Source organism: Arthrobacter sp. TMP15 (assembly GCF_039529835.1).
GTDB lineage: Bacteria > Actinomycetota > Actinomycetes > Actinomycetales > Micrococcaceae > Specibacter.
The window spans coordinates 919,230-1,034,572 of record NZ_CP154262.1 but is presented as its reverse complement, the minus strand read 5'-3'; the positions used below and the strand labels follow the sequence as shown (position 1 = coordinate 1,034,572).

The following is a 115,343-nucleotide window of genomic DNA, read 5'->3' as shown; positions in this document are numbered from 1 at the left end:
CTTCAGAGGTGGTCCTGTATGAGAAGGAGGCTGAACTGGCTGCCCATCAAACCGGGCACAACAGCGGAGTGGTCCATGCTGGGCTGTACTACGAACCCGGGAGTCTCAAAGCACGCCTATGCCGCCGTGGCGGGGAGCTACTGCGTGAACTCGCAGCACGCCGGGCCGTGCCCTTTGATGAATGCGGGAAAGTGGTGGTAGCCCGCGACGAAAAAGAACGGGCCCGCCTGAACTCGATTTTTGAACGTTCCGTGGCCAATGGCGTACCCGGAGTGAGATTGATCAGCCACACTGAACTGGCCATCATTGAACCCCACTCACGCGGAGTGGCCGCGTTGCACTCCCCCAACACCGCCATCACCGACTATAAGGCGGTAACAGTGGCCCTTGCTGCGGATTTCACCGATGCCGGTGGCACTGTGCGGCTTTCACATAAAGTTACAGAAGTGCAGGACGGCGGAGCTCAATCGAGCGTAACCGCCAACGGCGCCACCGAGTCATTTGACCTGGTGATCAACTGTGCAGGCCTGCAGTCCGACCGCTTGGCTGTGACCTCAGGCGATGAGAAGAATCCGCGAATTGTGCCGTTCTTTGGTGAGTACTTTCTGCTCCGTCCGGCCAAACGGGCCCTGGTAAACGGGCTGATATACCCGGTCCCGGACCCTAAATATCCCTTCCTAGGTGTGCACCTAACCAAGCGGATCGACGGGGAAATTATGGTGGGCCCGAACGCGTTTCTGGCCGGAGGACGTGAGGCCTACCGGGGCCATCAAGTATCCCCCTCTGACCTGGCCGATGTGCTTTTATTCAGCGGATTCTGGCGTTTTGCGGCCGGAAACCTCCCCGCTGCCTTCCGTGAAGCTCGGACAGTGGTGAGCACGCGTGCGTTTGTTGACGCTGCGCGCGCCTATGTTCCCGAACTTGCCGTGGCCGATGTGGTGCGGGATCGCAGAGGCATCCGCGCCCAAGCGATGAACTTTGACGGATCGCTGGTTGATGACTTTGTCATTACAGGCAGCAGCCGCGTGATGCACGTACGCAATGCACCCTCCCCCGGAGCAACCTCCTCCATGGCCATTGCCGAACATATTGTGGCCCTGGCTGGCAGCCAGCTCAATCCCTAGGACCACCACTTGCTTTGGTGTCCGCAGACATGCAGGCCACCCTCTCCAAAGTGAGTACCGCTACGTGCCTAATGTAGGTAGATCTACCCACCAGGGGCGAGTATCGCGCCCAAAATTCGGGTAAGACCTCACTCTATCCGCGCCATTTTTCCCTCCCTAAAGTCCCCAGTAGAGCAGTAACTCCGCAGGCTATCCACGCCTGGGGACACTGCTCTTTCTAAGGGCCGAACACTCGGCCCGCAGTGGACCAAATGGGGGTCGGAATGTTTGGCATCAACCTTGTACAGAACCCGGGCGCAGTCCGGACAAAAGGCCGGCTAAGCGGTCCCCGCACACTGGCCCAGGCACCACAGCAACATGACGGGCGTACTGGCAGCAACGGGCGCATTCGCAGCACTCCAACCGTTGTCCGCGCTGACGCTACGCTTGCCAGCAGCGCTGTCATTGGCGGAGCAACAGTGGATCTACGCACCTTCGATGACGCCGTTGCACAGATCATCGCTGCCGCAGCTGGGCCCCAGGATAAGCCGCTGGGTGTTGCCTCGGCCAACCTTGATCACATCCTGCACTTTGGTGCCGGGGGCCGCTGGGAGGGCAGCCTGGACCCGGCTGGTACCGTCGGCTGGCTAACACTGCTGGATGGTGCCCCCCTGAGAACAAAAGCAGCGCAGCTCACGGGACATGAATGGCCCAGACTGGCTGGAAGTGACCTGATTGATCCCTTGCTGGATAAGGCCGAGCTGGAAGGGCTACGTGTTGGCTTCCTTGGCGGCAGCGAACACACGCAGGAGCTCCTCAAGCTCAAGTTGGCCGAACGCAGACCCACACTGGAAGTTTCCGGCTGGTGGACTCCTGAGCGTGCCGAGCTGGCCTCCCCCGCTCTCTCCACCAAACTCGCCAAAGAGATAGCTCTGACATCCACCGACATTTTAGTGGTTGGTTTGGGAAAGCCCCGTCAGGAACTATGGATTAGCCAGTACGGCGCACTGACAGGCGCACCAGTTCTGCTGGCGTTTGGTGCTGTTGTGGATTTTTTGGCCGGCCGAATCAAGCGAGCTCCGGAAGCCGTTTCCGCGGCAGGGATGGAATGGGCCTGGCGTTTGGCCATGGAACCGCGCCGCCTGGCCAACCGGTACTTGGTGCAGGGCCCGCAGGCTTATTTGCGTATGAAGCGGGACAGTACCGTGGGGCTCTCCCCCGCAATTCCACCACTCGCGGGGTGGTCAGCTGCCACCTCCAAGCTGACACAGGCTGTGTCCACAAACGGGCTCCCGCCCCAAGCAACCCAAGCAACCCAAGCACCACAGGCCGGTTGTTTTGTGGCCAAAGAGAACTTAGCTGATGTCAGTGTTGTTGTGGTTACCTACAACAACGCCGAAGATATCTCTCCCCTGCTGGAGTGCCTGCGGGCCGAGACCAAGGGACAGTCTCTCAAAGTAGTTGTTGCGGACAATGGCTCCACCGACGGGACGATCGGGCTGGTAGCCGATCATTTTGACGTGGTGCTTGTCAAAACTGGCGGGAATCTAGGTTACGCCGGCGGCATCAATGCAGCACTTCGTGAAGCCGGACCATACGCGGATGTGCTGGTCCTCAACCCCGATCTAAGGGTCCTGCCGGGCGCTATTGAAACCCTCAGGGGCAGGATGCGCCAAAGCGGCGCCGGTATTGTGGTTCCCAAACTCTTGGACGATGACGGCACCACGTACACGTCGCTGCGCCGTGAGCCCAGCTCGCTCAGAGCCGTCGGTGATGCAGTTCTGGGCAGCAGGGCAACAGGGCGCCCGGACTGGTTATCCGAAATTGATTACTGCGCGGAAAGCTACCACTACCCACACGCCATTGAATGGGCCACCGGGGCGGCACTCCTCATTTCCGGCACAGCCGCGGCCCAAGTGGGTGACTGGGATGAACGCTACTTCCTTTACTCCGAGGAAACTGACTACTTCCGCCGAATGAGGGAAAGCGGTCGCAGCGTTTGGTTTGAACCCGGGGCAACAATGGTCCACAGCAGGGGTGGTTCCGGTGCCTCCGCAGCGCTGGTGGCCCTCATGGCGGTAAACCGTGTCCGTTATGCCAGTGCACACCATTCCGCCGCCTACAGCGCAGGTATCCGTACCATCACCGCCGCTGGAGCTTTGGCACGCAGCTACAAAGCAGGCGAGCGCAAGGCATGTTTGGCCCTCGCCGGGCTGACGCGCTGGGATAAACTTCCCCAGGCCGTGGTTGCTTCCTCGGCAGTGACGGCTGGAACATCTGCGCCGGCTCCCTTTCCCGACGGGGCAGTCATCATTCCCGCCCACAATGAAGCCGCTGTCATTGCCAGAACACTGCAGCCGTTAGCTGCGCTGGCAGAGTCCGGTGCCATCGAAGTAATTGTGGCGTGCAATGGCTGCACTGATGCAACAGCAGCCATTGCCCGATCGTTCCCTGGCGTGAAAGTCCTGGAGCTGGCGGAACCCTCAAAAACCGCCTCGCTCAATGCGGCCGACGCTCTGTGCACTCGCTGGCCCAGGCTGTACCTGGACGCTGACATTGAAGCCACCACCGAAGCCTTGGCCGCAGTGTTTGAGCACCTACAGAATCCCAATACGTTTTCGGCCCGGCCGGCGTTTTCATATGACACCACCGGCTGCAGCTTCTTTGTCAGGGCGTACTACCGTGCCCGGGCACGCATACCCGCCCTGCAGGAACATCTGTGGGGCGCCGGCGCTTACGCCGTGAATGCTGCAGGACATCAACGCTTCTCGATGTTTCCTTCGGCAACCGCGGATGACCTGTACGTGGATTCGCTCTTCACCGGGCTGGAGAAAGCAATTTTGGCAACAGTGCCCGTAGTGGTGCGCACCCCCACATCGTCAAAGGAACTGATCAAGACTCTGCGGCGCATTTATCGGGGCAAGGACGAACTGAAAGCCGGGTCAAGTCAGAGCAGCGGGCTTGGCAATCTATTGCGCTCCGTGAACGGTTTTCAGCCCGCCCTGGACGCGGGCGTGTATGGTTCCTTGGCTGTTATGGGCAAGCTTCAAAAGAGTAAATCTCTGACGACGAGCGGGGGCTGGGACCGTGATGAAAGCAGCCGGGGAAGCCACTGACAGGCCAACCGAATTGGACCTACAGTTGTTTTTCCCATTGACTTACATGTTACGATTTGGTTACGGGGGAGAACGTCTTGGTCTGAAACGACAACCCTTCAGGACTATCCCATAATGCAAAAGAAGATAGCGCTCGCGCGCCTGGATTTGCCTGCCAAAGGCAAGTTCTTCCGCGGCAAGCGTCCACAAATCACCCTCGCTTCAGTAGCTGCATTGGCGTTGCTGATGCCCATGCTGCTAGCCCCTCCCACAACAGCTTCTACCGAACTAGTTTCCGAAGTTTCTGCTCTGGATAACCGGGTACCACAGACCCTGGTTGACCCTGATACGAGGTCAGTTGAGCTTGGCTCAACATTCTCCAGCAGCCAAGCCGGAGTAGTCTCAGCAATTCGGTTCTATTGGACCCCAGTCAACGAGGGGCCTCATGTAGTCAACTTATGGTCAACAACCGGTGAGAATCTTGCCACCGCAACACTGCCAGCATCACAGGGAACCACTGCCGGCTGGCAAACTGTAAAGTTCACGACCCCGGTGGCAATCTCGAAGAACGAAAAATACGTAGCTTCTTATATGGCGCCCATGGGCCGTTACGCAGTTGAAGAAAACGGCCTGGACCAAAGCCAGACCCGTGGACCATTAACACTGCATGCCAAAGGTGGTGTGTTTGCCTATGGCACTGGCGGAGAGTTGCCCACCTCCACTTACAAAAATAGCAACTACTTTGTTGACGTTGTTTTCACCCCCTCGGCAGGTGAGAACGTGCCGACCACTCCGGCACCCGTTCCAACTACCGCGCCGACTCCTGCACCTCCAACAACTGAGCCAACAAGCAAGCCGGAGCCAACAACTAAACCCGAGCCTGAGCCAACAACACCCGGGACTGTGCCGGCAGCCTTGGACCTCCCCCGTATCCCGTGGGAAGGTGGGGCTAGTTATTGGAAACAGTTCAAGCATGCAAATGATGCCGGTTGGTCTGATCCCTCATTCTTCCCGATTGTTGCTTGGTACAACGGGATAAGCTCCAACGCCGAAGCCCAGTATGACAAAAAAGTGGGTATTAACACCTACATTGGCATGGACTCCAACACTCCGTACAGCTTGTTCAAAGACAATGATCTGTTCTGGATTGGCGGAAAACTGAACAGTACGTTCACCGAAGCCAGCAGTAACTGGGTGGGTAACTTCCTTGACGATGAAGTTGATGGTCGATTCACACCTGAAGAAGGCCGTGCGGTCCTGCAGGATTTGAAGGATAAGAACGCGGGCAATGGACGCTTCAACTACTCCAACTTCACGCAAATGGTTATCAGCAATGATATGGAAGCCTCGGACTCCCAGGCTTTTGTCAATGACTACACTGACGCAGTTTCACTTGACATGTACTGGTACACGATTCCATTCTGCGACTGGTCACCGTTCCGGCAGAACTACATCACCCCTGTCAATCAAGAAAACTGCCGCACGGCATCCAGCTACGGGAAAACCATGGAGTCCCTGCGCAAGCAGGATTCCGCTGATGGGAAGTTACAGGCTCCGTGGCAGTTTATTGAGCTTCTCAATGGTGGGCCCGGGGGCGGCCCCTTCACAGCCAATGTCTCTGCCGGCCAGCTGAAGGGCTCAGTCATGAGCTCAATTATCAACGAGGCACGTGGTTTGGTGTACTTCAACCAGAGCCTCTCCGGGCCCTGCCAAGGTGGCAGCCTGATCCGGCAGTCACAGGTTACCCAGAACTTTTGCGGTCAGGCTCAAGTGGATGCAGCCACCACCGTTAACAACCAGATCAAGCGACTGGCCCCCGTGCTCAATAGTCAGTCCTATGAATACTCCTTTGGTCCTGGTTTGGACACCATGCTCAAGACCTATGACGGATCGGCATACGTATTTGCCATGGTCGATGGCAGTTCATCACCGGGGAACCGGGCGTTCACCCTGCCCAAGGGGCTCAAGGCGAACTCGGTTGAAGTAGTCGATGAGAATCGAAGCATCGCAGTTGGTCCCGATGGAAAATTCTCCGACAATTTTTCCAGCGAGTTTAGTTACCATATTTACAAGATAAAGTAATCCTCTTCACGCACGATTAGGGCCGTTTCCAGCCACCCCGCGGGGTGGCTGGAAACGGCCCTAATCGTGCGTGAACCGAGCTGTTTTTCGTCCGCTTCTCAGCCGGCGAATGTGACGTGCGCCCCTGTCCAGAACTACTGCCGAGGCGATAGAGACGGCTATTGCCAGAAGTCCTATCACTGCGATCGCGTACTTGGCTCGAACGGGAATGTATTGCACACCGATGACGGCAGGCTGCCGTTCGCTGGAAATTCTGGCTTTATCCAAGACACCCATTGTCTCTTGCGGTTCAAGCACCAGTTTTGTGATGGCTGCAGTCACTTCTTCCGCGGTTGCCTCTACGGCTTCGGGAGAGTCCTTGACGATCTCCACAACTATTGTGGGGCTATTAAAGTTCGTCTGCCACTGCCCTCCGGCGCTTGGCAAATATACAGCCACGGCATCCCGCAGACCGGTGCCATAGAGTGGCGCCGTCGTCGGAAGCACTGACGCGTTGGGGTGCCCGGCCTCATAAAGGCGCTGAATGATGGCAGCATAGTTGACGATCGATGAGGCCTCAGTGCGCAATGCGTTGCTTTTGGTGGCTCCGGGTGGCGCCTGGAAGTCGATGTTGAATTTGGCGTAGTAGCTTCCATGAACGTTGTTCACGGAGAAGCCAAGTGGGACAAATAGAAGTAGGACCAGCAACGCAACATACCACCGTCGTTTCAAAGCACCCCCGATGCGTCGAGCACCCGTATTTTCATGGGCATCTGCCCCGTGCTTCAAGGGATCTTCCAACGTGCTTGGGTTAGCTTGGCGAAAATTCCAGTGAGCACCACAGAGGCCCACAATGAGAAAATACATGCCCATAGCTTGTGGAAAGTGGAAGGAATCAAAGAAGGCGCTCAATAATGCACCGGCCATAACGGCCGCGCATAGTGCCGGCCCCAGTGCTCCAATCACCGGGTCAGGCCCGCGCCTGCGCAGAAACGTTGTGATCATGGCAGTCAACGCCATGATCACGAATACGGCAGTTCCAACGATGCCGATCTCGATGAGGAAACCAATGTACTGGTTGTCAAAAATTCTGTACTGGGGTCCCATGGTACCCAGCCCCCTACCAAAGGCAGGCGAAACTCCAACATATCCACCCAACACGGAATAGCTATCCGTTCGGGAATCCACGCTGGGATCATTGCCAGAAAACATGCCAATGATTGTCCCACTCAGTCCCGGAACCACCACGTACAGGACTCCAACACCGGCCAGCCCGGCCCAAAGCGCCATCCTCTTTACGGCGGGTTCCCACGTGGGGATGAGCAGCAGTAGTACGGCGACGATCCCCAAGAGTGCTGACCTTGTCACCGATAGAAATGCCGCCATGAAGATTGCTGCAACGGGAAACCATCTGGGAAACAACTTACGGTGCGATTCTCTAATAGCCATAGTCAGTGCAATGGGCAGAATCATGGATAACACAGCTGCGTATTCGAGGGCATGCCGTGCCGTTGACTCAGGACGGACAAAATCACCGCGGGTGTCAACTCCCCCGGTACCACCCGATGCCAGCCCAGGAATTTGGATGGCATCGACAATGTTGTGGCCGGTGAAGAACTGGGCCAATCCAAGGACAGCGTACAGTCCCCCGGCCAATGACAACCTGCGCAGGAAGACCAAGAAACGCTCGCGGTCATTGATACCGTCATTGGCCACCAGCACAACGCCTGTATATGAGGCAATGTTCAGCAACACCATGTTGGATGAATTTTGGTCTGTGAACGGTAACGACGTCGAAGCGGCCACAACATAGCTGACGAGGACGGCAAGGACAAAACCTAGGAACGTGATCCTTATGGGCTGTAGCCGACGGAACTCATGAGGTCGAATGCGGCGAACATGATGCCAAACCCACCACAGGAGCATGCCGAGACCAAAAATGGTGGAAGGAGATCCAGCCCCTCCAAGTGCACCAATACCGCGGTCAGAAGGAATAGCCAACAATAAAAACAAGTAAATTGTCAGCACTGAGATAGCATCCCAGGGCTGCAATTTATGGGGTTGTGGGAGCTCTTTCAACCAGCTCCTACCCTTGCGAACTTGTGCCGTTTGCAAGCTATGTGCCGACGTCTGCGGACGATTCGACGTCGTCGGAGTCAGCTTCCGGTACGTGTTGTCGCTTACCGCTGCGACGAGTCGCCCGCTCAGCAGCGGGCCTGGTTGGCTGGCCCGTGTCATTCACGGCCAGCGGCTCGCTCTGCGGGGCCTGCCCTGCAACCAACTGCATGGGACCGAAAGGCGTGTCTGCGCTGTTGACGTCTTTCTTGTTCTTTTTTTCTCTACGCCGGGACATGAGCCTGTCAATGAACCCGGTGAGTAGTAGTGTGGCTGCCAATCCGCCAACCGCGGCAATCGCTGTCATTTGGATTTGTTTTTTCGCTACTATTGTTGGTTCTAGGTCAGCTGATAACGTCATGGAAGCGATCACAGATTGGGCTGGTACGTTCAGTTCTTTCTGCAACTGCCCAAGAGTAGTTGGGACCAGCTCCATTGCACCACGCAATAATTCCATCGTCTCACCCGGGCTGTTCGCAGAAACCGCCACACTCATGATAGGCCCTGATGTTGTAGCATCCTTGGCAATTGCTATGTTCGCTCCAGGATACTTATCTGTTAAAGGTCCCGCTATTTCTGGAGAAACAACTTTTACTTGCAAAACACCCAGTGCTTGGTCCAGACCTCCGAGGTACAAGTAGGGGTTGTCGCCTACCGTCACAGCCACAGCTGGGGGAATCAGGACTATGCTACCTTTTGCCTCATAAGTTGGCGAGACGGTGACAAAAGCAAAATAAGTGATAAAACCCGTAATAATTAAACCGATGACGAGAAAGTACCATCTACGTAAACAACTAATAAGCATGTCCCTTACGAACATATAACCGTCCCCCTCGACAGCTCATTATTTCCTGTGACGCCTACTCTATCCCGCATTTATGCCTCTACCACTGTTCGATTGGTCTTCTACACGCTTATTTTTTGCCACAATGACTTTGAGACGTTCCAGCCCACCCTTTCCTCCAAACGCCAGAACCACATTTTTAGCGACTACCCTCAGAGCATCTTTGGTTGCTCGGGCAGGGTTAAGCACTAATCTGTCCATGGCCAGTTCTAGAGACCGGGGCTCTAATGCATCTGCCATACCGACAGCAAAGATGTCCCTGAATAGTCCGGGTCCGACCCGGCGCCCGCGCACACGGTTGCTGACATTACCTGTATGGATGACCTGCAACCAGCCGGGGGTGCCGCCAACTTCTAGCACCTTCATTTTCTCACCGAGCTTAGTGTGCCAGTCTGACCAGCAAGTTACAGGGCTGGTCCAGGATTCACTCACCGAACAAAACGCATTAACCTTGTCCCTGCGCAAATACAGTCGGTTTCCTTGTTGAATGAGTCCATTAACAACGTAAATGGCTGTACGGCTTTGATTCTGTACAGCCTTTTGGAGCCGTTCCACAAAGTCAGATGCGATGCCATCGTCATTATCAAGATTTGTGGTCAGTAGACCCTCTCGGCTGGCACCTGTCACTCTTCGAAGATCCTCAAGTAACGTTGCATGAGGTACTTCATCCCGATAAATGGCGATAAAGTCTCCGTCACGGGCCAGTTCGGCAATACGGAGTTTGAGCCATTTTGGACTTTGCGTGTCAAAATAAATTATCCACTGAAAGTTCTTTATACTTTGACTCCTAACTGCTGGCAGACAATATTTTTCAAATAGTATTTGTCTATCTCTGAGCCAGCCCTCCTGTGCACGCACCAAACTTTCCACGCCAAGTGAGGGGAGATTGAAGCGGGTCAACAGCACATGGTCAATATTCATCGCTGCGTCCTGTTCCGGGCTGGCAAAATGTTCATGGGTGCTGTTGCCTTCTTTATCTACTTCTCGCTGGAAGCTCATGCTGGGGTGCCTCCAATCAAGGACATCATTGCCTTGGCCCTTGCATCCCAGGTATGCATGCCCGCAAAGGCCCGTCGAGAAGCAATGCCGCTTTCAGTAGGCAGTTCATCTAAGGCACAGCGAACCATTTCTACAAATTTCTCTTTAGTTTCAGCCACCTCAATCCATTCACTGTTCAGCCAACGTGTGGCGGGTAAATCGCTGCTGACCACGGGCAGCCCAGCCGCTAAATAATCCAGCGTCTTAATAGGAAAACTCGCCCGGTTGAACTCGTTATTTATATAAGGAGTGATGCCCACAGCCATGTTTTGCATCTTGGCGAACACTTGGTTTTCCGGAATCTCACCAAACCAAGTGACGTTGTTGGCGTTCAAAAAACGATCCAGCCGTTCGGTGGCCGCAGCTTCCCGTTCTCGGCGCGGCCCGATCACTTCAATATCTACACCGCTTTTAACCAGCGCATCAAGCACATCGAAATCCAGCCGTTCGTTAAGTTGGCCCACTAACCCCACGGCGCCACGACGCTCTTCATTGGCTGGCGCCAGTGCCAAGACAGCACAACCATTGGGTAAAACAACGGCACGCCGGCGAGCGGTTCCAACGCTGGCAAGGTCTGCCAAGGCCGGAGATACAACGCAAACAATGTCAGCAGCAGCAATGTTTGTTCGCAAGGTCGATGAAACAGACGCACAGGACAGGCCCATCATGCCAGCACCAGCCACCCAGTCGTCGGTAATATGCAAGATCCTCTTTCCAGAGACGCCTGCAGGAAAAAACTCGCGGGGGGAGAGCAGTATAGTTGCGAACTCATCGAAGGGTAGCTTGGCAAGGGTTTTGCGGATGGCTCGCCCAACAAGACGATTAGCAAAGCTGCGGATCATTGGACGGGTGAAACCAGGTGGAACAGCAACCCGAAGGCGCATCAAACCCGGTTTTAAACCATCTAAGGCGTAGCCAGGATTTAGGGGTGGGCATCCCTTAGATGCCGGACCGGCAACTGGCACGGCCGGATCAACCCATAAAACCGATGTTCGCCTGGACAAGGCTTCAGCCAGCCTATGATCTGTTCCCCTAGTATTTTCCCATCGACTTCCTGGCATCATGACAACGAGTCGTTGCTGATCAGCAGTCATCCTCTAACCACCACCGGTAGCGTGCCGGACTTTAGTACCGGTTGAGCGTTGAAATCGTCGCGTGAATGGTTGCCGAGAAAACGAGCGGTGAGCTGTTGTTGTTTGTACCGGCCAAAACGTGCACTCGAGGCGCCCCAATGCCGGGCTAACGCCAGTACTCCCATAGGTGGTCGGGAACGAGCCTCTTCATAGAATTGCAACTGTCTCAGAGCAGCCTGCTCCAACGAGTAACGTTCGACCACTAATTTTCTAGCGAAACTCCCTAGCTCACTACGTAGGTGCTGATCAGTGAGCAATGGTGTAAGTATCGCGACCAGCCGGGACACTGCATCCTCGGCTCCCGGTCCTGCCCCATACCAGCCCTGCCATAAGAACGTGGGGGCGGACTCCTCTGAGAGCAGACTCCAAAATCCGCTCTCGCCTTGCACCACCAGTGGCAGTCCAAAGGCCATTGCCCGTAGCGCAGAGCCGCCCATACCAATGCTCACATCGGCGCAGTCGTAGGCCGATCTAGGATCTGTCAACTCCCCAACGAGAAAAATCCGCTGCACACCCAGGTTCGAGTTAGCTCGCTGCGCAAAAGTCCGTACATCCTCAAGTGCCGGACCGTCTCCGGCTATGACAAGTTGGAGCGCAGCATCCTTGTTCATCTCCTCAACGGCCGCGATGGCATACAATATCCCTTCCAATTTCATCTCATGCGCCAGACGCGAAACAATCGAGACGGTGAAAACCTCAGGATCAGCCCCTACCTGGGCCAAAAAATTGGACATGTCCAGTTGAGCTTCTGAGCTATTTAGGACTGTGTCAACGGGCGGTTCTAGAAGTCCCATGTGCGCGCGGCCAAATTTGCTTTCGAGATCAGCAATCTGTTTGGTCCCCACGAGCAGCGACAAATGTTTGGGAATGAACGGTGCCACAGACATGGACATGACAGTGGACACGGCAACCGCAGGACTCTTACCCGTGCAGGCCAGTGCTGCCTCCAGTGAGGGTGGCCACTCATATGCGTGGACTACATCGATCCCGTGCTTTTTCACGATCCTGCGCAGGTCTCTGACAATCCCCGGTGTTGGACGCCTGTGGACTGCCGGGGACGGCAGAAATTCAAGCCCCAATTCTTTGACTTTGTCCACCAGGGGCCCATTCTGCCCGTAGACAACCACTTCGTGGCCAAGGCCCTTTACTGCAGCGGCTAGTTCAATGGCGTTGAGCTGGCTGCCGCCAATGGCCATATCGTGAGGGTAGACAAGAATTTTCATAGAGACTCCACTTGTGACTTGCCCCAGCTGCGAATAGCAGCCAGGTCCCGACGTCGAACAAAAATCAAAATAACCATGGCCGCCGTGCCCAAACAAGTGGCAGCAAGTATGCCCAACAGTGCCGAGTCCATGATGTTCGCAGCCAGATAACTGCCGGCTGCAATGGGAATAGCGGCAACCACGGGCAACCAAACCTTGGCCAACAGTTCAATCAAACGGAAGCCCCTGTTGATCAGCATCTTCACGTAGATCGGGAGCACTACAAATGCCGCCACTGCCACCGGAGCGGCTGCCAAGCCGGCGAGCCCACCCCACGTTGCCCCCACCCAGAGCGCTGGTACTAGAAGGACCAACCACACAATTTGTACCTTGAAGATTTTTCCGGAGATTCCCAGCACCACTAGGTAGTCATAGACCAGCTCAAACATGATCCTAAAAGCGGCCAATACAGCTAACCAGCTCAGCGCTGCTGCTGCCGGAGCCCATACCTGGCCATAGACGAAAGTGACCAGCGGAACTGCTGCTCCGGCCATCACAGCAACTACTGGCACCACGGCTGCCGCCACAACCCCCACAAGTGAGAGCATTGCGGCACGCATGGCGGGCGGGTCATGCTGCAGTTTGGCAAAAACTGGTGGAGCCACCCCCCGCAACGGCTGAGAGAAGATACTGGTGGGCCAGCTGGAAAGGTTAAACGCCAACACGTACAGTCCCAGAGCCACCGCCCCTAAAAGTTTCCCGGCGATAATCTGATCCACGTACCCCACAGCAAAAACCAGGATGCTTGAGCCCGCCAAGGGCAGCCCAAAGACCAACAAGGAGTGGATCTTTTCCCTATTCCAGCCAAATCTGACGGGCAGCGGCGAGTATTTGATGAACAAAAACGCCGCCACAAGGCTGGCAATGACCCGCCCAATAGCAAGACTCATGGCACCCATGCCCATAAAGACCAGCGTCACGGATATTATTGCACCCAGCCACACATTGACTTGGTCAATCACCATTCTGCGGCCTTGCAGAAAGTCCCGCTGCATCAATGCCGCAGGTGTGGCCACGGTGCCGTTGATGACAACGCACGTGGCAATAACCCGAACCACGCTTGTGGCGCCCGGATCACCCATTGCTGCCGCAAAATACGGTGCCAGTGCGTAAGCACCAATGAAAATGATGGTACTGCTGAGAACCGAGATGGTGGTGACTGTCCCAGCGATCTCTTTCGGATCGCTGGGCCAGCGAACTATGGCCAGGCTAACGCCCAATTCGTTAAAGCTAAGAATTGCTATCAGCGCCACGAACGCAATCGCATAAGTGCCAAATTGGGCGGGCCCGAGCATACGAGCCAAAACTATCCCAATACCGATGGTGCCAAACCTAGAAATGACCGTGTTGAGCAAGCTCAGTGCTAGCGCCCGGGAAGGCGTGGGTAACACTGACTGTTTGGTCCGGGCAGGAATTGCCATTGCTCTCACCGCATCCGGAGAGTCTCTGCAAGTGACTGCACGACCCGGCGCTGTTGTTCTAGTGTGATGTGCGGGAAAAGCGGCAGGGACAGGATCCGGCCGGCAGCCCTTTCAGCCACTGGGAAGTCACCTTCGCCTTGGCCCAGGTATGAGAAGGCCTTTGTCAGGTGGACCGGCGTGGGGTAGTGAATTCCCGCGCCGATGCCCGCGCTGTGAAGTTCATCCAGCACACGGTCCCTGTCATCTACCCGCACTACATAAAGGTGCCATGCGTCCGTATTGCCCGGTCGGGACTGCGGCACCGTGACTGCCGGCACTTCCGCCAACAACTCACCGTACCTAGCCGCAGCATCCCGGCGCAGCGCATTCCACCGTGCCAGCCGTTTGAGCTTGGCGCTGAGAACCACGGCCTGGATGGTGTCAAGACGTGAGTTCATGCCCACCACGTCGTGGACGTATTTGGCACTGCTACCGTGCCCGCCCAAAAGGCGGATTTGCGCGGCAATATCCGGATCGTTGGTGGTGACAGCTCCCGCGTCTCCAGCCGCACCAAGGTTCTTCCCCGGATAGAAGCTGGTTGCCGCCGCGATCCCAAAGGACCCTGAAACTTTTCCTCCGTAGGAGGCGCCTTGGGACTGGGCCGCATCTTCGATGACGGCAATCTCAAAGGACTGGGCAATAGCCAGAATCTCTTCCATGGGCGCCAGCTGCCCAAACAGGTGCACAGGCAGGATTGCTTGAGTTTTAGTTGTGACTGCCTGGGACACTTTCTTTGGATCAATGAGCAGATACTCCGGGTCCACATCCACAATGACGGGAACGGCACCGATCCGCGCCACGGCCTCGGCCGTGGCTACAAAGGTGTTCGCTGGAATGATGACCTCTCCACCAGCGCGCACGCCTGCTGCCCGCAGTGCCAGTTCCAGCGCATCCGTACCATTGCCAACACCAACGCAATGTGAGGTGCCCGTAAACCGCGCGTATTCGGATTCGAACCTGCCCACGGCAGGGCCACCAATAAAGGCTGCCGAACTCAGAACCTCATCCAGCTCCGGACGGATCTCAGAGAGAATCTCTGCCTGTTGTGCTTGGAGATCAACCAGTGGAATTTGTTCCATGTCAGTGTTTTCCATTCTCAGAATTTTTATCCGTCGGTATTCCTTGGCCATGCAATCGGCGAGCCGGAACGCCAACCCAAGTTTCGTCGTCGGGCATGTCCTGTAAAACCACGGCCCCCATGCCCACGGTGACCCCCGCCCCCAGTACGCAGCCCTCGCGCACGCTTGAGTTCATGCCCAGGTAGGCGCAGCGGCCAATGCTGACATCCCCTCCGAGGCTCACTCCAGCGGTGAGCGTGGCGAAGTCATCCACCTCGTTATCGTGAGTGAAGGTGACGCTGGGCATAACGACTACGTGGCTGCCGAGTCTGACACCGGCCGTCAAAACTACGTTGGCAAGTAAGATGCTGCCAGCGCCAATGACAGAGCCCTCCGAGACGAAAGCAGTCCTATCCACCACGGAGGTATAGCGGACACTGCCAATACCCAAGCCCGCCAATGCGCCCGCAATTTTCTCCCGCGCCGATCCCTTGCCGGCGCACAGGACAAAAGAGGCCGTGGGGAATGCTGTGGCGTCGCTGATCCTGCCCAACACGGGAAGCCCGTCAATGTACTCTCCGGCGAGCTCCGGATCGTCATCAAGGTACCCGACCACGTCAAACAGGCCGGAAGCGCGCGTTGAGGCAAGTACCTCGCGGGCTAGTCCGCTGGCAGCGACCAGGATCAGTTGTGTCATGGCTAGTTCTTTCCCGCCAATTGCATTGCCTCAATGACACGGTCTTGTTCCGCATCGGTGAGCTGGTGATAAATAGGCAGTATCAAAGTGTTTTCGGTGAGCCGCTCCGTCACGGACAGGCTCGCCGTGCCGGTGTCCCTGTCCGCGTAGGCTGGTTCCCGGTGAGATGCCATGATGCCGCGCCGAGCGGATATCCCGGCCTGGGCCAGGACGGCCAGGACGTCTTCACGGGAGCGGCCAAATTCCGGCAGCACCTCCAACCAAAATGATTGGAAGTTACTTGTCCCGTAGGACGGATCCTGTGACAGCCGAATTCCCTGCAAATGCCGAAGTTCCGCCGTGTATTTGGCCGCAATGCTGCGCCGCCGCTCTACCGCCTCGGCAAGCCTGCCCAGTTGCACCAGACCCACAGCCGCCTGCATATCCGTCATGCGAAAGTTGTAACCAATCTCCAAATATTGTTCCTGAGGGGCTAGCAGGGCCGAATGACGGTCCTTGGCCGATGCGCTCATGGCGTGCTCCCGTAGGCGCCCTGCCCGCAGCGCCCACTCTTCCTTGGAGGTGGTGAGCATGCCGCCCTCCCCCGTGGTGAGGATCTTTCGGGGGTGAAAGGACCACGCCGCAATGTGTGCACCGGCCGCTACCGGACGCCCCTTGTACGTTGACCCTGCACCGCATGCTGCATCTTCCACAACCACAATGCCCAGCGGATCACACAACGCCAAGATGGGATCCAAATCAACCGGCATACCGCCTTGGTCCACCACAATGACGGCCTTGGTACGGGCTGTCAGCGCCGCTTCAATGGTTGCAGCGCTAATATTGCCGGTTTCCAGTTCGACGTCGGCAAAAACGGGCCGCGCCCCCACATACGTTGGTGCGTTGGCTGTTGCGATGAAAGAAAATGAAGGCACCACGACGTCGTCCCCCGGCTGAACTCCGGCCACCGCGAGCGCCAGGTGAAGAGCCGTGGTGCAGTTGCTGGTGGCCACCGCATGGTTGGCTTGCTGGTTCCGAGCGAAAGCTTGCTCAAATTCTGCAACTTTGGGTCCCTGCGCCACCCAGCCGGAGGCAATAACCGCGGCAACAGCCTGCGCCTCCTCAACACCAAGCCATGGCTTCATGACGTTGATTCGTGGCAGTGGCTCGGCGGTGGACTCGGTGGTGGGATGCTCAGTGGCAGGTGCGGTATTCATCGAGCGCCACCCTGACCGCTACCCACAAGCCTGCCGGCGGCGATTTCATCACGCAAAGGTGCCCACCATTGGACAAGTTCCTTCAGACCCTGCTGCAGTCCCGTAGTGGCGGAGAAGTCCAGATCGCGCTGAGCTGCCGTTACATCAGCTAAGCGCCGTTCCACACCATTGACTGCGCGTTCGGGCCCGTGTTCCACATCCAGTTCAGAACCCATCGCTTTGAGCAGCTCTTGGGCTAAACCAAGCAGGCTGGTCTCGGTGCCACTAGCCACGTTGTAGGCGCCCTCGGTCACGTTGCTGGCTGCCGCCAAAATGTTGGCCCGGGCAATGTCTTCGGTGTAAACAAAGTCCATAGTCTGCAATCCATCCCCAAAGATCAGGGGTGGACGGCCATCGGCAATGCGTTCCATCCACCGCACCAGCACCTCGGTGTACAAGCCGTGGACATCCATGCGTGGACCGTACACGTTGAAGTAGCGCAACAGCACGTAGTCCAGGCCGCTCATGGCTTTGAAACTGCGTGCCATACCCTCGTTGAAGGACTTGGCCGCACCATAAAAAGTGTCATTATTGTGGTGGTGGTGGCGTTCATTAGTGGGAAATACCTCCGCCATTCCATAAACCGAGGCACTGGAAGCGGCAATGACCTTGTCCACTTTGTGGGCCGCCGCGGCTTCCAGCACGGTGAAAGTACCATCTACCAGTACCTCCAATGCCAACCGCGGCTCCTCAGCACACTGGGTGATACGAATGGCAGCTTCATGGAACACAATGTCTTTACCACGTGTGACATCATTGACCAGATCGCGATTGCGCAGGTCTCCTTCAACCAGGTGGACCTTGCCGCTGGCCATGGCCGTGGCAAGATTTCCCCGCCTTCCCCGCACCAGGTTATCCAGCACATCAATATGGGCCACACCGGCCTCCAACAGCTGGTCAACGATCGCTGACCCAATGGTTCCCGCGCCACCTGTGACCAGAACATTGGCACCTTGTAACTTGCTCATCGCGTTTCCTCCAGTTGAAATTCGTAATTGGCCACGGGGCTCTGTTCGCCGTCCGCTGCCAAACTCTTGCTTGCAGCCTCTAGGACCGAGAGGACGCGAAGCCCTGCCACGCCGCCGGTCCGGGAGGGGCGTCCCTCGTGGATGCTGTCAGCAAATTCAGTCACCATCAGCCCCAACGCTTCCTTTTCCGGCAGGGCCGGGGACCAGGTGTCACCGAGTCTGTAAGAGACTGCCTGTGCCTTGCGCTGGACTTCGCTGGTGGATGCTTTTTCAAAGTTGACACCACGGTCATACACACTGATGCGCTGCTGTGGATTCAGGTCATCCCACACCAGGGTTCGTTTAGAACCACCAATGACCATTTGCCGAATCTTGGTGGGGCTGAGCCAGTTCACATTGATGTGGGCCATGGCATTGTTGGGCAGCGCAAACGTCAGGTGCCCCACACATGCCTTGCCGGTACCCAGCGGATCAGCGCCCTGGGCTGCCACGCTTTCAGGGCGCAAACCACCGGGGAGGATGAAGTCAATAACGGAAAGATCATGCGGTGCCAAGTCCCAGAAAACATCTACGTCCGGTTGGATCAGACCCAAATTGATGCGGACAGAGTCAATAAACAAGATCTCCCCCAGCGCATCCTCAGCAATGAGTTCCCGGATTTTCAGTGCGGCCGGGGTGAAGCAGTAGGTGTGGTCCGCCATCAACGTCAAGGAATTCGTTTCCGCAAATTCAACCATTTCCACGCCCAGGTGCCACTGCGCAGCCAGCGGTTTCTCAACCAGCACATGCTTGCCCGCCCGCATGGCAGCCATGGCCACACCGTGGTGTGTGCGTGCCGGAGTTGCGATGGCCACGGCATCGATTTCCGTTGAAGCTAGGAGTTCATCCAGGGAGGCGAACACTGGCACATCGCCTAAGGGGCGGGCTATCGCTAGCGCCCGCTCTACATCCATGTCCACTATTGCGCTCAGCTCCCAGGCTGGGCTGGCTTTGAAGTTTCGGGCCAGGTTTGGCCCCCAGTACCCGGCGCCGATGACGGCCACCTTGAGTACGGGTTTTTCGGTAAGCAGGTTCAGTTGATCCAATGGATGGGGTATCGAGACCATGACACTAATTCCATTTCCTTTATATTTTTTTCCTGTACCGCACGTTCGTGCGGTGGTTCTGGATGTGGAGCTCTAGTACGCTCCGACGGGCTCTGCAACCGCTTTGAACGTTCGCCACAAGATGACAAAATCTCCTGTGAGCGACCAGTTCTCTACGTAATACAGATCAAGACGAACAGCTTCTTCCCACGCAAGATCTGAGCGCCCACTGACTTGCCACAGTCCCGTGATGCCTGGCTTGATGAGCAAGCGGCGGTGGGCGGGGCGTTCATAGAGAGCAACCTCCGATGCCAAAGGCGGGCGCGGGCCTACCAGGCTCATCTGACCCACAAGTACGTTCCAGAACTGTGGAAGCTCATCCAGGGAGAATTTGCGCATCCAGAGTCCGGAGCGGGTAACGCGTGGATCCTTGGACATTTTGAAAAGCACCCCTGCGCCTTCATCACTGCCCTTCAAGGCCGCCAGCCGGGCTTCGGCGTCAACAACCATGGAACGGAACTTGATCATCTTGAAGGTTTCCCCGTTGCGACCCACACGTTCCTGATGGAACAGTGCCGGACCGGGGCTGCCAAGTCTGACAACAGCCCCAAGGATCACCAGCACCGGCAGCAGTACAAGTAACGCGGTCGCGGACAGGATAACGTCCATTGCCCGTTTGAACGCATGCTTGGCTCCGGAGTATTGAGGCAATTCCACATGCATAAGTGGCAGCCCCTCCATGGGGCGGAAATGCACGCGAGGACCGGCCACGTTGGTCAGACTCGACGCCAGGACCAGCTCCGTGGACATATCTTCCAAGCGCCAACCAAGTTCCTGAATTGCTTTGGGTCCGCCAGGTAATACGCCGGCTACCACAACGGCCTCGGCACCGGTTTTGCGGACAACGTCAGTGATATCAGCCAAGGTGGACAACACGGGAACCCCGTACCATGGCTGCTTTAGTTCAGTGTCTGAAGCCAAGGTGGTCAACGCCACGCCTGCTACGCAGTAACCTGCCGAGAGGTTGCTGCGGAGGTGGCCAATCACGTATTCCACATCCTGCGGGTTACCCAGCACCACCACGTTGGAGAGTGCCTTCCCGGCACTGCGTTGTGCTCCCAACCAGTGGCGCCACAGCCAACGTCCTGTAAGCAGGAGCAGTATGCCCAGTGGAAGGGCAACGGCAAAGAAGCCGCGAGATACATTGAGTTGGAAGACCACCATGATCATTGCCATGAGCCCAAAGGTCCGCAGCGTGGATTGCACTACCCGGCGGTATTCGCTCACACCAATGCCAAAGACGCGCTTTTCCCGGGATCGGCTGTATTCCAGATCAATATTCCACAACAGAACTATGGCCAGGCAAACCCACAAGTATCCGCGTTCGGAGGTGGTTGTGGATCCCACAAGCGGGCTGGGGCCGAAGCGCCACAGATAAGCCACGGCAACCACCACAACGCTGATCAAGGCATCGCTTACCCGTAGGCGGTTTAAGTACGAGGTGCTCCATTTGGCGCTTTCGCTACGAGCCTCCGTGCCAGCACTAGCCGGGAGCGCATCCCAAACGCTGTGCTGCGCGGGGGAGGACTTACCGGTGTCAGAGACTTTCCTCTGGGGGCGAGCCAGCGCTTTGCCCAAGCGAGGATGGAACTTTAGTTCCGTCATTGTCCGCTCCCCGAAGTCAACAGGGGTGCGGTCCTCTTGTAAAAAGAAGGAGCCGACGACGGCTGGGGGAAAGCCTTGGTCTCAGAAGGCTTATCCGCCGCCGGCTCCGCATGTGGAGTCCTACCATGACAGTAGGGCTGGTTAGTTGGTCCATGATTTTGGCGGCTGACTGCACAGAAAGAACGGCTGATCTCCAGCTGGTTGTTTCTTCCTCCAGCATGGAGGTACGCCGTTCTAATTGTGCTGAGCATCATGAGACCTTCTGGTTTGAGACCACCCGAGGTTCTCGGGGTAATTAGAGTCAACGCCAGTTCAAGTCATAGAACACGAGTGATTCCTACTCGACTTTGCACTCACCTGTGTACTCGGTTCCTTACCAAGTACTCGGGTCTGCGCCGTGGGCACTAGGTACCGTCACATTCCGCTGCCAAATTCAACGCTGAATTTGGCGTTAAATGGACGTGTTTATCCGCAGTAGGTACACACCATTTCAGTTGCCGGCCGTGCCGGAGGTTGCCCTTCCAGGCAAAACTATTTTTGAATTTCCAGCACTTCGATCGCCAGCGCGAGTTCTTCACGGGAGGAAACGCCCAACTTTGCGTAGGCCCGGTAAAGGTGACCCTCCACAGTGCGCAGTGAGACGTTAAGCTTTTCAGCAATTTCACGGTCGCTGCAAGCCGCTGCGGCCAAAGTGGTGACTTCACGTTCACGCCGCGTCAGCTGCGCATTCACCGCAAACTTGGCCCGAGCCTCCAACTGCGCAGCGGATGCCGGAGGCGTCTTGGAACGATGTTTGAGGCTTTTCTTAGCCCCAGCAGTTACTAGCGAAATTTTGCTCCGCGCTTGACGTGCAAGCCCAAGTAAGCCAGCGCCAGAAAGTAGACTCTCTGCCTCCACCAACGCCTGGTTCTCACCGGTGAGAAGAGCTTGCGCATAGGCGCCCACGCTGCGAGCCCACGGGCCTTCTACCCCGGCTGCAACAGCTCCAACACGAGCGGCAACGCTGTCATCCCCCAGTTCCAGCGTAAGAACCAACGCGTTTAGTTCTAACATTGAAGAACCATCGGCACCTGCCGCGTTGGCTTGTGCCAGCAACTCGGCTAGTCCGGGTCCCTCTGGTTGCAGCAGATGACGGGCGGCACAAAAGTAGGCACGCTCGTGTGCGAGGACCACAAACATCCCCGTACTCTCCACGTATTCCTCCATGAGTTGCGTTGCCATCCCATGCCGTCCCAAACACGCAGCCGCGTAGGCGGCCATGGCCGTGCAGTAGCCGAGCAATTGTTGCGGGTCACTGGATCTCAGTGCATCGATGCCTGGTAGTAGCGCCTCCAGGGCTTCAGAGTTCAGTCCACACCGCAAAAATGCCATACCCCTGACCACACTTACACCGCCGCCAAATGAGAAAACCACTGGTCCAGCTTCCACAGAAAAATGCTGCAGCACACCCTCCGCAGCCGCCCAGTCACCAGCACACAAAGTGGCCGCAACATGCCTAAGAAGTATGGTTTCCGGCAGAAAGAAAACATCATCCTGCTCAGAATGCTCAATTGCGAACGATTCCTGTGCCCGCACCAAAGCCTGCAATGGATAACCCTGAGCTGTGAGCCGTTCGGCATCCATGGCTAGTGCCACGGCGCGGTACAGCTTCTCTGATGCCGTGCCCAGTTTGTTGGCCCGGGCAAGGACCATGGCCAGTGGAGCCATGTCTGAGTAGCGGCCCTCTCGGGATAACTCCATCAGCGTCAGAAGCAGCGCACTTTTACGGCTGTGCTCCAGGATGTGATCGCCCTGATCCGGGTTCTCCAACGCCAGCCGTTCACCAGCCTTGCGCAGTGCGTCAGCGTCGTCTTCAATGGCCTGTACCGGCATCCCCAACGCCGAACGGGTTGAGGCACGCAGCAACGTGCCAAAGAGCAGATCTTCGAGGTTTTGTGCGTCCTCTGGCATGGTCTGCATATAGGCGAAAGCTCCGGTGTAGTCACCAAGATCGTATTTTGCCCGGGCCCTGACCATGTTCGCACGGAGTTGGTACTCCTTGCCGCCAATGGCATCCGCCAAACGTAAAGAGATGGCTGATTCATAGAGTCTGCCCGCATAGGTGGCAGCTTGCAGAATTAGCTTGTCATCAACATCTACACCGATTTCCAGTGCCCATAAAACCCGTCGCAACAGCGCGTGGGAGTCCAAGGCCTCCCAGCCCAGCCGCGTAACGAGTTGTTCATGCAGATGCCGGCTTTGTCCGATCGGGACCAGCTCACGAATCATTTCCCCATAGACGGGATTGACCAGGGAGAGCAACTCCGAGTCTGGGTGACGGTGCTGCACCAAGTTCCATTCACGTAGTTCGTTCACAGCCACGGCTCCGAGTAGCTCCTTCACCACGGGGGCGTCAATCGGCTCAGCTAGGGCAATTAAGTTCAAGGCTGACTTGCCGGCATCGGAAAGTCCTCGAAGTTGCGTACGAACGGATTCGCTTAATTCCCGACCGTGAGCGAAATTGCCGTGTGCCAGAACCCACCGGCCACGTCTCAGCGCGAGTTGTCCATTTCTTGCCGCGTCACCTAACATAATGCGCAGCAGGAGGGGGTTCCCGGCAGAAGCGGACCAAAAGTGCCTGCTAGTTGCCGCTAAGACCGGGCCGCCCAGGACAGTGTCACAGAACTGGCGGCCCTGTTCCAGGCTCAACGGTTCCAAAATGATGTTCTCTGCCATGCCTGTAGACCACAACTTCGGCAGTGGTTCCGGCATAATCTTTCGGCTCACATGTGAGGCCACAACGTTCATAGTGCCGGACATGACCAAATCCACCAGAAGCTTCGAGGTGGATGAGTCTATGTAGTGGGCGTCGTCAATAATTATCAGCGGTGGATCAGCGGTGGGCTGCACAGATAAAGGAAGCAGCTCTCTAAGCCGCTCAACTTCTGCCAGCAGCGCGTGCAACACATTCGTTGCGGCATTTATGTGTCCTTTGCCCGCCCTAGTCATCAGCGAGGCAAGCACGCCGTAGGGGACGTTAGAGAGTGATAAAGAGCCGTGGATAAAGACAACCGGCACATATTTGCCAGCTTCAATGCTCAGCTCACGGAGAATGGAGGTGGCACCTAATCCGTTCTCTGACGTCAAGAACACTGCACGGCACTCCTCCGTGCGAATAACGGAGATGATGTCTTGCAGCTCTGCCTCCCGGCAGAAAGGTGGTTCAAGGATTGCCGGTGTTCCCGACCGGGCGCACTCAGCGCGCTCTGGCGGGCTCACAGCTCACTAAACAATTCAAGTTCGTCTCTGGAGGAGATGCCTAGCTTGGCAAAGACCTGGTACAGATGGCCCTCAACGGTGCGCACAGAAACTCCAATTCGTGTTGCTATGGCGCGGTTACCTTGACCGAGTCTGGCCAACCGCGCGATCTGCAGTTCTCTTGATGTCAATTTCACTGCAGGTACCGTGGGAGAAATGGGCAGTACGGAAAGGGTATGGCGTAACCGGTCCAAACGCTTTTGAGCTGACATCGCGGCCTTCGAATCTCCCAATATATGAGCCAGGTCTAGGGCAACGGCTGCGCTGCGGAATTCCACTGCCGGAAGTTCCAAGGCTTCCGCTTCCGCTGCTGCTTCCAAAGCCACCCGGGGATTGCCAGTGCGGTGAGCTTGAGCGAGAGCAACATTGATGCCAGCCATGGCTCCCTGCCGTTTAAGGGAGGACTCCTCTAGCCATTTGAACTCTTCATCCGTGCCTGTGAGAGTTGCACCAAAGAATCCGATCGAGGCTGGGGTGAATTTGCCTTCCGCGGCGTCCGCCAGTGCAGTGGAAACCATGCGTGCGGGGATGGAATCATCGCCCATCCATCGCTGCGCCATCTGCTGGAAGAACTTTGCCACGGAACGGTGCGTCCACAGCGTGTAGGGCGCCGCAATTTGCGCCTTTTTCAGATACAGTCTGGCATTTTTTTCATCATCGCTCTGCGCAAAAGCGAAAGCCAGTGCCGAATAAACCAATCCAAGGCTGTGCCATGTATCCCTCACCTCCAGCTGTGCTGCCGCCGTTAAAAGTACACTTCCGGCCTGGGCACCCAAGCCGGCATAGGTGTAGGCAACGCCTAAGGCAAGCTCAAGCACGCCACCGCCGTACGGAGTAACGCGTACGTACTGTTCAACCACGTCCTTGAGTAACGCCTCGCAGGTCCGCCACTGACCGCTCCACGTCAACGCCAACACCCTGGCCTGCAGATGCCAGTCCGAAAACCTCAGCACCACATCAAACTCGTTCACTTGTGCGTCAATGGACGCGGACAGCTCCATTGACTCAACTTCCCGCCCGGTGGCTGCCATAACCATGGTCAACAGGCAGGCACAATTCAGCCGATATGCGAGGTCCCCTGTCCCCTTGCTTTCCGCCTCCAACTCCTGAGCAACCTGGGCAAAATCGCCCTTGTGTACCAGGAAGGAAAAGCGGGCTAAATTGAGGTGTCTGCGAGCCAACACTGTTTCCTGATGGTCCGTGGGAAACTCCTGTAAGCGCAGCTCCAGCTCTGCCAACACCTGTTCAATCCTGAAGTAACCACCAGGAACCCACAGCAGAGAATTTACCAGGTCACTGGCCCATGCAGCCTGCTCTTCGGCGCAACGGCCAGCCAACATCCGTGGGTCAACGACTTCCAAAACAGCAACTGATCTGGGGTAATTCGCCATAATATAATAAGCCCGGCTGCGTGCTTGGGCTGCTTCTACTTCCAGCTCATGACCGGCGGGCACATGCGCGCAGCAGTCCAGTCCCAGCTTTGGGTCACCCAACTGAACAGCGGCCCTGGCCGCTGCAATGGCAACCTTTGGTTCCATAACCATCCCGGCATCATTACTCCATGCCGCAAAGAGCAAGAGCTCCTGATCAGTCATACCACTTGGATCCAAGCTTACAATTTCAGAAATCTCCTGGAAGAGTGAGGCTTTCTCCGCAGTGCTCAACCAACCACTGACCGATTCAGCGATGTAGTTTTCTGCTAGTGAGACAGTACGTCTGCCACCACGCGCAATCTTGATTAGGCCGCGTTCCTCCAGTTCCCAGAGTGTTTCCTCACCCAAGACGGTGATGGCTACAGACAACGGTAGCCGTTTGAGTACGGCCATTTTTCTTACGCCTTGATTGACCACGGCACTTTCCCGGGCCAGCCTGGAGAAGACCACCTCGGATAGGACGCTGTCCCAACTCACGGCTGAGAGATCCTCTAGTACCCAAACACCTGCACGGTTATGCAGCACACCCTGCGCCAAGTACTCATTGACCAAGGCGTGCAGTACTAGCGGGTTTCCAGCACTGGAGTTAAAAAGGCTGCCCACCACTGATTCAACCACTGTCCCGCCCAGGGCTTTAGCCAACAGTGCCCTGGTTTCTTCTCTGGAGAATGGTTCGATGCGGGTTTCGCCCAGCAGCCTGTCCTTGATCATCCACACGATGTCTTCTGGCAGATCGCCTGGATGCCGGGCCATAACCATCAGTTTGGCAGTCCCGGATAGGAGTAAATGCATGATGACTCCCATGCTGGAAGTATCCACGGAAGGCAAGTCGTCCAAAACAATCACGACCAAGCGGCCCCTGCCATCTGTTTTCACAACGTCAGCCAGGGCCTCAAGAATACTCACCGCTGACTCGCTTTGACGCTCAGTAAGCCGCGCCATGAGGACCCGAAATACACCGTAGGGCACAACGGTTTCGGTGTCGTTGCCGAAAAGTCTAATGAAGTGAGCCTTGTTAGCGAGTTTGTGCTCCACACTACGGGCGAGGGTGGTCTTGCCTACCCCGCGGGGGCCCATAATGGCGGCACCATAAAAATTATTGTCGCTGAGTTGGGCAACAACAGCATCAACCGTGTCTTGACGCGCAAGAGCCGACCATCTTCGTCTGTCCCCGGCCCCCATGGCACGGCGTCGACTTGTGCTTCCGTCACCGATTTCGGTTTGAGTCGCCAGTCCGTCCCATACACTCGTCACTTGGTTTATCCCCCTGAACCACTGCTGTCCCCTGCAGCATCCAGCATTTAGGCATGGCTGCGATTACTGGTGATTCTAACACCGTTACACGAAAAGAGCATTGGCAGCAAACATTTAGGAAACAGACAAGGGCTAGAACAGGGAAAGCTGGCTAGTGGAACCAGCCGGTCCAAGGAATCTAAACGTTAAACTTCTGTTGGGCAGCCAGTAACCCCTCGTTAACCAGCAGCTCAACGGCGTCTGCGGCATTGTCAATCAGAAAAGGGAGGGACTTGTTCTCTGTTGTAGAGAAATCGCGCAGCACATGGCTGGCCGCATCGCCACGTCCGGGCGGCCGGCCTACTCCGGCGCGTACACGGTAGTACTCCTTGGTGCCGAGCGTCCGAGAAATATCACGCAGACCATTGTGCCCGCCCTCACCACCACCCATTTTGATCTTGACGGTGTCAAAATCAATGTCGATTTCATCGTGGACGGCAACCACGTTCCCAACCGGCAGGTTATAGAACTTAGCCAGTGCCGCCGTCGGGCCTCCACTGAGGTTCATGAATGTGGTGGGCTTAGCCAAAATAAGTTTGTGCCCGCCTACCGCTAACCGGCCTGTGGCTATTAGCGCCTTGGCTTTATGGCTCGTAAAAGTGGTTCCAAGGCGGGAGGCAAGTTCCTCAACCACCATGTAACCAATATTGTGCCTGTTACGGCTGTAGCCGGGCCCGGGGTTCCCGAGCCCGACTACAAGCCAAGTTTCACTCATGAAGGGTGCTGATTACTCAGCAGCTGCTTCTGTTGTTTCAGCTTCAGCAACAACTACGGGGTCTGCGAAGTGAACGATCAGCAGATCGCCGTCGTTGACCAGCTCGGAGTTGGCAGGCAGAACCAGATCCGAAGCGTGGATGTGCTGGCCGGCGGCGCGGCCGTTAATGTCAACCTCAATGCGGACAGGAACGTTGGTTGCATCAGCGGAGAGGCTGATAACAACTTCTTCCTGGTTAACAACGGTTGCCGGTGCGGGCTCGCCAACAAGAACAACGGGAACGTCAACAACAACCTTCTCGCCCTTCTTCACTGTCAGCAGGTCGATGTGCTCCACAATCTGCAATACGGGATCGCGCTGGATGTCCTTGACCAGGGCGAGGTGCTTTTCACCATCGATGGTGATGGTCAACAGAGCGTTCGCCGAGCGGATGGCGCGGATGGTCTCAAGTACCGGAAGGACCAGGTGCAGGGGGGCTGCGCCGTGGCCGTAGATGACGGCTGGAATCTGTGCTGCGCGGCGGATGCGGCGTGCGGCACCCTTTCCGAATTCGCTGCGTACTTCGCCAGTCAGGTCCAAATCAGACATAAAAAAGCTCCTTCATTTCTTTGTGGTGGGCGTGGACTAAACAGGTCAACCCAATCCACAACATGAAAGTTAAGGAGCGTAGAAGACCTAGTCGATCACGGAAACTCATAAATGAGCCTCCCTCGCCAAGGTTTACTGCACAATACTAGCAGAATTCACGCCAACGCCCACCCAACGTCCAGAGACATCAACAACTGGACGTTGGGAGGGTACGTGCGGGCTATGCGTCGCCGTCGAACAAGCTGGTCACTGAGCCGTCTTCGAAAACTTCCTTGATGGCACGGGCCAACAGTGGTGCAATAGGCAGGACCGTCAGGGTCGGGAAACGCTTCTCTGCCGGGATGGGCAGCGTGTCAGTGACAACAACTTCGCGCGCGCCACAATTTGCGAGCCGCTCAGCAGCCGGATCGGAGAACACGGCGTGGGTTGCCGCGATAATGACATCTTTGGCACCTGCGTCCTTGAGCACACGCACCGCTCCGGCGATGGTTCCGCCGGTGTCAATCATGTCATCGATCAAAACGCAGGTACGGCCCTTGACCTGTCCCACCACGGTCTTGGACACGGCCTGGTTAGGCACAGTCAAGTCGCGGGACTTGTGCACGAACGCCAAGGGGGCACCACCCAACCGCTCGGCCCATTGCTCAGCCACGCGCACGCGGCCGGTATCCGGGGAAACCACAGTGACGTCGTCGTCCCCTACAATCTTGCGGATGTGCCCAGCCAGGAGCGGGATCGCAAAAAGGTGATCGACGGGGCCGTCAAAGAAGCCCTGAATCTGTGCTGTGTGCAGGTCAACGCTCATGATGCGGTCAGCACCGGCCGTCTTGTACAGGTCAGCCACCAGACGCGCCGAGATGGGCTCGCGACCGCGGCCCTTCTTATCCTGGCGTGAGTACGGGTAGAACGGGGCAACCACTGTGATGCGGCGGGCCGAGGCGCGCTTCATGGAATCCACCATGATCAGCTGCTCCATCAGCCAGTTGTTCAGCGGAGCGGGGTGTGCCTGGATGATGAAAACTTCCTTGCCGCGCACGCTCTCCCCGGAACGGACATAGATCTCACCGTTGGCGAAGTCATAGGCTGACATGGGCAACAACTCTGTCCCCAAACAGCGTGCCACTTCCTCAGCCAGCTCCGGGTGTGCCCGACCGGTAGCCAACACCAGTTTCTTGTCAACGTTATGAATTAATTCGCTCATGGATCCGCTTTCTCGCAATGGTGGGGGAGGTGAGAAGTTTTAGTTTTTGGCATTCGCTGCAGCCTGTGCGGAGACGCTGCCCGGGCGGTTGGCTGAGGTCCACCCCTCGGCGTTGCGCTGTGGAGCCACAGTCAGGCTCAGGGCCCCGGCGGGCACGTCTTTGCGCACAATGGCGCCGGCGCCGGTGAATGCGCCGTCGCCAACGTTCACTGGCGCCACGAAGACAGTATTGGATCCGGTGCGTACTCCGGAGCCGATCACTGTGCGGTGCTTGTTCACACCATCAAAGTTGGCCGTGATGTTCCCGCAGCCAATGTTTGTGTCCTCGCCAATTTCCGCATCCCCGGCATAACCGAGGTGCGAGAGTTTGGAGCCGCGGCCAATGACCACATTTTTGGTCTCATAGAACGCACCAATTTTTCCGTCCGCACCCAAAACGGTGCCCGGACGCAGGTAGGTGAACGGTCCCACGTGGGCTCCCGCACCGATGATGGCGCCCGTGCCGTGCGTACGGGTTACTTCCGCACCGGCCGCGATCTGCACGTCCCGCAGCGTTGAATCCGGACCTACGACGGCGTCACTGCCCACTGTTGTTAGCCCGTGCAGTTGGGTGCCGGGCAAGATGGTGACGTCCTGGGCCAACTGCACAGTGGAATCTATCCAGGTGGTGGCGGGGTCAATGACACTGACCCCTGCGCGCATCCAGGCCTGAACAATGCGGCGGTTATGTTCTGCGCCGAGGGCTGAGAGCTGCACCCGATCATTGGCGCCTTCAACCTGCCAACGGTCGGTGGTGGAAACTGCGGCGACCCGGCCGCCGTCGTTCCTGGCCAGCGAGAGGACATCGGTGAGGTACATCTCGCCCTGATTGTTATCCGTGGTGACACCTGTCAGGGCCTGGCGCAGGACGCCCGCATCAAAGGCGTAGATGCCCGAGTTGATCTCGCGGATCTCACGTTCTGCATCCGTGGCGTCCTTATGCTCACGGATACCCAACACGGTGCCATCTTCGTGGCGCAAGATGCGGCCATAACCGGCTGCGTCCTCAAGGACGGCGGTCAATACTGTGACGGCGTTCTTATCGCTGGTGTGCGTGGCCACGAGTTCGGCCAGGAGTTCGGTTGTCAGCAGCGGAACATCACCGTACGTGACAACAACCGTGCCCTGCACAAGCCCCTGGGCGTCAAGGGCGGTCAAAGCCTGCTGGACGGCGCGGCCCGTCCCGGGAATTTCATCCTGGTCAACAATCTGGGCTGTGTCATCAAGTTCAGCAATGTGAGCTGCAACCAGATCGCGTTCGTGGCGGACAACTACTGCCAGCTTGGCCGGATTCAGACCCTTAGCCGCAGCCAGTGCATGGCCCACCATGGAGGTGCCACCTATGGTGTGCAAAATTTTGGGTACACGGGACTTCATCCGAGTGCCAGCACCGGCCGCTAGAACAATAACGGCTGCCGGGCCTGCGCAATCTTGAGGTGTGTTGTCTTGGGGGCTCACTAAGTGGCACTCCTGCCCGGACAAAAGTCCGATTTCGAACGTACGCAATGGGAAACAACTCCATGGTACCCGCTCGAGGAACACGCCCGATCGTTGAGAACGTGGTTCCGCCCATAGGATTCGAACCTATACTCCACAGCTCCAAAGGCTGGGGTGCTGCCATTACACCAGGGCGGACCATGGGCTTCTTGCTCTCGCTGGAAGCTCACGAGAATATAGTGTGCCACGCGAACAGCATATTTCGCGAGTTGAGAGCTGCGCGGCCGCTGAAATTAACGTTTAAAAGTGGGAAAGCTCACACTCTGGCCTTGAGTCCTGCGCACCGTGGGCTACGGATGTGGCGCCACCGTGATTGCTGCGCCACCATCACGGCCGACGGCGCGCCGGAGTCATAGTGGTCAGCGCCTGGTGCACCCAGTCAAGCAGCACCTCGGGGCGATAAAGAGCAATACTGGCCTTGATCCGCAGTGTGGGGATGCCACGGATCACAAGCACATTGCCCCGACGCAAGTCCTCTTCCCACGCTTGGGAATTGTTGTGATATTGCTCCCCGTCAATCTCCAAACCAAGGACTCCGTCAACAAGAGCGTCCAGGTGCCCCACGCCTGGTACTTTTACCTGGCACTGGACGTTATAGCCGCCCTGGCGCAGATGATATCTGGCACAGGTTTCAGCAATGGACATGGTTTGTGGGTCAATCATGGCAATAATGCGCCGCGCCTGGGCATCTTTGCTGCGGATAAAGGCACCTCGAAGTTCGGCGATGGTGCACTTTTTAAGCACCACTGCCGTTTCCATAACGCACAGCGCCTCAATTTCGGTTCCGCACTGCACACAATGGCGCAGCACATCCCACAGTGTTAACCGGCCCTTGACCCTGTGCACTACACATCCAGGAACGTCCCGCCCGTGAGCCGTTGCCACGTGCGGTACGGCTGGCTGTTGCAACACCCACAGCCCAAGCTCCTGTGCACGGCTAAGACAGTCCCGCGTTGCCTGGTTGAGGGCCAGATGGGAATCCAGCGTGGAGATCCCTGGCAGGGCATAGAGCCCCGGAGCGAGCAGCGCCAGCATCCCAGTATCCAGCGCCCTGTGCAGGGTCCAGTCCGTTGCGCCGTGGGCCAGCAGTGTTTTACGCCGTGCGGTGCCTCCAAGAGAGGAGACAATCAGGTCAACGGATCTTTTCGGGGCGCTGTTGCGTGGTGACATAACACCAGCGTGGCCCCGGAGCGGGCAGGTGAGGGGCCCGGCGTCGTAGTTTTCGCAAAGATGTGGACAACTTGTGCTGGTGCCCACGCTGTGGAGCAATGAGTGACTTTGGCTCCTGCGCACCATGACGGGTCGTGGTGCCGCCAGCCTTAGGGTGGCGGCACCAGCACGGAGCACCGTGCGCAGGAGTCAAAGTGGGGTGGCTACTCGAGAACTTCTGAGGCGCCCAGCCATTCAAGCTCCAGGCCTTCACGCTCAGTGGCAAGCTTGGCCAACTTGGCGTTGAGCTCGGCCAGTGCATCGTAGTCGCCCACGCTGGAGGCCATCTGCGCATGAATCTTGGCGGCTGCGGCTGAATTTTTGCCCAGCTGACGCTCCAACCGGTTCAGCACCTTCCGGGCATCACGCTTCTGCCCCTCCGTGGCACCAGTGGGCGCCGTCGTGGCCGCGGACGAGTTCCCGGCAGAGGGCCCCACGCCGGCGTCAGAACGCAGCTCCAGGTACTGGTCCACTCCCCCGGGCAGTCCGCGCAGCTTGCCGTCACCCAACAGTGCCATCTGGTGATCGGTGACGCGCTCCAGCAGGTACCTATCGTGGGAGACCACAACAAGAGTGCCCGGCCAACCGTCAAGGACGTCTTCCACGGCGGCCAGTGTGTCGGTGTCCAAATCGTTAGTGGGCTCATCAAGCATGAGCACGTTGGGCTCCCCCACCAGCAAGCGCAACAGTTGCAGACGGCGGCGCTCACCACCGGAGAGGTCCTTGACCATGGTCCACTGCTTGTCCTTGGTGAAGCCCAACTGCTCCACGAGCTGGCCGGCGGTCATATCCTTACCAGCCACCTCAAAGGAGCGTTTCTCGCGCTCAATGACCTCTATGACGCGCATTGACATGACGTCGTCAAGCTCGTCAACTTCCTGTGTCAGCACAGCAGTCTTGACAGTTTTGCCGCGCTTAACTTTCCCTGAGGATGGTTCAACCTCGCCGTTGAGCAGACGCAGCAGGGTGGTCTTGCCGGCACCATTGACACCTACCAGGCCCAACCGCTCCCCCGGGGCCAGGCGCAAAGTGATGTTATTAAACAGCTCCTTGGCGCCCTCTCCTTCCCCATACGTCAAGGAAACGTTTTCCAGATCAATCACATCTTTGCCCAAACGAGCCGTAGCCATTTTGGACAGGGCCACGGTGTCGCGCGGTTCAGGCACGTCAGCGATGAGATCGTTGGCGGCCTCAATACGGAACTTTGGTTTAGCCGTCCGGGCAGGTGCGCCGCGGCGAAGCCACGCCAGTTCTTTCTTGACCAGCTGGACACGCTTGCTCTCAACCACCGAGTTCATCCGGTCACGCTCAGCCCTGGCCAGCACATAGGCGGCATAACCGCCGTCGAACGGCTCAATCATCCCGTCATGGACTTCCCAGGTGCGGGTGCACACCTCATCCAGGAACCAGCGATCGTGAGTGACCACCACGAAGGCGCCCTCGTTGGCCCGCCAGCGTTGCCGCAGGTGTTTGGCCAACCAGGCCACGCCCTCAACGTCCAGGTGGTTAGTGGGTTCATCGAGCATGATGACGTCATCATCGCCGATCAGCAGCTTCGCCAGGGCCACGCGCCGCTTCTGTCCACCGGAGAGCGTGTGGATGTTCGCATGCCAATCAACCTCGCCCACCAGGGCACCCATGATCTCGCGAATCTTGGGGTTGGAGGCCCACTCGTGATCGGCTGCCTCGCCCACAATGGCAAAGCCCACGGTGTCCTCGCCATCCAAGACGTCTGTCTGGTCCAGGTAGCTCACCTGAACCCCGCCACGCACTGTGACACGGCCAGAATCAGCGGTTTGCCGCCCGGCCAGCAGGCGCATCAGCGTTGATTTACCGTCACCGTTACGTCCCACAATGCCAATGCGGTCCCCTTCTTCCAACCCAACGCTGATCCCGTCAAGGACAGTTCGGGTGGCGAAGGCGATGCTGAGATTTTCTCCGCCAAGCAAATGAGCCACGGGCTACCACTTTCTTTCAGGTATTTGTTTTAAAGTTCTTTGTTTTTTGCTGCAATAAACAATCATTAAGGGACCAAATGTGCACCATGCACGGGGCCTTCCACAGCCCACGCCGTATGGCCATACTTGGCCAGGGCCTCAGCCAGTTCGCCGGCCCGCTCCGAGCTTTCGGCTAAAAATGCCACCGTTGGGCCGGAGCCGGATACCAGCGAGGCTAACGCCCCCAACTCCTGCCCCTGCGCCAGAACGGCGCTCAAGGAAGGTGCCAGCGACTCTGCGGCGGCCTGCAAGTCATTGTGCAGGCACTGTGCCAGCGCATGGGGATCGCCCGCCCGCAAGGCCGCCAAGACTTCCGCGTCAACCTGGCTTGGTTCCACCGCCGTACAACCAGCGGATGCGCGTAGATCATCAAGCCTCCCGTAAACAACCGGTGTTGACAAACCAAAGCCTGCTGGCACCAGTACCCAGTGCAGCGGTGTGGGTGCCAGAGCCGCTGTCAGCTCATCCCCCACTCCCAGTCCGACGGCGGCACCCCCCAAGAGCGCGAACGGCACGTCTGCGCCCAGTTCGGCACCCAAAAGGGAGAGTTCCTCCCGAGAAAGCCCTGTGTGCCAGAGCGCATCGCAGGCAACTAAAGTCGCTGCCGCATCGGCTGAACCACCACCCATACCGCCGGCAATGGGCACATGTTTAATAATTTCCAGATGGACGCCACAGGGGTTTTCGGCAACATCTGCCACCAGCCTGGCCGCCCTAACAGCTAAGTTGCCGCTATTAAGCGGTATGCCCGCTAGTGCGTCAGCGTCAAGCGAGCTGGTATCACTAATGCTCACGGTTATGTCTGTGGGTGCGGTGCCTGGCTTGGTTGTGGCTATGACTTCTTCATAACGTGACACGGCCAAATACGTGCTGGCAACCCCGTGATAGCCATCGTCACGGAGCGGTCCCACGTGAAAGGAGGCGTTAATTTTCCCCGGAGCTCTCACTCTGAGCGTGCGTGGCGCAACGGCAAAGAGCGGGTCTCTGCCAAACTCGTCCTCGTTAGCGGTGTTTATGTTCGCCTTGTTCAATGGGTCCATGGGCTATGCCGTGAAGGGTATCTTGGCTTCGGCGATGCGGGCAAACGCGGCAACGTCAATGACTTCACCACGGGCACTAGGATCCACCCCGGCCACGCGCAAATACGATTCGGCCGCAGCTGCACTGCCAGCCCAGCCAGCTAGTGCTGCACGCAGGGTTTTGCGACGTTGGGCAAACGCTGCGTCAATCACGGCAAACACTTCAGCACGCGATGCGCGGGTGACCGGTGGGTCATGGCGAGTGAAGGCGACAAGTCCTGAAGAGATCTTCGGTGCTGGCCAGAACACATTCATGCCAATGACTCCGGCCTTGCGCATTTGCGAATACCACGCGCCTTTCACGGAAGGAACCCCATACGTTTTGGAGCCCGGTCCTGCCACCATCCTGTCTGCCACCTCGTCCTGGACCATGACAAGCCCGTGACGCAATGAAGGGAAATTCTCCAGCAGGTGTAGCACCACCGGCACTGCCACGTTGTACGGCAGGTTGGCGACGAGGGCCGTAGGCTCACCGGGAAGTTCGGTGATACGCATGGCATCGGAGAGCACCACTTCTAAGTTCCCCGCTAGTTCGGGGCGGAATGCGGCAACGGTTGACGGTAGTTTAGCCGCCAGCACCGGGTCAATCTCAACGGCCACAACCCGGGCAGCTGCATCCAACAGGCCCAAGGTCAGCGAGCCCAGACCCGGCCCCACCTCAAGGACCGTCTCATTGGGGTCAACATTGGCGGCAGCGACAATGCGCCGGATGGTGTTGCCGTCAATGACAAAGTTTTGTCCCAGCGTTTTGGTGGGGCGCACACCAATCTCTTCCGCGAGGCGGCGAATTTCGGTTGCACCCAATAGGGGCTGGGTTGCGGGGCTGGGAGCGGGGGAGGTCACCCAATAATCGTAGCCGCTATTAACACAAGACTCCCCCGCCGCGGGAATCGCGGCAGGGGAGCTGATGAATTATGTGCAGCTATTTACGGCTTTATTGCCGCACAGCTTTATTACCGCACGGTTTTGTTACCGCACGGCGTGGGCACAGCCCCACGGGCCGAGACCTGCCTTGGCGTAGTAGGTGTTCGCCACGGCGATCTGCTGGGCTTTGGTAGCAAGGCTTGCATTGGGGGCGTACGCTCCGCCACCGTTGGCCATCCAGCTGCCGATGTCGAATTGCAGGCCGCCGTAGTATCCGTTGCCGGTGTTGATTGACCAGTTGCCGGTGGACTCGCACTGAGCGATGGCATCCCACATGGCTTCGTTGGACATGGCCGGGGCTGGCGCACCGGTGACAGCACCTTCAGCTGCCGGGGCAGCCTTGGGTGCCGGGCGTTCCTTGGAACCCACAGAAATCTTGGCGGCTACTGGTTCCTGCACAACTTTCGAGCCTGTTTCGGTCCGGCTAACAACCACGCCGTCAACTGTGACCGTACGGAAAGTCTTCTCCAGGGAGCCTGGGACTCCTTCAGCGAGGGTCTTCTTTTCATCCTTGAACATCTTCGCGTCAACGCTCTCCACAGTCTCGAAAGGAACGGACTCGGTTTCGTTGGCGGTTCCGGCGGTGTCAACGCGGGTGACCTTAACAACCATGTTCTCCACCACAGGGGCGGTGCTGGGTGCAGAGAGTTGGTCAGTTTCTGCCAGGCTCACGCCTACTTCATCCAGGAAGTGCGAAACGTTTTGCGCTGTAGTCGTTGCAACGGTTTTTTTGCCGTCTGCCACAAGCGTGACCTGCTTGGGGGTGATGATGCTGATGTCATCAGAGCTGGCGATCAGTGCATCTGCCGGTACGGAGATACTGGCGTTGGCGGCGATGCCCAACTGGCTGATCAACCCGCTGATCTTGTTTGAGGTGGTGGTGACAGTTTGTTCTGCGCCATCTAGGCTCACCGTGATGTCCTTGGCCGTGTTGACGGTGATTGTGTCCCCGTCTTTTACTGCAACCGCAAGGCTGGGGGTGACGTGATCTGCCCCGGCAACGCTGACGTCTGCGCCCTTGAGTACGTCAGCAACCGAACCACCAAAGGCCCGTACTGAACTACTCTGGCCGTCCACCACAAGGGTGACGGACTTGTTTGCAGTGACAAAGGCCATCAGACCTGCCACGAGGGCTAGTGCGACTGCGGCCTGGCACGCAAGCTTCAGATAGCTCAATTTGCCATTGACGGTAAGGAATGAAAACACGGGTTCCCGTAACTACTAGAGCATCCGGGCACGGAGAAGAAGCGAACAATTCGCCGCTTGTTTTCCGCCGCCTTAAAGCACGGACTGAAGCGCCAAATTGTTCTTTCGAACGTTTTCCCACAGATCCATTATGAACGGAAGGATCGTGCGGTATTTCATCCGTTGGTCTTCCCCGACCACGGCTAATAGTCCCTCAGCGTAACCTAAATGTGACCTTTTGGACAAGGCTTGGTAACGGTGGAGTGATAAATGCTACATTCTCAATCGGCCCATGATCCGTAAACGGACTCGGTGTTTCTGCGCAGGAGTTGGCACATGTCAGTCAGCTCAGTCTCCAGTAACTGTGCCATGGTTTGCACCGTGTACGGCAGCATATAGCTGGCATTGGGGCGCCCGCGGAAGGGATGGGGAGTTAAGAACGGTGCGTCAGTTTCGGCCAACAAAAGGGCTGGATCCGCCACCACAAGTGCTTCGCGCAAGTTGTGGGCGTTCTTGAAGGTCACGGTGCCTGAAAATGACATGTACCAGCCATTTTCGTTACAAATTTGTGCCAGTTCAGCGTCTCCTGAGAAGCAGTGAAAGACAAGCCGCGATGGCGCACCCACTTCCCGCAATATGTTCAGCACATCCGTGTGCGCGTCACGGCAGTGGATCTGTAAAGCAAGGCCCCGTTGCTTTGCAATCTCCAGGTGTCCACGAAATGAATGGTGCTGGGCGGGCAGACCATCCTCGGGCGTCCTAAAATAGTCAAGTCCCGTTTCCCCGATGGCGCGAATCCGGGGATGAGCGGCCAGCGCATCAATCTCCACCAGCGCCTCATCCAGGGTGCCAGCCTGCGCCAGCTCCGGTGCATCGTTGGGATGGATTGCCACAGCACCGAGCAGGCGTGGGTCAGCATCAACGGCGGCAACGGTGAAGCGAGACGAGGGCAAGTCACAGCCCACCTGCACGGCACCGGCAATGCCAACAGCTTCGGCCGCATCAAGGGCCGCCTGCAGCTCTATTGGAGAGTCGCCAAAATCAAAATGCGTGTGGTTGTCATACACGGGCATGGGCAGTGCTGGCGGAGCCGGAGCAAAGGCACCCCGCTGGGCACCGCCGTCGTGCTTAAGCATTTCGGGGCGGTAAGGGCGGGGAACCTCGTCAGTGCACATGGTTGCCCACTTTACCGGGCAGCTGGGGAACTGCAGGGACTTTTCCTGCCCGGGTGCCGCCAAAAAGTTCTCAAGCTAGTAGCGTAGGTCACAGCACTCGGACGCATTTTGCGTCCGGCAGCAACATGAAGGGTGGAGCATGCACCAGCAGGAGACATTGTTGACGCTCGACGGCGCGGGCACGGCGCGGCGGAAACCACCACCTCTGGGCTCCCCCGGCACAGCAGGCGCCTCCGCAACAGGAGGAGAAGCGGAACGGACAGCGGTCATGGAAGCAGAGATTTTCCTGCAGCTGAGCGAAAAAATTATGGCCGCCATGAACACTGTCATTGACGGCAAGGAAGAGTCGGTTCGCCTCTCCTTGACCGTGCTCCTGGCAGGAGGGCACCTGCTGCTTGAAGACGTGCCGGGCGTGGGAAAAACTCTGCTGGCAAAGACCCTGGCACGGACGGTTGACTGCTCCGTGGCAAGGATCCAATTCACCCCGGACCTGCTGCCCAGCGACATTACAGGGGTGTCAATTTTCAACCAATCCTCCCAAGTATTCGAGTTCCGTCCCGGCGCCATTTTTGCCAATATTGTGATTGGTGACGAGATTAACCGGGCGTCGGCCAAGACCCAGTCCGCTCTTCTTGAATCGATGGCTGAACACCAAGTCAGTGTTGACGGCACAACCTATACTTTGCAGACACCGTTCATGGTGATCGCCACGCAAAATCCCATTGAGATGGAGGGGACGTATCCGCTCCCTGAGGCCCAGCGTGACAGGTTTATGGCTCGGATCTCCATGGGCTATCCCGACACTGTGGCCGAACTTGCCATGCTGGAAACTCACCAGTCGGTGAACCCGCTTGACTCCGTCCAGGCCGTTGTCACGGAGGACCAGATTGCGGCGATGATCGAGTCCGTTGCCGCCGTCCATGTCTCCCCGGCGGTGCGTGCGTACACAGTGGCTCTGGGTCAGGCAACCAGGAACAGCGCCGATTTGCGCCTGGGTGCCAGTCCGCGAGCGCTACTTCAACTTTTGCGGGCAGCCAAAGCGGCGGCAGCCCTGCGTGGACGTGGTTTTGTGCTTCCGGATGACATCCGTAACCTTGTTCAGCCTGTTCTGGGACACCGTCTGCTCCTTGAGCGCAGCGCTGCTAGCCAAGGTCTCACGGTAGAGGCCGTGATCCAAGAACTGCTGGCAACGGTGCCGGTGCCGGGTGGGGCGGGCTCTAGTGGGGCTGCTTCTGGCGGGGCGTCTGGAAGCCCTGGAACTACTGGGGGCAGACCGGGCAGGCGCGCCGTGAAGGACGCCTGGAACCGGTAGAGTCAGGTGTTTTCGCTGCGTTTCTTCCGCCCCCGTGGCTGGCTGCTTCTTGGCTTTGGTGCACTGGCCTTGTTGCTGGCCGCTGTTCTGGGCCGTCGTGACCTCTTGAATATTTCTGGGTTTTGTTTTGCATTGCCGGTGCTTGCTTTGGCAGCACTGCACTTGAGTAGGCCCGGTTTCACAGTGAAGCGCACCCTTTACCCGGCACTGGGCCGTGTGGGTACCCCCGTTGACGTCGACTTGGACGTGCACGGACGCAGTCCGGGGGGCTCACGCACGCGTTTAGCGGAGGAATTGCCGTTTAGTTTCCGTGACACCCCAACCTTCAGCCACCCGGATCCTGTTGTCCCCAAAGGGTTGCTTAGTAGGTACCACTACACACTGCACCCGTCCCACCGCGGCGTGTTCACCATTGGTCCGCTGCGGGGTGATTTCGCCGACCCTTTTGATGTGGCGCTTCTGCCCCGGATGTTGGACGCGGGCATAGCGCTCACGATTGCCCCGGCGGCTGTGGAACTGCCCACGATTTCCATCACCGATGGCAGTGGCCAGGATGGTTCACGGAGCACCATTGAACGTGCTCACGCCAGCTACGATGACGCCCTGATGCGCGAATACCGCCACGGCGACTCTCTGCGGCGCGTGCACTGGCCAGTCACGGCCAGACAAGGCAAGTTGATGGTGCGTGCAGAAGAATCCGTCACCACCCCCGAAGCGGTTCTGCTCCTTGACCGCCAGGCCCTCGCTTTTGAGAGCAACAACAGAGCCACAGGGCTATCCCAGACGGGGCTGCCACAGATGGCTGGGCGCAGCACAGTGGTCCTGCCCCAGCTACTAACGTCGGTGACTTTTGAGCGCGCCGTTATCGCCTCACTCTCTGTTGCCTCACACTTATTGGAACGCAATTACGCACTGCGCATTCTTGATCAGGAGGGTATGCCCGGGTTTGCTTCCTCCGCCTCTGCCGTATCCCCTGACCGTGAAGAATTCAACGGGATGGACGGCATTTTGGATGTTGCCACCGCGCTGGCGGCCTTGGAACTTGCCGAACCTGCGCCAACAAGCGCGTCGTCCCCTTCAGCCCAGTTCGCGGCGGCCCAGCAGGCTGGGGCAGTGGGCGCACGGGCCGGGCGCATCCCCTACGGCGATGCGCTAGTTCACAAGCTGCGCCAGGGCAGAAAAAGTGGACCGTTGGTGGCCGTGACGGGTTTGCTGGAAAAGACGGATGCCCTGTTGCTGGCAGGGTTGGCTGAATCCTCACAAAGCGCCCACGCCATTGTGGTGTGCCAGGACGCTGAGCAGGTGCACGACGCTGTGGATGTTTTGCGTGCTGCCGGCTGGCAGGTTGCCACCCTGACTCCGGATAAATCCCTGCTGCAGACGTGGCTGGAGCTGGATCAGCATTCTCCGGGGACACGGAGGTTTTCGTGAGCGGGACTCTCCAAGACAGGAGCCCTTCCATGCCAGAGTACGACGGCGGCGGGCGGGCTGGAATCCACTCGGCACGAGGAATCCTGCGCGAGCCCCGGACGGGATCTGCGCGCTGGGTGTTGGCTGTGGCGGTATTTGGCGCCGTGATGGGTGCGGCGCTGGCTTTGGACGGGGTGCTGCTGAACCTGCGGTGGCTGCCGCAGGCCGCTTTCGTGGTTGGCGGGACGTTATTGATTCCGGCACTCTTACGCAAGTATCCGGTGCTGGGCCCCTACGCACCGTTGGGGGCGTTGGCCGGCTGGTTCATGTCCCTGACGCTTATCTTCTTCCCAACAACTGCTGTGTTGGGGGTGTTCCCAACAACGAACACCGTGAAGGCAGCACTTCAGTTGGCTTCTGAATCCTCCACAGTAATCACAACCCACAACACGCCGGTTCCTGCCGTGGTGCCAATCGTTTTTTTGATCTGCGCCGGTTTGGGCTTTGCCGCGCTTCTGATCGATACACTTGCCATCACTGTGGCCATGCCTGCGACCAGCTCGTTGGGGCTGGTCCTGATTCTGCTTCCTGCGGCGCTGACAACAAAAACTGGTATTGGGACCATGGGTTTTATTGGGGCCGGAACTGGATTCTTACTGATTTTGGGGTGTTGCCGCTGGTATGCGCCGGAGGGAAAATTAAGGACGGGGACCGCCTCGATTGCCAGCGGAACACTGTCCAAGGCTGCCGTTTTGGGTGGGGCAGTGGTACTCCTTATGAGCTTTGGGACTGCTCTCATTCCTGGGTTCGCCGAAGGATCTTTTCCGCAGGGTTCACGGGTTGACGGGACCGGCGGAACTACTCGGCTCGATCCAATGATTTCATTGGGCGAAGATCTACGCTCCCAGTCCACACAGGTTAGTTTGACTTACTTAAGCAACACCGACGCACCCGAGTATCTGCGGTTGAGCACTCTGGAAGACTTTACGGGGAAGGCGTGGGAGCCCTCGGAGTTCCCCGACGGACTTGAGGCCACTCTTTCGGACCTGGCCCCAGCATTAGGGCCTTCTCCTGCCATCCCTGTGAGCAAAACGGTGACGAAGATTTCAATTGCAAGCCTGGCCGGTGACTGGCTGCCCACACCATTTTCTGCCACAGAGGTTCAGGAGCTCAGTGGAAAATGGTTGTGGAACCCGTCAACGCAAACATTCAAAGCCCAAGGTTCCTCAACCTCCGAGCAGGTTTACTTGGTACGCAGTGAGATGCCTGCGCTGACTCCCGCTTTACTAAACGCCGCGACAGAAACCCCCAGCGCCGAATTGGACCCGATTTATACGCAGCTGCCACGGAACGTGCCCAAACTGCTCTCCAGCACCGCTTTCACGGTGGCCGGTTCGGCGGCCACCCCGTACGCCAAAGCCATGGCCCTGCAAGACTTCCTGCGGGCCGGTGATTTCACCTACAGTTTGAGCACTCCCGTTGCTGAAGACTATGACGGCTCAGGCATGGAGGTCCTCGCCAAGTTCCTGGAGGCCAAGGCGGGATACTGCGTGCATTTCTCCGCAGCTATGGCCGTCATGGCACGTGAGCTGGGGATCCCTTCACGAATTGCTGTGGGATATGCTCCCGGGACCAGAACTGCCAGCGTCAGCGAGTTCGACGGCCAGAAACTGTTGGGTTATGAGGCCACCGGAGCGGACGCCCACGCCTGGCCCGAACTCTATTTTGAGGGTCTGGGCTGGGTCCCCTTTGAACCGACTCCGTCCCGTGGCAACGTACCGGCCTATGCCCAGGAGGAGAGCGCCCCGGGTACATCGGCTGTTGACCCGGCCATTCCCACTGAGGAAGCGGTCAACCCGAGCGCCTCACAAATCCCAAGCAAAGCTCCCACAGCAACCAGTGGCTCTTCCGCTGCCAACGATGGCCTCGGTCAATGGTTGCAAGCGGCTGGGTTTCTTTTGGTGATCCTCCTCCTGCTGGCGGTGCCTGCCTTAGCTCGTCTAGTTCTCCGACGACGGCGGTTGGCCCAAGTACGCGGGACTGGTTCCGGTACTGCACTAAGGTCTGGAGCATCAGCGGAGGTTCTTGCGTGGCGTGAATTGCTGGCTGCGGCAGTTGATTTTGGCTACAAGGGGGATCCGGCGCTGACACCTGCCCTGCATGCGGCACATATTTCCAAGCTGTTGGGTTCCCCCACCCCCGCTGGACTCGCCCTGGTCCTGCACGCATATGAACAAAGTGTTTACGGCCACGATTCTGCGCAATCCGCCGGTGCAGCGATCATCGGCCGCGATGATCTGGCAGATGCTGTGGAGGCCCTCCTTGAGGCGTTGCGTACTAACGCCACGCTTGGGGGACGAGTTCGCGCAGTGGTGATCCCGGCGTCGCTCATCCACCGCCCCTATCAACGCTCGCTCACTTAACGTCGTAAAAAGCAGAACGCTCCTTCAGCAACTGAAGGAGCGTTCTGTAAAACCCAGCATAAACTGCAGGAGGGTCGAGGGGTTAGAGCTTGTTCGGGTTCGGGAAGCCGATGTACTGCGTGTACTGGTACTCCTCGATTCCCTCCGTGCTTCCTTCACGGCCAAGGCCGGACTGCTTGACGCCGCCAAACGGCGCCGCGGCGTTGGAGATGACGCCAGCGTTTAGACCCATCATCCCGGTCTCAATCCGGTTAGCCATGCGGAGTCCGCGATTATGATCCTTGGTGAACACGTACGCGACAAGCCCATATTCGGTGGCATTGGCCAAAGCTACTGCCTCATCCTCGTTCTTGAAAGTGACAATCGGGGCCACCGGGCCGAAAATTTCTTCGGTCAGGATGCTCGAACTAGGTGATACACCCTGCAGGACGGTGGGCTGGTAGAAGTAACCTGCTCCATCAACCGGCGCACCGCCCACAAGCGCTGTAGCGCCCTGGGCCACCGCGTCACTGACCAAGGAGTGAACCTTGTCCCGACTCTTGGCATCAATGAGCGGGCCAAGCGTGGTGGCAGACTCTGTGCCGCGGCCAATGGTCATGGCAGTCATCTTCGCGGCGAACTTCTTCGCGAATTCACCAGCAATGGACTCGTGCACCAGGAAACGGTTGGCCGCTGTGCAGGCCTCGCCCATGTTGCGCATCTTGGCAGCCATTGCTCCCTCAACTGCGGCATCTAGGTCGGCATCCTCGAAGACCACGAAAGGTGCGTTGCCGCCCAATTCCATAGAGGTGCGCAAAACGTTGGTTGATGCATCCGCCAGTAGGCGCTTACCTACCGGGGTGGAGCCTGTAAAGGAGAGCTTGCGTAGGCGTGAATCCTTGATCAGCGGGCCCGTGACACCCCCGGCGTCGGAGGTGGAGATCACGTTCAGCACTCCTGCTGGCAGGCCAGCATCACTGAGCACCTGAGCAAAAAGCAGGCTCGTCAACGGAGTCAGGTTGGCGGGTTTGAGCACCATTGTGCAACCGGCAGCGATCGCCGGGGCGATCTTGCGGGTCGCCATGGCCAGCGGAAAGTTCCATGGCGTGATCAGCAGGCACGGGCCAACAGGCTTTTTTTGCACCAGGATCTGCTGTGTGCCCTCGGGGTTGCCGGAGTATCGGCCAAAGGAGCGCACAGCCTCCTCGGAGAACCAACGCAAAAATTCGGCGCCGTACTTCACTTCGCCTTGAGCCTCAGCCAGCGGCTTGCCCATTTCCAACGTCATCAGGAGCGCAAAGTCATCAGCGCGCTCCATCACCAGGTCAAAGGCGCGGCGCAGAATTTCTCCACGCTCGCGAGGGGCTGTGGCTGCCCAGTCATCCTGGGCGGCAACGGCTGCATCCAGAGCGGCAGCGCCATCCTCCGCAGAGGCGTCAGCAATTTCAAGGAGCACCTTGCCGGTGGCAGGATCCTCGACCTTGAAGGTTTTGCCCGAAGCTGCGCTGCGCCACTGACCATTGATCAGCAATCCAGTCGGAACACTTGCCAGCAAGGTGCTTTCGCGCTCATTGAGGTCGGTGGCAGTTTTCGCAGTCATAGGGACTCCTTTGTCAGGTGCTTGTCATGTACTTGTCTTGTGCTTGTCATGTGCTTGTCTTGTGCCGCTGCCATGGAGCTTGCCCGCCGCGTAGATCCAGCTGACTTAGTAGATCCAGCTGGCTCATCCGGTGAAGTTTTGCTGTTTTCCATGGCCGTGCGGCGCAGAATGCGGCTTTTAGCTCACGCTAGTTCCCGTTACCCAAAAATGTCTACGCTTACACGCACTGCAGACGGGAGTTTTGCTGTGCAACTGCACAAAGCGGCCGCACCCTGCGTGCAAGTGCTACCGGCATCGCTAACCCCGGTTCCGCCGTCGCCCGCTATTTGCCACGTGCTGCCAGCACGGCGCTGTACAGCTCGCGTTTACTGACGTGTTCGTCATGGGCGATCACCGCAACAGCTTCCTTGAGCCGCATCCCTTGCGCAATGAGAGCATTCACGGCTGCCACCTGCTGCTCGGGTGTGATCGGGTCTGAGTCGGGTGCACCCCCAACCACAATGGCAATTTCGCCACGGATCTGGGTGGTTTCGGCCCATTCAAGCAACCCCGACAGCGGCTTGCGGATAACCTCTTCGTACGTTTTGGTCATTTCGCGACAAACAGCTCCGTGCCGTGCGGGACCAAATGCCGTGTGCAGCGCACGCAGCATTGCTTCAAGGCGGTGCGGTGCTTCGAAGAAGACCATGGTGCGTTTTTCAACGGCCAGATCGTGCAATCTGCTGGCGCGTTCACCGGATTTACGCGGCAGGAAACCCTCAAAACAAAACCTGTCAGTGGGCAACCCGGACAATGCCAACGCCGTCAGCACAGCCGACGGTCCGGGTGCGGCGGTGACTTTGACACCCGCTTCAACCGCCGCACTGACAAGCCGGAACCCCGGATCGGACACTGATGGCATGCCGGCGTCGGTGACCATGACAAGGGTTTTTCCACTTTGCACCTGGGTCAGGAGCTCACCGGTCTTAGTGGCTTCGTTGTGTTCGTGATAGCTGATGATCTGCCCGCCAACCTTGATACCCAAGCTTGTCACCAGACGGTGCAGCCGGCGGGTGTCCTCAGCCGCAACAATGTCAGCGCCTTCCAACCACGCGATGAGACGGGCGGAAGCGTCCCCCATGTTTCCAATGGGCGTTGCTGCCAGCACAATGTAACCCTCCCCCGGCTTGGCAGTTGGGGCAAGACTTGAGTCAAGGGGTTCATCGGCTTGTTCAGCGGCCTGTTCTGCGGTGTCGAGCTCGGTGCCAAAGTCATCTTCCATAACACCAGCGTAGTGGGCTGCGGCAGTGAGAGCCCACTTAGGTAGCATTGGCTGGGTGCACCCCGATTCTGTTCTACCCCAACGCCTCGATGCGAGCAACCACGTACCCAAAGGCCCAAACGCATCCCGCTCAAGCGCCCCCAAGCATGCATCCAAAGGCTCTGACCGGGCCACCGGTTGGGCGCCGCAGCAGGATGCACGTCGGAGCTGGATCCAAGATCCGGGCGTTGCCTTCAGCCGCTCAAGCTTGCGTGCCAGACTTCTCGGGGTTCGCTGGGCCACCCCTCCCGGCATGCGCCTGTGGTTTTGGCTTGCCCCCGCACTGACCGCCCTCATTGGCGGCGTCCTGCGATTCGTGCGCCTGGGCCAACCACCGTCACTGGTTTTTGACGAGACTTACTATGTCAAGGACGCCTACAGCTATCTGCAAAGTGGCTACGAACGCAATTGGGCGGAAAAAGCCAACGATCTGTTCAATCAGGGTATTTTCTCCAGCATAGAAAGCACCGCCGAATACGTTGTACACCCTCCCGTGGGCAAATGGATGATTGCCTTTGGAATGTGGATTTTCGGTCCGGATAACACTTTCGGTTGGCGATTCACGGCAGCACTTGTGGGAACCATCTCCATCTTTATTCTTGCTCTCATCGCCCAAAAAATGTTCCGCTCAAGCATTCTTGGGGCTATGGCAGGCCTTCTCTTTGCCATCGACGGGCACGCCATCGTCTTGTCCCGGACCTCACTGCTTGATATTTTCGTCATGTTCTTTGCCCTTCTGGGCTTTGGCGCGCTTTTGTTGGATAGGGATGACGGACGACGCCGGCTGGCAGCCAAGCTGGCCTCCCTCACCGGTGCTGATGGCCTGATCCCGGCGAAGAAATTGCTGTACGGACCCTTGCTGGGCATCCGGTGGTGGCGTCTGGCTGCCGGAGTGTCGCTGGGTTTATGTATTGGCACCAAGTGGTCAGGGCTTTTCTTCCTCGCTGCTTTTGGGCTTATGAGCGTCATTTGGGACATGAACGCCCGCCGTATTGCTGGCATCAAGTACTGGGTACTAGGAGCTGTCTGGAAAGATGGCATTTTCGCCTTCATCAGCATGGTGCCCGTAGCAGCTCTCACGTATCTGGCCACATGGACGGGTTGGTTCATGTCCAAGGATGCCTACGACAGGAACTGGGCTGCGGAAAATCCGGCTGGTCCGTGGGGTTGGATCCCGGACTCCCTGCGCTCCTTGTGGCACTATCACTCGACGGCGTATAACTTCCACACCGGGCTGGGCTCAGATCATCCGTACAAAGCCAACGCCTGGTCCTGGCTAGTGATGGGCAGGCCAACCTCGTTCTACGTCCAGAATTATGAGAACGGAGAAGCCGGCTGCGCGGTGGATAAGTGCACAGCCGCCATCACAAGTATTGGCAACCCGCTCATCTGGTGGGGTGGCTCCCTGGCCATCCTCTTTCTCATCGGCGTGTGGGTTGCCAAACGTGACTGGCGCGCCGGAGCCATTCTGCTAGGTTTCGCAGCGGGATTCCTGCCATGGATTTTTTATCCGCTACGCACCATCTTTTTCTTCTACGCCATCGCCTATGAACCATTCATGATTTTAGCGATCGTCATGGTCTTGGGAATGGTGATGGGCAAGGTTGGGGACCCTCCGTGGCGTCGCGCGCAGGGTGCCGTCATTGTTGCCATCTTCATTGTTCTTGCCGTGGCTGTCAGTGCTTTCTTCTACCCCATTTGGGCCGGTGAAATCATTCCCCAAGAGTATTGGCGCCAACACATGTGGCTTCCCAGCTGGATCTAACTGGACCGAACTGGATCTAGCCGTATCCAGCAGGGTCCAGCAGGGTCCAGCAGGGAGCTGGCTACCGCGGGTCGAGGCGTGGCAGGCAATGATGAAGCATGCCAAGTTCCGCCGCCATGGCCTGCGCGGAAAGTTCCGGGCTGATAGTGCCTTGCATCCGCAAAATATCGATGGCCTTGTGTAGGTCAGCGCGGAGTGATTCCTGAGCTGTTTGTGGCAGCGAGGCAACAGCCACACGCATGTTTTCGGTCCAGATAAAGTCACTTTCCAGGGACTGCGGGGCACGCTTTGCGAACGGTCCAGGTGACTCATGTAAGTCATTGGAGAGAAAGTTGATCAGGACTGCTAAGACGATGGTAAGGATTGTTGGAACCAACCAAATTTCCCAAGCGGGAGGCTGTTGACGTACTCCAATTGTCAGTATTCCAGCCAGGGTCAGCACGCCAAGAATGATGGTTCCCCCCGCAATACTTTTATCATCAGCACCACCGACACCATTGCGCAACGCACGCCGAAGAAGTGTTCCCAGCTGGACTAGGGTGCTCACGATCATGGCCACACCTGCGACGGGAATTGCCTGCGCCCCGTCAACGTCCTCTACGCCGAAAGGATCCCCCGCAAGCGTCGCAAGGCCCCAAATCGGTGCCCACATGATGGCAAGACCAATAAGGCACGAAATGGCAATGACCAGTCCGGAGACGATCCCAAACGCTCGCCCCTGCATCCGTACCTCATCCGCCGCAGGCCCCAGAAGCGAAAGAACTGCCCGATGCTCACGGAAAACGTGCGCTTCAAGTTCATCCCAATGGATTCGAGCCCCTCGCGGAAGCTCCCGAACCCAGTCAACGGCGCTGAGCGCACCCCGGCTCATATCCCTGGCCCTAGACTGAGCGCCGGCCCGGCCGTTGGGCCGCACCCACGGCTAAGCGGCGGTCCTTGGTGGGCCAGGTGAAAGCCAAGGTCAAAGAGGAGACAACCAGAACAAATACTCCGATAAATATGCCCGCGTCCATCCAGAACTGGCTTGGGAACAATCGGATCAATGTGTCATCGGTATAGAAAGTCCAGGTGCCGTCGGCAAAGAATATTCGGTGGAACTCTGTGAAGAACTGTTCCCAACCGGTCACAGCAAGTACACCCAGAGCCAGTATCAAGGCCAGCGTTGCAATGGAGCCGGCAAACAGGGCACGCCGAATCCCGCCAACACTGCGTCCGGCAAGGTACACCATGCCGATGATCATGATCACCGCCAGGACAAGACCGGCCAAGAACGCCATGACAATGACACCCTTGACATCGGCCATATGGCCAACCTCTCTTGTCAGGAACAAGGGATTGCCAAGGTTATTGACAAGGTCACCCAAGTACCGCGGTGGGGAAAAATTAAGCAAATAATCGATGGTGTAGGAACCGTAGGTCATCCGGTCCTCAGTGCTGAAACCAAAAGAATCGGCAGGGAAACCCGGGCGGTGATACTCAACCCAGAGAAAGACTGAGGAGGTGACCAACCGTATTGAGAGAACAAGCAAAACGATCGGATAAAACACCGCGATCAACACCTGAAAAACGCGTGTCAACACCGGTTTGGTGTTGGCGGCCCTATCCATGGCGGCCTGTCGCTTGGCCATCTCCTGCGTCCGCGTACGCGCCGTGGTCATGCTGTTGGGGGCTGCCTCGAGGTCAGCACTTGTATCCACCTCGTTGCTGTCCTGTGTCAGGTCCGCGGCAATCTCGTCATCACTGGGTAACCGCGGTAGCCTACCAGCCGCCCGCATGGGCTCGGCCGCGTCGTCGACCCTGATCTTGGTACTGGAAGCACGTGAGGATGAGGAGCCCGAATCCGGTAACGAAGCTGCTCGGCGCGGACCGCCCTTTTGCGTGACAATAGAAGGCCCAGCTGTCGCAGCGGTATCAGCCACGGCCGCTGTTTCAGCAGTCCCTGTGGCATCCGCTATTTCCACCTTGCTGGCAGGTTCGCCAACACGCTCCGACGGAGTCGTTTTCGGTGCAGCGTTGTGGGCTGAGTCCTGGGGCTTTGAATTCTCGGTCACAAGTCGAAAGGATACCGGCCGGGCCGCACGTCGTGGCACTGCCACCCCGCGTCGATGCCAAAATGTCACCAGATGTCCAGTTCAAGCACAGCAAATCAGCGTGCTTTGGGTGGGACCTTGCCTTGGAGCCCGCCGGCTCCCATGTTGTTGCATCCCAGTTGTTGCATCCCAGTTGTTGCATCACACAGTCGTTTCATCACACACCGTGCCCGCTGAGGAGTGGGGAGATCCGTCCCAGGCGTCAAGAAAGTTTGTTCCCCGCGTTGGCGAGCCTGTTCCACTACACAGGCGGTTCTGACGGTGGCTCGTGGTCAATGCCCAACGGGATGGGACGTTTGGCTGAGAATCCGCTGCTCGGTGATTGGTGGCGGATACTGCCAATGACCCAGGGCATAAGATATTCGCGTGCCCAAAGCACATCGCCGGCACGGGCCTCGCGCCACCTTTTCTCCGGCAACGGCTTGGGCAGCAGCGGCATCAACGAATGTGGCACGTTGAGCGTTTCAAGCACCATGGCTGCCACCGCGTGATGTCCCAAGGAGGACGGGTGCAGCCGATCCCGGCTCCACATTCGTGGATCATGTAGCTCAGTCATGGCCCACAAGTCGGCAATCACGGCGTCGTAGTGTTTGGCAATACCACGCAAGTTCTCGTTATATACGGCGATCTTTGTGCGGAACTGTCCCAGTACCGTGGACCGACCCGAGTCAGGGCCAACAAATATAAGTACCTGCATACCCTGACCTTTTAAAAGTCCCACGGCTCCGGCCAAAATTTCTGCCAACTTATCGGGATCGGCGCCCGCATGCAAAAGGTCATTGCCACCAGCCTGAAGAGAAACCAGATCCGGTTTCAATGCCAATGCCTGGCCTATTTGAGAATCAAGAACCTCTTGAAGCACCTGCCCGCGAACTGCCAGGTTGGCGTAAGCGAATTCAGGTACTCCCACGCTGAGTTCTTCGGCCACACGATCAGCCCAACCCCGGTAATCACCTGGGCTGTTTGGCTGCGGATCATCAATCCCCTCGGTAAAGGAATCGCCAACGGCCACGAACCTTCTATAGGGGTGGGGCGGCAGATAAAGTTTAGGTGGCTGCTCTGTGGGCTGCCCATCCTCTTCACTTTTCGCTGCCTGAAGATCCATACACCCATACTCCACCCAATTCGCAGTCTGTGGGAGGGGCCGGCGGGCAACAGCGCAAGTCTCAGACTGAGCGCACGGAGGCTCCGGCGTCGTCCGCGTCAAGGTCACCGCTCTCCCCCGCCCGCACAGCCCGGCCACCAAGGATCAGCGTGTAGGCCCAGTACGCGGCAAGGACCAGCGCGCCAATGGCGATTTTAGCCCAGACCGGCAGGGAGCTGGGGGTGACGTACGCTTCCACCAGGCCCGAGACAAACAGCACCAGCACCAGGCCCGCAGCAACCGTGATCAGCGAACGCCCCTCCTTCGCCAGCGAATCCAGCCTGGTCCGCGGGCCCGGACTCACCCAGGACCAAAAGATCCGCAGCCCGGCCGCGGCGGCGATAAAGATTGACGTCAGCTCCATCAACCCGTGCGGCAAAATATAGCTGAAGAACACATCCCCGCGGTCAAAGGCGAACATGACGCCCGCGCTCATGCCAATGCTCTGGGCGTTCATGAAAATTGAGTACGGGATGAAGACTCCGGTGATGCCAAACGCCACACACTGGGCGGCAATCCACGCATTGTTGGTCCACACGGCCCCCGCAAATGAGGCAGCGGGGTTCTCCGAGTAGTAGTTCACAAAGTCTTTATCAACCAACTGTTGAAGCTGGCGATCACTGCCCAAAGCCGCCATCACGCCAGGATTTCCCGCGGTCCACAGCGCAAACAGCGAGCCTATGAGGACAAAGACCGCACCAACGATCAGTGTCAGCCACCGCAGCCGGTAAAAAGCAGCTGGCAAGGAGATGACAAAAAAGCGGGCTGTATCTACGAAGAAGTTCGATTTTGCGCCCGTGAAACGAGTCCGCGCATTGGCCAGAGTGGCCGATAACGACGCCGACAGTGCGCTCTCCGCCGCCACCGAGCGGATCAGTGAAAGCTGAGCTGAGACGCTTTGGTAAAGCTCCAACAACTCCTCGGCCTCAGCACCGCTCAGGCGCCGTTTTCGGGCAAGCACTTTCAGGCGCTCCCACTGCGGGGCGTGCACTGTTGTATAGGCATCCATGTCCATCCGACCCAGCCTATCGCTCGCAGAGCCCACAGCGTGGATAGACTGTTTTTATGTCCGCAATTATCACCGGTGAAGCCGTTGTCCTCGAGCTTCGGCCCGCAACTTTTGCTGCCCGCTCCCTCGCCACGGCCATCGACGTTACGGTCACGCTCATAGTTGGTTTGGGGCTGGTGCTACTTCTTGGCGCGCTACCGTTTCTGGTTGATTTTGCCGCGCTCCGAGCAATCGTCTTGGTGCTGGTAGTGACCCTGCTTGTGATTGTGCCCATCACAGTTGAGACCCTCAGCCGCGGGAAGTCGCTGGGGAAGCTTGCCATGGGCCTGCGCATAGTGCGGGACGACGGCGGATCCATCCGTTTCCGTCATGCCATGATCCGTGCGCTTTTGGCTGTGTTGGAGATTTATATGACGCTAGGTTCACTCGCTTGCCTTGTGTCGCTTTTCAACGAAAAATCCAAACGCTTGGGCGACATGCTGGCCGGGACTTACGCCATCCGTGACCGTTCGCCAAAGACCGTGCCACTGCAAGTGGCGGTGGCACCTGAACTGGCTCAATGGGCAGCTCTATCAGATATTGGCCGCCTCCCCGACACGCTAGCGCGGCGTATCTCCATGTATCTAAGCCAGGGAGCGGCCATGGCTACCTCCTCACGCCATAGTCTTGGCGTGGAATTGGCGGAGGAGGCAAGCCGTTATGTGGCCCCGCTGCCGGCCCCGGGAACCGACCCAAGAGTCTTTTTATCGTCCTTGATTGCTGAGCGCCGGGACCGCGAATTTAAACGAATGACACTAGCTGCCCAGAGGGCAAGCACAGTGCGTGCCCGGCTACAACGCCACGGTGTGCGCCACTAGAACTGCGTGCCGGGAGGCTCACTTGAGCTTTTTGCGCTCAGCGAGAGGCGTACTGCTCAAATGGGATGTTCCAGTCTCCGAACCCGTCGGTAGGTGCAATAGTTTCATTCGGTGTGCCCACGGTGTGGACCAGGTCCCCGGCCCGCATGTTTTGGAACACCCAGCCTGCACCCTCAGCGGATAGGCCAATGCAGCCGTGTGAGAGGTTTGCAACCCCAAGATAGGGCATGGCGGATGCGGTGGCCTGGTGGATGAAAATACCACTCTTTGACAAGCGGGTGGCGAATTCAACATCGACTGAGCCGTAATCACCCGGGTCCCCTGGCTTCAAGCCAATGCTTGCAGCCTTGAAAGTTGCATACCTTTGTTTATCGGCTGTGATCACTATGTACCCGGAGGCTGAGGGGAATTCGGTATCACCCAAAGTAGCGCTAAAAGTCCGTGCAACCTGGTCATTGACCAGGATGCTCACGCTCATATTGGCTGCGTCAGCCTCCATCACCACCTTGTTGCCGATGTTGACGTTGTAGTTTTTGTTGAAGTTGGCGATCATCCCATTGCCAATGTCGATCCCCAGCAACTTCATATCAACATTGACTTGTGAGTTGGCGGGCCAATAATCGGCCGCACGGTAACGAACCATCTGATCCGTGTACCACCTAAAAGCCCCTACTTGGCCAGTGCTGGTGGTGATCTTAATAGCGTTCTCGACGGCTTCCTTGTTCGCCACCGGTTCGCTGAAATTGAATTCCAGCGGCTGCCCAACGCCCACCGTTGAGCCGGCTCCCGGATACAGGATCGCGTCGGCCTCGTGTGATGCAGGAACAGTGTTGAAGGTGCTCACTCGGTTGCTCTGATCGCCCTCCGGATTAACGACTGTAACGTCAAGGGTGTAAGCGGTGTCGAACTTAAGCGGAGTCTTTGAAGACCACTTGCTGCCGCTGGGATCTCGCTCCCCATCGATGACCTCACCGGTGGCGGTTTCCTTCAGGACAGCGTTATAAACTGTGCCGTTATCTACCACGGCCAAGACTTCCGAGACCGGGTTGACGAACGTTGCGTCCTTTTCAGGAGTCAGCACTACCGTGGCTGGTTCAGCCGCCACGGTAGGTGTGGGAGAGGCTTGGGCGCTTGTCGATGGCGCAGGAGCAGGAGCGCCCGTTGGTGTTGTACAACCAGCAACGCCCGTTGCAAGTCCAAAAACGACCAAGGAGACCAGCGCGATCCGCCACCCACGGCGGGGCGTCCGGCTCTCTTCCAACTCACCCATGCAAACTCCCCAATTCGGTGGACATATTCCACGATCGTCAACAGTGGCGCATGGCACGCCAGCTTCCATTTTACGCCATATTCTGACGGATCCGAGCCTATATCACCTACACGGGCCAGTCGCAGGGTGCAATTGCCGCCTACAGCCCCACTGTTCCGCCATTTTTGATGTAGTGCAATTGTGCTTCCACAGAGAGCCGCGCGGCGGGCTCCAGATTCGCCGGTATGTCCCCGTAAACTACTGCAGTTACCGCCTCAACTGAAGGCGTGCTCCCGTTTTCTTTAGCCAAATATTCGACGACGTTCCTCACCTGGGCAATCCGCTCACCCCTGTGGTTTTGATAGGCAAGAGCCGCCGCGGAGATATCAACCAAAACAGGTCCGTGCCCGGGCAGGCCTGCTACCGGGTTGCCTTCCGTGCCCTTTTCTTCGCCCCAGCTGCGCAACGTGGCGAGCGTGGTGAGGTAGTCCGCCAATGTTCCATCCGGGTAACAAATGACAGTGCTGGAGTTGCCAAGGATCGTGTCACCTGTGAGCACCATCTGCTCGGTCCGCTGGTCCGGGTGCGCTGGCTGATCCGGGTGCGCTGGCTGGTCCGGGAGCTGCGGCAACTCTGCGGAAATGGCGAAACACACTGAGTCGCTGGTGTGACCTGGGGTGGCGAGTACTTCAATGGTGAGGCCCGCCGCCTGGATGAGCTCGCCGTCGTACAAGGGTTCTGAATTGTGGCAAAACTCCGCGCGGGCCGCGCGCACGGGCGCTCCCGTGAGTTCGTGCAGGGCGGCACTTCCATCGGTGTGGTCGCCATGGTGATGGGTGATAAGAATCAGCTCTACCGCACCGGTTGCGGCCAGCTGGGCCAAGTGAGAGTCCAGGTGCGGGCCAGGATCAACTACCACCAAAGCGGCGGATTCGGGGGCGGAAAGCACGTAAGAGTTCGTCCCGTCGAGAGTCATAGGCCCAGGGTTCTCAGCCCTCCGCCGTCGCGCAAGAGTTCCAATATCTTCCCAGCGAGTGCTCATCAGTTCCTAGTATCGGTAGTGGTTGGGCTTGTACGGTCCGGCCGGATCCAGGTCCAGATACGCGGCTTGGTCCTCGCTTAGGACGCTCAGCTGCACACCCAGAGCGGCGAGGTGCAGTCGGGCAACCTTCTCGTCAAGGATCTTGGGCAGCACATAAACCTCTTTGGCATATTCGGAGGATTTAGACTTGGTAAAGATCTCAATCTGAGCCATGACCTGGTTGGTGAAGGAATTGCTCATGACGAACGATGGATGCCCGGTGGCATTGCCCAAGTTCAGCAAACGCCCCTCGGATAAGACAATAATTGAGCGCTCCGCGGCGGATCCTGCGGCGAAGACCCATTCATGGACTTGCGGTTTGATCTCTACTTTTTCGGCGCCGTCGAGCTTGGCCAGGCCTGACACGTCAATCTCATTATCGAAGTGGTCCACGTTGCCAACAATGGCCTTATTTTTCATTTTGAGCATGTCAGCAGCCATGATGATGTCTCTGCCGCCGGTTGTTGTGATAAAAATATCGCCGTGGGTCAGCACCGTGGCCAGGGTTGTGACTTGGTAACCATCCATGGCCGCTTGCAGGGCGCAGATGGGATCGATTTCTGTGACGATGACCCGAGCGCCCTGTCCACGAAGCGCCTCGGCTGCCCCCTTGCCAACGTCACCGTAGCCGCAAACGACGGCCACTTTTCCTCCAATAAGCACATCCGTTGCACGCATGATCCCATCAGGCAAGGAATGCCGAATCCCATACTTGTTATCGAATTTCGACTTTGTCACCGAGTCATTGACATTGATGGCCGGGAAAAGCAGTTTGCCTTCGGCCGCGAGCTGATACAGCCTGTGAACGCCCGTGGTAGTTTCTTCGGTGACCCCGTGGATCTCCGCGGCAATACGTGTCCATTTCAGCGGGTCGCCAGCGAGGCTCTCACGCAGAACCGAGAGGAACACAGCGCCTTCTTCAGACTCTTCCGCTGACGTAGGCGGAACTTTTCCGGCTGCCTCGAATGCGGCGCCCTTATGGACAAGCATGGTGGCGTCTCCGCCGTCGTCAAGGATCATATTCGCACCCTTGGAGGGGTCAGCGTCCGCTCCAGGCCAGGTCAGAATCTGCTCAGCAGTCCACCAATACTCGGCCAAAGTCTCGCCTTTCCAGGCGAAGACCGGGACCCCTGTTGGACGCTGGGGACTGCCGCCGCCCACAACTACTGCGGCGGCCGCTTCATCCTGGGTGGAGAAGATATTGCAGGAGGCCCAGCGAACCTCGGCGCCCAGGGCCGTCAACGTTTCAATGAGCACAGCTGTTTGTACGGTCATATGCAAGGAGCCGGCAATGCGGGCACCGTGCAGTGGCAAGGTGTCCTTGTATTCCTCGCGCAGGCTCATCAGACCGGGCATTTCAAACTCCGCTAGGCGAATTTGGTGGCGGCCAGCGGCGGCTAGAAAAAGGTCTGCCACCTTGTATTCGGAAGGCGTCAGTGGCACTGGTTCAGAGGCGCTCATGCGGAATGTCCTTTACGGGTCGAAGTCCGGCAATCAGGGTGCGCTGAGGATTACGCCGTGGTTTGTTCTGGCCGCAGCAACAGAAGAATGCCTTCATCAATGGAGTATCGCAGAGGGCTACCCTCAGGCCCATTCGCGGAACTGATGAGCTCCTCGCCTTCTTGCACCAAGGTGGAGCCGGTGACGGGGCAGCGCAGTATCGGCAACAATTTTTCGCTAATTTTCGCCATGATCTTCCATTCCTCTGGATTATTCATACCGGTCACATTATTCATACCGGTCTCGGATTAGTCGCGCAGGATGCGCAAATGCCCTCGCCGGCCCGTATTTGAACCGTCGTGAGCTTGGGTCGGCGGTTCAAGGGTGCCACGATATTCACGTCTGGCTGAACTAACATCGGCGTCGGCAGGCTCAGAGTTTGCGGCCTCTCGCACGGCATCAGCCAGAGCTAGAAGGTCATCCGGGCCCGGGACGGGCAGCTTATCTGACCGGGCAAGATGAATGACGTCCCAGCCCAAAGGGACTGTGAGCCGGGCGGAGTGTTTGGCGCATAAATCGTAGCAATGCGGTTCGGCATAGGTCGCCAACGGACCCAAAACTGCTGTTGAATCTGCATACACGTACGTCAAAGTGGCCACGGCCGACTCACGGCAGGCTGATCGAGTGCATTGACGAAGGGTTCCCACGGTTCCCAAGACTACCCTTACCGCGGCGATATTTCCCCTTGTCCCCTCCCGGGCCTAGAGTGAAATGATGGAGTTCAATGCCCGGCACAGCGAACACTCGCTCACCATATCCCTGGATTCAACTGGTTCCGCCCATGGTCAGCCCGCCCCAGCGAAGACCCGCCCGTTTCTGCGCCGACGCCGCGACAGGCATGGCAGGGGGCTTCGTGGCCCGCTAGTACCTGCTTCACTGCCCGCCGCACGCACACGGGGTGAACAGTTTGAAGACCTCGTTGTTGACTCGGCCGACCGTCTGCGCAGTCTCTGGCCAGAGGCACTGGCGACCGTTGAATATTTGGTGGAGGAAGTTCCCGATCAATTGGAAGCTCTCATCGCATCCGGCGCCCAAGCACCGTTGGGCAAGTACACCCGCGGTACTCTTTCCGCACCGGATATTCTTGCCACGCCCCCTGTCATAGCCATTTATCGGCACCCTGTCGAAGTTCTGTGCGATACCCCGGGGCAGGTGCGGGAGCTGGTGCATGAAGTGATGGTTGAACAGGTTGCGGGCTTGCTAAACATGGATCCAGGCTCCGTTGACCCGCTGTTCGGCCGCTTCCGTGGCCTCTGACGCTCGCTCACTCCACGCCGTGTTTAGGTGGACGCTCGCTCACTCCACGTCGACTTTAGGCTGACGCTCGCTCACTCCACGCCGTGTTTTTCTGGACGCTCGCTCACTCCACGCCGAGCAGGCCAAGACACGGCCAGCGCTCGCCAAATATTCGGGAACGGCCTGCGGCCAAAAAAATATGGCAGCTCACCATCTACCGGACCTTTATGGCCTTTACTATCGGAGGCAGGGGCTGGTACCCCCGCTCACAACACGCGTCCAGAGCCCCTGTCATAGCGACGCAGAGTGAGCGAGCATCCAGAAAAACACGACGTGGAGTGAGCGAGCGTCCAGAAAAACACGACGTGGAGTGAGCGAGCGTCCAGAAAAACACGACGCGGAGTGAGCGAGCGTCGGGGTGGAGGGTCAGTAACCTAACGTGAGGTTGATTGCCTGGGCGCCAGCTGATGTACCCACGATCGGCAAAACAGCAATATTGGCCGAGTCGGCAGTGCCCAGTAATTGTGTGCCATAACTGGGAGCCCCCGAAGCGGAGACCAAAACGGCTGCGGTTCCGGAGCCCAGCAGAGCTGAGGGATCCACCGTTACAGTATTTCCGGCCTTGAGCTTCACTTCCTTGCTCACACCCAGTACCCCCTTCTCGGAGATTGGTACAAGGTTCACTGTGGCGCCATCGTCCGGAGCAGAAAATACTAAACTTGAGGTTGCATTTTGCGGCAAAGAGACAAGATGCGTGTCCCCAAGCCGTGCTGCTGAAGGCACAAAAGCCATATCAACGGCTTCGCCCTCTTTAGTTGAATTGACCAGTCGCACAGTGGCTGCCACGGCCTCGTCGGCACGCACGCTAAGGGAATACGTTCCCTTAGCCAAACCCGCCAAAGAGAGCTGATTGACTTTGCCTGCGACGGCGGTGAACACGCCACCGTTAGGCAACGCCACCTGCCCCTCCGGACCGTATGCCTTGACCTCCACAACCGAGTCACGCAAACCAGGCACCGTCACTGTCAATGCCGTGGTGGCATCCTCATACCCTGCCTGGGCAGAAATTTTTGTTGCGGCACCCGGGTCCTGAACACGCACACCGGGAATGACCAGTGCTGAGGACGGTGCCTGTACGGGAGCCAAATAATCGATGCCTCCGGGTGTCAGACCGCGCAGGATCGACTGCTGGATCACGGCGCTCACAGCGCCTCCGGCACTCTTTAGATGAACGCTGAGAAGTTCTTGGTCAGGGGCCAGACCTGAAAGCACCACTGAACGGACGGTGCCTGCATCAATCACCAAACCCTTGCCAGCAGGTGCTTGCAAAGGCCCATTGCCGCTGAAAAACTCAAGTGAGACTGTGGCAGGGCTCTGCGATGAATTAGAGATGACAAGAATAGCCGTCCGCCCTACCGTTGTACTTGCACCCGAGAGCCACAACTCGTTCGACGGCGTTTGGCAACTCGCGGCAGCCAACCCGGCAAGGTCCCCATCGGCGGCATCAACCACGACGGAACCACTTCCCCGAGAGGCTTCTTCGCCCAGCGGCTGCAAGCGCAGTACCGAAGACGCCTGCATTGACTTTCCACGCACCACCTCGGCCCGCGCCTTGGGCTTACCCGTCATAGCACTGGGGCTGGGCGCCGCACTTGCAGGCGCCTGCGCCACAGTGAAAAGTGGCGTAGATTTCCCGTCGAGAGACTGCACTTCGGCACCCGGTAGATCACCCGTGGAACCGCTGAGGACAACCGCATCGAGCAGAGTATTGGTGGATGAGGGACTGGCTGAGAACTCCGGATCCGCTCCCACCGCCGACCCAGCCAGCAGCTGAGTGGGCCCCTGACAGTTGGCCGAGGTTTCACCGACCGGCAACGGGTGCGGAACCGGCGTAGTCTCGGTGGTGGCATCGGCGCCCGGATATAAAGTACCGGCACCCACTACTCCAACAGCCAGAGCTAGTGTGGCAACACCTGCCAAAACGGCAGGCCAACGACGGCTGACCTTGCGTTGGGAGTGCCGCACACTTTGCGTCGTGGCAAGCTTAACTTCTCCGCGCTTTTTCTGCTCATCAGCAGCAGCAGTTTCAGAACCGCTGGCAGTATCAACATGCCCAACCGTCTTTTTCTTCGGTTTAGCTGTCTGCTTTGATGCGGCCTTTTTTTGGGCAGCCGCAACCTTCTTTGCAGCCCTTTCAGGCGCATCAGCCTTCTTAGGCACAGCAGCGCCCCCCGACCCGTCCTTAGGCAGTGTCGGTTGGGTCACCGGTGGCCCTGATTCGTTGGGAACTGCCTTTTCCGGCAGTGACTTGCTGTCAGGGATATTATCCTCTGCGCCGCTGTCCTTGATCTCAGGCACCTCTACCAACCTTTTGCAATGATGCTTCATCTCTATACGCTCCGGTGCGGCCACGCCGCGCACGCACTGGCAGGGCCAGCAACAGTGTCAGCCCAAAGAGGACCAGCTGTACCAGGGCCATCACCGCGCTCATCGGATGAACGTAACGTATTTCCAAATACCCTTGTGTTTGGGGTAATTCAAAGGCTTGCGCCCAGCCTGCCGTGACTGCTTTGAGCTGTTTGCCATCCAGCCATGCCTGCCAACCTGGGTCAGAGCGTTCCGCCAGCACCACGCGCCGCTCCGATTCACCTGCCGGGATGTCGGTGGCAACATTTTGTCCCTGGGAATCCACCGGCGCTACTGCTGCACCTTGTGCATCTACGAGCCTGACTCGATTGACGACGTCGGTCAGTCCGGCAGTTTTGTAGTTCGGCTTCACGCGCCACAGCCACCCAGATTCCGTGGGCCCAACTGTGGCCAAACCTGGAACTGCTTCCAACTCTCCTGCCAGGAGCTCCGCTGCAGTGTCGCCTTGGCGCAGCACAACGAAGCCCACCCCCAGTTCTACTAGCCCTGCCCGTGGGTCAAGTCCCGATTTCGAGACCATCGCGGCCACACTATCTGCCAATGCTGTTGTTGCAGCATCACTTTCCAGAACTACTTCTGAGCCAAGGTCACCGGTGATGCGGGCTGCGGAGGCAATGCTTGATAGATCATCCAACGTTGTTCCAGAACCCTGCATCAATGTTGCCTGCACGCCACCTTCGGGCTTGACTGACATGACGATGGTGCGGCTTGCTTCAGGTCCTGCCCCGCGGTCGGCTGCTGTGGCTGGGATGGTTCCTGCCGTGACGGCCTGGGGCAGGAACGGACCTGTCAGAGCAGAGGCATTGTATTCACCAGTGGCCTGCTGCACACCCCAGAGCCCCAAACTGGCCAAAGGTGCGCCAACAAGGAGTACTGAAAGCGTCACAGCCATGCCTCTAGCAATTCGATGCTGCTCGGAGCCCTTTCCGGCCGGCCTGGCTGGTTCCAGGACTCCGCGTTCGGTGGCGCGTTTGCTCTTGCCACCCTGCAGGCGCAGGCTGGAATCAACACTGCGATAGCTCGGGTCCCAGGCACGGCGGTGCAGGGCATCAAAGCCCAGCATGGCCGCGCCCAGCAAAGCGAAGAATGCAAGGGAGATGGCAGGTCCGTTGTACGGGGTAACTAGTGTCACGCCGTCGAACGCCACGGCAATGAACTTTCCGGCATAGGCGGCTGCGAGGGCCAGTAGCGCCACCACCCAGAGCGTGCGCACGGTTGAGCCGCGACGCAGTGGAAACAACAGAGCCGCCACCGCCGCCACAACCACCGGCGCACCGATGATGAACACAGCTACCCAGGTCCACCATGGGGCTGAAGCAAAAGCACTCAACCCGACGAGTCCGGAGCTGGCGTCCAGTGTCTGCGGGAAACCCAGGAGTTGTTGCCACAGCGGGCCCGGATTCGTGGCCAGCGGGACCCCGGGATCGGCCAGAAGTGCACGCGGATTTCCCCATGCAGACCAGATAAAGGGGGCAAACAGGGCAGCCGATGGCACCAACGCCCACCAAATCGTCCTGCCGCGGCGTCCCAACAACAATGCCGCAGTCAGAATTCCAAGCACAGCAACGGGAAGCAAACTTGGAGAAGCAGCGCTGACAACGGCAAGTGCCAGACCCGACGCTGCAGCCGCCGTCCACGACGGATTGCCGTCAATACCCGGGCGTCCCATTTTTGAGATTGCTCCGGTGCCGGAGCTTGCGGTGGCGCCAGGAATGATCACCGCGGCAACTGCCGGGGCAACGGCGCCACCCACGGCCCTGATCAGACCCAACATCACCAGGGGAATAAGAACGTGGGCTACCAGCGCACCAACGCGCCCCTGTCCCATGGCGACAAGCAAAACCGGCGCACCAGCCCAGGCAAGTGCGCCCACAATGCGAGGCCACCGTTGCAAGGTGAGTGCTCCAACGCCAAGCCAGGCTGTGATTCCGGAAAGCGGAAGCGCTAACAGGACCAGCCACAGCACCGCAACAGAGCCATTGCCGCCGGAGCTGAGCAGTGTCAAAACGAAGTTAAAGGGATTGCCACGGCCGGGCAGACCAGAGCCGAGGGAAACCCACCAACCAGTGGCGTTCTGCCACACCTGTCCGAGCTGTTCAGAGAGCGGAAGCATGGCACCCCCGGACAATGCCGAGACACCCAGGAACCGGGACAAAACACTCAAAGAAAGGATCACAAGCAGTGCTGTCAAGGCCAGTGCACTGACAATTGGTGCCGTCTTTATGGCAGCCAATGGTGCCACCGTTTCCTGGTGGGCTTCCCCTGTTGGTTCCAGAATCGAGGGACCGTTCAGCGCATTTTCTTCGATTTCTTCATCGGGGCCAACGGATTCGCGCAGCATCTTCAAATGCGCACGCGCAACCCGTCCATCAACAAGTAGCCCTTTGTGCACGGAGCGCGGCTTTCGCCGCTGTCCAGCCAATGCCTTGCGGCTCCGGTGCAACGTAATGGGACGGACAATGCCAGCACACGTAGCGGCAAACATCCGCAGCGCATGCCCCGGTGCTTTCAAAACGAAACCGGCTATCAACCAGTAGATAGCCGCAAAAAATGTGCCGATGGCCAGGAATGGAACGGCCCATGCTTGGGCGTGTTTGAGCCGTAAGAAAATTCCGGCTTTGCGAGCGGCTACGGCAGATCCCATGCCATTGGGCCTGTTCACTACGTGGAACATCCGGGCGTTGGGAACAATCAGGACCCTGTCCCCGGCCAGACGAACACGGGCACAAAAATCCAGATCGTCTCCGGGGCCCGGCAAAGCGGGGTCAAAGCCACCCAGTTTTTCAAAGACATCTCTGCGAACCAACATACCGGCCGTATTGACGGCGAACATGTCCGCTCGGTCGTCGTACTGGCCCTGGTCTTGTTCATCAAGGCCCACGAGGGAGAACCGATCAAACCATTGGTTTGTCCAAAGCCCGACGTCGACAAGTCGCCTGTGATTCTCCCAGTCAAGTTGTTTACACCCAACAACAGTGGCTGTGGTGGCCCGCTCGGTGGCCTCCAGGAGTAGTTGCAACGCATCGGGAGCAGGGACGGCGTCGTCTTGGAGCAGCCAGATCCACTCATCAGCCGAAGATGTCCGAGTTTCTACAACGGCAACTGCACTGCCGCCAGAGTTGCTGGAATCTGAGCTGTCCGTCTCAGGGCTGGAGGCGGCTGAGCCGGTGGCACCGGAAGCGGCGGCTGTGCCAGCGTGGTTTTGCCGTCCGGTTGTAACCAAGCGGGCTCGCTCAAGACTCTGGTGTTTGAGGACCGCATCAACCCCAGCACCATAACCTTTGCGTCCATCAAGTGAAATGACGTTGCGCTCGCCCAAATTTTCACGGAGCAACTCCCCGGAGTTGTCCGTTGAGCCTGCATCTGCAGCCAAAACATAGTCGGCGCAGCGTGTTTGTTCGGCAAGTGCCGATAAGACTGCGGGAAGATAGGCACCGCCGTTGTGGGCAACCAGAACGGCCGTGACTTTTACTGCTTCAAGAATTAGACCGCTCGCTTCCGCAGCCGCCGGCGCTCTCGCTCCGACAGTCCGCCCCAGATTCCAAACCGCTCGTCATTGGCTAGAGCGTATTCAAGACACTGCGTCTTGACGTTGCAGGCGCCACAAACCTTCTTGGCATCCCGAGTGGAACCACCCTTTTCAGGGAAGAACGCTTCTGGATCAGTTTGTGCGCACAATGCATCAGTCTGCCAGCCTAGTTCACCTTCGTCGCTGAAATCTTCAAGCTTAGGGTGCAATCCAATCCAAATCGGTTCGTTATCCAAACCTTGGACTGGCGCCAGCTGGGCAACAGCCAGCTCATCATCCTCATGCAAAGTAAGGAAAGCCGTCGCCGCATCCTCGCGCGTTTGAGCGTTTTCACGTTCATGAAAAGCAGCTGCACCGGGGTCTGCGGGGTCCACATACCAGTCAGTGGGTACCCCACGGGAGAGTTGAGCGGTGCCGCCCTGAGTCTCCACGGAATCATTTTGTAGTTTTGCCACACTCAGCTGAGCTTGCCCCATTGTCATCCTCCTGAATGTTGCCGCCAATGCTGTGTTCCGAATCTTCGGTTCCGCATCGTGCGGATTACAGTGCCAATAACAGCGGTTCGTGGGTCTAATTACATCCATGTAAGTCCCCTACGTCAAGCGGGAGGCGATCATATCCACTACTGAGCATGATCTTCCTGCACGCCACGCCCGGCAATTACATACCAATACATCCGCGTATTCGCGCCGCTAATTGCGGAAAAACCTCTCGGATTGGCGGGACTGAGGCTTTTTTTCATGTTTTCAAAGATTCATCTCAACTTTGGTGTCATACAGATCACATAAGCCGTGAAGTTCATCCAAACGATGGAGATGCACAAAGCCACAGACATGGAAAGATAAGGAACCATGAACCCCCGCCCGAAATCCCCCAAATATCCGCAGACCCCCACGCAGCTCCTGACATCCTTGAGAACCTGGAACGCAACCTCACCCAGGCTCTCCTGGTACGGACCGGATTCTGAACGTGTTGAGTTCTCCGGGCGCGTGTTGGATAACTGGGTTGCTAAGACGGCCAACTACCTAGTTGACGAGCTCGACGCCGAACCCGGCACTGTCATCTGCCTTGACCTTCCGCTGCACTGGCGGACTTTTGTTTGGCTGCTTGCCACGTGGGCTGTGGGGGCAACAGCCGTGAGTGCATCCGATCAGCTTGCCGGATCACCATCCGCGACCGCCGCAGATATTGTGGCCACCACTGATCCCGTCGGCACCCAAGAGTTGTTGGCGGCAGCCAAGCCCGCACCCCTGATCGTGGCCGTGGCCCTGCCTGCCCTTCAAATGCGCTGGCTCGGTGAGCTTCCTGCCCGGACCCTTGATTATTCCGGGGATGTACGGGCTCATGCGGATGAGTTCTTCGCCGATGATTCGCCAGCCCCCAACGACGTTGCATGGCGTCACAATTCCGCGGCCACCAGCTACGAACAGCTACTGGCGCCAGAAGCAGAACCCGCCCCGGAGACACAGGCTCCCTCTCCCCAGCGGGTGCTGCTTGAAGTGCGTGCCGGATGGGAGGCAGTGGTACCTGCGGCACTGAAAGTGTGGGCAGAGGGGGGTTCGGTTGTCCTGCTCGACGCCGGTGTGGAACCCACAGACCATCTGCGCGCCAGTGAGCAGATCACCCGGGGCTAGGACGGGAATCAAAGCGGAGCTAGCCATTTCTGACTAGCCCCTCTGTGACGACTGCTCTAAACCTCGTGCCCGGAGCGCCCTGGGCGCCCTGACGGGTCAGATTCGAGTAGTTGATGGTCGCCGGCGAACCCGGGATCCTCGTCCAGCTCTTCGGTAAATACCCAGAACCTGTAGGCGAAGAACCTAAAGATGGTACCCAGGACCAGGCCAATGACGGAGCCGGCAATGACATCGGCATAGGCGCTGTCGAAGCCCAAGACCCAGTGGGAGATGTACACACAAGCAGCAGCGATGCCAAGACCGATGCCGTTCATAATGATGAAAAGAACCACTTCGCGCAGGATATTGGCTTGGCGACGGTGGCGGAAAGTCCAGTAGCGGTTGGCAAGCCATGAGAAAACTGTTGCCACGGCCGCTGCAATGATCTTGGCTTTGGTGGGGTGCCCGCCCATGCTGCCGCCCAGCAGCCACAGATATATGCCCGTGTCGATGACAAAAGCTACACCGCCGACCACCCCGAATTTGGCGACTTCGCGCCAAAATAGGCCCAATAGGCCCTTGATGCGGTTGGTGATTGTTTGGTACATGGTCCTCCGTTGACTATGGGCCAAAACGGACAGTTCACGTCGCAGCCTCCATAAAATACTAAGCCCTCCATGAGCGCAAAACGTCCGCAGGGGGTTTCAAAGTACTGGGAATTAGCACACAGTTCCCTGTTAGTAAAGACTTAGAACAGGGTTGGGACAGGAGCGCGGGAGCGGCCAAGGCATGGAACAGGGCAGAGTTTCGGTACGCTGGGGACTGTGACTTTTCCTGTAATCGGTGTTGTGGGCGGTGGGCAGCTTGCCCGCATGATGGCCCCAGCAGCCGTGGCCCTTGGTTTTGAATTACGAGTTCTTGCAGAATCTCCTGACGTGTGTGCCGTGCCCGCCGTGGCAACAGCACCGGTGGGTGACTACACGGACCTGGATATTTTGCGTGATTTTGCGCGTGGCGTTGACGTGCTCACCTTCGATCACGAACATGTCCCGAGCGCTCATTTGCAGACCCTTATTGCTGAGGGGGTGAACGTCCAGCCGCGCCCCGATGCGTTGATCAATGCCCAAGACAAGCTCGTCATGCGTGCCGCCATTGAGCGGCTCGGCCTGCCCAACCCGGCCTGGGCAGCCGTGGAATCCGTGGCAGACATCACCACCTTTGGCGACACCCACGGTTGGCCCGTGGTGCTGAAGATGCCGCGCGGCGGCTACGACGGCAAGGGCGTGGCCTTCCTGCGCAACGCCGACCACGCCGCCGAGTTTGCCGGGGATTGGTTCGCCGCCATGAGCCCGTTGCTCGTGGAGGAGGTTGTTGACTTTTCCCGCGAGCTCTCGGCCCTTGTGGCCCGCACTCCCTCCGGCGAGGCCAAGGCGTGGCCCGTGGCCGAATCCATCCAGGTGGCAGGGGTGTGCGACGAAGTCATCGCCCCCGCGCCGGGCATTGCCGACGACGTCGCCACCCAGGCGCAGCAGGCTGCCCTGACGATCGCCAGCGAGCTGGGCGTCACCGGCGTCATGGCCGCGGAGCTGTTCGAGACCCCCGGCCGCGGCCCCGGCTACCTCGTCAACGAACTGGCCATGCGCCCGCACAACACCGGCCACTGGACCATGGATGGGGCCGTGACAGGACAATTTGAGCAGCATTTGCGTGCCGTTCTGGACCTGCCGCTGGGTGACACCGCGGCGCTGAGCCCCATAGTGGTCATGAAAAACTTTCTTGGCGGCGCCAACCAGGACCTCTTCAGCGCCTACCCTGCGGCGCTTGCCGCTGAACCCACGGTGAAGGTGCACAGTTACGGCAAGGCAGTGCGGCTTGGCCGTAAGATTGGTCACGTTAACGTGATTGGTTCAGCGGACGACGACGTCGCTGGCGTCCGCGCCCGCGCCACCACCGTGGCAAACATCATCCGAGACGGAGCAAAAGGAACCCTCAATGACTGAAAAGTCCGCCCAGGCCGCTGACAGTGCACTAAATAGTGCACCAACCGCTTCACCTGGCAAGGCGCTCGTTGGCGTTGTTATGGGTTCCGATTCTGATTGGCCCGTTATGGAAGCAGCGGCGGCGGCGCTCAGTGAATTTGGTATTGAGTTTGAAACTGATGTTATTTCAGCACACCGCATGCCCACCGAAATGATTGCGTATGGGCAAAACGCTGCCGCCCGAGGCATTCGTGTCATCATTGCCGGTGCCGGCGGCGCTGCCCACCTGCCCGGTATGCTCGCCTCCGTCACAACGCTTCCGGTGGTGGGTGTTCCTGTCCCGCTAAAAACCCTTGATGGCATGGATTCCTTATTGTCCATAGTCCAAATGCCTGCGGGAGTTCCCGTGGCCGCTGTTTCCATTGGTGGTGCTCGCAATGCCGGACTGCTGGCAGTGCGCATGCTGGCCGCGGGCACCGACGATTTGGCAACCACCTTAACCACCCAACTTGCCACGTTCGCACAGTCACTGAAGAGCCAGGCGTCCGCCAAGGGTGCGGCACTGCGTGAAAAAGCTGGGAGCGCCTACCCGATGGCAGTTGTGCCGCAAACGGGCACCACTGCGAAAGCCGTGGGCACCAACACATGAGTTTCAGCAGCCCCAAGGTGTCCAGGGCCTCGAATCGTCCGCCCCTGTTGACTAACCCGGTCCGCTACCCGGAACCGGCGTCTGCACCAGTGCGTTCAAAAAGGGCTTGGTTCCTGTTGCTGCTGACATTATTTGTTCCTGGTTCCGCCCAAGTAGTTGCCGGGGATAAGCGTTTTGGTCGTCTGGCCCTGCGCTGTACTTTTACCCTCTGGGCATTGGTGATTGCCGCCGTCGTACTAGGAATTCTCAGCCGCGAAACCCTGCTGAACCTATTTTCCAACCCATGGACCTCACTGCTGATCATTGTTTTGATAGCGGCTGTGGCAGTGGGCTGGGCCGTGATGTTCCTCAATACTTTGAGCATCATCAAACCCGCCCTGCTGGCACCAGGAATGCGTGCCATGGTAAGCGGGGCGCTGGTTGTGCTCATGGCGCTCACCAGCGGCTCGCTGGGGTATGGGGCGTACCTGATCAATTCCGGTCGCAATGCCATCAACTCGATTTTTCAGGCCGGCCCGGACATGGTGCCGGTTGATGGGCGCTACAACTTTTTGGTCATGGGTGGCGACGCCGGTGAGGACCGCAGCGGCAGGCGCCCGGATTCAATCATTGTTGTCAGCGTGGACGCCAAGACTGGCCAGGCTGCAACCATCAGCATCCCCCGGAACTTACAGAACGCCCCGTTCTCCCAAAACTCTCCCCTCTGGGGCGTGTATCCGGATGGGTACAACTGCGGTGATAACTGCATCATCAACTTCCTTTACACGGATGTTACAAACAAGCACCCTGAGCTCTACCCGGACGCCCAGGACCCGGGCGCGGCTGCCATGATGGATGCCACTGGCGGAATTTTGGGACTAGAAGTCCAGGGCTATGTTCTCGTGGATATGGCCGGATTCTCCAACCTCATCGATGCCCTGGGCGGAGTCAAGGTCAACGCGGGTGGCTGGGTACCCATCAGCGGCGACGACGTCAACGGAACCGGCCAACATTTGCCTCCCACTGGCTGGATTGGACCCGGAGTACAGACCTTGGATGGCTACCACGCGTTGTGGTACGCCCGTTCGCGTCAATGGGTGCTTGAGTACAGCCGCAGCCAGCGCCAACAGTGCATCCAGGCGGCCATGCTGGCACAGATGGACCCGGCAACTGTGTTCACCAAATTCAATGCCATCGCGGATGCAGGCTCCAAGGTGGTGGAATCTGATCTAGCCGCCGGCCAGCTCGGCAGCTTCGTGTCCCTGGCTTTGAAAACCAAGGAACACAAGTTGGCCAGGCTAACAATTGGTCCCCCTGATTTCCCTCAAGACTTCCCCACCTACCCCGACTTTAACGCCATCCACCAGCGTGTTCAGGCCCTGCTAAACCCGAAACCAGCGCCCGAGGCTCCATCGGCACAGGAGAATTCCGCAACGCCAGATGCACCGGTGGATGCTCCAGCCGGCGACCCCGCCGCGCCCGCTCCCGCACCCGAGGCCCCAAGCCAGGCCCCCGTACCCGAGCCAGCGGCACCGCCTGCGGATCTCACAGCCGAGTACCTGCAGCAACTAGCCATCAACGGAGACGACGTGATGCTGACATCGCTCTTGGCCAACAACGGGAGCTGCTCTCCCGGTTAGAAGCCCGGGACTGGCGTCTTCACCCCCGGATCTTGGAAATACCTTGCCGCCCTTACTTTCAATCGATCTACAGCTTGTCTTGGACCAGGAGAAACTTAGTATGTTTGCACTGACCAACCTCACCCGTGACTATCCGTGGGGTTCTGCCACTGCCATTGCCGGGCTTTTAGGCACCACGCCAAGCGGTGGCCCGGAGGCTGAATTGTGGATGGGGGCACATCCTGATTCGCCCTCAATTGCCAATACTCCCGAGGGACCTGTGGCACTTGATACACTCATTGCCGAGCACCCCATCAGCACTTTGGGCGCGCAGGCGCATGCAGAGTTTGGCGCCCATTTGCCTTTCCTGGTCAAATTTCTTGCCGCCGAGCGCGCCCTGTCCCTGCAGGTGCACCCCACCAAGTCCCGAGCCAAGAAACGCTTCGCCGAGGAGGACGCTGCAGGTGTTCCGCGCGATGACGCTCACCGCAATTACAAGGATGTGAATCACAAGCCGGAGATGCTTCTGGCCCTGACGCAATTTGAGGCACTCTGTGGGTTCCGTCCCTGCTCCGAGGCTGCCCAACTCTTCCGCACCGTGGGCATGGCAATTGCGGCAACGGGTACGCGCGTGCCTGCGTTGCTGGATCAAATTCTAAAGACATTGGATTCGTCCATGGCCGCACCCGCCGTGGTGCGGCAGGCGTTTGAAACAATTGCAGGCGGGGGGCAGGGAACGCGGACGTTGGTTGACCTAGCCGCCTCTGCCCTCAGCGCCACTGCCGAAGCCGGTGGTGACTTACCTTCCCCCCTGGCTACTGTTATTGAACTGGCCCGGCAGTACCCAGGGGACCCTGGTGTGCTGATCTCATTGTTGTTGAATCGGGTCTCTTTGGCCCCCGGAGAAGCCATTTATCTGCCCGCAGGAAACATTCATGCTTATTTGCACGGATTGGGTCTGGAGGTCATGGCCTCATCAGATAATGTGATGCGCGGCGGGTTGACGGGTAAACACGTTGATATTCCAGAGCTTCTGGAGACCGTGGACTTTACCCCTGGCGAAGCTCCAGTGGTCCCGACAAGAGTGACCGAGCTGGGCCAAAAGGTTTGGGAACCACCTTTCGCGGAATTTGCCCTCCAGCGCGTAGAGATTTCAGCGGACGGTGCACCTGTTCCGCTGGTCCAAAATGGTCCTTTGATAGTTGTGGCCGTGTCGGGTTCAGTGCTGCTGGATTCCCCGCGTAGTGACATGGTTCTTGGCCGTGGCGAATCCGTGTTTATACCGGCCGCGGAGAATCCTGTCATGGTGCACCCGCACGCCAACGCTGCCGCGGAAACCTCTGTGGTCTTTGCAGTGACCTGCCAAGGATTTAACGCGTGAAACCTATACTTCAAACGGCTATTTGGGCGCAGTTCCAACGCAGCCTGGGTAAGACTGTCCACGAAGCGCAGGGGCCCGGCTGGAGTTTTGTGGCCCTCGAGGAAAAAACTCCTCTGGGCAAATATATTTACGCCCCTTACGGTCCGTGCGCCGACGGGGAAGCAGCACTGGCCAAGGCGTTAAGCGCGCTGTACGCAGTGGCCAAGTCAGTACATGCCCAGTACGTGCGGGTGGAACCTGTTGCCGCTGGCCTGGGGGCTGACTACGATGCTGTTTTGAGGGCTCGTGGCCTGGTCCGGGCACCAACTGATATCCAACCGCATCTAAGCTGGAAAATTGATCTGCGCCAGGACGAGGCAGACATTCTCAAAGCAATGCGCAGCACCAGCAGAAACCTCTTTCGCAACATCCACAAAAAGGGTGTCAGCTTTGAGATTTCAACCGATCCGGCCCAGCTGCCGATCCTGCTTGGATTCTTGGGAAAGGTGTCCGGCAGGGCAGATTTCACAGCGCAAACTGATACTTACCTGACCAAGGCGGCGGAGGTACTTATGCCTGCCGGTGCCGCCAAACTTTTTATTGCACGCCTTGAGGATGGCACACCCATTGCCGCAGCACTGTCCTACGACACCGCGGATACCCGGGTTTACGCCCACGCCGCCGCTGACGACACCTACCGTAAACTCAATGCCGGTGTCCCACTGCTGGTAAGCATGGTCTTGGATGCCAAAGCATCGTCAATGACAGAGTTCGACATGTGGGGTGTGAGCCCCGAAGATGAACCCGACCACGCTTGGGCTGGTTTCTCCAGGTTCAAGCGCTCATTTGGTGGTGCCGAAGTGGCCTACCCCGGGACGTGGGATCGCCCTGTCAACCGGTTTATGTACACGGTCTATCTCTCTAGCCGGAAAACGCGTTCACTGGTGGGCACAGTACTGAAAAGCGCACGCAGCCTCACGGGACGTATCCGTAAACAACGGGGGAAGAACAGTTCCCCCAACTAAATCGGTGGGTTCTGAGTTTTACCAGAACCCACCGCACTGCTGTGGAGATCAGTTGCGCCGGGCGTAAGTCTCCCATTTTGCGGCCTGGTGCTCGCCGTCAACAAACCTGATGGTCCCTGACTTGGAGCGCATGACGATCGATTGGGTAAGAACCTTGCCCTTGTCGTAGCGCACACCACGGAGCAAGTCTCCATCGGTGATACCGGTAGCCGCAAAGTAGCAGTTGTCGCTTGTGACAAGGTCATTGGTGGAGAGCACGCGGTCCAGGTCGTGTCCGGCGTCGAGCGCCTTCTGCTTCTCGTCATCATCCGTGGGCCAGAGACGACCCTGAATCACGCCGCCCAGCGTCTTGATGGCGCAGGCTGAGACGATTCCTTCGGGTGTGCCGCCAATGCCCATGAGCGCGTCTACGCCTGTGCCGGCACGGGCAGCGGCAATGGCACCGGCCACATCGCCATCGAGGATGATTTTGGTGCGCGCACCGGCTTCACGAATCTCACCAATGAGGCCCTGGTGGCGGTCTCGGTCAAGAACCATGACCGTGAGCTGGTTGATTTTCACGCCCTTGGCTTTGGCGATCAAGTGCAGATTTTGCTTGACAGGCAGACGCAGGTCAACCATGTCGGCAGCCTCCGGGCCGGTCACAAGTTTTTCCATATAGAACACTGCTGAGGGGTCAAACATGGTGCCGCGTTCGGCCACAGCCAGCACTGCCAACGCGTTATTGATACCCATGGCTGTCAGGCGGGTGCCATCGATGGGATCCACGGCAACATCACACTCGGGGCCGGAGCCATCACCAACAACTTCGCCGTTGTAGAGCATGGGTGCTTCGTCTTTTTCGCCCTCACCAATGACAACAACACCATTGAAGTGAACAGTGGAAAGTAGGGCGCGCATGGCATCTACTGCTGCGCCGTCGGCCAGGTTCTTCTCACCAAAACCAACCCAGTGGCCCCCGGCAATGGCCGCGGCCTCGGTGACACGCACCAGTTCCAAAGCCAGGTTCCTATCCGGCTCGTCATCGCCAACAGCGAGAGACTTGGATAATTGCGAATAATCCATATGTGATGCTTTGTTGGCCACGTAAAAACCCCGTTGTTCAGGTAGGCGCAGAATTTGCCGTGCGCGACGGTGCGCACCTCTGCCATATTTTTGCCTACGCAGCAATCATAGGCGAAGCAGCGCCGCAGTCGCGGGTGAGGTGGGCCACGTCGGAGCCTCTGTGCTAATTCTCCCCTCATATCTGGGAAGATAGTCAGGTGAGTGATTCCAGTCCTACCCCACCCGTCAAGCCCGTTCTTGCTGCCGGCGCTGCCAAGCGCGCCAACGCCTCAGTGATCGGCATGCTGCTAGCCATGCTTTCAACGGTTGCCATTGTGCTGACCATTGTGTGGCTCAATCCAGAGCCAAAGGCGGAGAGCTTCCGCACCCATATTGATGTAGCCGCCGTGGCTAACCATGCAGCCGATACCGCCGGTTTCACCCCTGTGGCACCGGATCTTCCGGAGGGTTGGTCAGCTAACTACGCTCGATGGAATCCGGCCGGCGCCGACGGCGTGTCGTTCTGGGACGTTGGTTATGTTACGCCGAACGACACTTTTATTGCTCTGCGCCAGTCGAATACGGCAAATCCAACCTGGACTGCCACACAAGCCCAGGACGCCCCTGTTACGGGAACTCGCGCCATAGACGGCCAAGACTGGGAACTCCGTGATAAACCTAAAAGCGACCGCAGCCTGGTTCTGTTTAGCGGCGCAACCACTATTGTGCTGACAGGCGCAGCAGATTTCAAGGACTTTGACGTTCTTGCAACGGGGGCCACGAACCTGCTCGACGCCGGTGCACCAGCCGGCACGAGCGCCAGCAGCACTCCAACAGCGAAGGAAAGTAAATAATGAACGGTGGAGAAGACGGCAATATCAAGGCAATTTCAGTGCATCCAAGCACCCCAACGGAAGCCTGGATCAAATTGATGAACGGCAACCGCCGGTTTGTCGAGGCCAGTGCTTCACACCCCAATCAGGATGCCGCACGCCGCAGCTCACTGATCTCCACCCAGCACCCTTTTGTCATGATCTTTGGCTGCTCGGACTCTCGCCTGGCCGCTGAAATCATCTTCGATCTAGGTCTTGGTGACGCCTTCGTTGTCCGCACGGCCGGGCACGTCATTGACAACACGGCTCTGGGTTCCCTGGAGTACGGGGTGGAATATTTGGATGTTCCGCTGATTGTGGTCTTGGGCCATGACAGTTGCGGGGCGGTAACAGCTACCAAGGGAGCCGTTGCTACGGGCAAAATGCCGGCCGGTTTCATCCGCGACCTGGTTGAGCGCATCACGCCCTCCGTGCTGACCTCCCTGCGTAAGGATCCGGACAGCAGTGTTGGGGACATGGTGGAAGAGCATGTGAAACAAACCGCCTTCCGTTTGGTGGAGAACTCCCCCATCATCGCCAACGCGGTGGCACGTCAGAAGACCGCCGTGGTTGGCCTGACCTACCGCCTCAACGACGGCCGTGCCGACCTGGTGTACAGCAATGGTTCAATCGGCATTTGATAGTTGACCGGGCCCGTTTTTTGCACGCCCCGGCAGGCACGACGGCGGAACTTGAGTTCCCGCCGTCGTGCCAGTTTTTGTTGGGGCAGGGCAAGCGCGCCGGCACCGCTAACACGGTCCGTGGTTTCTAACTCCGGCCGTGGCGGCGATATGGTGTAAGCATGACTGATACTGCCGCGTCTAACGCACAAGAATTCCGTATTGAACATGACACCATGGGCGAGGTCCGGGTTCCGGCCAACGCACTGTACAGCGCACAGACCCAGCGCGCCGTGGAAAACTTTCCGATTTCTGGCATGACGCTGGAGCCGGCCCACATTGCCGCCCTGGCGCGCATCAAGAAGGCAGCGGCCACAACCAATGCCGAACTGGGTGTTTTGGATGCTGAGCTGGCACGAGCCATCGAGGGGGCCGCCGATCTGGTTGCCGCCGGAAAATTCGATGGTGATTTCCCCATCGATGTCTTCCAGACAGGCTCCGGCACCTCCTCGAATATGAACATGAACGAGGTTCTGGCCACCTTGGCCAACAAGGCGTTGGTGGAGGCCGGCTCAGAGAAGCGGGTTCACCCCAACGATCACGTCAACGCCTCACAGTCATCCAACGATGTATTCCCTACTTCAGTACACGTCGCTGCCACCTCAGCTTTGATCAACGAACTGATCCCGGCACTGGGCCACCTGGCCGAATCGCTGGAGCGCAAAGAAGCCGAATTCGCCACAGTTGTGAAGTCCGGGCGCACCCACTTGATGGACGCCACCCCTGTCACCCTTGGCCAGGAATTCGGTGGCTACGCCGCTCAGGTGCGCTACGGGATCGAACGGGTTGAATCCTCGCTGCCACGCGTGGCAGAGGTCCCCCTTGGCGGCACCGCCGTGGGCACGGGCATTAACACCCCGGCTGGCTTCCCGCAGCGTGTGATTGCCCTGCTGGCAAAAGACACCGGCCTGCCGCTAACTGAGGCTCGCAACCACTTTGAGGCTCAGGCCAACCGCGACGGCCTCATCGAAGCCTCCGGTCAGCTGCGCAATATTGCCTACTCCATCATGAAGATCAACAATGACCTGCGCTGGTTGGGCTCAGGTCCCAACACCGGCCTGGGCGAAATTTCCATCCCGGATCTGCAGCCCGGCTCTTCAATCATGCCCGGCAAGGTCAACCCGGTGATCGCGGAGGCAGCCATCATGGTTGCCGCTCAGGTCATTGGTAATGACACCACCATTGCCCTGTCCTCCACCAACGGCGCCTTTGAGCTGAACGTGGGCATCCCGGTCATGGCTGCCAACCTGCTACAGTCCATCCGGTTGCTCACCAACACCTCCCACATCATGGCGGAGAAGATGATTGATGGGCTCACCGCCAACGTTGAGCGTGCCCGCTTCCTCGCCGAGGCCTCACCATCCATCGTGACACCGCTAAACAAGTACATCGGCTACGAAAACGGCTCCAAAATTGCCAAGCACGCCATCGCCGAAGGCCTCACCATCCGTGAAGCCGTGCTTGCCCTGGGTTACGTTGACCGTGGCGAACTCACAATGGAACAGCTGGATAAGGGCCTGGACGTCCTGGCCATGACCCGCGCTCCCCAGTAATCACCGCTCCCCTGCCGTTGAGGTTGGAGATGATGACACCCCCTTCGTTCCTCCGGGGTGTCATCATCTCCAACCTCAACGGCATTTAAGGGGGTAAGGGTTTGGCCGTGGGAGTAAGGAGTGAATAACACCACGTTGGAATAATTTTGCACTCTGACAGAAATAGTGCAAACTTTTACTTTGTGAACGAAAGTGTAAAACCCTGCCAGGCCAATGGCTTACGAGCGCGCAAACGCGAGGCCACCCGCTCCGCCATTACTGCGGCGGCACGGATCTTGACGGCACAAAACTCTCTGAACGGTTTTACCGTTGAGGAGCTATGTGAGGAGGTGGGCGTGTCACGTCGAACGTTTTTCAATTACTTCCCCACCAAAGAAGACGCCATTATTGGCCATATATTGGATGAATTCCCCGCCGCTGCGCTAGCCAGGTTCCTAGCGGGCCCCACCGGGGTGCCCTCCGCGCAGCAGGAACCTTACCCGCTGAGCTCAACTCTGCTGGCAGACCTGTTCACCCTCACCTGCTCCATGGTGGATCAGCTGAGCCTGACCAAGACGAACATCAGTGAACTCCTCGCCGCCATGGAAAAGGAACCCCAGCTCATGCTCAAAGTGATGGGCAGCGCGCCGGTGCGAGAGCAGGAATTTTCAGCCCTCATTGCCCGGCGTGAACAATTGCCGCCGGATGATCCTCGTGCCCATATGGTGGCGGCCTTGTTTGGCACCTGCACGCGCCGGGCCATCGAAGTCTTCTTCTCCGAAGAAAACACTGCCAGCTACAACGAACTTTTATCCGGCAATCTTTTGGCGGCCCAACAAATTTTCACCTTTTCACCTTTAACCTTCGAAGGATCTCGATGAGTACCGCCATCAAATCAGGACAACCGCTGCTGTTAACGCAAAAACGGATTTGGATCATCTTCTCAGCGTTGATTGCAGGCATGCTGCTCTCCAGCCTGGACCAGACGATCGTCTCAACCGCCATGCCAACAATCGTGGGCAAACTTGGCGGCGTGGCACACCAAACCTGGATCACCACCGCCTACCTGCTGGCCACCACCATTGTGATGCCCATCTACGGCAAACTTGGCGACATGCTGGGGCGCCGGAACCTGTTTTTGGCTGCTATTGCCATCTTTACTTTGGCCTCCATAGGCTGCGCCTTCGCCACCGACTTTTGGGGCTTTGTTATTTTCCGTGCCATCCAAGGCCTGGGTGGAGGAGGCCTGATGATCCTCTCCCAAGCGATCATCGCCGATATTGTTCCGGCCAATGACCGCGGTAAATACATGGGGCCGTTGGGCGCCATCTTTGGTTTGGCCGCCGTGGCCGGGCCTCTTCTGGGTGGGTACTTCGTTGACCACCTGACGTGGGAATGGGCGTTTTACATCAATATTCCGATCGGCATCGCCGCCTTCATAGTCGCGTTCTTTGCTTTGACGTTGCCGTCCAAGAAAGCCACGCAACGGATCGACTTTATGGGCGTTGTGTTCCTGTCCATCGCCACGACCTGCTTGATTTTCTTCACAGATTTCGGTGGCAAGGCTGACGGTTGGACATCGCTGACCACATGGACGTGGGGCGCCGGTCTTGTGGCCGCCGTAGCATTGTTCATTTTCACCGAAGCCCGCGCCGAAGACCCCATCATCCCGCTTTCACTGTTCAAGAACCCCATTTTCTTAAACTCCACTGCCATCGGTTTTGTGCTGGGTATGGGTATGTTTGCCGCCCTGGCCTTTGTGCCAACATTCCTGCAAATGTCCTCCGGCACATCTGCCGCCGAGTCGGGACTGCTGATGCTGCCCATGATGGTTGGCTTGATGGGAACCTCAATCTGGTCGGGACTGCGGATGTCCAAGACCGGCAAGTACAAGGCCTTCCCCATTGTTGGTTCGGTGCTGACAATCATCGCCATGCTCTGGATGACCACCCTCTCAGCGCAGACTCCCATCTGGGTCATTTGTGCCCAGCTGTTCCTGTTTGGCGCCGGGCTTGGTTTCATCATGCAGATTGTTGTCATAGTGGTCCAGAACTCGGTGCCTGCCGCTCAGTTGGGTACGGCCACGAGTACCAACAACTACTTCCGTGAGGTTGGCTCCGCTTTGGGTGTGGCCGTGTTTGGCGCCATGTTCACCACACGCCTTGCCGATTCCCTCCAGGAGGTCTTCACCGCGGCCGGCGCCAATCAGGAGCAGGCCGGCAACGCTATGGCCACTTTGGATCCGCAGGCCCTGCACCAGCTGCCACAGGTGGTCCAGGACGGCATTATCAACGCCTACGCCGAGTCCTTGGCACCTGTGTTCTGGTACCTGATCCCGTTCATGGCGATAGCCTTGGTGCTGGCCATCTTTATGAAGGTGATCCCACTCTCCGATACCTCGGGCATGGTAGCCCGCGGGGAAGCCATTGGCGGGGAAGAGGCCATTCGCTTGGAAGCTGAGCGCGCGGCAGCCTCCCTCTCCCCCATGATTGCCCCGGCAGATGAGGGCGCCGATTCGGTCCGTGACACCCACGGTAAACCTTAAGCGCACCCACTCCTGTGGTTATCGCACCACCATCAGTCCAACAACCCGCGCCATCTCGGCGACCAGTTCCTCCGCCGGCCTGCGCTGTTCCGCCGGGATGCTCAAGTGACTCACCAGGACCTCAGTCATGCCGCCCACCACCATGAGTCCCACAAGTGTTGTGTCAAAGGCAGGGACTAGCCCGTTGCGCATGATCTCGGCCAAAAGTCCCTCAATGGCCCCTGCGATCTGCGCGTTTTGCGTCCTTCTGCACTGCTCCAATGCCGGGGAGACGCCCACGGCTTCGATCTCACACACGCGCCCCAGACGCTCATCCTCAAGCATTGGCCCCACACCGGCCATGACACCGCGGCGCAGCAGCTCTTGCACGGAAGCTTCTTCGATGAAGGCTAACTGCGCCACACGGCTGCGCATCTGCTCCGTAGCCTGAATATATACAGTGCGCAGGAGTTCCTCCCGGCTTGGGAAGTAATCGTAAAAGGAGCGGGAGGAAACTCCCGCCTCACGGCAGAGCCCTTGGACTGTTGTTGCTGCGTAGCCGGCCGTTCCGAAGAGTTCCAGCCCCGCCTCCAGCAACCGTCCTCGGCGGGCAGCGTCTCGCGCTGACTTGGACGTGCCATGCCAGGTCCGCTCATTGCGAGGATCCTGTGTACCATCGGTCGTTGTTTCCACGGCCCCTACTTTTCCACAGTGAGAGTAAAGAACTGTCAGCGGCTATTGAAAATGTGCATTTTCACTGTAATGATTATCACATGCCATACCGTGTCAGGGACAGCCACCGCGCCCCCGCTACAACCGCGCCCATCCTGGCCAACCCCGGAGCACCCAGAGTCTGCGTCATAGGCGCCGGGTCCTCTGGCCTGGCAGCAACTAAGACGCTGTACCACGCCGGAATCGGCGTTGATTGCTTTGAGCAGGGGCCAGTTGTTGGTGGAAACTGGGTCTTCAACAATCAAAACGGGCAATCCGCCTGCTACGAAACACTGGAAATTAACACTTCCTGTCCACGGATGGCTTTCCCCGATTTCCCCATGCCCGCCCACTATCCCCCCTACGCCAAACACCATCAGGTGGCCGCCTACTTTGAGTCCTATGTGGACCATTTCGGGTTCCGCGAACGGATCACCTTCAACACCTCCGTGACCTCCGTTGTGCAGGCAGCATCCGGTTGGGATGTCACCATTTCAAGCCCCCAGGGCACACGGGAACACCAGTACGACGCCGTCCTTGTGGCCAATGGCCATCATTGGGACGCCCGTTGGCCAGAGCCAGCGTATCCTGGCAGCTTTTCCGGGAAGCAGATTCACGCCCACGACTACCGAACAGGTGAGCAACTTCGCGGGCTCGACGTTGTGGTGGTTGGTTCCGGAAATTCTGCACTGGACATCGCCTCAGAAGCCGGCTTGGTGGGACGCAGCGCTGTCCTTTCACAGCGGCGAGGGCAGTGGGTGCTACGCAAATTTCTGTTGGGCAGGGCCGCCGATACGATCGGACTGCCGGGCTGGTTACCGTGGTGGTCCGTCCGTGCCCGGCTGCGACTTGCCGCCCTTGCATCCGGAAGCACGGCCAAGCTGGGCCTCCCGCGGCCAGAACACCGACCCAGTGAATCCCATCCTGTGCAATCAGAGCAGATCCGCCCGGCTCTCCGCTCCGGGCGCGTCACACCCAAGCCCGGAATTGAGCGCTTAGACGGTGAACGGGTGATATTCACGGATGGAACCTCTGTTCGGGCTGATCTAATTGTTTGGGCCACAGGCTACCGTGTGAGCTTCCCGTTCCTGGACCCCAAACTTGTTAACCCCACGGGCAATGAACTACCACTATGGAAGCGCACGCTCCACCCCACACTCCCGGGACTATTCTTCATTGGACTGCTCCAACCGATCGGAGCAGTCATGCCCCTGGCCGAGGCGCAATCGAGATGGATAGCCGAGCTGCTTTCCGGGCAATACACGTTGCCTGACGCTGAGGAGATTCAACGCCAAATGAATCGGGAAGTCCAGCTAAATACCGCCCGATTTTATGACTCACCCCGCCACACCATGGAAGTTGACTTTGATCATTACCTCTGGGATCTGGGCAGGGAGCGCAGGCGCGGCAGAGCCCGCGCCATGTCGGCACACCGCCACGGAGAACATCTAGAGGTGGCAAAATGAGACGCTTCCCCCAGCGGACATCCACAAGCCGCGGTGGCGCCGTCGTCACCGGCGCGGGGCAGGGGCTCGGCCGTGAGATTGCTTTAGGGCTGGCCCGCGACGGATTCACTGTCCATGTCACTGATGTTAACGCTGAGCGTGCCTCCGCTGTGGTGGAGGAGATTACACTGCGGCAGACGCACCCCGGAGGAGCCCCCTGCCGCGCCTTTGCCTCAGTACTGGACGTTCGTGACGCAGCGGCGTGCACGGCTGTTGCCATTGACACAGTTAAACGTGCGGGGACGCTGGATCTGTGGGTTAACAACGCCGGAGTATTTTTCACCGGAGCGGTCTGGGAAAACACTCCGGAACAACGGCAATTGATGCTAGAGGTGAATGCACATGGCACTATCAATGGCTCGCTGGCCGCGTTGGAGATCATGCGGCGCGAAGACAGCGGTCACATAGTCAATATTGCCTCCCTGGCCGGCCTGGTTGGCGTGCCTGGCGAAGGGATCTATGCCGCAACCAAGCATACGGTGTTGGGGTTCAGCATCTCGGCCCTAGGGGACCTCCGCTCTGCCGGTATCCGTCGTGTCCACATCAGCTGCGTCTGTCCTGATGGGATGTGGACCCCCATGCTCTATGACAAGCTCGAGGATCCCCGGGCCGCGCTGTCCTTTTCAGGAGTGTTGTTGCAGCCATCGGATGTGGCGCAGCAGGTTCTTGGCATTGTCCAAAAACCACGCCCAGTGACGGCTTTGCCAGGGTGGCGCGGTGCACAAGTACGCCTGCTTGACCTGCTGCCAAGCCTCTCGATGCGGCTGGCTCCGGTGATTGTGAGATTCAGTAAACATCAGCAGGTTGCGATCGCTAGGCGGCTACGAAGAACCGGTGCCATTCCAGCCCCGCAAGATGAATTATAATCTAATTCGAGAATACTGTTCTTAATTATGCACAATGTTCTCGCTTCATGCGGGCTTCTTCATCATGAGCAAAACAACAGCAGCCAATACCCCGTCAACCCATTCCCTGACACCCGCGCTTCCTCCGGACGGATCCGGCGTCGGCACAACATTTACATCGCTTCGATCGTCGCGGCCGCCCCTACCGTGGCGCCGTACAACCCGATGGAACAATAGATCAGGGGCTACTCATCCTTGCCTACCAAAAAGGACTCCGCCACCAGTTTCATCCCGGTCCAGCAACGGCTATCAGCACACGACGCACTTGAACACTTCACGCTCACCACGGCCAGCGCCCTGTTCGCGATGCTGCCAGGAGTCACCACGGAAACCGACTGGCTCGGCTCGGCCCTACTGGCGTAAGCAGCCCAAAGAATTACAGCCCAAGGTGAGTCGGTGAGGTACCGCAACCCCTCACCGCTGGAAGTGTGGCACACCCTCGAACGCGAGAGCCCGCTGGATGCAGTCAAGATGCCCTGCGCGCAGTGGCGGGAGCGAATCGATGGCAAACCAGGCCACTGCAAGGGATTCGTCGTCGTTCACCCGGGCAATGCCGCTAACGTGCCGGGCAATGAATTCAACGTTCAAAAAATCGCAGATGTCCCCGTTGGGAAATCTCACTGGACCTACAGCGGCAACACCGAGTAGATGCTCAATCCGGGCCACAACAGCCGTTTCCTCAAAAATCTCACGGACCATGCCAGGGCCGGGCTCCTCCCCTGGCTCAAGAATGCCAGTGATCAGCGCCCACCCGCCGGTATCTGAACGCTCCCCGAGCAGCACACGTCCTTCGGCGTCGAAAACAACCGCACGCACCCCCGGCAGCCAGAGCGGTTCGTGACCAATCTTTTCCCTCAGTTTGACGATGAATTCTGGAGATCCCATGCACTGAGCCTAACGCGAGTGCTAGTGCTGCCCGACATTCACGCTGCCGGGACCAGCAGCATCGTAACCATCGCACCGGCCAGCATCGCCGGGCCGAAAGGGATTGACGATTTCGCTGTGCCGCGGCGGCTAACAATCAGCGCAATGCCCCACAGCCCGCCAACAACAAAACCTGCGGCCATACCAATCACCACATGTTGCCAACCCAGGAAACCCAAGAAAAGCCCCAAAACACCGGCCAGCTTCACATCACCAAATCCCATGCCGGCAGGGTAGAGAAACCACAGCAGCCAGTACAGTGCCCCCATGGCCAGGGCACCCACGGCCGCAGAGAGCGCATAGTTGGGCGCTCGTGCCAGAAGAGAAGCCGCCAACAGCAGCACCGCGGCGATCGGATAGGCCGGAAGCACCAACCGGTTTGGCAAAGTGTGGGTGCGGATGTCAATGATGCTCAATATAACGCTTAGCCACAGCAGGAACAGGCAGGCGGTCAGGACACACAAAAATGCCGATGCACTGTGTTCGAACAAGTCCATTAGCCGTGTGACCATAGCGCGATGCTACGCCATGAACCCTCCTGCCGGGGCCATTTGTTGGCGCCCGGGGCTAAGCTGTGGACATGAGTGCCTCCCCTTACACTGCCGATACTTTTCGACACATCGCCCGCTCGTCTCCGTGGCGTTGGCAGACGGTGCGCTTTGAACTGCACCGTAAGTTCCCCACCACGGCCGACGGCGGTGCAGGGAACGCATGGGTTGCTGCGGCCAGCGCCGGACTCGCCGAGGGAGAAGAGCCGGCATCGTCGCTGAACTGTTGGGTTCGCCGTCCGGGGGCACTTCGGGTAGAGACAAGCGATGGGGCACTACTAGCAAGTACCACCAAGATTAATGAGTCAAGGGACTCGCTGTTCATTAGTGGCAATCGTAAACCATGGCTGTTGCCGCCTTCGCTGGTCAACCCCGTTAAGGACCACGCCGGGTTTGTTCTCCGCCGCCCCGAAGCACTTTATGGCGAGCCAGCTTACGGTTCTGGCAGGGCTGCTTCAGCACTTGACCCGGTTGAGCTTGCCGGTGACCGGCCGGTTCCGCTGGAAGCTCCCTTCGCCAACGTGGCTGAGATTGCGGACATCGCCAACGTTTCACATCATGGCCGGGCGGCTGTTGAGGCGATTCTGACCCCCAACCCCAGTTACCGCCCGCTCTTTACAGATGCTCCCTTGCTCTTTGCTGGCCGAACAGCCATCCGGATTGACCTGGAAACAAGTATTTGTGTGGCCTCCCAATCCCTTGACGGCCCCACCGCAGGGGCAGGACATTGGATGGTCCTGCTCGGTGTTGACGAGTACATGCTCGATGACCTTTTTGAAGAAGTCAGCATGGGCCTAACAGACGTTAGGGCCCACATCCCGTGGGATCTGGGCCCGAACGCCTAACCGGATTCTTCCAGGGAGGGGCTGTGCGCCCGCGCCCGAGGGGACTAAACTTCGGCCCGTTCCAGCATCTCCGTGACAAGGGCTGCAATCGGTGAACGTTCCGAGCGTGTGAGCGTGACATGCCCAAACAAGGGGTGACCCTTGAGGGTTTCCACCACAGCGGCAACCCCGTCGTGGCGCCCAACACGAAGGTTGTCTCGCTGGGCGATGTCATGGGTAAGCACAATCTTGGATCGCTGCCCAATACGACTCATCACGGTGAGCAACACATTCTTCTCCAGCGATTGCGCTTCATCCACAATGACAAATGAATCATGAAGTGACCGGCCGCGGATGTGAGTTAGCGGCAACACTTCAAGCATGCCGCGAGCCATGATTTCATCCATCAGCGACTCGGAAACCACTGAGCCAAGGGTGTCGAACACAGCTTGCGCCCAGGGGTTCATCTTCTCGCTTTCGGAACCAGGCAGGTAGCCAAGCTCCTGACCACCCACTGCATAAAGTGGCCTGAACACCACCACTTTGCGGTGTTCGTTGCGTTCCAGGACCGCTTCCAAACCTGCGCACAGGGCTAAAGCACTTTTCCCCGTTCCCGCGCGTCCGCCCAGGGAAACGATCCCCACCTCAGGATCCAACAGCAGATCAAGAGCCAGGCGCTGTTCAGCCGAGCGGCCGTGGAGGCCAAAAACTTCCCTATCACCGCGCACCAGGCGCACCTGCTGGTCAGCACCTACCCGGCCAAGGGCTGAACCCCTGTTGCTGGTGATCACAAGTGAAGTATTCACTGGTAGGACGGCCGCTTCAGGAATGGGCACCGGTTCATGGTTGTACAGGGCCGTGATCTCAGCTTCCGTTGCCTCAACCTCGCCAACCCCTGTCCAGCCCGAGTCCGGCACCAGCTCATTACGGTATGCTTCAGCGGCCAGTCCCAGTGCGGAGGCCCGCACACGCATCGGCACGTCCTTGGTCACCACGGTGACGTTGTCGCCTTCATTGGAGAGGTTCTTGGCAACGGCTAAGATCCGTGAATCATTATCACCGCCGCGCATGCCTGCCGGAAGCACCTCAAGCGAAACATGGTTCAGCTCTACCCGGAACGTCCCGCCGTCGTGCCCTAAAGGAACGGGGGAAGCCAGGCCGCCGTGGGATTCGCGCAGCTCATCAAGGAGGTGCAGGGCCGCTCGGGCAAAATAGCCAAGCTCCGGGTCATGGCGCTTGGCTTCAAGTTCCGAAATGACAACGATCGGCACAACCACGTGATGTTCAGCAAAGCGGGTGATGGCCCGCGGATCGGAAAGCAGAACCGAGGTGTCAACCACGTAAGTACGCAATTTCAACGCCGTGCCGGGATTGTGTGAATGCTGCTCAAGGTTCATGGTTTCAACCACGTCGACTCCAGCCTTTCCGGAGCGTGCAACGCTCCGGAATCATTTCGGTACGTAGAGCGGAGTTGCCCTCCGTTACACCCAAGATACGCCGCTATTTATCGCCGCGAGGACACCACGCCCTAATTACGGATGAACGTTAGAGGACGTTCCAACGAACGCTTGGCGGTTCAAAGAATAACCCGGGTGGCGCCTTGACGGGGCGGATTTTTGTGGCTCCAGTCGTTGAAGAGAACCGATGTGACCAGCACGGCCACGGCTATCCACAATGCGTTTAGATCAAGGGCGAAGTAGGCGAAACCGCCAACAATGGAGCCTAGTGTGAGCGAGAGCCATAGCAGTGCATAACGGATCCAAAGCAGCTTTGCCCCGCCAGTCAAGGCGTTGGCAATATGTTGGCCCATTTTTACAAGCGTCCCCGTCATGTACGTCAGGCCAATGCTAACTTCCCCATCACGCTCGAAAATGACGTTCTCGGCACCCATTGCCACCGCCATGATGGCCGGGGCGAGCCAGCCCCCAACGCCCAGATCAAAAAGTAGCACGGCAGCTATCAACGCCAACGTCACATACAGCAGAACAGCCATGCGCTTTCGCCGTGGGACGCGCCTTCGTAAAATTGAGGCACTGACAACGCCTAAAAGAAATGCTGCCACCAGTCCGAAGGCTATGGCGAATCCGCCCCAGTTACCTTCCGCTAGTGCTGTGCCGCCGCGAGTTGAGTTTCCGCTCATAAAGGAAACAAAGTACCCGCCCAGATGAATAAATCCCACGGCGTCAACAAACCCTGCGGCGCTGGAGAGAACAGCGGCGAGGATCATCTCAGAGCGGTGGTGGCTTTGCACTCGGGGCTGGCCTAGCTGCCATACCGGCGACTGCGGCCGGCGTAATCGCGCAGGGCACGCAGGAAGTCAATCTTTCGGAATGCCGGCCAGAGTGCCTCACAAAAGTAAAATTCACTGTAGGCGCTCTGCCACATCAAGAACCCTGAAAGTCGCTGTTCCCCAGAGGTGCGAATAACCAAGTCCGGATCGGGCTGGCCACGGGTATAAAGGAACTTGGAAATGTCCGCAACGCTTAGATCCGCGGCCACCTGCGCCATGGGACGCCCGGCAGCGTCGGCGTCATGCAAAAGTTCACGAACGGCATCGACAATTTCACGCCGCCCACCGTAGCCGATGGCCATGTTCACATGAATACGCTCTGTTGCCGGCACCCGGGCCGTCAGGGAAGAAAGACGGGTGGCCAGGTAATCCGGTAGAAGTTCGGGGGCACCCATGGCATGGACGCTGATGTTGTTATCGGCATCCAGCAGATCCAGGGTGTTGGCGATAATGCCCATGAGTTCATCAAGCTCTTCAGGTGAGCGGCTCATGTTATCGGTTGAGAGCATGTACAAGGTGACAACTTTGATGCCCAGGTCTTGACACCAGCCAAGGAACTCCAGGATTTTATCTGCACCGGCCTGATGCCCGTGCCCAGTGGGGGCATTGAACTGCTTGGCCCAACGGCGGTTGCCATCCACCATGACGCCAATATGGGCCGGGACGCTGCTCAGATCAAGCGAGCATGCAAGTCGCCGCTCGTAGAAGTTGTATAACAGTCTGGGCATTCGCACGGAGCCGGAGGACAGCCACATACGCGCGCACCGGACCTTTACGAATTATGGCCCTGCGGCCTGCGAAACTTGCTAGCTCTAGATTACCCGCACAGGGAGCAAATTCTCACCAAGCACTTCCCCAACCTTTGTTACTCATAGGTAACTTAGGTGGTGGCGGGTTATGCTTTTAGTATGGTTACCGTGCACGAAATACAGCAAAAACCTTCGTGGCGCGGTTGGCTCCACGCGGGCTCGGCACCCCTGGTTTTGATTGCCGGAATTATCCTTGTGGCACTGGCCCCGGGAACCGCCGCCAAGATTGCATGTGCCATCTACGTGGCCACGGGCGTACTTCTTTTTGGTACAAGCGCACTATATCACCGTGGCAACTGGTCACCGAAGACCTCGGCAACACTGAAACGACTTGATCACAGCAATATTATGTTGGTGATAGCGGGCTCCTACACCCCCTTGTCCTTCCTCATGCTGGCCCGCCCAACAGCCACGCTATTGCTGTGGATGATTTGGATCGGGGCCATTGCAGGGGTCTTGTTCCGTGTGCTTTGGGTGCGTGCACCACGCTGGCTCTACGTCCCCATTTATGTGCTGCTAGGCATCACAGCCTTGTTCTTCCTCCCGGAGTTCTGGGCAGCCGGTGCCCTGCCCACGGTCCTGATTTGCCTTGGCGGCGCGCTATACATTGCCGGCGCCGTCATCTATGGAATCAAGAAACCCAATTTTAGTGCCCGCCATTTCGGGTTCCACGAGTTGTTTCATGCCCTGACGGTGGCCGCCTTTGCCATTCACTTTACAGCCGTGGTGCTAGTGGTTTTTAAGTAGTCCTTGTGGTTTTTAAGTAGTCCAAAGCCCCCGCGTTTAGAATCTGATGGCGTCAATAACTTTCACACGGATCGCAACCAAGGCGGGAATGGCGCCAGCCAGAGCACCAACAAGGACGGCTGCACCCAAGCCAAGCAGCGCAGCCTCCACAGGGAATGCAGGGTAAGCCTCCAGACCAGGAGCCACCTTCGATTCCACGATGGGGTTTTTTACAATAGCGACTGCCAGCATGACCCCAACCGCTCCGGCCACTGTAGTGCCCACCACAGATTCCATCATGACACCGGTGAAGATTCTCCCCGAGGTTGCTCCAAAGCTGCGTCTAATACCAATCTCGCGCACCCTGTACCGCACCGTGACCATGGAGATATTCAGCAGTCCCACTGCCCCCAGCAGCAGTATCAAAGTGGCTATGCCTGAGACCATCAAAGTCACCATGGCGAAGGGATCCCCGTAGGCTGCGTAATCGCTGCGGTACACATTCACGTAGGCGCCAGGAAGCTGCTGGGACAGCTCAGTGCTGAGCACTGCCACCAGCTGCTCCGCCATTCCAGCAGGAGCCCAAATTCTTAGTTCCACACCGGCACCGCCATCCCAAGGGTCCTCGCTCACCCCCACAAGTTGTGCGGCCTCGCTCAAGATAAATGCCTGCGGCATCGCCTCCGGATAAGCATTTGGCACCACACCAATGATCACTGAGGTGGCTTTGGTGCTCCCGAGAACCGGGACTTGCGGATCAACGGTGAGATCAGGCTGTCCGGCGGCTAGGTAAAAAGCTTCATTGACAACGACGGCGGGAGCCAGCCTGTCGGCGTCGTCCGCGGCGAACCACCCGCCTTGGGTGAGGTTCACTCGATGAATGACACCATAAGGCGGATCCACCACGGTCAATTCCACGTTCTGGACGCCTCTGGGAAACTGAAAGCGGCCCTGCGAACGCAGCAATCGAGTGGAGTGCGTGAAGCCATGCCGGGCAACCGTGGCATCCAGAATTCGGGTGGTCTTCTCCGTGCTGAGGCTTTGGCCAAGACTCGGACCGTTTTGAATGCTGACGCTCAAGGTGGCTTCCCTGCCCCCGTCGCGCTCGGAATTCAGGGCCATTCCCTCCCGTGCCAGGTTTCCTACACCCACCACTGTTGTCAGAACGGCAACCGAGAGGGCCACCCCTATCAGGGACAGTAGTATCCGGGTTTTGTGAATGCGCAGCTCTGACCACGCCTCGACCAGGGTGGAGATGAACGCGGTCATGCGTGAGCCTGCGCAATCAATGCCGCCGGGCCAATACCCTCAGTGGCACTCAGGACACCGGCGTCAAGGCGATACCTGCTGCGGGCCCGTGCTGCAACATTGAGATCGTGAGTGATAGTTACCAACGCTGCACCAGATTCGGTAGCGATGGCATCCAGCAAGTCCATAACTACCTGGCCGGTTTCCACATCAAGGGCCCCGGTAGGCTCATCCGCCAGAATGAGTCGGGGCCGTCTAACAAGCGCCCGGGCTATTGCCACCCGCTGCTGTTCACCGCCGGAGAGCATGTGCGGCTGTGTGCCGGCACGGGCGCAGAGCCCAACCCGATCAAGCATTTCCATACCGAGTTCGTTGCGACGCCAAAATTCTTTCCGGCCGGCGTACATCAGCGGTGTCACCACGTTTTCCAATGCTGTGCGGCCGGGCAACAGGTTGAATTGCTGGAATACGAAGCCGATGCTGGAGCCGCGGAGCTTCGCCCGGGTGTTGTTGCGCAGTTTTTCCACAGGCTTGCCCTCAAAACGCAACTGCCCGCTGCTGGGCACATCCAAAAGCCCCAGGATGTTCAGCAACGTGGATTTTCCGCAGCCCGAACGGCCAACGATGGCGGTGTGGTCACCTGCACGTATCTGCAGGTCAATGCCGCGCAGGATATGCAACTCCTGGTCATCAGCAAGCAGCACGGTCCGTGTCACGTTGCACAGATCCACCAAAGCGGGCGCAGAATTGTGCACGGCGGCGCTCTCACGATTGGTTGTTTCTACAGACTTCTCAGTTGGTTCTTCTGGAGCTTCTTCTGGAGCTTCTTCTGGAAAAATGCTCATTGGGATCAGCCCCTCATCGGGCCGAAGCCGGGCATCTGGCCCTCAGGTAACAAAGCATCCGTACCCGGGACAAACTCCAACACCGCTTCCCCCTCGGTCAAGCCGGAGGAGATCTCCACTTTTTCACCGTCGTTCAGGCCCAGAACAACGGGGCGCTCCTGGGGTGCTCCGGCACCATCCGCCGCCGAAATCCAGACAATGCCGTTTTGGACACTGCCTTTCACAGCAGTTAGCGGCAGTGTCAGCACATCCTTGGCTTCACCAGCTACCAAGGTGATGGTGGCGCCCAGCCCGGGGAACACAACAATGTTCATGGGCACTGCGCAGCTGACCTGGCCACTGCCGTTTTCAACAGGCGGGCCCTGGCCGACACCGGGATCAAAACCGGGGACACTAGCGGCAGCCGGGTCCATGCCGGGTGCATTCTGCGCGCCAGGGTTCGATTCCCCCGGAGTTTTACTATTGCTGATTTGGACGTTTTGGCAACCAAAAGGTGCCGGACCGTTGGTCACGGTGCCGGTGGCCGTTGTTGGTTTGCCCATGAGACGCAATTGCTGGGCTGTGGTGAGGGATCCGGTAATAGAAAACGTGCCGGGTGCAATGGTTCCTGCATTTTCGCCAACACTGGTTTCTTGGTTCAGCAATAGCGTGAGGGTCTCCAACGTGCCCTCGGCAGTGGCTACAACGTCAGTGTATGAATACACCGGGCCCGGCGCCGGCACGATGGGGGCATCGGGTTCAGCGGGAGCAGCAGGGGCTGCGTCAGGTTCGGAGAGCACCTCACTACGGATCTGGAAAATCTTGTCCCCGGCAGCCACGTGGGCTCCCTTGTCAACAAAAAAGAAGACCACTTTGCCGGCCGCCGTTGACCGCAGCGCGATGGCCGCATTACTTTGTACCGAGCCCGTAAGGTCCACAGTATTTCTCACGGTGGCGCGGCCGGTCTCTATGAGCGGAGCCTCAATGCGGGCGTGCGGGATGATTTGTTCGCCGTCATCCTGCAACCCGTCAATGAACGCGATCTTGACCAGTGCCACCGCTATGACACTAAATATCAGCACCCACACGACGGGAAAAACTATACGGCGCATAATACGCATTCTGCTTTCCTTCCGGAATCTCCCCACAGATCCCCGAACGGAGAAGTGTCTTGAACAATGTAACTGATGGGAAGACTTCCCGGCGGAAACACCCTGACACAATCAGATGAAGCGTTGCCGTACTTCAAGCGCCGTTGAAACTGGGTTTGTGCACACCATGTTGCGGCAAATATATGCCAGCACTCCCGCCGCAACTGGTTGCTGCCCCTGTTTACAAGAGCGCTGCGCCACACTGCGTCCTTCAAACAGCGCCAATGGCGGTTCCCCGGCGCCATCCCACACTCCAATGACCATCCCAGGGGAAGCCGAACACCAAGCCGCGTGCAGCAACTTCTCACGGTCATGGCCGGCAGGACCTACAATCGCCGTCTCAAACGGCCCAGCCAGCAGAGCCTCTGCCTGGGCAAGTAATCCACCAGCGGACCGCGGCGCTCTCTTAGCCAGTTCGGGAACACCTGCCAACAGATTCTCAGCAATAACGCGGTGCCTGCCCGATCCGGTGTACGCCGACCAAGAGATGAAAGCCCCAGCCATCATGGCCACGGCGCTGGTTGTGGCGTTATCGAAGGGGTCTGCAAATCGTGAGCCTTGCAGCGCGGAGTCAGAACCTTCGTGGGCACCATGGTTGTACACCACACCATCGGCTATGAAGTCCCGTTCCAAGTCGCAAATCAACGTCCCGGCAAAATCAAACCAGCGTCTGTCACCGCTGGCCGCATAAAGCGTCAAGTAACCTTTGGCGCAGGCCGCATAATCTTCCAGCAAACCCTTGATACCGCGCGCCTGCCCATCATGGGAAACCCGCAGCAACTCTCCGTCCCAATGCACTGTGGATAAATATTCTCCAAGTTCGACGGCGGTTGCCAGGTACGCGGGTTCCTCCAGCACCATGGCGGCTTCGGCCAATGCCTCCATCAGCATGGCATTCCAGGACGCCACTACTTTCTCATCCCGCGCTGGCATCACCCGCGCCGCGCGTAGCCTCCGCAGTGCCGGTTTAATCCGTTCCCACTGCTTCTGCTGCAGCTCGGAGAGCGGCCGCGAAGGATGTAACGGATACGTTTGGGGCACGGCGTCGTTTGGCACGCCCATAGCCCGTGCAACGTCCTCGGCCAGTTTTTGACTGCCCACTTCTGTGCTGGCATGCGCGGCAGTTTGAAGTTCGGCCATGCTCCACTTATAGCTAGCACCCTCGTGGTGGATGCCATCAACAACTGTGTCTGCATCAAGTGAGGAAGCAAATGCCCCGCCAGGGAGCCGCATCTCATCCATGAGCCAGGAAATCGTTGCCACGGCCGCTTCCCGGGCACCACGAGCTCCTAATGACGGCACCCTTACACGCAGTCCTGGTTCATCGTCGGCAAGGCTTTGCTGCGGGAACTTCTCCGCGATCCTCACCCAGTGCACAAGTACTTGGAGGAGGCCTGCGTTGTCGTAGAGCATTTTCTCGTAGTGCGGCTCAGACCAATCCGCACTCACACTGTAACGGGCAAACCCGCCACCCAGCTGATCGAATAATGCCGAATGCACCATGGCATTCAAGGTTCGGCCAACCAGCCCATGAGCCTGTTTCGCCGACGCGCCGGTGGCAGTGTCCGTGGCTTTTGATGCGGCATGCCGGATCAAAAATTCAAGGCCGGGAGTGGGCGGGAACTTCGGTGCCGAACCAAACCCGCCATGGATCAGGTCCTCTGTCCCGGCTATGGCAGCAACTGCGTCTTCGGTGGCCCTCAACCATGCTGGCTCTGGCTGTACCGAAAGCTCAACCGCCGTTGTGGCGGCGCTTCGCACTTGCCAGATAGGTTTAGCCAACGCCTCGGAGAGGGACTCTGCGGTCTTTTCCACCTGGTCTCTGCGTTCGCACCACGCCTCATTAACTGCGGCAAGCACCTGAGTAAAAGACGGGCGCCCACGTCCCGGACTTGGTGGGAAGTACGTGCCGGCGTAGAAGGCTTTTCCCTCAGGAGTCAAAAAAACACTCATGGGCCAGCCGCCCTCCCCGCTGAGTGCCTGGGTGGCTGCCATGTAAGCATCGTCTACATCTGGGCGTTCTTCGCGATCAACCTTGATAGAAACAAAGTGTTCGTTGAGGTAGTCCGCTGTCACCGGGTCTTCAAAGGACTCCCCCGCCATAACATGGCACCAATGGCAGGCGGCATATCCCACTGACAGAAAAATGGGTACGTCACGTGCTACGGATTCAGCAAACGCCTCCGCATCAAAAGGCTGCCACGCAACCGGATTTTGCGCGTGCTGGCGAAGGTAAGCACTGGGTTCACCTGCCAAGCGGTTCATTGCCGGATGCTACTTAGTATCCGTGTTCTCAGGATTACCAGCGGTGCCTGTGCTCCCTGCACCAGGCACAGCCCCGGCATCAGTTTCGTCAGGCTTTTCCGCAACCACACCGGAGACTGGGGAGTGCGCTGGAACTGAGGTCCCGGCGTCGTCCGCTCTAATGGGAATACCCATATGATCGGCAGCAGGGCCATGGGATCCGCTGACCCGGCCTTCCTCAACTTGTGCCCGGTAGCGAATACGGCGAATGCGCTTGACCATGTCGCGAATCAAAAAGAACATGATCACCACAATGCCGAACGTGACGGCGAAACCCAACAGACCGGGGGTGATTTGGTCCTCGGTCAAACCCGGGCGAAGCCCTGGCTGAGTGGGAATAGCGGGATCAGTGGTGGCAAGCAAAATCAGTGTGTGCACAATTCGTCTTTCGTTTTGTCCCCGAGCAACTTGGTGTCAACGGGAAACATCCACTATCTATCGTAGGCCAGCGAATAGGTCGTTCTCGGGTTGGGAGGTCAGGACACGTGATTCAATCAGCGAGTAGTCCTCCCACGGCCACACTTTTCGCTGCATTTGCGGGCTCACAGCAAAGAAGAATCCGTCCGGGTCAACCTGCGTTGCATGGGCCCGCAAGGCGTCATCACGAACCTCAAAATAATCTCCGCAGTCAATCTGCGTGGTGGTTGGATGCTTGCTCACCGGCGGTGTATGCCCCTCAGTGTCAGCCTCCAACCAGGACGCGATGCGCGCTGCATAAGGTGAAGCCAGCCCTGCCTCCTCCAACGCATAGTGCAAGGCCCGGAAGCGCTGCGGGTTAAACGCCAGATCGTAATAGAGCTTGGAGGGCTCCCAGGCTTCTCCGGCGTCAGGGTACAGTTCAGGATTTCCCGCCGCCCTAAACGCCTCCATCGTGACCTTGTGCGTCATGATGTGATCCGGATGCGGGTATCCACCGTTCTCGTCATAGGAAACAATCACGTGCGGTTTAAAACGACGAACCAACCGAACCAACGGAGCCGCAGCAATCTCCAACGGCTTCAGCGCAAAGCACCCCTCCGGCAAGTGCGGAAGCGGATCACCCTCGGGCAGCCCCGAATCAGTGAACCCCAGCCACTGATGCGCAATACCCAAAATTTTGGCTGCATTGGCCATTTCCAGCCGGCGCGCACCCCCCATGTCGCGGGCTGAATGCGGGTCACCAATGAGCGTTGGGTTTTGAATGTCGCCACGCTCACCACCTGTGCAGGTGGCCACCATCACCTGCACACCGGACGCCACGTAGGAGGCCATCATGGCTGCGCCCTTACTTGCTTCATCATCCGGGTGGGCATGAACCGCCAGAAGACGCAGCGACTGCCGTGCTGGAGACTCAAAGTTGTTCACGAAAGCTACCTTCAATTCTTGTGTGGCCACGGGTTAGAGGGAAGACGAGGCAAAATGCTCGTGCCAAATGAACGCTAAACTTGCCTTAGTCCAACGTCCCCATCAGGTGGGGCGCCCAGACCGCGGCAACCCGCGGAACAGACACAAGTGGATGCAGTGACAACTTCTGATTCTCCAGCAGCTACCAGCCTAACCAATCGATACGGCACACCCAAGCGGAGCCTGTCCAAAAAGAACCAAAAGATCCTCTTGGCGGTGGCAGCAGTGCTGTCATTGTCATGGGTATTGTGGGTGATCGTTGGCGGCAATACGGGAGTCTCCCAAAAAATCCTCAGCTACAACGTGGTGGACGCCACTATGACCACTGTTGATCTTTCGGTGACCAAAACCCCGGACGCCACGGCCGAGTGCGCCATCAAGGCCATGAATGAGTCTTTTGCGGTGGTGGGCTGGAATGTCATCACCATTGGTCCCAACGCTAAGGACGTTGGTTCCGAGAATGGCCGCACCACAACCGTGCGTGGCGAGCTTCGAACGGATTCGTTAGCCGTCACCGGAGTGGTTGAAAACTGCTGGATCGTTAAGCCGATGTAACACCCGCCACCCCGATTCTTGGGTTTATCCGCCTTATTGACTAAACTAGTCTCTATTACCATCTGCCCCGTTTGGTCAGCCAGTGAATTTTCTGCGCATGAATTGAGCACTTTGCCTTAGTGCATAGCTCGTGGTGCATAGCGCAGAGATTTCAATGGAACGCCTGCAGCGGGGCCTTTGCTTTTGTACATTCAAGGAGAATTACGTGCCTACCACTAACAGCGTGCCTTCAGCTTGGCTGACTCAGGAAGCCTTCGATCGTCTGCAGGCTGAACTCACACAGCTTTCCGGCCCCGGTCGTGCAGAGATCGTCAGCAAGATCGAACAAGCTCGCCAAGAAGGCGACTTGAAGGAAAACGGCGGGTATCACGCCGCCAAGGATGAACAGGGCAAGATTGAAGCTCGCATCCGCCAGCTCAGTGAAATGCTGCGCAGTGCCCGTGTCGGTGAAGCACCTGCCGACGACGGCGTCGTTGAGCAGGGCATGGTTGTTGTAGCCACCATCGCTGGGGATAAGACCACATTCCTGCTCGGCAGCCGCGAGGTTGGCGCCGGAGACCTGGAAGTTTATAGCGAACGTTCCGCATTGGGTGCCGCCATCATGGGCAAGACCGTCGGCGACAAACTGGACTATGTTGCTCCCAACGGGCGCACCATTGACGTGGAGATAATCTCCGCCAAGCCGTACGTTGGCGAGCAAAGCTAGCCACATGCGCAGTATTTGTCCCTGCCGGGTTCCACCCTTCGTGGTGAAATCCGGCAGGGACAAAATATTTAATACACGCTTTCTATAACCTGCGACGGCGGAACTCCCGGACGTCGCAGCGTCCGGTAACTTTCACAGCCTCCGGCAACGAGTGCGCCGGTTAGTGGACGACTATTGGCTGGAACCCTTCAGTGCGAAGAGCCGTCAAGACCAGCTCGCAATGCTCATGACCCTTGGTTTCAAGGTTTACGGTGATGGAGACGTCGCCCATCGAGATCGAGCCACCCACCCGTGTGTGGTCCACACCCGTGACGTTGGCGTCGTTCTCGGCGATGATGCGCGAGATCGTCGCCAAGGACCCTGGCCTATCCGTAAGCATCATGCGCACGGTCAGGAACCGGCCCGCGGCAGCTAGTCCACGCTGAATCACCTTCAGGAGCAGCATCGGGTCAATGTTTCCGCCCGAGAGCACAATGACAGTGGTACCGGGATTTTCAATCTTGCCCTCCATGAGAGCGGCCACGCCCACAGCTCCTGCCGGCTCCACCACCATTTTGGAACGCTCTAGTAAAAAGATCAGCGCCCGGGCCAGGGAGTCTTCACTGACAGTGATCACATCATCGACCAGTTCGCGGATGATGGAGAACGGCAGTTGGCCTGGACGGCCTACGGCAATCCCGTCAGCCATGGTGGAAACCTTCTTCAATGGCACCAACGCATCGGCGGCCAATGACGGAGGGTATGCGGCAGCGTTTTCGGCCTGCACCCCAATGACCCGGATCTCTCGCCCAAGTTCCTTAGCACGGGCCTTGACGGCCACCGATACGCCCGCCAGCAGCCCGCCGCCGCCAACACCCATGATGATGGTGTCAACGTTGGGTACCTGATCCAGGATCTCCAGGCCAATAGTGCCTTGTCCAGAGACCACATCAACATTGTTAAACGGGTGCACAAACACTGCACCGCTCTCGTTGGCGTAACGCTCGGCCTCCGCCAGAGATTCATCCACGTTGTTCCCGTGCAGCACCACTTCGGCACCGTGACCGCGGGTGGCGGCAAGCTTCGGCAGGGCAACACCTACCGGCATGTAGATTCGAGCCTTGATGCCCAACGCTTTTGCCGCAACCGCCACACCCTGGGCATGGTTACCAGCCGAGGCAGCCACCACACCGCGGGCACGTTCTTCGGCGTCAAGTTTGGCCATCCGCACATATGCACCGCGGACCTTAAACGAGCCGGCGCGCTGCAGGTTCTCACACTTGAAGAACACCTCTGAGCCTGTCAACCTGCCCAATGCCCGTGAGCTTTCGATGGGTGTGATCGCAATAATCTCCGCCAACAACTCCCGTGCCTGTTCTATATCTGCAAGGGTCACTGGGAGGTCGCTGGTTGCGTTCACGGTACTTTTCTCTTTCTCTTAGAAACAATATGAAACAAGGAACTCTGCGCACTGCTCCGGCGGGTTCCGGGCTAAACCATGTTTACCGGACGGGCTCGCAGAATCAGGCGTGCTTAGACGGGCGCGCTTAGACGGGCGGCTGGGGCACAGCTTCTGAAGCCGCTACCTCTTCAGCGGATGGGACGCCCGGAGCATCACCGGGCGGCACTATGTGTGGCAACCCATAAATATCCGGCAGTTCGGGATCGCTCTCCCAGCCCCGTTGTGCGATGTAGCGGATGAAAGAATTCGCCACTGCCAAGATCGGAACAGCGAACAACGCACCAAGAATACCTGCCACTCCTGAGCCTGCGGCCACAGCCAAGATCACGGCAACAGGGTGCAAGGACACTGCCCTGCCCATCACAAAGGGCTGCAGCACGTGGCTTTCCAGCTGCTGTACCAACAGCACAATGCCCAGCATGATCAGTGCATTGACCCAGCCATTGGCAACCAGTGCCAGAAGGACAGCGACGGCGCCCGTCACGAGTGCGCCCACCACGGGGATGAAGGAACCAACAAAGACTAGAACGCCCAGTGGCAGGGCTAGCGGCACCTGAATGATCGCCGCACCTGCGCCGATGCCAATGGCGTCAACGGCGGCAACAAGTACCTGCACCCGCGCGTAATTACCTAGTGATAACCAGCCGCGGCGTCCGGCACCATCCACGGCAGGCCTAGCCCGGCGCGGGAAGAACTTGACCACGAACGCCCAGATGTCCTGGCCCTCTAGAAGAAAGAACAGCAAAATGAACAACGTCAACAGCAACCCCACCGCGAAGTGGGTCACTCCCGTTCCCACACCCAAAGCACCGGAGACAAGGACGCTGCTATTGTCCTGGATTGCTGCGAGCGCCTCGTTGAGGTACTTGGTCACCTGGTCGTTGCTGATACCCAAAGGACCAGTCTTGAGCCACTCCTGGATTTGGATCAGCCCAGTAATGGCTTGCTGACTCAGATCGGAGAATCCAGCCACCATTTGCCGGCCCACAAGGAACAAGGAGCCCACCACTCCAACAATCAAACCCAGTTCAGCGATGGCAACACTGAGGCCTTGCGGCAAACCGATTTTCTTCAACGCTTTCACTACCGGGCGCAGTACCGAAGCAAGAATTGTTGCCAGCATTAGCGGTATGAGCAAGATGGTGATTTTACTCAGCAACCAGATCAGCATGGCGGAAACAACCAAAATAATTGCCACCCGCCACGACCATGCCCCGGCCACCCTCATTCCAAAGGGGACCCCGGATGTGTCCTTCTGCGAATAGCTCTGTGGTTCCTGCTGTACGGGCGTCATAGACTAATGATTCCCTATTGGCGCAGAATACGTTAAATGGCGTCCATCCCCGTCGCGGCGTCGTGAACCAATGACGTTCTCACAGGTCTGCTTCTATGCCCCAGTTCATGGTGAATGAATCCCCCGGTTCCAGCCATTTCAACCCGTCACCTGAATTAAAAGCATTGGCGGCTCCTGTCATGGGCTCCATGGCCACAGCTAGGGAACGGCCGGGAAGTTCTGTGGTGATGAACACGTGTACATAACTGACGCTTGAGTCGTGCCACAAACTCACACTGCGCCCATCCGGGGCCGAGAGTGTGTGCCGGCCAACGCCGTCGTCCATGCACAAGTCGGTGAAGGCCGTGTCCATCAGCAACTCCGAGACAGCTCTGCTTTGACGCAAATCATGGTGTCCTGACACCTCCACGAAACCAGTTGGAATCATGCGGGCGTCAGCCCTTAGATACGTGGCGGCGTTAATCTGGATGCGTAACTGCTCCTGCGGCACACTGCCGATGGTGAAGTACGGGTGCGCGCCCAAAACAAACGGAGCCCGCCGGGCGGAGTCGTTGATGAATCTCTGGCAGACACGCAGCGCTCCCTCGGCGTCAAGTTCGTAACTGACTTGGTGGCGGGCCAGAAACGGGTAGCCGTGCTGCGGGTGGATGACGGCCTCCAGCAGCACGTACGAGTCAGTGCTATCCAAAGCGTGATAACCGGTATTGCGCAACAAACCATGGATCGCATTGTGCAACGGGACTTCCGTGATGTCCAATTGTTGGTCCACCCCGTCCAGCTGCCACAGCCCACCATCAACCCGATTAGCGAACGGTGCCAGCGTGATTCCCGACGCCCCAGGAGCAATGGAATCAAAGGCATAACTCTCTACTAGCGCCACTCCACCCCTGTCATAATGGCGAATACCAGCTGCCAAGGAGGTAACTATGGCGGTAGCGTCCCCGCGTCGCAAGGTGAACTGGGATCCAGTGGCTGCCCGCGTTCCCGGGGCTTCTGTGGGAGTGGTCATGAGCATTAGGCTACAGCTTAACGCTAGCTGGCAACACCGTCATATACGTTTCCTGGCTGCAAAAATATTGGTCTTAATGTAATATTTTGTTTGAAACTGTTTATTTTCTTCGCACTGACAGTTCGCACTGACAGTAAGGGGTTCACATGCTCGCACCAGAGCGGCAGTCGCGCATCCTCAAGGAGCTCCAGCACCACGAAGCAGTACGCGTTGCTGATATAGCGGCTGCCATGAATGTCAGTGAAATGACTATCCGCCGTGACATTGAGGTTCTTGATCAAAGTGGCCTGGCTAGAAAAATCCATGGCGGGGCAATGCGCCTTGCGCGTTTAAGCGCCCTTGAACCTGGCTTTCTGCTTAACGTTGACAAACAGCTTGAGGGCAAACTGGCCATAGCCCAGACGGCCCTAACATTGGTTCAACCCGGAATGACACTTGCCCTCACCGGAGGAACCACAACGTACCAGCTGGCAGTGCTCCTGGCAGCTGAGATTGAACGGCTGCGCAGCCTGACAGTTGTTACGAATTCCCTAAAGATCACCGAGCTGCTGTACCTCCAGCAAGGCGGCTCTGATCTGAAAGTCATCGTCACAGGCGGAGAGCGCACACCCTCGGAAGCTCTGGTGGGTCCCGTGGCTCGCATGGCGCTAAAGAACCTAAATACTGATATTTGTTTCATGGGTGTCCATGGTTTGGACACCGAACGCGGGCTAACCAGCCCCAACTTGCTCGAAGCGGAGACAAACACGGCGTTCATCGAGGCCACCACACGCCTTGTTGTACTGGCGGACAGCACCAAATTCCAGGTCCGTTCATTGGCCCAGATAGCACCGCTGGCGGCTGTAGACACCATCATTACCGATCACGCCCTCAGTCCAGCTGGCAAGGACCTGTTCGCCTCCCGAGTCCCGCACTTCATCATGTCACCAGCTTCGCCCGAGAACACTAGGAAGAACTCATGACTACTGCCACAACATCACTTTTGGCCGACGGCCGCGAGCTCATATATTTTGACGATGGCGCCGTGGCCAAACCCCACGTGGCCGTTGACACCCGCCCATTGGATCCGCGCTCGGAGGAGAACACCGGGGAGCTGCGCTTCGATGCACTCACTAGCGACTGGGTGGCCATTGCCGCACACCGGCAGACACGCACGTACCTGCCACCGGCTGATCAGTGCCCGCTGTGCCCCACCACCGGAGCGAATCTCTCAGAGATTCCCGATGAAGATTATGATGTGGCGGTTTTTGAGAACCGCTTTCCGTCGTTGGGCCCGGCGGTTGGTGCCGTGCCAATCGATCCCGAATGGGGAACGCGGGGACGTGCTTTTGGGCGTTGTGAGGTTGTTGCCTTCACCCCGGAACACTCTGGCTCCTTTGGCGAACTATCACCAGAACGCGCCCGCACTGTCATTGATGCATGGGCCCACCGGACACAGGCATTGAGTGCTTTGCCCGGTGTGAAACAGGTCTTTCCTTTTGAAAATCGTGGCCAGGATATTGGCGTCACGTTGCACCACCCGCACGGACAGATCTACGCATATTCTTACGTACCCCCACGCAGTGCGGTCATGGCTAATGCTGCCCGCAAATTCTATGATGACCGCGAGGGCAGATCCACCTTGCTCGGGGACATTCTCACCAAGGAATCCGAATCCGGTGAACGCATGATCGCCCAAGGAAAATACTTCAGCGCATACGTACCCTTTGCGGCACATATGCCCTTGGAGGTTCATCTGACCCCGCACCGCCACGTCCCGGATTTTGCGGCGTTGATTGACAACGAACGCGACGAGCTGGCCGTCATGTACCTGGATATCCTGCGGACTTTAGAGAACATGTACACCACACCCACCCCTTATATTGCAGCGTGGCATCAGGCGCCACTAGATGCTTTTCTGCGTCCATCCGGACGTTTTCACCTTGAGCTCACGTCCCCACGCCGGGCCGCAGACAAGCTGAAATTTCTAGCGGGTTCGGAAGCCGCCATGGGCGCATTCATCAATGACACCACCCCCGAGCAAAGCGCCGCCATGTTGCGCAACTCCTTCGCACAACTGAAAGCAGGCCTGGAATGAGCATCTCCACTGACGCAGCTCTTGCAGCGAGTGCTTTCCAGGACGTCTTTGGTGCGGCACCCAGCGGCGTCTGGTCAGCCCCGGGTCGGGTAAATTTGATCGGCGAGCACACGGACTACAACGAAGGTTTTGTGCTGCCCTTCGCGATTGATCGCGCTGCAGCCGTGGCTATTCGCCGCCGTGATGACAACGATGACCACACGGCCCGGCTGTGCTCAAGCTACGGGGATCAACAAATCGTCACAGTTGATCTTGCCGCACTCACACAGGAAACCATGTCCGGCTGGAGTGCCTATCCATTGGGTGTTGTGTGGGTCATGCGCCAGATGGGCATCGATATTGGCGGCTTTGACCTGTACCTGCATTCCACCGTCCCCTCGGGTGCCGGGCTTTCTTCCTCCGCCGCTATTGAGTGTGCCGTTGCCACTGCTTTCAACGACCTGGAATCGGCCGGGCTAACACTCAATGAACTGGTCCTTGTAGGCCAGCGCGCAGAGAACGAAGTGGTTGGTGCGCCCACGGGCATCCTTGACCAGTCCGCATCCTTGCTCTCCACCAGCGGTCATGCCGTCTTTCTTGATTGCCGCACACAGGAATCAAAACTTGTACCTCTTGATTTGAGTACCGCCGGGCTGCTGATCCTGGTCATAGACACCAACGTCAGCCATGCCCACGCCACTGGCGGCTACTCCGACCGCCGGGCCTCCTGCGAACTCGGAGCTGAAGTGCTGGGGGTGCGCTCGCTGCGCGACGTTGCTGCAAGCGAGCTGCCAGAGACAGCGGGGCTGCTGGATGAAGAAACTTTCCGTCGAGTGCGCCACATCGTGACAGAGAACCAGCGCGTACTTGACACGGTTGAAGCATTGGATCAGGGCGGACCAACCACCATTGGCGATCTCCTCACCGCCAGCCACCTCTCCATGCGCGATGATTTTGAGATCTCCTGTCCCGAACTGGATCTTGCGGTGGAGAGCGCACTGATGAACGGAGCGCTGGGCGCCCGTATGACAGGAGGAGGCTTTGGCGGTTCTGCCATTGCCCTCATCCAAATTAGCGAAGAAAACGCAGTGCGTGAGGCCGTGGTGAGTGCGTTTGCCAAGGCCGGATACACAGCTCCTGACATTTTTGCTGTCTCCCCCGCCGCAGGAGCCTGCAGAATCTTATAACCACCGGAACACAGAAGGCCGCATCCCATAAAACATGGGATGCGGCCTTCACTGTAAACGGGGTCCTAGTTCAGGAACTCCCGATGCTGTTCATGCGCCTTGCTGATCTGCGCCAAGATTTCTTCGGAATCCTTGTGCTTGTCACGGAGTTTGGGCTCCATGGTTGCAATGGCGCCTTCTTCAACCATCAGCAGCTGGTAGACCCGTTCACGCTCGGTGAGATCTGCCGTGTATCCCAGCTCCAAATAGCTCTCTGCGTGGCGACGCGCGTTGTTTAGGACAGTCTGAGCCTTGCCAGACTTGCTCACCAGGGAGCCAACGATCGTGATGGCCAGGACACCAAGGATGACAATCAGCGAAACGCTGGTGCTAATTTCAATGACCGGAACGGCCTCGCCATCGTTAATAAAGGGCAAATTGTTCTCATGCAGTGCGTGTAGGACCAGCTTGACACCGATGAAGGCCAGGATGGTAGCCAGCCCGTAGGAAAGGTAGATCAGGCGGTCAAGCAGGCCGTCTAGGAGGAAGTACAGCTGACGTAGGCCCATGAGGGAGAACGCGGTTGCCGTGAAGACGATGTAGACGTTTTGAGTCAGACCGAAGATGGCCGGGATCGAATCCAGCGCGAAGAGCAGGTCGGTGCCACCAATGGCCACCATGACCAGCAGCATCGGGGTTAGGACCTTCTTGCCGTTAACAACTGTGAGGAGCTTGTCGCCGTCGTACTTGTCAGAGGTCTTGAACAGACGCTTGGCCAACTTAATGATGAAGTTATCAGCATCGTCGCCCTCGCTGTCCTCTTCCTTGAGCAAGTTCCCTGCTGTGATCAGCAAGATGATCCCAAAGATGTAGAACATCCAGGACCACGTGTTGATCAACGCCGCACCCGCGAAAATGAAGCCGGTGCGTGCAATCAAGGCAAAGACGATGCCGAAGAGTAGAACCTTCTGCTGGTCCTCACGGGGAACCTTGAAACTGGACATGATGACAAGGAAGACAAACAAGTTGTCAACGCTCAGTGCCTTTTCGGTGATGTACCCGGCGAAGTACTCCCCACCCATGGTGGGACCGCCGAAGATGAAGACCGCCACACCAAAAACAAGAGCCAGGCCTACATAGATTGAGGACCAAATGGCTGCTTCACGCAGAGTGGGAATGTGCGCCTTGCGGATGTGGAAAAAGTAATCAAAGGCCAATAGGCCAAGAATGAGAACAATGGTAATGCCCCAGATCAGAGGGGATACGTTCATGAGCTGCTTTCGCTAGTCGCCTGCAACAGGCGTTGTTGATTTCGGTTGCCGAAATCGGGGTTATATAACATCACTTATAAAACAACGCCCGGTCTAAAAGGCCGGGCGTTGTCAACGAGGTACTTGAGGTGCTCTCTAGTCATTGCCCCGCAGGATGGCCAAGAGACGCAGGATTTCAACATAGAGCCATACCAACGTCACTGTCAGGCCGAAGGCGGCAGTCCATGAGTATTTAGTGGGTAGCCCGTTTTGGACGCCCTTTTCAATGGAAGTGAAATCTACGATCAGCGAAAACGCTGCCAGACCAATGGCGAACAGGCCCAAGATCAGACCGAAGGGAATATTAGTTCCGGGGATGTCCATGCTGCGAATACCCCAGGGACTGTTAGTAGCCCCAAAGATCATCAGGGCAAAGTTAATCAGCGAGAACAGGGCGTAGCCGGAGAGGGCAATGATGAAGAAGCGGGTCATTTTTGGCGTGGCGCGTACCTTGGCGTTTCGGAATAACACCAGAGTCACTAAGAACACGCTGAGCGTGCCAAGTACGGCTTGGACAACAATGCCGGGGTAATTCGCTTCAAGTATCCCCGAGAGCCCACCCAGGAACATCCCCTCAAACAGCGCGTAGCCCAGGATCAGCGCTGGGGACGGTTGCTTCTTGAAGGCATTCACTAGACCTAGCACCAGGCCAACAATCATGCCCGGGAACATCAATACCGGAACAATCCAGCCAATGGCTGCACCAACCAGTACAAGGGTCAGTGTCATGACCGTCTTCATAATGACGTCGTCATAGGTCATGCGGCCGGTCTGTGCGGCGTTGGCAGAAGGCTTGCTGTACATCTCCTGAAGCTGCAGTGCTGACAACTGCTGCGCAGCAGCCAACGTGTCTGCTCCGCCGTTGACGTTGCGGCGCTGAGAAGAGGGCGTGTCCTTGAAGTTTTTGTTATTGGCAAAAACTGGATTACCACCAAGTGCCATAATGCTGTTGCCTCCGAAATAGGGGGTAAGAATAATTATTAAGTCTATCAAGTTAGACGCTTGGGAGGGGTACTATATTCCCCTCCGGGCGAATTGGCAGCCCTTTCCCAGCAAAAGTTCACCCAATGTTCGCTTAGAGGCACAGAAATACGTTTGTGCCCGCGATTTTGGGGGGTCTCTCGGCGTCTCGCAGCTCCGAGTTGCCACTTGTGGCGTCCAAAGTAGTGTTTTGGACGCCACAAGTGGCAACTCGCGGAAGCCGGCACGGCTATGGGATGCCCGGCGGTGGTGGTGCGTTACTTCGTGGTACCCCAGGTCGGACTCGAACCGACACTTTACAGATTTTAAGTCTGTTGCCTCTGCCATTGGGCTACTGGGGCATTGCTGCTGGATGAACCAGCGCTAACAACATTACGCGATGAGCGGCCTGTGCAGGAAACCGGGGCTCACGTGAGAGTGAATGGCGCCGAATATTTGAAGTGTCCGTGGTGGCCTGGTACAAAAGCAGCAAGCTCCAAAGCCATGAAATATGATCCCCAGGAAGGGTCCGGGGAACTGATTCCCAGAGAGTCTGCCGGGACAAAACCGAAGCGTGGGAAGTAGTCGCTGCCACCCATCAGCACAATAGTATGTTCTTGCATCTCATTTGCTGCTGCGATGGTGGCCTCTACCAACGCAGACCCGATACCTTGCTTCTGATAGCCCGGCAACACAGCTATTGGGCCCAAGCCCAGAGAAACCGACGTTCCGATCCATGCTCTGGTGGTGATCACATACCCAAGAATTTCTCCTCGCTGGGACTCGGCCACGAGAGAGAGCCCGGGTAGGTACTCCCGTGCAGCAAAAAGTCGGCGCAACAGGCGCGGCTCATCACCCTTGGGGAAGGCAGCTTCCACGAGGGCCAGGATTTCGGGCCTGTCCCCGGCATGCTCACAACGGATGATCACCGCACCAGTCTAGTGCCTATGCTCGTGGGCCAATCGGTGCACGAATAACAAGAAAGCGGCCCTCTCAAGAGCCGTGTTACAGACTGTAGGGAGGGCCGCCGTGGAGTGCATTACAGAAGTGTTGGCTACTTGCTGGCCGTAGCTTCTTCGCGAACTTCAACCTTGGGGGCAACAGCAGCAGGTGCCGCAGCCGGCTTCGGCTTAGGGGTTGCGGCAGCGACGAACGTGGTGCGCGGTGCCTGCAGGTTCTCCAGCTGGGCCAGGTCGCGGCCGGTTAGCATGGTGACAAACCAGTCCATGAGAACGCGGATCTTGCGCTCTACTGTGGGCATGGCCAAGCCATGGTAGCCACGGTGTGCCAGCCAAGCCGGGGCGCCCTTGAGCTGGATGCCCATGATCTTGGCAACACCCTTCCACTGGCCAAATCCGGCCACAGCGCCAAGGTTCTTGTGCTTGTAGCCTTTCAAAGCCTTGTTGAAGCGGCTAGCCCACAGGTTCTTGGCCAGGAGCTTTGCCTGACGCAGGGCGTGCTGGGCGTTGGGGACGCAGGTGCCGTCAGGAAGACCGCCTGTGACATCCGGGACAGCCGCAACATCGCCGGCGGCCCAGGCGTTCTCAATGACACCGAATTCGCCGCTGATCTGCAGGTTAACGTTGACGGAGACGCGCCCACGAGGTTCGATCGGGAAGTCAGTGGAGCGGACCATGGGGTTGGCCATGACCCCTGCAGTCCAGATGAGAGTGTCAGCATCAAACTGCTGGGCAACTGTCTTCTCCGGCAGGTTGATGAGTTTGAGATTGCTCTCTTCTGCATTATCCAATGAAGTGTTCAACAGAACCTCAACGCCGCGGCTGCGCAGGTGCTCCACAACCCAGATGGCCTGGGACTCGGTAACCTCGGGCATGATGCGTCCCATGGCTTCAACCAGAACGAAGCGAAGTTCGGACTGCTCAACACGGGGGTTGATCTTGACTGCGGCACGGGCCATGTCTTCAAGCTCTGCAATGGTCTCAATGCCAGCAAAACCGCCACCAACAACCACGAAGGTCAAGGCGCGCTTGCGCTTAGCCGGGTCGGTCTCCGTGGAAGCCTGCTCGATCAGGGACAGAACCTGGTTGCGCAGGGCAACAGCTTCTTCGATGGTCTTCAGGCCGATTCCTGATTCTGCCAGGCCCTTGATCGGGAAGGTGCGTGTGATGGCACCTGCAGCCACAACAACATCGTGGTACGTCAGCTCGAATGGCTCGCCGCCGTCGGCCGGGGCCACAACGGCCGTGCGGTTCTCATGGTCAATTGCTGTGACGGAACCCTGGATCAGCTCTGTCGCCTTCAGGTGCTTGCGGTGGGATACAACCGCGTGACGTGCTTCGATGTTTCCGCCGGCTACTTCAGGCAGGAACGGCTGGTATGTCATATAGGGCAGTGGATCGACCAAGGTGACAATGCCACCTGATTTTGCGATCTTCTTCTGCAGTTTGAGTGCTGTGTAGAGGCCGACGTAGCCGCCGCCAACTACAAGAACGCGCGGACGTGCTGAAAAGGTGGGAATGATTGCCATACCTCCATGATACAGATGTTTGTGAAAATATTCACTAGCCTAGGGAACGACGACGGATCGCAACTTCCGATGACGCCTTTCGCCCCGCCGTGGGAGCGTGTGGGCTAGTGTTTGTGCCCCTGCCCAGAACCACCAGGGGGCTCGCCCTGTGCGGATGTTTGGGTTGGTCTTACCCCGTCAGTTTCCTTTGCCGTAGCTAGTCGACGCCGGCGCAGCAACAGGTGCGTGGCCCCGCCTCCAGCGATCAGCAACAGCAGCCCCAGTGAACCAAGAACTAGCACTTGCGGAACTGCACTTGTGTTGTCTGCGGGCTGGGCAATAGGTGCTGCAAGGTCACTCAGGGTTGGCTTTGGCTGCGGCACCTTGGATACGGGTGTGCCGTTTTCCGAAGGCGGAGTTACCGCGCCTCGCCGGTGTACGTGGATCCATTCAGCAATGCTCCCCAGGGGGTTTGCCTCCACCACGGGAACATCTGCACTCAGGGCAGCCTCGGCGTCAAGAATCCCGTAGCCATAGATCGCGTTGGGAACCCCCTCACCCTTGGGTTTGGCTGTTGAGATGATCCTATTGATCACCTGGGCTGCACTCATCTCGGGGTATTTGGAGCGAATCAGTGCCGCAACTCCTGAGACTATTGGCGCCGCACCACTTGTGCCACTCCAGCGAGCGTACCCACCACCGGGAAGTCCCCCGGCAAGATCCTCAGCGGGGGCGCTGACGCCAATGCTGATGCCTTGGGATGAGGAGTCCACACTGGCTGTCCCATCCTTGTCCAAGCCACCCACGGCGAGGATGCCGGGGATGGTGGCCGGGGCCCCCACCTGTTCGCTTCCGGACTTGCGGTTACCGGCCGCTGCCACAATGACAACATCTTTTGACTCCGCATAAGCAAACGCGTCGTCCCAGCTTTGTGGCCAGGCTGTTGAGGTGCTGCCAAGGGACATGTTAATGACCTTGGCACCGTGATCCACAGCCCATTTCACTGCAGCCGGGATCTGATCGTCAATGTTTTTACCTGACGGGTTATCAGCGCCCAACCACACGGAGACGCTGAGCAGTTCAGCCTTCGGAGCCACACCGATGACCCCATCGGGCCCTGCCCCGACAGTGTCCTTTAGCGGCGCCGTCGTGCCGGGTTTTGCTGAAGCTGAGGGGCTGGCGGTACTTGTCTTGTGGCCACGTCCAGCCAACATTGTGGCAACCAATGTGCCGTGCTCGGGTTCGGCGCCAACACCTTTGGTGCCACCAGGAATTCCGGCACCTGACATGTCTTTCCCGCCTACCACGGCACCCTTGAGGTCGGGGTGAGAGGAGTCAATGCCGCTATCGATGATGGCAACCTTCACGCCTTCACCTTGGGAGACCTCCCAAGCTTTCTCCACGCCGGATTGTTCCAGCCAGAACTCCCGGTTGCGGATGTCATCTGCGGAGGCAGCAGGGGCCGTCAACACAACAAATGACCCGGCCAGGGCAAGCGTCATCAACGCGGCGGCGATGGATCGCAACCGTGGACCAAACTTCATGAACGCTCGTTTCCGTAAAATAACAGGCTCAGCTATGGGCTGCTGCCAGTGCGATTCCGTCCAGAATATCGTGTTCGCTGGTAGTTGCCGATTCCAGGCTCCCCCCGCTGAGCTTTGCCAGGCGGCGCAGCACGGTGCGCCAGATGAGTGCTCCAGCGCCAATGACGTCGACACGCCCGGGATGCATGAAGCCAAGCTCGCCTCGTTCTTTGCGCGTCATGGCAAGTAACGCGGATGCTGCTTTGTCTATTTCTTCCAACGGAACGACGGCGGCATGAATCACCTTGCTCTGATAACTGGCCAACCCCAGGGCTTGTGCGGTGACAGTGGTTATTGAGCCTGCAACACCAACCACACCATCGATCTCTCCTAGTGGAAGCACCGCCAGGACGTCATTTAATTTCTCTTCGATCGCGGCCTCTGCGGCCGTGATCTGGGCAGCGGTGGGCGGATCACTTTTTAGATAGCGCTCGGTGAAGCGCACACAGCCCATGTTGGTGCTGAGCGAGCCGCGAACGCCTGATGCATCGCCAAGGACAAACTCAGTGCTGCCCCCACCAAGGTCTACAACAAGGACGTTGCGATCATCCAGCACGGGCAAAACGCTCACCGCACCGGCAAATGAGAGTGCGGCCTCTTCGGCGCCACTGGCAACGTCCGGTAACACGCCGAGCCTGTCCTGAATTCCTGCAACAAAAACGTCGCGGTTGCCGGCGTCACGTGTGGCGCTGGTGGCAACGAATCTGACGCGTTCCACACGTGCAGCAGTGATGAGTGCCGCATAGTCATCTACTGCAGCGAACGTTCTCTCAAGGGCATCTTCTGCCAATACACCTGTGACATCAACACCCTGGCCCAGCCTGACGGCCCGCATTTCACGATGCACATCTGTCAGCTTCGCCCCGTCATCTGGGTCTTGGATAACGTCGGCGATGAGCAGACGGATGGAATTGGTTCCACAATCAATGGCTGCCACACGCATTTTTGCTTAGCTCCCTTGCTGGTTCAAATGTTTGACGTGACGGCTCAAGTCCTTGTGCGGTACTGGCGCTTCATTGTTCCAGGCCCCTTCGCAATGACACGTCTGCGCAGTCCACCACTGTCCAACGGCGGCAAGCGCCTCATCACCGAGCGGGTTGACGCCCGGGCCTGCGGCAAGGGCGTGGCCAATCAGTACATGCAAGCATTTCACTCGGGTAGGCATGCCCCCTGCCGAAATTCCAGCGATCTCTGGAACCGGCCCCGTACCGGCCCGCTCTCCGATGGCTTCACGTGCTGCAATGTAGCTCTCGTGGGCTTTGAGGTAGGCAGCAGCCAGATCGTCCTCGCTACCCAACCGGTCGGTCATTTCATTCATGAGACCAGCAGCCTCCAAACGTGAAGCCGCGGCTGTCAGGACGGGGTGTGTTAGATAATATGTGGTGGGGAATGGAATCCCATTGCTGAGTCGCGGAGCTGTGGCAGCAACCAGCGGATTCCCGCAGACACACCTGGCCGGGATCTCCACCACGTCACGCACAGGCCGGTTGAGCTGGCGGCTGAGAGTATCAAGATCAAGCTGAGTGGGGACACGTCCACCCGGGGCGTTACTGGGCGTTGCGGGCACGGGGGCCTTTCCTGAAACTGTTTGACTGCGTTGATGCGTTACTTACTGCGTTGCTGAGCGGCGGCTCTGGCCCCACATAATGTGGGAAAAGTGTTCAACCAGTTATTTTAGCGTGCTGTCACAGCACGGCCTTGCCTACTTTCCCCGTGACACTTTAGCGCCGGCGAATCCCAACACCGGTTCAGGGAGCCGGCGCGGGTTCCGGTGCTGGCGGTTCAGGGAGCCGGCGCGGGTTCCGGTGCTGGCGGTTCAGGGAGCCGGCGCGGGTTCCGGTGCTGGCGGTGCTGGCGGTGCTGCCGCAGGGACTTCCACCACGGCAGATTTCTGTACCGCCTCCCACAAACTATCCACCCAGGGGTCAACTTGTATGGCTGTGGCGTTCTTGGCGGTGGTGGCTTGGGCGGCTGCTGCCTTGGCAGCATCAACCGAGTCATCAAGTGCTTCCACGCCGTTGGCACCATAAACCCAATATCCGGTTTCCCCGGGCATGAGCATGCTCACTCGATCACGAGCCTGCTGTTTGATGAAAGCAGGATCATCCCACCGGGCCAGCTCAGATTTGTAAGCGCTTTGCTGGCTTTCCTTGGCCGCAATGTCTTCGTGTAGTGAGGCGATCTCGGCTCGCTGTTCCAAGAAAGTATGCACGTTCGGTGCCAGCAGCAAGGTGACAACGGCCATGGTCAGCCCCAACACCAGCAGTCGTCCCGAAAAGGAACGAGCCGGGACTGGGCTGTCCCCGCCAGTCTGGGGTAATCCATCTTGGCTGTTACGGCTATTGGGTCCAGTTGCACGCTGCCGGCCACTCTTCGCCCCTTTGATTCCCTTACCGGCCGGGCTTCCCTTGCCTGCCGCGCCGGACTTGCCTGCCGGGCCGGACTTCCCCACCGGGCTTCCCTTACCGGCCGCGCCGGACTTGCCGCCGCTGGGGGTGGGCGAATCAGCTGGGGTGGGATCCGCCGTCGTACTCGGCAGTGCAGCTTTTTTGCCAGCTTTGTCCGGGTCACTGCCAATACCGGCCGTGAATTGTGCTTTAGGCACTGAGGGCCGTCGTGAGGCCATGCTTCTCCTAAGTACTGCTACCGATCAATTCGTGCCCCGGCCGTGAAAGTGGGGGCTACAACTGTTTCCGGAGACGGCAAAGCCGCGACAACGAACCAAGGTGTGTGTTCAACCTTAGCCAGCTGCCGCGGCCCTTGCTGCTATTTAGCCCTTGAAACGCGGGAACGCGCTGCGGCCTGCGTAGCGTGCGGCGTCGTCAAGTTCTTCTTCGATGCGCAGCAACTGGTTGTACTTGGCAACACGCTCTGAGCGGGCCGGGGCACCTGTTTTGATCTGACCGGCGTTGGTGGCAACGCAGATGTCAGCAATGGTGGTGTCTTCGGTTTCGCCTGAACGGTGCGAGGTGATGGTGGTGTAACCGGCGCGCTGGGCCATGGACACTGCGTCCAGGGTCTCGGTGAGCGTACCAATCTGGTTCACCTTCACCAGCAGTGAGTTGGCGGTGTTTGACTCGATACCGCGGGCAAGACGTTCCGGGTTGGTGACGAACAGGTCATCTCCAACAATCTGGATCTTCTCACCAATGGCGTCCGTGAGGGTCTTCCAGCCTTCCCAATCGTCTTCATCCAAAGGATCTTCGATGGAGACCAGCGGGTAGTCAGCCACAAGCTCGGTGTAGTACGCGCTCATTTCAGCGGCTGAAAGGGACTTGCCCTCGAACTGGTACGTACCGTCTTTGAAGAACTCGGAGGAGGCAACGTCCAGGGCCAAGCCCACGTCCTTGCCAGCTTCGTAGCCTGCGCGCTTGATGGCTTCCATGATCAGATCCAAGGCTGCACGGTTGGAGGGGAGGTTCGGTGCGAAGCCGCCCTCATCACCCAGGCCCGTTGCCAGACCCTTTTCCTGCAGTACTGACTTGAGGTTGTGGTAGATCTCAACGCCCCAGCGCAGACCCTCGGAGAACGTGGAGGCACCCATCGGCACCACCATGAATTCCTGAATGTCCACATCGGAGTCGGCGTGTGAGCCACCGTTGAGGATGTTCATCATCGGTACTGGCAGCACATGCGCGTTGGGTCCGCCCAAGTAGCGGTACAACGGCAGTCCGGCAGACTCGGCTGCGGCACTGGCCACGGCCAAGGAAACACCCAAGATGGCGTTGGCGCCAAGTTTTGCCTTGTTCGGGGTGCCGTCCAACTCCAGCATCATGGAGTCAATCAGGCGCTGGTCAGTTGCGTCGATGCCTTCAAGCTCGGGTGCAATAACTTCCAGAACAGCCTCAACTGCCTGCAAAACACCCTTGCCCTGGTACCGGTTCTTGTCGCCGTCGCGGAGTTCCGAGGCCTCAAAGGCACCTGTTGATGCGCCGGAGGGAACGCCTGCGCGGCCCATGGCTCCATCTTCAAGGAGAACCTCAACCTCTACGGTCGGGTTTCCACGGGAATCCAAAATTTCGCGTGCATGGATGGCTTCAATAAGTGCCACGTATTGCTCCTAAAAGTCAGCTTTGTAGTGTAAATGTCGACCACGCTGTCCCCTCAAGCCTAACCCGCCCGAGTGACCGGGCACTCATTGCTACGCTCAGAGCGCCAATATGGCGTGGCGAGATTGGCACCAGTTGAAGCAGCGGACGCTTGCCTTAGTGGTTGCGGCGCACATTGCGCTGTGTCTTGTGCTGTGTTTTGCGCTGTGTCTTGCGCAGCGTCTTGTGCACTGTCTTGCGCAGGGCCTGCTCGGCATCCAAGCCACGCTGTTGGGCAAGACGGACGACGTCGAACAGTACGTTCCCGAGCTCTTCTTCAGTGCCGATCCACTCACCGAGAGCGCCCACGCCCGTGGTGGGCTGGGCCACTCTGGGCTGGGCGCGCTCCAGATCAATGCCGGCGCGTTCCGCGCGCTCCACAACCTTTTGTGCCATGGCCAGCGCCGGCAGCGTGGCCGGAATCCCTGTGAAAGGACTGGACTGTGCAGGCGCTTTTTCCGAGCCCGTTTCTTCGATGCGTTTGGCACGTTCGGCGGCTTTAACCCGTTCCCACGTCTCTTCGATTTCAGCGATGGAAGCAGGAAAGCTCTCCTGTAGGGTGCCGTCGGCGTGGAAGACGTGCGGACTGCGCCGAATCATTTTTTCCGAGAGCCCATGGGCCACATCGGCAAGCCCAAAGTGGCCCTGCTCCGCAGCCAGGTTGGCGTGGAGCACCACCTGCAGCAGAATATCGCCCAGCTCATTAGCCATTTCGGCTGTGTGTTGTGTTTCAACGGCTTCAATGAACTCGTAGGATTCCTCCAACAGGTACTTAGTCAAGGATTCATGAGTCAGGGCGGCCGTCCACGGGCAGTGTTCACGAAGAGCCGCAATGACGCCAACAAGGCGGGCTATTTCCAGCTCACTGGAAGTAGCCCGCCCCTTGCAGTTGTGCTGCGTGTCAGCTTTCAAGCGTGGATTCGTCCTCGTCCATGAAATCGTCAGCAAAATCATCCGCGCTGAAGGCTACAAATCCTTCGGAGTCTGCGAAATCATCCAATTCATCCATTGCATTTTCATAATGCTCAACGATGAAATCTTCCAACTCTTCGCGCGCCTCAATGGGCAGGAACGTTGCATGCACCGCGTTCAAGGTCATTTCAAGGACAGTGTCCAGTCCGTAGCCAAAAGCTTCGATGAGCAAGCCAAATTCGCCGCTCAATGTGGTCCCGCTCATGAGCCGGTTGTCGGTGTTGACGGTGACGTTGAAACCGAGCTGGTGCAACAGTTCAATCGGGTGTTCTGCAATGGTGGTGCCAAACGCGGCCATGGCGCCGGTTTGCAGGTTGGAGGATGGGCACAACTCAAGGGGAATCTG

The 115,343-nt window shown here is 58.1% G+C and carries 96 protein-coding genes and 2 tRNA genes (2 of these 98 cut by a window edge); 30 read left to right on the top strand and 68 right to left on the bottom strand.

The genetic code is table 11. The features are described from left to right. The 3 genes from lhgO to AAFM46_RS04580 all read left to right on the top strand — a co-directional run. Nucleotides 1-1,124, top strand: partial view of an L-2-hydroxyglutarate oxidase gene (lhgO, locus tag AAFM46_RS04590; RefSeq protein WP_343319824.1) — the 3' portion only. Its footprint begins 82 nt before the window's first position; 1,124 of the gene's 1,206 nt are visible here — the last part of the coding sequence; its start codon lies off the left edge, out of view; it ends in the stop codon at nucleotides 1,122-1,124. Between the two features lie 263 nt (nucleotides 1,125-1,387). Continuing rightward, entirely contained in the window at nucleotides 1,388-4,219 is a 2,832-nt protein-coding gene (locus AAFM46_RS04585; protein WP_343319822.1) for a WecB/TagA/CpsF family glycosyltransferase, read from the top strand. Between the two features lie 114 nt (nucleotides 4,220-4,333). Then, nucleotides 4,334-6,280, top strand: a complete 1,947-nt coding sequence (locus tag AAFM46_RS04580; RefSeq protein WP_343319821.1) for a DUF4082 domain-containing protein — start codon at nucleotides 4,334-4,336, stop codon at nucleotides 6,278-6,280. Nucleotides 6,281-6,340: 60 nt separating this feature from the next. On the opposite strand, the gene AAFM46_RS04575 is transcribed toward AAFM46_RS04580, so the two are convergent. The 25 genes from AAFM46_RS04575 to AAFM46_RS04455 form a co-directional block, all read right to left on the bottom strand. Continuing rightward, entirely contained in the window at nucleotides 6,341-8,338 is a 1,998-nt protein-coding gene (locus AAFM46_RS04575) for an O-antigen ligase family protein (RefSeq protein WP_343319820.1), read from the bottom strand. 37 nt (nucleotides 8,339-8,375) lie between these two features. Continuing rightward, nucleotides 8,376-9,179, bottom strand: a complete 804-nt coding sequence (locus AAFM46_RS04570) for a hypothetical protein (protein WP_343319818.1) — start codon at nucleotides 9,177-9,179, stop codon at nucleotides 8,376-8,378. A 60-nt stretch (nucleotides 9,180-9,239) separates the two neighbouring features. Continuing rightward, on the bottom strand, nucleotides 9,240-10,217 hold the full coding sequence (locus tag AAFM46_RS04565) for a glycosyltransferase (RefSeq protein ID WP_343319817.1): 978 nt from the start codon (nucleotides 10,215-10,217) through the stop codon (nucleotides 9,240-9,242). Further along, complete coding sequence (locus AAFM46_RS04560; protein ID WP_343319816.1) at nucleotides 10,214-11,140, bottom strand: glycosyltransferase; 927 nt, start codon at nucleotides 11,138-11,140, stop codon at nucleotides 10,214-10,216. Before AAFM46_RS04560 ends, AAFM46_RS04565 begins: the two co-directional genes overlap by 4 nt. A gap of 206 nt (nucleotides 11,141-11,346) precedes the next feature. Then, nucleotides 11,347-12,612 (bottom strand): glycosyltransferase, encoded by a 1,266-nt coding sequence (locus AAFM46_RS04555; protein WP_343319815.1) that lies wholly within the window; start codon nucleotides 12,610-12,612, stop codon nucleotides 11,347-11,349. After that, on the bottom strand, nucleotides 12,609-14,072 hold the full coding sequence (locus AAFM46_RS04550; protein WP_343319814.1) for an oligosaccharide flippase family protein: 1,464 nt from the start codon (nucleotides 14,070-14,072) through the stop codon (nucleotides 12,609-12,611). Before AAFM46_RS04550 ends, AAFM46_RS04555 begins: the two co-directional genes overlap by 4 nt. Before the next feature lie 5 nt (nucleotides 14,073-14,077). Next, a complete protein-coding gene (locus tag AAFM46_RS04545) occupies nucleotides 14,078-15,205 on the bottom strand; it encodes a DegT/DnrJ/EryC1/StrS family aminotransferase (RefSeq protein WP_343319813.1) in 1,128 nt (375 codons plus the stop codon). Next, on the bottom strand, nucleotides 15,192-15,866 hold the full coding sequence (locus AAFM46_RS04540; protein WP_283530369.1) for an acetyltransferase: 675 nt from the start codon (nucleotides 15,864-15,866) through the stop codon (nucleotides 15,192-15,194). Before AAFM46_RS04540 ends, AAFM46_RS04545 begins: the two co-directional genes overlap by 14 nt. Before the next feature lie 2 nt (nucleotides 15,867-15,868). After that, the gene (locus tag AAFM46_RS04535; RefSeq protein WP_343319812.1) at nucleotides 15,869-17,062 is read right to left on the bottom strand and encodes a DegT/DnrJ/EryC1/StrS family aminotransferase; all 1,194 of its coding nucleotides are present in this window, start codon (nucleotides 17,060-17,062) and stop codon (nucleotides 15,869-15,871) included. Continuing rightward, nucleotides 17,059-18,069, bottom strand: coding sequence for an NAD-dependent epimerase/dehydratase family protein (locus AAFM46_RS04530; RefSeq protein ID WP_343319810.1), 1,011 nt, complete (start codon nucleotides 18,067-18,069; stop codon nucleotides 17,059-17,061). The genes AAFM46_RS04535 and AAFM46_RS04530 overlap by 4 nt, the downstream gene beginning before the upstream one ends. Further along, nucleotides 18,066-19,175, bottom strand: coding sequence for a Gfo/Idh/MocA family oxidoreductase (locus AAFM46_RS04525; protein ID WP_343319808.1), 1,110 nt, complete (start codon nucleotides 19,173-19,175; stop codon nucleotides 18,066-18,068). The genes AAFM46_RS04530 and AAFM46_RS04525 overlap by 4 nt, the downstream gene beginning before the upstream one ends. A 72-nt stretch (nucleotides 19,176-19,247) precedes the next feature. After that, on the bottom strand, nucleotides 19,248-20,819 hold the full coding sequence (locus AAFM46_RS04520; RefSeq protein ID WP_343319807.1) for a sugar transferase: 1,572 nt from the start codon (nucleotides 20,817-20,819) through the stop codon (nucleotides 19,248-19,250). 531 nt (nucleotides 20,820-21,350) lie between these two features. Beyond that, nucleotides 21,351-24,077 (bottom strand): LuxR C-terminal-related transcriptional regulator, encoded by a 2,727-nt coding sequence (locus AAFM46_RS04515; RefSeq protein ID WP_343319805.1) that lies wholly within the window; start codon nucleotides 24,075-24,077, stop codon nucleotides 21,351-21,353. Further along, a complete protein-coding gene (locus AAFM46_RS04510) occupies nucleotides 24,074-26,803 on the bottom strand; it encodes a LuxR C-terminal-related transcriptional regulator (RefSeq protein ID WP_343319804.1) in 2,730 nt (909 codons plus the stop codon). The genes AAFM46_RS04515 and AAFM46_RS04510 overlap by 4 nt, the downstream gene beginning before the upstream one ends. Nucleotides 26,804-26,981: 178 nt before the next feature. Continuing rightward, the gene (gene pth, locus AAFM46_RS04505; protein WP_343319803.1) at nucleotides 26,982-27,557 is read right to left on the bottom strand and encodes an aminoacyl-tRNA hydrolase; all 576 of its coding nucleotides are present in this window, start codon (nucleotides 27,555-27,557) and stop codon (nucleotides 26,982-26,984) included. Nucleotides 27,558-27,569: 12 nt separating this feature from the next. Then, entirely contained in the window at nucleotides 27,570-28,145 is a 576-nt protein-coding gene (locus AAFM46_RS04500) for a 50S ribosomal protein L25/general stress protein Ctc (protein WP_343319802.1), read from the bottom strand. Nucleotides 28,146-28,365: 220 nt separating this feature from the next. Then, nucleotides 28,366-29,346, bottom strand: a complete 981-nt coding sequence (locus AAFM46_RS04495; RefSeq protein ID WP_283530385.1) for a ribose-phosphate diphosphokinase — start codon at nucleotides 29,344-29,346, stop codon at nucleotides 28,366-28,368. 39 nt (nucleotides 29,347-29,385) lie between these two features. After that, nucleotides 29,386-30,843 carry a bifunctional UDP-N-acetylglucosamine diphosphorylase/glucosamine-1-phosphate N-acetyltransferase GlmU gene (gene glmU / locus AAFM46_RS04490; RefSeq protein ID WP_343319801.1) on the bottom strand — a complete coding sequence of 486 codons (1,458 nt, stop codon included), beginning with the start codon at nucleotides 30,841-30,843 and terminating at the stop codon, nucleotides 29,386-29,388. Between the two features lie 102 nt (nucleotides 30,844-30,945). After that, nucleotides 30,946-31,020 (bottom strand) — tRNA-Gln (locus AAFM46_RS04485). Between the two features lie 189 nt (nucleotides 31,021-31,209). Continuing rightward, nucleotides 31,210-32,052: a hypothetical protein gene (locus AAFM46_RS04480; RefSeq protein WP_343319800.1), complete on the bottom strand. Its 843-nt coding sequence runs from the start codon at nucleotides 32,050-32,052 to the stop codon at nucleotides 31,210-31,212. 203 nt (nucleotides 32,053-32,255) lie between these two features. After that, nucleotides 32,256-34,049: an ABC-F family ATP-binding cassette domain-containing protein gene (locus AAFM46_RS04475; protein WP_283530391.1), complete on the bottom strand. Its 1,794-nt coding sequence runs from the start codon at nucleotides 34,047-34,049 to the stop codon at nucleotides 32,256-32,258. Between the two features lie 65 nt (nucleotides 34,050-34,114). After that, nucleotides 34,115-35,128, bottom strand: a complete 1,014-nt coding sequence (locus tag AAFM46_RS04470) for a 4-(cytidine 5'-diphospho)-2-C-methyl-D-erythritol kinase (protein ID WP_343319797.1) — start codon at nucleotides 35,126-35,128, stop codon at nucleotides 34,115-34,117. Nucleotides 35,129-35,131: 3 nt separating this feature from the next. Beyond that, on the bottom strand, nucleotides 35,132-36,010 hold the full coding sequence (rsmA, locus tag AAFM46_RS04465; protein ID WP_283530396.1) for a 16S rRNA (adenine(1518)-N(6)/adenine(1519)-N(6))-dimethyltransferase RsmA: 879 nt from the start codon (nucleotides 36,008-36,010) through the stop codon (nucleotides 35,132-35,134). A 126-nt stretch (nucleotides 36,011-36,136) separates the two neighbouring features. Further along, on the bottom strand, nucleotides 36,137-37,267 hold the full coding sequence (locus tag AAFM46_RS04460) for a transglycosylase family protein (protein ID WP_343319795.1): 1,131 nt from the start codon (nucleotides 37,265-37,267) through the stop codon (nucleotides 36,137-36,139). 290 nt (nucleotides 37,268-37,557) lie between these two features. After that, complete coding sequence (locus tag AAFM46_RS04455) at nucleotides 37,558-38,412, bottom strand: TatD family hydrolase (RefSeq protein WP_343320354.1); 855 nt, start codon at nucleotides 38,410-38,412, stop codon at nucleotides 37,558-37,560. A 307-nt stretch (nucleotides 38,413-38,719) separates the two neighbouring features. Here AAFM46_RS04455 and AAFM46_RS04450 point away from each other — a divergent pair, with 307 nt between their 5' ends. The 3 genes from AAFM46_RS04450 to AAFM46_RS04440 are packed head-to-tail and all read left to right on the top strand — an operon-like array spanning nucleotide 38,720 to nucleotide 43,596. After that, nucleotides 38,720-39,763, top strand: a complete 1,044-nt coding sequence (locus AAFM46_RS04450) for an AAA family ATPase (RefSeq protein WP_283530859.1) — start codon at nucleotides 38,720-38,722, stop codon at nucleotides 39,761-39,763. A 6-nt stretch (nucleotides 39,764-39,769) separates the two neighbouring features. Then, a complete protein-coding gene (locus tag AAFM46_RS04445; RefSeq protein WP_343319794.1) occupies nucleotides 39,770-41,194 on the top strand; it encodes a DUF58 domain-containing protein in 1,425 nt (474 codons plus the stop codon). Between the two features lie 29 nt (nucleotides 41,195-41,223). Beyond that, entirely contained in the window at nucleotides 41,224-43,596 is a 2,373-nt protein-coding gene (locus tag AAFM46_RS04440; RefSeq protein WP_343319793.1) for a DUF3488 and transglutaminase-like domain-containing protein, read from the top strand. Nucleotides 43,597-43,678: 82 nt separating this feature from the next. On the opposite strand, the gene AAFM46_RS04435 is transcribed toward AAFM46_RS04440, so the two are convergent. Beyond that, nucleotides 43,679-45,175, bottom strand: coding sequence for an NAD-dependent succinate-semialdehyde dehydrogenase (locus tag AAFM46_RS04435; protein WP_343319791.1), 1,497 nt, complete (start codon nucleotides 45,173-45,175; stop codon nucleotides 43,679-43,681). 322 nt (nucleotides 45,176-45,497) lie between these two features. Next, a complete protein-coding gene (gene rsmI / locus AAFM46_RS04430; protein WP_283530406.1) occupies nucleotides 45,498-46,436 on the bottom strand; it encodes a 16S rRNA (cytidine(1402)-2'-O)-methyltransferase in 939 nt (312 codons plus the stop codon). A gap of 55 nt (nucleotides 46,437-46,491) precedes the next feature. On the opposite strand from rsmI, the gene AAFM46_RS04425 reads away from it, so the two are divergent. Further along, nucleotides 46,492-48,240 (top strand): phospholipid carrier-dependent glycosyltransferase, encoded by a 1,749-nt coding sequence (locus AAFM46_RS04425; protein WP_343319789.1) that lies wholly within the window; start codon nucleotides 46,492-46,494, stop codon nucleotides 48,238-48,240. 61 nt (nucleotides 48,241-48,301) lie between these two features. Here the strand turns inward: AAFM46_RS04425 and AAFM46_RS04420 are convergent, their stop codons facing one another. The 4 genes from AAFM46_RS04420 to AAFM46_RS04405 form a co-directional block, all read right to left on the bottom strand. Then, complete coding sequence (locus AAFM46_RS04420; protein ID WP_343319787.1) at nucleotides 48,302-49,111, bottom strand: hypothetical protein; 810 nt, start codon at nucleotides 49,109-49,111, stop codon at nucleotides 48,302-48,304. A 10-nt stretch (nucleotides 49,112-49,121) separates the two neighbouring features. Next, entirely contained in the window at nucleotides 49,122-50,291 is a 1,170-nt protein-coding gene (locus tag AAFM46_RS04415) for a TIGR01906 family membrane protein (RefSeq protein ID WP_343319786.1), read from the bottom strand. A gap of 280 nt (nucleotides 50,292-50,571) precedes the next feature. Next, complete coding sequence (locus AAFM46_RS04410) at nucleotides 50,572-51,435, bottom strand: SGNH/GDSL hydrolase family protein (RefSeq protein WP_283530413.1); 864 nt, start codon at nucleotides 51,433-51,435, stop codon at nucleotides 50,572-50,574. Between the two features lie 61 nt (nucleotides 51,436-51,496). Next, nucleotides 51,497-52,489: a stage II sporulation protein M gene (locus AAFM46_RS04405; protein WP_283530415.1), complete on the bottom strand. Its 993-nt coding sequence runs from the start codon at nucleotides 52,487-52,489 to the stop codon at nucleotides 51,497-51,499. 50 nt (nucleotides 52,490-52,539) lie between these two features. Between AAFM46_RS04405 and AAFM46_RS04400 the strand changes: the two genes are divergently transcribed. Continuing rightward, the gene (locus AAFM46_RS04400; RefSeq protein WP_283530418.1) at nucleotides 52,540-53,340 is read left to right on the top strand and encodes an RDD family protein; all 801 of its coding nucleotides are present in this window, start codon (nucleotides 52,540-52,542) and stop codon (nucleotides 53,338-53,340) included. Nucleotides 53,341-53,377: 37 nt separating this feature from the next. Here the strand turns inward: AAFM46_RS04400 and AAFM46_RS04395 are convergent, their stop codons facing one another. The 5 genes from AAFM46_RS04395 to AAFM46_RS04375 form a co-directional block, all read right to left on the bottom strand. Beyond that, nucleotides 53,378-54,610, bottom strand: coding sequence for an Ig-like domain-containing protein (locus tag AAFM46_RS04395; RefSeq protein ID WP_343319783.1), 1,233 nt, complete (start codon nucleotides 54,608-54,610; stop codon nucleotides 53,378-53,380). A 139-nt stretch (nucleotides 54,611-54,749) separates the two neighbouring features. Then, on the bottom strand, nucleotides 54,750-55,565 hold the full coding sequence (locus tag AAFM46_RS04390) for an MBL fold metallo-hydrolase (protein ID WP_343319781.1): 816 nt from the start codon (nucleotides 55,563-55,565) through the stop codon (nucleotides 54,750-54,752). A 72-nt stretch (nucleotides 55,566-55,637) separates the two neighbouring features. Then, complete coding sequence (gene ahcY / locus AAFM46_RS04385) at nucleotides 55,638-57,131, bottom strand: adenosylhomocysteinase (protein WP_343319779.1); 1,494 nt, start codon at nucleotides 57,129-57,131, stop codon at nucleotides 55,638-55,640. Between the two features lie 50 nt (nucleotides 57,132-57,181). Beyond that, entirely contained in the window at nucleotides 57,182-57,388 is a 207-nt protein-coding gene (locus AAFM46_RS04380) for a hypothetical protein (RefSeq protein ID WP_343319777.1), read from the bottom strand. A gap of 30 nt (nucleotides 57,389-57,418) precedes the next feature. Next, entirely contained in the window at nucleotides 57,419-57,817 is a 399-nt protein-coding gene (locus AAFM46_RS04375; RefSeq protein ID WP_283530426.1) for a DUF3499 domain-containing protein, read from the bottom strand. A gap of 64 nt (nucleotides 57,818-57,881) precedes the next feature. On the opposite strand from AAFM46_RS04375, the gene AAFM46_RS04370 reads away from it, so the two are divergent. Beyond that, the gene (locus AAFM46_RS04370) at nucleotides 57,882-58,427 is read left to right on the top strand and encodes a metallopeptidase family protein (RefSeq protein ID WP_343319776.1); all 546 of its coding nucleotides are present in this window, start codon (nucleotides 57,882-57,884) and stop codon (nucleotides 58,425-58,427) included. A 405-nt stretch (nucleotides 58,428-58,832) separates the two neighbouring features. Here AAFM46_RS04370 and AAFM46_RS04365 read toward each other — a convergent pair whose 3' ends face one another. The 3 genes from AAFM46_RS04365 to AAFM46_RS04355 are packed head-to-tail and all read right to left on the bottom strand — an operon-like array spanning nucleotide 58,833 to nucleotide 64,838. After that, a complete protein-coding gene (locus AAFM46_RS04365; RefSeq protein ID WP_343319774.1) occupies nucleotides 58,833-60,764 on the bottom strand; it encodes a DUF5719 family protein in 1,932 nt (643 codons plus the stop codon). Beyond that, nucleotides 60,757-64,287, bottom strand: a complete 3,531-nt coding sequence (locus AAFM46_RS04360) for a glycosyltransferase family 2 protein (protein ID WP_343320353.1) — start codon at nucleotides 64,285-64,287, stop codon at nucleotides 60,757-60,759. The genes AAFM46_RS04365 and AAFM46_RS04360 overlap by 8 nt, the downstream gene beginning before the upstream one ends. Nucleotides 64,288-64,316: 29 nt before the next feature. Then, a complete protein-coding gene (locus AAFM46_RS04355; RefSeq protein ID WP_283530435.1) occupies nucleotides 64,317-64,838 on the bottom strand; it encodes a WhiB family transcriptional regulator in 522 nt (173 codons plus the stop codon). Nucleotides 64,839-65,213: 375 nt separating this feature from the next. Here AAFM46_RS04355 and AAFM46_RS04350 point away from each other — a divergent pair, with 375 nt between their 5' ends. Further along, nucleotides 65,214-65,996, top strand: a complete 783-nt coding sequence (locus AAFM46_RS04350; protein ID WP_283530437.1) for a TIGR03089 family protein — start codon at nucleotides 65,214-65,216, stop codon at nucleotides 65,994-65,996. A gap of 56 nt (nucleotides 65,997-66,052) precedes the next feature. On the opposite strand, the gene AAFM46_RS04345 is transcribed toward AAFM46_RS04350, so the two are convergent. Next, nucleotides 66,053-66,583, bottom strand: coding sequence for a GtrA family protein (locus AAFM46_RS04345; protein WP_343319771.1), 531 nt, complete (start codon nucleotides 66,581-66,583; stop codon nucleotides 66,053-66,055). 216 nt (nucleotides 66,584-66,799) lie between these two features. Between AAFM46_RS04345 and AAFM46_RS04340 the strand changes: the two genes are divergently transcribed. From AAFM46_RS04340 to AAFM46_RS04320, 5 genes are all read left to right on the top strand, one after another. Continuing rightward, nucleotides 66,800-67,975, top strand: a complete 1,176-nt coding sequence (locus AAFM46_RS04340; RefSeq protein ID WP_283530443.1) for a 5-(carboxyamino)imidazole ribonucleotide synthase — start codon at nucleotides 66,800-66,802, stop codon at nucleotides 67,973-67,975. 79 nt (nucleotides 67,976-68,054) lie between these two features. Next, nucleotides 68,055-68,603, top strand: coding sequence for a 5-(carboxyamino)imidazole ribonucleotide mutase (gene purE / locus AAFM46_RS04335; protein ID WP_343320351.1), 549 nt, complete (start codon nucleotides 68,055-68,057; stop codon nucleotides 68,601-68,603). Continuing rightward, nucleotides 68,600-70,222: an LCP family protein gene (locus AAFM46_RS04330; RefSeq protein WP_343319769.1), complete on the top strand. Its 1,623-nt coding sequence runs from the start codon at nucleotides 68,600-68,602 to the stop codon at nucleotides 70,220-70,222. The genes purE and AAFM46_RS04330 overlap by 4 nt, the downstream gene beginning before the upstream one ends. Before the next feature lie 100 nt (nucleotides 70,223-70,322). Next, nucleotides 70,323-71,582, top strand: coding sequence for a mannose-6-phosphate isomerase, class I (manA, locus tag AAFM46_RS04325; RefSeq protein ID WP_343319768.1), 1,260 nt, complete (start codon nucleotides 70,323-70,325; stop codon nucleotides 71,580-71,582). Next, nucleotides 71,579-72,586: a peptidoglycan bridge formation glycyltransferase FemA/FemB family protein gene (locus tag AAFM46_RS04320; protein WP_343319766.1), complete on the top strand. Its 1,008-nt coding sequence runs from the start codon at nucleotides 71,579-71,581 to the stop codon at nucleotides 72,584-72,586. The genes manA and AAFM46_RS04320 overlap by 4 nt, the downstream gene beginning before the upstream one ends. A gap of 48 nt (nucleotides 72,587-72,634) precedes the next feature. Here AAFM46_RS04320 and glpX read toward each other — a convergent pair whose 3' ends face one another. Next, a complete protein-coding gene (gene glpX, locus AAFM46_RS04315; RefSeq protein WP_283530451.1) occupies nucleotides 72,635-73,651 on the bottom strand; it encodes a class II fructose-bisphosphatase in 1,017 nt (338 codons plus the stop codon). A 197-nt stretch (nucleotides 73,652-73,848) separates the two neighbouring features. On the opposite strand from glpX, the gene AAFM46_RS04310 reads away from it, so the two are divergent. From AAFM46_RS04310 to AAFM46_RS04290, 5 genes are all read left to right on the top strand, one after another. Then, entirely contained in the window at nucleotides 73,849-74,484 is a 636-nt protein-coding gene (locus AAFM46_RS04310; RefSeq protein WP_343319764.1) for a DUF4245 domain-containing protein, read from the top strand. Further along, nucleotides 74,484-75,143, top strand: a complete 660-nt coding sequence (locus AAFM46_RS04305; protein WP_343319762.1) for a carbonic anhydrase — start codon at nucleotides 74,484-74,486, stop codon at nucleotides 75,141-75,143. Before AAFM46_RS04310 ends, AAFM46_RS04305 begins: the two co-directional genes overlap by 1 nt. Before the next feature lie 161 nt (nucleotides 75,144-75,304). Further along, on the top strand, nucleotides 75,305-76,735 hold the full coding sequence (locus AAFM46_RS04300) for a class II fumarate hydratase (RefSeq protein ID WP_343319760.1): 1,431 nt from the start codon (nucleotides 75,305-75,307) through the stop codon (nucleotides 76,733-76,735). A gap of 182 nt (nucleotides 76,736-76,917) precedes the next feature. Then, the gene (locus AAFM46_RS04295; protein WP_343319758.1) at nucleotides 76,918-77,595 is read left to right on the top strand and encodes a TetR/AcrR family transcriptional regulator; all 678 of its coding nucleotides are present in this window, start codon (nucleotides 76,918-76,920) and stop codon (nucleotides 77,593-77,595) included. Beyond that, nucleotides 77,592-79,259 carry an MDR family MFS transporter gene (locus AAFM46_RS04290; protein WP_343319756.1) on the top strand — a complete coding sequence of 556 codons (1,668 nt, stop codon included), beginning with the start codon at nucleotides 77,592-77,594 and terminating at the stop codon, nucleotides 79,257-79,259. The genes AAFM46_RS04295 and AAFM46_RS04290 overlap by 4 nt, the downstream gene beginning before the upstream one ends. Nucleotides 79,260-79,277: 18 nt before the next feature. On the opposite strand, the gene AAFM46_RS04285 is transcribed toward AAFM46_RS04290, so the two are convergent. Then, complete coding sequence (locus tag AAFM46_RS04285; protein ID WP_343319754.1) at nucleotides 79,278-79,931, bottom strand: TetR/AcrR family transcriptional regulator; 654 nt, start codon at nucleotides 79,929-79,931, stop codon at nucleotides 79,278-79,280. A gap of 80 nt (nucleotides 79,932-80,011) precedes the next feature. Here AAFM46_RS04285 and AAFM46_RS04280 point away from each other — a divergent pair, with 80 nt between their 5' ends. The 3 genes from AAFM46_RS04280 (at nucleotide 80,012) to AAFM46_RS04270 (ending at nucleotide 82,722) form a co-directional block, all read left to right on the top strand. Continuing rightward, nucleotides 80,012-81,415 carry an NAD(P)-binding domain-containing protein gene (locus AAFM46_RS04280; protein WP_343319752.1) on the top strand — a complete coding sequence of 468 codons (1,404 nt, stop codon included), beginning with the start codon at nucleotides 80,012-80,014 and terminating at the stop codon, nucleotides 81,413-81,415. Then, nucleotides 81,412-82,320, top strand: a complete 909-nt coding sequence (locus tag AAFM46_RS04275) for an SDR family oxidoreductase (protein ID WP_343319750.1) — start codon at nucleotides 81,412-81,414, stop codon at nucleotides 82,318-82,320. The genes AAFM46_RS04280 and AAFM46_RS04275 overlap by 4 nt, the downstream gene beginning before the upstream one ends. 234 nt (nucleotides 82,321-82,554) lie before the next feature. Beyond that, nucleotides 82,555-82,722 carry a hypothetical protein gene (locus AAFM46_RS04270; RefSeq protein ID WP_343319748.1) on the top strand — a complete coding sequence of 56 codons (168 nt, stop codon included), beginning with the start codon at nucleotides 82,555-82,557 and terminating at the stop codon, nucleotides 82,720-82,722. A 51-nt stretch (nucleotides 82,723-82,773) separates the two neighbouring features. Here AAFM46_RS04270 and AAFM46_RS04265 read toward each other — a convergent pair whose 3' ends face one another. Then, nucleotides 82,774-83,244 carry an NUDIX domain-containing protein gene (locus AAFM46_RS04265; protein ID WP_283530470.1) on the bottom strand — a complete coding sequence of 157 codons (471 nt, stop codon included), beginning with the start codon at nucleotides 83,242-83,244 and terminating at the stop codon, nucleotides 82,774-82,776. Nucleotides 83,245-83,282: 38 nt separating this feature from the next. Then, nucleotides 83,283-83,795, bottom strand: coding sequence for an A24 family peptidase (locus AAFM46_RS04260; protein ID WP_343319746.1), 513 nt, complete (start codon nucleotides 83,793-83,795; stop codon nucleotides 83,283-83,285). 68 nt (nucleotides 83,796-83,863) lie between these two features. On the opposite strand from AAFM46_RS04260, the gene AAFM46_RS04255 reads away from it, so the two are divergent. Beyond that, nucleotides 83,864-84,676 (top strand): hypothetical protein, encoded by an 813-nt coding sequence (locus tag AAFM46_RS04255; RefSeq protein WP_283530474.1) that lies wholly within the window; start codon nucleotides 83,864-83,866, stop codon nucleotides 84,674-84,676. 44 nt (nucleotides 84,677-84,720) lie between these two features. Here AAFM46_RS04255 and AAFM46_RS04250 read toward each other — a convergent pair whose 3' ends face one another. The 3 genes from AAFM46_RS04250 to AAFM46_RS04240 all read right to left on the bottom strand — a co-directional run bounded on the left by AAFM46_RS04250 (nucleotide 84,721) and on the right by AAFM46_RS04240 (nucleotide 87,679). Then, the gene (locus AAFM46_RS04250; RefSeq protein ID WP_283530863.1) at nucleotides 84,721-86,052 is read right to left on the bottom strand and encodes a PhoH family protein; all 1,332 of its coding nucleotides are present in this window, start codon (nucleotides 86,050-86,052) and stop codon (nucleotides 84,721-84,723) included. 179 nt (nucleotides 86,053-86,231) lie between these two features. Beyond that, the gene (locus AAFM46_RS04245) at nucleotides 86,232-86,906 is read right to left on the bottom strand and encodes a YoaK family protein (protein ID WP_343319744.1); all 675 of its coding nucleotides are present in this window, start codon (nucleotides 86,904-86,906) and stop codon (nucleotides 86,232-86,234) included. A gap of 11 nt (nucleotides 86,907-86,917) precedes the next feature. Beyond that, nucleotides 86,918-87,679 (bottom strand): isoprenyl transferase, encoded by a 762-nt coding sequence (locus AAFM46_RS04240; protein ID WP_283530864.1) that lies wholly within the window; start codon nucleotides 87,677-87,679, stop codon nucleotides 86,918-86,920. A 174-nt stretch (nucleotides 87,680-87,853) separates the two neighbouring features. Here AAFM46_RS04240 and AAFM46_RS04235 point away from each other — a divergent pair, with 174 nt between their 5' ends. Continuing rightward, a complete protein-coding gene (locus tag AAFM46_RS04235; protein ID WP_283530478.1) occupies nucleotides 87,854-88,501 on the top strand; it encodes a hemolysin III family protein in 648 nt (215 codons plus the stop codon). A 36-nt stretch (nucleotides 88,502-88,537) separates the two neighbouring features. Here the strand turns inward: AAFM46_RS04235 and AAFM46_RS04230 are convergent, their stop codons facing one another. From AAFM46_RS04230 to mca, 6 genes are all read right to left on the bottom strand, one after another. After that, complete coding sequence (locus AAFM46_RS04230) at nucleotides 88,538-89,749, bottom strand: ABC transporter permease (RefSeq protein ID WP_343319742.1); 1,212 nt, start codon at nucleotides 89,747-89,749, stop codon at nucleotides 88,538-88,540. Further along, complete coding sequence (locus AAFM46_RS04225; RefSeq protein WP_343319740.1) at nucleotides 89,746-90,573, bottom strand: ABC transporter ATP-binding protein; 828 nt, start codon at nucleotides 90,571-90,573, stop codon at nucleotides 89,746-89,748. Before AAFM46_RS04225 ends, AAFM46_RS04230 begins: the two co-directional genes overlap by 4 nt. Before the next feature lie 5 nt (nucleotides 90,574-90,578). Beyond that, nucleotides 90,579-91,673 carry an efflux RND transporter periplasmic adaptor subunit gene (locus tag AAFM46_RS04220; RefSeq protein WP_343319739.1) on the bottom strand — a complete coding sequence of 365 codons (1,095 nt, stop codon included), beginning with the start codon at nucleotides 91,671-91,673 and terminating at the stop codon, nucleotides 90,579-90,581. A gap of 102 nt (nucleotides 91,674-91,775) precedes the next feature. Continuing rightward, nucleotides 91,776-93,968, bottom strand: coding sequence for a thioredoxin domain-containing protein (locus tag AAFM46_RS04215; protein ID WP_283530487.1), 2,193 nt, complete (start codon nucleotides 93,966-93,968; stop codon nucleotides 91,776-91,778). Between the two features lie 9 nt (nucleotides 93,969-93,977). Next, entirely contained in the window at nucleotides 93,978-94,385 is a 408-nt protein-coding gene (locus AAFM46_RS04210; RefSeq protein WP_283530489.1) for a hypothetical protein, read from the bottom strand. 57 nt (nucleotides 94,386-94,442) lie between these two features. Next, complete coding sequence (mca, locus tag AAFM46_RS04205) at nucleotides 94,443-95,351, bottom strand: mycothiol conjugate amidase Mca (RefSeq protein ID WP_283530491.1); 909 nt, start codon at nucleotides 95,349-95,351, stop codon at nucleotides 94,443-94,445. Nucleotides 95,352-95,507: 156 nt separating this feature from the next. Between mca and AAFM46_RS04200 the strand changes: the two genes are divergently transcribed. After that, nucleotides 95,508-95,945 carry a DUF4307 domain-containing protein gene (locus tag AAFM46_RS04200; RefSeq protein WP_283530493.1) on the top strand — a complete coding sequence of 146 codons (438 nt, stop codon included), beginning with the start codon at nucleotides 95,508-95,510 and terminating at the stop codon, nucleotides 95,943-95,945. A gap of 205 nt (nucleotides 95,946-96,150) precedes the next feature. Next, nucleotides 96,151-96,651, top strand: a complete 501-nt coding sequence (gene greA, locus AAFM46_RS04195; RefSeq protein WP_283530495.1) for a transcription elongation factor GreA — start codon at nucleotides 96,151-96,153, stop codon at nucleotides 96,649-96,651. A 160-nt stretch (nucleotides 96,652-96,811) separates the two neighbouring features. On the opposite strand, the gene ilvA is transcribed toward greA, so the two are convergent. From ilvA to AAFM46_RS04180, 3 genes are all read right to left on the bottom strand, one after another. Further along, the gene (ilvA, locus tag AAFM46_RS04190) at nucleotides 96,812-98,050 is read right to left on the bottom strand and encodes a threonine ammonia-lyase (protein ID WP_283530497.1); all 1,239 of its coding nucleotides are present in this window, start codon (nucleotides 98,048-98,050) and stop codon (nucleotides 96,812-96,814) included. A gap of 127 nt (nucleotides 98,051-98,177) precedes the next feature. Continuing rightward, the gene (locus AAFM46_RS04185) at nucleotides 98,178-99,386 is read right to left on the bottom strand and encodes an AI-2E family transporter (protein WP_343319736.1); all 1,209 of its coding nucleotides are present in this window, start codon (nucleotides 99,384-99,386) and stop codon (nucleotides 98,178-98,180) included. Between the two features lie 79 nt (nucleotides 99,387-99,465). After that, nucleotides 99,466-100,395, bottom strand: a complete 930-nt coding sequence (locus AAFM46_RS04180) for an aldose 1-epimerase family protein (RefSeq protein WP_343319734.1) — start codon at nucleotides 100,393-100,395, stop codon at nucleotides 99,466-99,468. Between the two features lie 146 nt (nucleotides 100,396-100,541). Between AAFM46_RS04180 and AAFM46_RS04175 the strand changes: the two genes are divergently transcribed. Genes AAFM46_RS04175 through galK form a run of 3 tightly spaced genes read left to right on the top strand, consistent with a single transcriptional unit; the run spans nucleotide 100,542 to nucleotide 103,638 of the window. Further along, complete coding sequence (locus AAFM46_RS04175; RefSeq protein ID WP_343319732.1) at nucleotides 100,542-101,357, top strand: DeoR/GlpR family DNA-binding transcription regulator; 816 nt, start codon at nucleotides 100,542-100,544, stop codon at nucleotides 101,355-101,357. Further along, on the top strand, nucleotides 101,354-102,472 hold the full coding sequence (galT, locus tag AAFM46_RS04170; protein WP_343319730.1) for a galactose-1-phosphate uridylyltransferase: 1,119 nt from the start codon (nucleotides 101,354-101,356) through the stop codon (nucleotides 102,470-102,472). Before AAFM46_RS04175 ends, galT begins: the two co-directional genes overlap by 4 nt. Then, nucleotides 102,469-103,638, top strand: a complete 1,170-nt coding sequence (gene galK / locus AAFM46_RS04165; protein WP_343319728.1) for a galactokinase — start codon at nucleotides 102,469-102,471, stop codon at nucleotides 103,636-103,638. The genes galT and galK overlap by 4 nt, the downstream gene beginning before the upstream one ends. Nucleotides 103,639-103,703: 65 nt before the next feature. On the opposite strand, the gene AAFM46_RS04160 is transcribed toward galK, so the two are convergent. The 12 genes from AAFM46_RS04160 to AAFM46_RS04105 all read right to left on the bottom strand — a co-directional run. After that, nucleotides 103,704-104,888 carry a TerC family protein gene (locus AAFM46_RS04160; RefSeq protein ID WP_283530509.1) on the bottom strand — a complete coding sequence of 395 codons (1,185 nt, stop codon included), beginning with the start codon at nucleotides 104,886-104,888 and terminating at the stop codon, nucleotides 103,704-103,706. A gap of 135 nt (nucleotides 104,889-105,023) precedes the next feature. After that, on the bottom strand, nucleotides 105,024-105,869 hold the full coding sequence (locus AAFM46_RS04155; protein ID WP_343319727.1) for a Bax inhibitor-1/YccA family protein: 846 nt from the start codon (nucleotides 105,867-105,869) through the stop codon (nucleotides 105,024-105,026). Nucleotides 105,870-106,173: 304 nt separating this feature from the next. Next, nucleotides 106,174-106,249, bottom strand: a tRNA-Leu gene (locus tag AAFM46_RS04150). Between the two features lie 66 nt (nucleotides 106,250-106,315). Further along, nucleotides 106,316-106,816, bottom strand: a complete 501-nt coding sequence (locus AAFM46_RS04145) for an N-acetyltransferase (protein WP_343319725.1) — start codon at nucleotides 106,814-106,816, stop codon at nucleotides 106,316-106,318. Nucleotides 106,817-106,941: 125 nt separating this feature from the next. After that, nucleotides 106,942-108,375, bottom strand: coding sequence for an FAD-dependent oxidoreductase (locus AAFM46_RS04140; RefSeq protein ID WP_343319723.1), 1,434 nt, complete (start codon nucleotides 108,373-108,375; stop codon nucleotides 106,942-106,944). A gap of 104 nt (nucleotides 108,376-108,479) precedes the next feature. Then, entirely contained in the window at nucleotides 108,480-109,898 is a 1,419-nt protein-coding gene (locus AAFM46_RS04135) for a S8 family serine peptidase (RefSeq protein ID WP_343319721.1), read from the bottom strand. A 28-nt stretch (nucleotides 109,899-109,926) separates the two neighbouring features. Beyond that, entirely contained in the window at nucleotides 109,927-110,880 is a 954-nt protein-coding gene (locus AAFM46_RS04130; protein WP_343319719.1) for a Ppx/GppA phosphatase family protein, read from the bottom strand. Nucleotides 110,881-110,886: 6 nt separating this feature from the next. Then, nucleotides 110,887-111,504 (bottom strand): DUF501 domain-containing protein, encoded by a 618-nt coding sequence (locus tag AAFM46_RS04125; RefSeq protein ID WP_283530524.1) that lies wholly within the window; start codon nucleotides 111,502-111,504, stop codon nucleotides 110,887-110,889. A gap of 249 nt (nucleotides 111,505-111,753) precedes the next feature. Next, entirely contained in the window at nucleotides 111,754-112,563 is an 810-nt protein-coding gene (locus AAFM46_RS04120; RefSeq protein WP_343319717.1) for a septum formation initiator family protein, read from the bottom strand. Between the two features lie 144 nt (nucleotides 112,564-112,707). Further along, nucleotides 112,708-113,988, bottom strand: a complete 1,281-nt coding sequence (gene eno / locus AAFM46_RS04115) for a phosphopyruvate hydratase (RefSeq protein ID WP_283530528.1) — start codon at nucleotides 113,986-113,988, stop codon at nucleotides 112,708-112,710. Nucleotides 113,989-114,142: 154 nt separating this feature from the next. Next, nucleotides 114,143-114,937 (bottom strand): MazG family protein, encoded by a 795-nt coding sequence (locus AAFM46_RS04110; protein ID WP_343319714.1) that lies wholly within the window; start codon nucleotides 114,935-114,937, stop codon nucleotides 114,143-114,145. Further along, nucleotides 114,927-115,343: the final stretch of an adenosine deaminase gene (locus AAFM46_RS04105; protein ID WP_343319713.1), read on the bottom strand. Its footprint extends 822 nt past the window's final position; 417 of the gene's 1,239 nt are visible here — the last part of the coding sequence; its start codon lies beyond the right edge, outside the window — the gene reads right to left on this strand; it ends in the stop codon at nucleotides 114,927-114,929. The genes AAFM46_RS04110 and AAFM46_RS04105 overlap by 11 nt, the downstream gene beginning before the upstream one ends.

Coding starts and splice junctions, on each gene's coding strand:
- AAFM46_RS04585 (WP_343319822.1), top strand. CDS start 1,388: ATGTTTGGCATCAACCTTGTACAGAACCCGGGCGCAGTCCGGACAAAA.
- AAFM46_RS04580 (WP_343319821.1), top strand. CDS start 4,334: ATGCAAAAGAAGATAGCGCTCGCGCGCCTGGATTTGCCTGCCAAAGGC.
- AAFM46_RS04570 (WP_343319818.1), bottom strand. CDS start 9,179: ATGCTTATTAGTTGTTTACGTAGATGGTACTTTCTCGTCATCGGTTTA.
- AAFM46_RS04565 (WP_343319817.1), bottom strand. CDS start 10,217: ATGAGCTTCCAGCGAGAAGTAGATAAAGAAGGCAACAGCACCCATGAA.
- AAFM46_RS04560 (WP_343319816.1), bottom strand. CDS start 11,140: ATGCGCCTTCGGGTTGCTGTTCCACCTGGTTTCACCCGTCCAATGATC.
- AAFM46_RS04555 (WP_343319815.1), bottom strand. CDS start 12,612: ATGAAAATTCTTGTCTACCCTCACGATATGGCCATTGGCGGCAGCCAG.
- AAFM46_RS04550 (WP_343319814.1), bottom strand. CDS start 14,072: ATGGCAATTCCTGCCCGGACCAAACAGTCAGTGTTACCCACGCCTTCC.
- AAFM46_RS04545 (WP_343319813.1), bottom strand. CDS start 15,205: ATGGAAAACACTGACATGGAACAAATTCCACTGGTTGATCTCCAAGCA.
- AAFM46_RS04540 (WP_283530369.1), bottom strand. CDS start 15,866: ATGACACAACTGATCCTGGTCGCTGCCAGCGGACTAGCCCGCGAGGTA.
- AAFM46_RS04535 (WP_343319812.1), bottom strand. CDS start 17,062: ATGAATACCGCACCTGCCACTGAGCATCCCACCACCGAGTCCACCGCC.
- AAFM46_RS04530 (WP_343319810.1), bottom strand. CDS start 18,069: ATGAGCAAGTTACAAGGTGCCAATGTTCTGGTCACAGGTGGCGCGGGA.
- AAFM46_RS04525 (WP_343319808.1), bottom strand. CDS start 19,175: ATGGTCTCGATACCCCATCCATTGGATCAACTGAACCTGCTTACCGAA.
- AAFM46_RS04520 (WP_343319807.1), bottom strand. CDS start 20,819: ATGACGGAACTAAAGTTCCATCCTCGCTTGGGCAAAGCGCTGGCTCGC.
- pth (WP_343319803.1), bottom strand. CDS start 27,557: ATGAGTGAAACTTGGCTTGTAGTCGGGCTCGGGAACCCCGGGCCCGGC.
- AAFM46_RS04500 (WP_343319802.1), bottom strand. CDS start 28,145: ATGTCTGATTTGGACCTGACTGGCGAAGTACGCAGCGAATTCGGAAAG.
- AAFM46_RS04495 (WP_283530385.1), bottom strand. CDS start 29,346: ATGAGCGAATTAATTCATAACGTTGACAAGAAACTGGTGTTGGCTACC.
- AAFM46_RS04480 (WP_343319800.1), bottom strand. CDS start 32,052: ATGTCACCACGCAACAGCGCCCCGAAAAGATCCGTTGACCTGATTGTC.
- AAFM46_RS04470 (WP_343319797.1), bottom strand. CDS start 35,128: ATGGACCCATTGAACAAGGCGAACATAAACACCGCTAACGAGGACGAG.
- AAFM46_RS04455 (WP_343320354.1), bottom strand. CDS start 38,412: ATGCTTAAGCACGACGGCGGTGCCCAGCGGGGTGCCTTTGCTCCGGCT.
- AAFM46_RS04450 (WP_283530859.1), top strand. CDS start 38,720: ATGGAAGCAGAGATTTTCCTGCAGCTGAGCGAAAAAATTATGGCCGCC.
- AAFM46_RS04440 (WP_343319793.1), top strand. CDS start 41,224: ATGCCAGAGTACGACGGCGGCGGGCGGGCTGGAATCCACTCGGCACGA.
- AAFM46_RS04435 (WP_343319791.1), bottom strand. CDS start 45,175: ATGACTGCGAAAACTGCCACCGACCTCAATGAGCGCGAAAGCACCTTG.
- rsmI (WP_283530406.1), bottom strand. CDS start 46,436: ATGGAAGATGACTTTGGCACCGAGCTCGACACCGCAGAACAGGCCGCT.
- AAFM46_RS04420 (WP_343319787.1), bottom strand. CDS start 49,111: ATGAGCCGGGGTGCGCTCAGCGCCGTTGACTGGGTTCGGGAGCTTCCG.
- AAFM46_RS04410 (WP_283530413.1), bottom strand. CDS start 51,435: ATGGATCTTCAGGCAGCGAAAAGTGAAGAGGATGGGCAGCCCACAGAG.
- AAFM46_RS04405 (WP_283530415.1), bottom strand. CDS start 52,489: ATGGACATGGATGCCTATACAACAGTGCACGCCCCGCAGTGGGAGCGC.
- AAFM46_RS04400 (WP_283530418.1), top strand. CDS start 52,540: ATGTCCGCAATTATCACCGGTGAAGCCGTTGTCCTCGAGCTTCGGCCC.
- AAFM46_RS04395 (WP_343319783.1), bottom strand. CDS start 54,610: ATGGGTGAGTTGGAAGAGAGCCGGACGCCCCGCCGTGGGTGGCGGATC.
- AAFM46_RS04390 (WP_343319781.1), bottom strand. CDS start 55,565: ATGACTCTCGACGGGACGAACTCTTACGTGCTTTCCGCCCCCGAATCC.
- ahcY (WP_343319779.1), bottom strand. CDS start 57,131: ATGAGCGCCTCTGAACCAGTGCCACTGACGCCTTCCGAATACAAGGTG.
- AAFM46_RS04380 (WP_343319777.1), bottom strand. CDS start 57,388: ATGAATAATCCAGAGGAATGGAAGATCATGGCGAAAATTAGCGAAAAA.
- AAFM46_RS04370 (WP_343319776.1), top strand. CDS start 57,882: ATGATGGAGTTCAATGCCCGGCACAGCGAACACTCGCTCACCATATCC.
- AAFM46_RS04355 (WP_283530435.1), bottom strand. CDS start 64,838: ATGGGGCAAGCTCAGCTGAGTGTGGCAAAACTACAAAATGATTCCGTG.
- AAFM46_RS04350 (WP_283530437.1), top strand. CDS start 65,214: ATGAACCCCCGCCCGAAATCCCCCAAATATCCGCAGACCCCCACGCAG.
- AAFM46_RS04345 (WP_343319771.1), bottom strand. CDS start 66,583: ATGTACCAAACAATCACCAACCGCATCAAGGGCCTATTGGGCCTATTT.
- purE (WP_343320351.1), top strand. CDS start 68,055: ATGGGTTCCGATTCTGATTGGCCCGTTATGGAAGCAGCGGCGGCGGCG.
- AAFM46_RS04330 (WP_343319769.1), top strand. CDS start 68,600: ATGAGTTTCAGCAGCCCCAAGGTGTCCAGGGCCTCGAATCGTCCGCCC.
- manA (WP_343319768.1), top strand. CDS start 70,323: ATGTTTGCACTGACCAACCTCACCCGTGACTATCCGTGGGGTTCTGCC.
- glpX (WP_283530451.1), bottom strand. CDS start 73,651: ATGGATTATTCGCAATTATCCAAGTCTCTCGCTGTTGGCGATGACGAG.
- AAFM46_RS04305 (WP_343319762.1), top strand. CDS start 74,484: ATGAACGGTGGAGAAGACGGCAATATCAAGGCAATTTCAGTGCATCCA.
- AAFM46_RS04300 (WP_343319760.1), top strand. CDS start 75,305: ATGACTGATACTGCCGCGTCTAACGCACAAGAATTCCGTATTGAACAT.
- AAFM46_RS04290 (WP_343319756.1), top strand. CDS start 77,592: ATGAGTACCGCCATCAAATCAGGACAACCGCTGCTGTTAACGCAAAAA.
- AAFM46_RS04280 (WP_343319752.1), top strand. CDS start 80,012: ATGCCATACCGTGTCAGGGACAGCCACCGCGCCCCCGCTACAACCGCG.
- AAFM46_RS04275 (WP_343319750.1), top strand. CDS start 81,412: ATGAGACGCTTCCCCCAGCGGACATCCACAAGCCGCGGTGGCGCCGTC.
- AAFM46_RS04265 (WP_283530470.1), bottom strand. CDS start 83,244: ATGGGATCTCCAGAATTCATCGTCAAACTGAGGGAAAAGATTGGTCAC.
- AAFM46_RS04260 (WP_343319746.1), bottom strand. CDS start 83,795: ATGGTCACACGGCTAATGGACTTGTTCGAACACAGTGCATCGGCATTT.
- AAFM46_RS04255 (WP_283530474.1), top strand. CDS start 83,864: ATGAGTGCCTCCCCTTACACTGCCGATACTTTTCGACACATCGCCCGC.
- AAFM46_RS04250 (WP_283530863.1), bottom strand. CDS start 86,052: ATGAACCTTGAGCAGCATTCACACAATCCCGGCACGGCGTTGAAATTG.
- AAFM46_RS04235 (WP_283530478.1), top strand. CDS start 87,854: ATGGTTACCGTGCACGAAATACAGCAAAAACCTTCGTGGCGCGGTTGG.
- AAFM46_RS04230 (WP_343319742.1), bottom strand. CDS start 89,749: ATGACCGCGTTCATCTCCACCCTGGTCGAGGCGTGGTCAGAGCTGCGC.
- AAFM46_RS04225 (WP_343319740.1), bottom strand. CDS start 90,573: ATGAGCATTTTTCCAGAAGAAGCTCCAGAAGAAGCTCCAGAAGAACCA.
- AAFM46_RS04220 (WP_343319739.1), bottom strand. CDS start 91,673: ATGCGTATTATGCGCCGTATAGTTTTTCCCGTCGTGTGGGTGCTGATA.
- AAFM46_RS04215 (WP_283530487.1), bottom strand. CDS start 93,968: ATGAACCGCTTGGCAGGTGAACCCAGTGCTTACCTTCGCCAGCACGCG.
- AAFM46_RS04185 (WP_343319736.1), bottom strand. CDS start 99,386: ATGACGCCCGTACAGCAGGAACCACAGAGCTATTCGCAGAAGGACACA.
- AAFM46_RS04180 (WP_343319734.1), bottom strand. CDS start 100,395: ATGACCACTCCCACAGAAGCCCCGGGAACGCGGGCAGCCACTGGATCC.
- AAFM46_RS04175 (WP_343319732.1), top strand. CDS start 100,542: ATGCTCGCACCAGAGCGGCAGTCGCGCATCCTCAAGGAGCTCCAGCAC.
- galT (WP_343319730.1), top strand. CDS start 101,354: ATGACTACTGCCACAACATCACTTTTGGCCGACGGCCGCGAGCTCATA.
- galK (WP_343319728.1), top strand. CDS start 102,469: ATGAGCATCTCCACTGACGCAGCTCTTGCAGCGAGTGCTTTCCAGGAC.
- AAFM46_RS04160 (WP_283530509.1), bottom strand. CDS start 104,888: ATGAACGTATCCCCTCTGATCTGGGGCATTACCATTGTTCTCATTCTT.
- AAFM46_RS04155 (WP_343319727.1), bottom strand. CDS start 105,869: ATGGCACTTGGTGGTAATCCAGTTTTTGCCAATAACAAAAACTTCAAG.
- AAFM46_RS04140 (WP_343319723.1), bottom strand. CDS start 108,375: ATGGCAATCATTCCCACCTTTTCAGCACGTCCGCGCGTTCTTGTAGTT.
- AAFM46_RS04135 (WP_343319721.1), bottom strand. CDS start 109,898: ATGAAGTTTGGTCCACGGTTGCGATCCATCGCCGCCGCGTTGATGACG.
- AAFM46_RS04130 (WP_343319719.1), bottom strand. CDS start 110,880: ATGCGTGTGGCAGCCATTGATTGTGGAACCAATTCCATCCGTCTGCTC.
- AAFM46_RS04120 (WP_343319717.1), bottom strand. CDS start 112,563: ATGGCCTCACGACGGCCCTCAGTGCCTAAAGCACAATTCACGGCCGGT.